This window comes from Ureibacillus sp. 179-F W5.1 NHS (assembly GCF_045369345.1).
GTDB classification, from domain to species: Bacteria; Bacillota; Bacilli; order Bacillales_A; family Planococcaceae; genus Ureibacillus; species Ureibacillus halotolerans.
In genome coordinates this window covers 1-115,343 of the sequence record NZ_JBIQFG010000004.1, presented here as the reverse complement: position 1 = coordinate 115,343, position 115,343 = coordinate 1, and the positions used below count along the sequence as shown (strand labels likewise).

126 protein-coding genes, 1 tRNA gene, 1 pseudogene, 1 riboswitch and 2 other annotated features (1 of these 131 running past the window's edge) are annotated in these 115,343 nt (G+C 35.8%); of the genes and pseudogenes, 18 read left to right on the top strand and 110 right to left on the bottom strand.

The genetic code is table 11. The features are described 5' to 3' along the window. The 5 genes from ACH0B5_RS03765 to ACH0B5_RS03745 all read right to left on the bottom strand — a co-directional run. Window positions 1-916: the 5' portion of a dipeptide epimerase gene (locus ACH0B5_RS03765; RefSeq protein ID WP_122971622.1), read on the bottom strand. Its footprint begins 152 nt before the window's first position; the window shows 916 of its 1,068 coding nt (coding positions 1-916); it begins with the start codon at window positions 914-916; its stop codon lies beyond the left edge, outside the window. 71 nt (window positions 917-987) lie between these two features. Beyond that, a complete protein-coding gene (locus tag ACH0B5_RS03760) occupies window positions 988-1,782 on the bottom strand; it encodes a M55 family metallopeptidase (protein ID WP_406927408.1) in 795 nt (264 codons plus the stop codon). Continuing rightward, window positions 1,779-2,462 carry a M15 family metallopeptidase gene (locus ACH0B5_RS03755; RefSeq protein ID WP_406927407.1) on the bottom strand — a complete coding sequence of 228 codons (684 nt, stop codon included), beginning with the start codon at window positions 2,460-2,462 and terminating at the stop codon, window positions 1,779-1,781. The genes ACH0B5_RS03760 and ACH0B5_RS03755 overlap by 4 nt, the downstream gene beginning before the upstream one ends. A gap of 333 nt (window positions 2,463-2,795) precedes the next feature. Then, on the bottom strand, window positions 2,796-3,854 hold the full coding sequence (locus tag ACH0B5_RS03750; RefSeq protein ID WP_341362397.1) for a P1 family peptidase: 1,059 nt from the start codon (window positions 3,852-3,854) through the stop codon (window positions 2,796-2,798). A 33-nt stretch (window positions 3,855-3,887) separates the two neighbouring features. Further along, window positions 3,888-4,841 carry an aminoglycoside phosphotransferase family protein gene (locus ACH0B5_RS03745; RefSeq protein ID WP_122971574.1) on the bottom strand — a complete coding sequence of 318 codons (954 nt, stop codon included), beginning with the start codon at window positions 4,839-4,841 and terminating at the stop codon, window positions 3,888-3,890. Window positions 4,842-4,971: 130 nt separating this feature from the next. Here ACH0B5_RS03745 and ACH0B5_RS03740 point away from each other — a divergent pair, with 130 nt between their 5' ends. Both ACH0B5_RS03740 and ACH0B5_RS03735 read left to right on the top strand, forming a co-directional pair. Then, window positions 4,972-5,145 carry an asparagine synthase gene (locus ACH0B5_RS03740; RefSeq protein WP_122971573.1) on the top strand — a complete coding sequence of 58 codons (174 nt, stop codon included), beginning with the start codon at window positions 4,972-4,974 and terminating at the stop codon, window positions 5,143-5,145. Window positions 5,146-5,398: 253 nt separating this feature from the next. Next, window positions 5,399-5,692 (top strand): Parvovirus coat protein VP1-like protein, encoded by a 294-nt coding sequence (locus ACH0B5_RS03735; RefSeq protein ID WP_338322892.1) that lies wholly within the window; start codon window positions 5,399-5,401, stop codon window positions 5,690-5,692. Between the two features lie 55 nt (window positions 5,693-5,747). Here the strand turns inward: ACH0B5_RS03735 and ACH0B5_RS03730 are convergent, their stop codons facing one another. After that, window positions 5,748-6,107 carry a hypothetical protein gene (locus tag ACH0B5_RS03730; RefSeq protein ID WP_122971571.1) on the bottom strand — a complete coding sequence of 120 codons (360 nt, stop codon included), beginning with the start codon at window positions 6,105-6,107 and terminating at the stop codon, window positions 5,748-5,750. A 136-nt stretch (window positions 6,108-6,243) separates the two neighbouring features. On the opposite strand from ACH0B5_RS03730, the gene ACH0B5_RS03725 reads away from it, so the two are divergent. After that, the gene (locus ACH0B5_RS03725; RefSeq protein WP_406927406.1) at window positions 6,244-7,269 is read left to right on the top strand and encodes a threonine aldolase family protein; all 1,026 of its coding nucleotides are present in this window, start codon (window positions 6,244-6,246) and stop codon (window positions 7,267-7,269) included. Between the two features lie 224 nt (window positions 7,270-7,493). Here the strand turns inward: ACH0B5_RS03725 and ACH0B5_RS03720 are convergent, their stop codons facing one another. From ACH0B5_RS03720 to ACH0B5_RS03645, 16 genes and pseudogenes are all read right to left on the bottom strand, one after another. Continuing rightward, window positions 7,494-8,702, bottom strand: coding sequence for an MFS transporter (locus ACH0B5_RS03720; RefSeq protein ID WP_406927405.1), 1,209 nt, complete (start codon window positions 8,700-8,702; stop codon window positions 7,494-7,496). 322 nt (window positions 8,703-9,024) lie between these two features. Continuing rightward, the gene (locus tag ACH0B5_RS03715) at window positions 9,025-10,077 is read right to left on the bottom strand and encodes an ABC transporter substrate-binding protein (protein ID WP_122971568.1); all 1,053 of its coding nucleotides are present in this window, start codon (window positions 10,075-10,077) and stop codon (window positions 9,025-9,027) included. A 51-nt stretch (window positions 10,078-10,128) separates the two neighbouring features. Continuing rightward, window positions 10,129-11,001: an ABC transporter permease gene (locus tag ACH0B5_RS03710; RefSeq protein WP_406927404.1), complete on the bottom strand. Its 873-nt coding sequence runs from the start codon at window positions 10,999-11,001 to the stop codon at window positions 10,129-10,131. Further along, window positions 11,002-11,805 (bottom strand): ABC transporter permease, encoded by an 804-nt coding sequence (locus ACH0B5_RS03705; protein WP_122971566.1) that lies wholly within the window; start codon window positions 11,803-11,805, stop codon window positions 11,002-11,004. Between the two features lie 3 nt (window positions 11,806-11,808). Then, entirely contained in the window at window positions 11,809-12,597 is a 789-nt protein-coding gene (locus ACH0B5_RS03700) for an ABC transporter ATP-binding protein (RefSeq protein WP_406927403.1), read from the bottom strand. Window positions 12,598-12,898: 301 nt separating this feature from the next. Then, on the bottom strand, window positions 12,899-13,459 hold the full coding sequence (locus tag ACH0B5_RS03695) for a chromate transporter (RefSeq protein WP_122971564.1): 561 nt from the start codon (window positions 13,457-13,459) through the stop codon (window positions 12,899-12,901). Further along, window positions 13,456-13,989: a chromate transporter gene (locus tag ACH0B5_RS03690; RefSeq protein ID WP_277749710.1), complete on the bottom strand. Its 534-nt coding sequence runs from the start codon at window positions 13,987-13,989 to the stop codon at window positions 13,456-13,458. Before ACH0B5_RS03690 ends, ACH0B5_RS03695 begins: the two co-directional genes overlap by 4 nt. 77 nt (window positions 13,990-14,066) lie before the next feature. After that, window positions 14,067-15,671 carry a gamma-glutamyltransferase family protein gene (locus ACH0B5_RS03685; RefSeq protein WP_122971562.1) on the bottom strand — a complete coding sequence of 535 codons (1,605 nt, stop codon included), beginning with the start codon at window positions 15,669-15,671 and terminating at the stop codon, window positions 14,067-14,069. 114 nt (window positions 15,672-15,785) lie between these two features. Further along, complete coding sequence (locus ACH0B5_RS03680) at window positions 15,786-16,808, bottom strand: ABC transporter ATP-binding protein (RefSeq protein ID WP_122971561.1); 1,023 nt, start codon at window positions 16,806-16,808, stop codon at window positions 15,786-15,788. Then, window positions 16,805-17,785 (bottom strand): ABC transporter ATP-binding protein, encoded by a 981-nt coding sequence (locus ACH0B5_RS03675; protein ID WP_406927402.1) that lies wholly within the window; start codon window positions 17,783-17,785, stop codon window positions 16,805-16,807. The genes ACH0B5_RS03680 and ACH0B5_RS03675 overlap by 4 nt, the downstream gene beginning before the upstream one ends. A gap of 130 nt (window positions 17,786-17,915) precedes the next feature. Continuing rightward, complete coding sequence (locus tag ACH0B5_RS03670) at window positions 17,916-19,463, bottom strand: glutathione ABC transporter substrate-binding protein (RefSeq protein WP_406927401.1); 1,548 nt, start codon at window positions 19,461-19,463, stop codon at window positions 17,916-17,918. Window positions 19,464-19,482: 19 nt separating this feature from the next. After that, window positions 19,483-20,379 carry an ABC transporter permease gene (locus ACH0B5_RS03665; RefSeq protein ID WP_122971559.1) on the bottom strand — a complete coding sequence of 299 codons (897 nt, stop codon included), beginning with the start codon at window positions 20,377-20,379 and terminating at the stop codon, window positions 19,483-19,485. Between the two features lie 9 nt (window positions 20,380-20,388). Continuing rightward, window positions 20,389-21,330 carry a nickel ABC transporter permease gene (gene nikB, locus ACH0B5_RS03660; RefSeq protein ID WP_341362403.1) on the bottom strand — a complete coding sequence of 314 codons (942 nt, stop codon included), beginning with the start codon at window positions 21,328-21,330 and terminating at the stop codon, window positions 20,389-20,391. A gap of 375 nt (window positions 21,331-21,705) precedes the next feature. Next, complete coding sequence (locus ACH0B5_RS03655) at window positions 21,706-22,149, bottom strand: Lrp/AsnC family transcriptional regulator (protein ID WP_241559290.1); 444 nt, start codon at window positions 22,147-22,149, stop codon at window positions 21,706-21,708. 110 nt (window positions 22,150-22,259) lie between these two features. Next, window positions 22,260-22,663: pseudogene (locus ACH0B5_RS03650) on the bottom strand (HAD family hydrolase). Next, the gene (locus ACH0B5_RS03645; protein WP_406927400.1) at window positions 22,663-22,959 is read right to left on the bottom strand and encodes an HAD hydrolase-like protein; all 297 of its coding nucleotides are present in this window, start codon (window positions 22,957-22,959) and stop codon (window positions 22,663-22,665) included. Before ACH0B5_RS03645 ends, ACH0B5_RS03650 begins: the two are co-directional and overlap by 1 nt. Before the next feature lie 161 nt (window positions 22,960-23,120). Here ACH0B5_RS03645 and ACH0B5_RS03640 point away from each other — a divergent pair, with 161 nt between their 5' ends. Both ACH0B5_RS03640 and ACH0B5_RS03635 read left to right on the top strand, forming a co-directional pair. Continuing rightward, a complete protein-coding gene (locus ACH0B5_RS03640) occupies window positions 23,121-23,558 on the top strand; it encodes a nucleoid-associated protein (protein ID WP_406927399.1) in 438 nt (145 codons plus the stop codon). Window positions 23,559-23,596: 38 nt separating this feature from the next. Then, window positions 23,597-24,124 carry a nucleoid-associated protein gene (locus ACH0B5_RS03635; RefSeq protein ID WP_406927398.1) on the top strand — a complete coding sequence of 176 codons (528 nt, stop codon included), beginning with the start codon at window positions 23,597-23,599 and terminating at the stop codon, window positions 24,122-24,124. Between the two features lie 128 nt (window positions 24,125-24,252). Here ACH0B5_RS03635 and ACH0B5_RS03630 read toward each other — a convergent pair whose 3' ends face one another. From ACH0B5_RS03630 to ACH0B5_RS03620, 3 genes are all read right to left on the bottom strand, one after another. Further along, window positions 24,253-24,993: a hypothetical protein gene (locus tag ACH0B5_RS03630; protein WP_406927397.1), complete on the bottom strand. Its 741-nt coding sequence runs from the start codon at window positions 24,991-24,993 to the stop codon at window positions 24,253-24,255. Window positions 24,994-25,120: 127 nt separating this feature from the next. Further along, entirely contained in the window at window positions 25,121-25,780 is a 660-nt protein-coding gene (locus tag ACH0B5_RS03625; protein ID WP_406927396.1) for a suppressor of fused domain protein, read from the bottom strand. Between the two features lie 323 nt (window positions 25,781-26,103). Continuing rightward, entirely contained in the window at window positions 26,104-26,685 is a 582-nt protein-coding gene (locus ACH0B5_RS03620) for a nitroreductase family protein (protein ID WP_406927395.1), read from the bottom strand. Between the two features lie 467 nt (window positions 26,686-27,152). On the opposite strand from ACH0B5_RS03620, the gene ACH0B5_RS03615 reads away from it, so the two are divergent. Next, on the top strand, window positions 27,153-28,835 hold the full coding sequence (locus ACH0B5_RS03615; protein ID WP_406927394.1) for a NucA/NucB deoxyribonuclease domain-containing protein: 1,683 nt from the start codon (window positions 27,153-27,155) through the stop codon (window positions 28,833-28,835). An 88-nt stretch (window positions 28,836-28,923) separates the two neighbouring features. Here ACH0B5_RS03615 and ACH0B5_RS03610 read toward each other — a convergent pair whose 3' ends face one another. The 5 genes from ACH0B5_RS03610 to trhO all read right to left on the bottom strand — a co-directional run bounded on the left by ACH0B5_RS03610 (window position 28,924) and on the right by trhO (window position 33,033). Next, window positions 28,924-29,841 (bottom strand): class I SAM-dependent methyltransferase, encoded by a 918-nt coding sequence (locus ACH0B5_RS03610; RefSeq protein ID WP_406927393.1) that lies wholly within the window; start codon window positions 29,839-29,841, stop codon window positions 28,924-28,926. A gap of 182 nt (window positions 29,842-30,023) precedes the next feature. Then, window positions 30,024-30,293: a hypothetical protein gene (locus ACH0B5_RS03605; RefSeq protein ID WP_122972311.1), complete on the bottom strand. Its 270-nt coding sequence runs from the start codon at window positions 30,291-30,293 to the stop codon at window positions 30,024-30,026. A 165-nt stretch (window positions 30,294-30,458) separates the two neighbouring features. Next, the gene (locus tag ACH0B5_RS03600; protein WP_341362409.1) at window positions 30,459-31,103 is read right to left on the bottom strand and encodes a YIP1 family protein; all 645 of its coding nucleotides are present in this window, start codon (window positions 31,101-31,103) and stop codon (window positions 30,459-30,461) included. A gap of 113 nt (window positions 31,104-31,216) precedes the next feature. Continuing rightward, a complete protein-coding gene (locus ACH0B5_RS03595; RefSeq protein WP_341362410.1) occupies window positions 31,217-31,411 on the bottom strand; it encodes a hypothetical protein in 195 nt (64 codons plus the stop codon). Between the two features lie 659 nt (window positions 31,412-32,070). Beyond that, complete coding sequence (gene trhO / locus ACH0B5_RS03590) at window positions 32,071-33,033, bottom strand: oxygen-dependent tRNA uridine(34) hydroxylase TrhO (protein ID WP_122972315.1); 963 nt, start codon at window positions 33,031-33,033, stop codon at window positions 32,071-32,073. A gap of 155 nt (window positions 33,034-33,188) precedes the next feature. On the opposite strand from trhO, the gene ACH0B5_RS03585 reads away from it, so the two are divergent. Beyond that, a complete protein-coding gene (locus ACH0B5_RS03585; RefSeq protein WP_122972316.1) occupies window positions 33,189-33,575 on the top strand; it encodes an SLAP domain-containing protein in 387 nt (128 codons plus the stop codon). A 161-nt stretch (window positions 33,576-33,736) separates the two neighbouring features. Here the strand turns inward: ACH0B5_RS03585 and ACH0B5_RS03580 are convergent, their stop codons facing one another. Beyond that, window positions 33,737-34,429, bottom strand: coding sequence for a Crp/Fnr family transcriptional regulator (locus ACH0B5_RS03580; protein ID WP_406927392.1), 693 nt, complete (start codon window positions 34,427-34,429; stop codon window positions 33,737-33,739). Window positions 34,430-34,554: 125 nt separating this feature from the next. On the opposite strand from ACH0B5_RS03580, the gene ACH0B5_RS03575 reads away from it, so the two are divergent. Continuing rightward, window positions 34,555-35,490, top strand: a complete 936-nt coding sequence (locus ACH0B5_RS03575; RefSeq protein WP_406927391.1) for an EamA family transporter — start codon at window positions 34,555-34,557, stop codon at window positions 35,488-35,490. 164 nt (window positions 35,491-35,654) lie between these two features. Here ACH0B5_RS03575 and ACH0B5_RS03570 read toward each other — a convergent pair whose 3' ends face one another. The 6 genes from ACH0B5_RS03570 to ACH0B5_RS03545 are packed head-to-tail and all read right to left on the bottom strand — an operon-like array spanning window position 35,655 to window position 40,507. Continuing rightward, window positions 35,655-36,530 carry a fumarylacetoacetate hydrolase family protein gene (locus ACH0B5_RS03570; protein ID WP_341362412.1) on the bottom strand — a complete coding sequence of 292 codons (876 nt, stop codon included), beginning with the start codon at window positions 36,528-36,530 and terminating at the stop codon, window positions 35,655-35,657. Between the two features lie 18 nt (window positions 36,531-36,548). Next, window positions 36,549-37,325 (bottom strand): FAD synthetase family protein, encoded by a 777-nt coding sequence (locus ACH0B5_RS03565; protein WP_122972319.1) that lies wholly within the window; start codon window positions 37,323-37,325, stop codon window positions 36,549-36,551. A gap of 18 nt (window positions 37,326-37,343) precedes the next feature. Continuing rightward, window positions 37,344-38,345 carry a 4-hydroxy-2-oxovalerate aldolase gene (dmpG, locus tag ACH0B5_RS03560; RefSeq protein ID WP_122972320.1) on the bottom strand — a complete coding sequence of 334 codons (1,002 nt, stop codon included), beginning with the start codon at window positions 38,343-38,345 and terminating at the stop codon, window positions 37,344-37,346. Further along, window positions 38,342-39,229 (bottom strand): acetaldehyde dehydrogenase (acetylating), encoded by an 888-nt coding sequence (locus ACH0B5_RS03555; protein WP_122972321.1) that lies wholly within the window; start codon window positions 39,227-39,229, stop codon window positions 38,342-38,344. The genes dmpG and ACH0B5_RS03555 overlap by 4 nt, the downstream gene beginning before the upstream one ends. Then, complete coding sequence (locus ACH0B5_RS03550; protein WP_122972322.1) at window positions 39,226-40,020, bottom strand: 2-keto-4-pentenoate hydratase; 795 nt, start codon at window positions 40,018-40,020, stop codon at window positions 39,226-39,228. Before ACH0B5_RS03550 ends, ACH0B5_RS03555 begins: the two co-directional genes overlap by 4 nt. Before the next feature lie 13 nt (window positions 40,021-40,033). Continuing rightward, entirely contained in the window at window positions 40,034-40,507 is a 474-nt protein-coding gene (locus ACH0B5_RS03545) for a flavin reductase family protein (protein WP_122972323.1), read from the bottom strand. Between the two features lie 493 nt (window positions 40,508-41,000). Between ACH0B5_RS03545 and ACH0B5_RS03540 the strand changes: the two genes are divergently transcribed. Then, a complete protein-coding gene (locus tag ACH0B5_RS03540; protein WP_206613377.1) occupies window positions 41,001-41,228 on the top strand; it encodes an MFS transporter in 228 nt (75 codons plus the stop codon). A gap of 441 nt (window positions 41,229-41,669) precedes the next feature. On the opposite strand, the gene ACH0B5_RS03535 is transcribed toward ACH0B5_RS03540, so the two are convergent. The 7 genes from ACH0B5_RS03535 to ACH0B5_RS03505 form a co-directional block, all read right to left on the bottom strand. Then, on the bottom strand, window positions 41,670-42,068 hold the full coding sequence (locus ACH0B5_RS03535; protein WP_122972325.1) for a hypothetical protein: 399 nt from the start codon (window positions 42,066-42,068) through the stop codon (window positions 41,670-41,672). A 2-nt stretch (window positions 42,069-42,070) separates the two neighbouring features. Beyond that, on the bottom strand, window positions 42,071-42,295 hold the full coding sequence (locus ACH0B5_RS03530) for a helix-turn-helix transcriptional regulator (protein WP_406927390.1): 225 nt from the start codon (window positions 42,293-42,295) through the stop codon (window positions 42,071-42,073). 445 nt (window positions 42,296-42,740) lie between these two features. Beyond that, a complete protein-coding gene (locus ACH0B5_RS03525; protein ID WP_122972327.1) occupies window positions 42,741-43,901 on the bottom strand; it encodes a YchJ family protein in 1,161 nt (386 codons plus the stop codon). 739 nt (window positions 43,902-44,640) lie between these two features. Further along, on the bottom strand, window positions 44,641-44,976 hold the full coding sequence (locus tag ACH0B5_RS03520) for a hypothetical protein (protein ID WP_122972328.1): 336 nt from the start codon (window positions 44,974-44,976) through the stop codon (window positions 44,641-44,643). A 941-nt stretch (window positions 44,977-45,917) separates the two neighbouring features. Beyond that, complete coding sequence (locus ACH0B5_RS03515) at window positions 45,918-46,136, bottom strand: DUF7695 domain-containing protein (RefSeq protein ID WP_122972329.1); 219 nt, start codon at window positions 46,134-46,136, stop codon at window positions 45,918-45,920. Between the two features lie 665 nt (window positions 46,137-46,801). Beyond that, the gene (locus ACH0B5_RS03510; protein ID WP_241559320.1) at window positions 46,802-47,113 is read right to left on the bottom strand and encodes a hypothetical protein; all 312 of its coding nucleotides are present in this window, start codon (window positions 47,111-47,113) and stop codon (window positions 46,802-46,804) included. 18 nt (window positions 47,114-47,131) lie between these two features. After that, complete coding sequence (locus tag ACH0B5_RS03505; protein ID WP_122972330.1) at window positions 47,132-47,422, bottom strand: hypothetical protein; 291 nt, start codon at window positions 47,420-47,422, stop codon at window positions 47,132-47,134. Window positions 47,423-47,547: 125 nt separating this feature from the next. Here ACH0B5_RS03505 and ACH0B5_RS03500 point away from each other — a divergent pair, with 125 nt between their 5' ends. The 3 genes from ACH0B5_RS03500 to ACH0B5_RS03490 all read left to right on the top strand — a co-directional run bounded on the left by ACH0B5_RS03500 (window position 47,548) and on the right by ACH0B5_RS03490 (window position 49,916). Continuing rightward, window positions 47,548-47,910 carry a helix-turn-helix domain-containing protein gene (locus ACH0B5_RS03500; RefSeq protein WP_122972331.1) on the top strand — a complete coding sequence of 121 codons (363 nt, stop codon included), beginning with the start codon at window positions 47,548-47,550 and terminating at the stop codon, window positions 47,908-47,910. 513 nt (window positions 47,911-48,423) lie between these two features. After that, a complete protein-coding gene (locus ACH0B5_RS03495; protein ID WP_122972332.1) occupies window positions 48,424-48,744 on the top strand; it encodes a DUF771 domain-containing protein in 321 nt (106 codons plus the stop codon). Between the two features lie 14 nt (window positions 48,745-48,758). Continuing rightward, window positions 48,759-49,916 carry a tyrosine-type recombinase/integrase gene (locus tag ACH0B5_RS03490; protein ID WP_158599704.1) on the top strand — a complete coding sequence of 386 codons (1,158 nt, stop codon included), beginning with the start codon at window positions 48,759-48,761 and terminating at the stop codon, window positions 49,914-49,916. 194 nt (window positions 49,917-50,110) lie between these two features. Here the strand turns inward: ACH0B5_RS03490 and ACH0B5_RS03485 are convergent, their stop codons facing one another. The 20 genes from ACH0B5_RS03485 to ACH0B5_RS03390 all read right to left on the bottom strand — a co-directional run bounded on the left by ACH0B5_RS03485 (window position 50,111) and on the right by ACH0B5_RS03390 (window position 63,296). After that, a complete protein-coding gene (locus tag ACH0B5_RS03485; RefSeq protein ID WP_122972334.1) occupies window positions 50,111-50,500 on the bottom strand; it encodes a DUF302 domain-containing protein in 390 nt (129 codons plus the stop codon). 49 nt (window positions 50,501-50,549) lie between these two features. Further along, window positions 50,550-51,326 (bottom strand): sulfite exporter TauE/SafE family protein, encoded by a 777-nt coding sequence (locus tag ACH0B5_RS03480; protein ID WP_122972335.1) that lies wholly within the window; start codon window positions 51,324-51,326, stop codon window positions 50,550-50,552. Window positions 51,327-51,429: 103 nt separating this feature from the next. Then, window positions 51,430-51,657, bottom strand: a complete 228-nt coding sequence (locus ACH0B5_RS03475) for a sulfurtransferase TusA family protein (RefSeq protein ID WP_122972336.1) — start codon at window positions 51,655-51,657, stop codon at window positions 51,430-51,432. An 86-nt stretch (window positions 51,658-51,743) separates the two neighbouring features. Continuing rightward, on the bottom strand, window positions 51,744-52,871 hold the full coding sequence (locus ACH0B5_RS03470) for an MBL fold metallo-hydrolase (RefSeq protein ID WP_406927389.1): 1,128 nt from the start codon (window positions 52,869-52,871) through the stop codon (window positions 51,744-51,746). A gap of 121 nt (window positions 52,872-52,992) precedes the next feature. Further along, entirely contained in the window at window positions 52,993-53,388 is a 396-nt protein-coding gene (locus tag ACH0B5_RS03465) for a DsrE/DsrF/DrsH-like family protein (RefSeq protein ID WP_122972338.1), read from the bottom strand. Between the two features lie 26 nt (window positions 53,389-53,414). Next, window positions 53,415-53,978, bottom strand: a complete 564-nt coding sequence (locus ACH0B5_RS03460; RefSeq protein ID WP_241559321.1) for a sulfurtransferase TusA family protein — start codon at window positions 53,976-53,978, stop codon at window positions 53,415-53,417. A 48-nt stretch (window positions 53,979-54,026) separates the two neighbouring features. Next, window positions 54,027-54,323: a rhodanese-like domain-containing protein gene (locus ACH0B5_RS03455; protein ID WP_122972340.1), complete on the bottom strand. Its 297-nt coding sequence runs from the start codon at window positions 54,321-54,323 to the stop codon at window positions 54,027-54,029. Between the two features lie 25 nt (window positions 54,324-54,348). Further along, entirely contained in the window at window positions 54,349-54,696 is a 348-nt protein-coding gene (locus ACH0B5_RS03450; RefSeq protein ID WP_122972341.1) for a rhodanese-like domain-containing protein, read from the bottom strand. A 59-nt stretch (window positions 54,697-54,755) separates the two neighbouring features. Continuing rightward, window positions 54,756-55,016: a metal-sensitive transcriptional regulator gene (locus ACH0B5_RS03445; protein WP_277749719.1), complete on the bottom strand. Its 261-nt coding sequence runs from the start codon at window positions 55,014-55,016 to the stop codon at window positions 54,756-54,758. A 94-nt stretch (window positions 55,017-55,110) separates the two neighbouring features. Continuing rightward, the gene (locus ACH0B5_RS03440) at window positions 55,111-56,229 is read right to left on the bottom strand and encodes a sensor histidine kinase (RefSeq protein WP_122972342.1); all 1,119 of its coding nucleotides are present in this window, start codon (window positions 56,227-56,229) and stop codon (window positions 55,111-55,113) included. Next, window positions 56,216-56,899: a response regulator transcription factor gene (locus ACH0B5_RS03435; protein WP_122972343.1), complete on the bottom strand. Its 684-nt coding sequence runs from the start codon at window positions 56,897-56,899 to the stop codon at window positions 56,216-56,218. Before ACH0B5_RS03435 ends, ACH0B5_RS03440 begins: the two co-directional genes overlap by 14 nt. A 24-nt stretch (window positions 56,900-56,923) precedes the next feature. After that, window positions 56,924-57,499, bottom strand: coding sequence for a TlpA family protein disulfide reductase (locus ACH0B5_RS03430; protein ID WP_122972344.1), 576 nt, complete (start codon window positions 57,497-57,499; stop codon window positions 56,924-56,926). A 16-nt stretch (window positions 57,500-57,515) separates the two neighbouring features. Continuing rightward, entirely contained in the window at window positions 57,516-58,271 is a 756-nt protein-coding gene (locus ACH0B5_RS03425; RefSeq protein WP_406927388.1) for a cytochrome c biogenesis CcdA family protein, read from the bottom strand. Window positions 58,272-58,275: 4 nt separating this feature from the next. Next, window positions 58,276-58,911 (bottom strand): hypothetical protein, encoded by a 636-nt coding sequence (locus ACH0B5_RS03420; protein WP_122972346.1) that lies wholly within the window; start codon window positions 58,909-58,911, stop codon window positions 58,276-58,278. 60 nt (window positions 58,912-58,971) lie between these two features. Continuing rightward, window positions 58,972-59,619 (bottom strand): TlpA disulfide reductase family protein, encoded by a 648-nt coding sequence (locus ACH0B5_RS03415; protein WP_122972347.1) that lies wholly within the window; start codon window positions 59,617-59,619, stop codon window positions 58,972-58,974. 16 nt (window positions 59,620-59,635) lie between these two features. Continuing rightward, a complete protein-coding gene (locus ACH0B5_RS03410) occupies window positions 59,636-60,031 on the bottom strand; it encodes an OsmC family protein (RefSeq protein ID WP_122972348.1) in 396 nt (131 codons plus the stop codon). A gap of 226 nt (window positions 60,032-60,257) precedes the next feature. Further along, on the bottom strand, window positions 60,258-61,919 hold the full coding sequence (locus tag ACH0B5_RS03405) for a CoA-disulfide reductase (protein WP_174232684.1): 1,662 nt from the start codon (window positions 61,917-61,919) through the stop codon (window positions 60,258-60,260). A gap of 103 nt (window positions 61,920-62,022) precedes the next feature. Beyond that, window positions 62,023-62,286: a metal-sensitive transcriptional regulator gene (locus tag ACH0B5_RS03400; protein ID WP_122972350.1), complete on the bottom strand. Its 264-nt coding sequence runs from the start codon at window positions 62,284-62,286 to the stop codon at window positions 62,023-62,025. A gap of 266 nt (window positions 62,287-62,552) precedes the next feature. Then, a complete protein-coding gene (locus tag ACH0B5_RS03395; protein WP_122972351.1) occupies window positions 62,553-62,798 on the bottom strand; it encodes a glutaredoxin family protein in 246 nt (81 codons plus the stop codon). A 162-nt stretch (window positions 62,799-62,960) separates the two neighbouring features. Next, entirely contained in the window at window positions 62,961-63,296 is a 336-nt protein-coding gene (locus ACH0B5_RS03390; RefSeq protein WP_122972352.1) for a thioredoxin family protein, read from the bottom strand. 184 nt (window positions 63,297-63,480) lie between these two features. Between ACH0B5_RS03390 and ACH0B5_RS03385 the strand changes: the two genes are divergently transcribed. Then, window positions 63,481-64,602 carry a site-specific integrase gene (locus ACH0B5_RS03385; protein ID WP_406927387.1) on the top strand — a complete coding sequence of 374 codons (1,122 nt, stop codon included), beginning with the start codon at window positions 63,481-63,483 and terminating at the stop codon, window positions 64,600-64,602. 159 nt (window positions 64,603-64,761) lie between these two features. Here ACH0B5_RS03385 and ACH0B5_RS03380 read toward each other — a convergent pair. The 11 genes from ACH0B5_RS03380 to ACH0B5_RS03330 all read right to left on the bottom strand — a co-directional run bounded on the left by ACH0B5_RS03380 (window position 64,762) and on the right by ACH0B5_RS03330 (window position 72,985). Continuing rightward, a tRNA-Arg gene (locus ACH0B5_RS03380) sits at window positions 64,762-64,835 on the bottom strand. Between the two features lie 119 nt (window positions 64,836-64,954). Continuing rightward, the gene (locus ACH0B5_RS03375; protein WP_122972354.1) at window positions 64,955-65,461 is read right to left on the bottom strand and encodes a metallophosphoesterase; all 507 of its coding nucleotides are present in this window, start codon (window positions 65,459-65,461) and stop codon (window positions 64,955-64,957) included. A gap of 123 nt (window positions 65,462-65,584) precedes the next feature. Continuing rightward, a complete protein-coding gene (locus ACH0B5_RS03370) occupies window positions 65,585-66,178 on the bottom strand; it encodes an XTP/dITP diphosphatase (RefSeq protein WP_122972355.1) in 594 nt (197 codons plus the stop codon). Continuing rightward, window positions 66,178-66,936, bottom strand: coding sequence for a ribonuclease PH (gene rph, locus ACH0B5_RS03365; RefSeq protein ID WP_122972356.1), 759 nt, complete (start codon window positions 66,934-66,936; stop codon window positions 66,178-66,180). Before rph ends, ACH0B5_RS03370 begins: the two co-directional genes overlap by 1 nt. A gap of 187 nt (window positions 66,937-67,123) precedes the next feature. Next, window positions 67,124-67,918 carry a glutamate racemase gene (gene racE / locus ACH0B5_RS03360; RefSeq protein WP_406927386.1) on the bottom strand — a complete coding sequence of 265 codons (795 nt, stop codon included), beginning with the start codon at window positions 67,916-67,918 and terminating at the stop codon, window positions 67,124-67,126. 10 nt (window positions 67,919-67,928) lie between these two features. Continuing rightward, complete coding sequence (locus ACH0B5_RS03355; protein WP_406927385.1) at window positions 67,929-68,387, bottom strand: MarR family winged helix-turn-helix transcriptional regulator; 459 nt, start codon at window positions 68,385-68,387, stop codon at window positions 67,929-67,931. A 142-nt stretch (window positions 68,388-68,529) separates the two neighbouring features. Next, window positions 68,530-68,751 (bottom strand): helix-turn-helix domain-containing protein, encoded by a 222-nt coding sequence (locus ACH0B5_RS03350; protein WP_036198757.1) that lies wholly within the window; start codon window positions 68,749-68,751, stop codon window positions 68,530-68,532. 72 nt (window positions 68,752-68,823) lie between these two features. Then, window positions 68,824-69,264 carry an acyl-CoA thioesterase gene (locus ACH0B5_RS03345; protein ID WP_122972359.1) on the bottom strand — a complete coding sequence of 147 codons (441 nt, stop codon included), beginning with the start codon at window positions 69,262-69,264 and terminating at the stop codon, window positions 68,824-68,826. Between the two features lie 501 nt (window positions 69,265-69,765). Then, window positions 69,766-70,545, bottom strand: coding sequence for a succinate dehydrogenase iron-sulfur subunit (sdhB, locus tag ACH0B5_RS03340; protein WP_122972360.1), 780 nt, complete (start codon window positions 70,543-70,545; stop codon window positions 69,766-69,768). Between the two features lie 21 nt (window positions 70,546-70,566). Further along, window positions 70,567-72,312, bottom strand: a complete 1,746-nt coding sequence (gene sdhA, locus ACH0B5_RS03335; protein ID WP_122972361.1) for a succinate dehydrogenase flavoprotein subunit — start codon at window positions 72,310-72,312, stop codon at window positions 70,567-70,569. A gap of 58 nt (window positions 72,313-72,370) precedes the next feature. Beyond that, on the bottom strand, window positions 72,371-72,985 hold the full coding sequence (locus tag ACH0B5_RS03330) for a succinate dehydrogenase cytochrome b558 subunit (protein WP_122972362.1): 615 nt from the start codon (window positions 72,983-72,985) through the stop codon (window positions 72,371-72,373). Window positions 72,986-73,260: 275 nt separating this feature from the next. On the opposite strand from ACH0B5_RS03330, the gene ACH0B5_RS03325 reads away from it, so the two are divergent. Then, window positions 73,261-73,674, top strand: a complete 414-nt coding sequence (locus ACH0B5_RS03325; protein WP_122972363.1) for a YslB family protein — start codon at window positions 73,261-73,263, stop codon at window positions 73,672-73,674. 83 nt (window positions 73,675-73,757) lie between these two features. On the opposite strand, the gene ACH0B5_RS03320 is transcribed toward ACH0B5_RS03325, so the two are convergent. From ACH0B5_RS03320 to zapA, 13 genes are all read right to left on the bottom strand, one after another. Then, window positions 73,758-74,984 carry an aspartate kinase gene (locus ACH0B5_RS03320; protein WP_406927384.1) on the bottom strand — a complete coding sequence of 409 codons (1,227 nt, stop codon included), beginning with the start codon at window positions 74,982-74,984 and terminating at the stop codon, window positions 73,758-73,760. 148 nt (window positions 74,985-75,132) lie between these two features. Continuing rightward, window positions 75,133-75,317: riboswitch (Lysine riboswitch) on the bottom strand. Between the two features lie 32 nt (window positions 75,318-75,349). After that, complete coding sequence (uvrC, locus tag ACH0B5_RS03315) at window positions 75,350-77,140, bottom strand: excinuclease ABC subunit UvrC (protein WP_406927383.1); 1,791 nt, start codon at window positions 77,138-77,140, stop codon at window positions 75,350-75,352. 266 nt (window positions 77,141-77,406) lie between these two features. Next, window positions 77,407-77,721, bottom strand: coding sequence for a thioredoxin (gene trxA / locus ACH0B5_RS03310; protein ID WP_122973716.1), 315 nt, complete (start codon window positions 77,719-77,721; stop codon window positions 77,407-77,409). A gap of 192 nt (window positions 77,722-77,913) precedes the next feature. After that, window positions 77,914-78,891, bottom strand: coding sequence for an electron transfer flavoprotein subunit alpha/FixB family protein (locus ACH0B5_RS03305; RefSeq protein ID WP_122973717.1), 978 nt, complete (start codon window positions 78,889-78,891; stop codon window positions 77,914-77,916). A 32-nt stretch (window positions 78,892-78,923) separates the two neighbouring features. Further along, on the bottom strand, window positions 78,924-79,697 hold the full coding sequence (locus ACH0B5_RS03300; protein WP_122973718.1) for an electron transfer flavoprotein subunit beta/FixA family protein: 774 nt from the start codon (window positions 79,695-79,697) through the stop codon (window positions 78,924-78,926). Between the two features lie 66 nt (window positions 79,698-79,763). Next, window positions 79,764-80,537 carry an enoyl-CoA hydratase gene (locus ACH0B5_RS03295; RefSeq protein ID WP_122973719.1) on the bottom strand — a complete coding sequence of 258 codons (774 nt, stop codon included), beginning with the start codon at window positions 80,535-80,537 and terminating at the stop codon, window positions 79,764-79,766. Window positions 80,538-80,619: 82 nt separating this feature from the next. Continuing rightward, entirely contained in the window at window positions 80,620-81,201 is a 582-nt protein-coding gene (locus ACH0B5_RS03290) for a fatty acid metabolism transcriptional regulator FadR (RefSeq protein ID WP_122973720.1), read from the bottom strand. Between the two features lie 95 nt (window positions 81,202-81,296). Next, window positions 81,297-82,988, bottom strand: a complete 1,692-nt coding sequence (locus ACH0B5_RS03285; RefSeq protein ID WP_406927382.1) for a long-chain-fatty-acid--CoA ligase — start codon at window positions 82,986-82,988, stop codon at window positions 81,297-81,299. Window positions 82,989-83,338: 350 nt separating this feature from the next. After that, window positions 83,339-83,752, bottom strand: a complete 414-nt coding sequence (locus tag ACH0B5_RS03280) for a DUF350 domain-containing protein (RefSeq protein WP_122971155.1) — start codon at window positions 83,750-83,752, stop codon at window positions 83,339-83,341. A gap of 73 nt (window positions 83,753-83,825) precedes the next feature. After that, window positions 83,826-86,192, bottom strand: a complete 2,367-nt coding sequence (locus tag ACH0B5_RS03275) for an endonuclease MutS2 (protein ID WP_406927381.1) — start codon at window positions 86,190-86,192, stop codon at window positions 83,826-83,828. Window positions 86,193-86,230: 38 nt separating this feature from the next. Beyond that, window positions 86,231-87,940, bottom strand: coding sequence for a DNA polymerase/3'-5' exonuclease PolX (polX, locus tag ACH0B5_RS03270; protein WP_122971153.1), 1,710 nt, complete (start codon window positions 87,938-87,940; stop codon window positions 86,231-86,233). A gap of 176 nt (window positions 87,941-88,116) precedes the next feature. Next, a complete protein-coding gene (locus ACH0B5_RS03265) occupies window positions 88,117-88,656 on the bottom strand; it encodes a CvpA family protein (protein ID WP_122971152.1) in 540 nt (179 codons plus the stop codon). Between the two features lie 5 nt (window positions 88,657-88,661). Continuing rightward, window positions 88,662-88,922 carry a cell division protein ZapA gene (gene zapA / locus ACH0B5_RS03260; protein WP_122971157.1) on the bottom strand — a complete coding sequence of 87 codons (261 nt, stop codon included), beginning with the start codon at window positions 88,920-88,922 and terminating at the stop codon, window positions 88,662-88,664. A gap of 542 nt (window positions 88,923-89,464) precedes the next feature. On the opposite strand from zapA, the gene rnhC reads away from it, so the two are divergent. Next, window positions 89,465-90,400 carry a ribonuclease HIII gene (gene rnhC / locus ACH0B5_RS03255; RefSeq protein WP_341362447.1) on the top strand — a complete coding sequence of 312 codons (936 nt, stop codon included), beginning with the start codon at window positions 89,465-89,467 and terminating at the stop codon, window positions 90,398-90,400. Between the two features lie 403 nt (window positions 90,401-90,803). On the opposite strand, the gene ACH0B5_RS03250 is transcribed toward rnhC, so the two are convergent. The 5 genes from ACH0B5_RS03250 to ACH0B5_RS03230 all read right to left on the bottom strand — a co-directional run bounded on the left by ACH0B5_RS03250 (window position 90,804) and on the right by ACH0B5_RS03230 (window position 96,865). Further along, entirely contained in the window at window positions 90,804-91,343 is a 540-nt protein-coding gene (locus ACH0B5_RS03250) for a hydrolase (protein WP_406927380.1), read from the bottom strand. Between the two features lie 147 nt (window positions 91,344-91,490). Continuing rightward, window positions 91,491-93,896: a phenylalanine--tRNA ligase subunit beta gene (pheT, locus tag ACH0B5_RS03245; RefSeq protein WP_406927379.1), complete on the bottom strand. Its 2,406-nt coding sequence runs from the start codon at window positions 93,894-93,896 to the stop codon at window positions 91,491-91,493. A gap of 12 nt (window positions 93,897-93,908) precedes the next feature. Beyond that, complete coding sequence (gene pheS / locus ACH0B5_RS03240; RefSeq protein WP_122971148.1) at window positions 93,909-94,946, bottom strand: phenylalanine--tRNA ligase subunit alpha; 1,038 nt, start codon at window positions 94,944-94,946, stop codon at window positions 93,909-93,911. Between the two features lie 110 nt (window positions 94,947-95,056). Beyond that, window positions 95,057-95,288: a binding site (T-box leader), on the bottom strand. Window positions 95,289-95,513: 225 nt separating this feature from the next. Beyond that, entirely contained in the window at window positions 95,514-96,275 is a 762-nt protein-coding gene (locus ACH0B5_RS03235) for a TrmH family RNA methyltransferase (RefSeq protein ID WP_122971147.1), read from the bottom strand. A 107-nt stretch (window positions 96,276-96,382) separates the two neighbouring features. Further along, on the bottom strand, window positions 96,383-96,865 hold the full coding sequence (locus ACH0B5_RS03230) for a GNAT family N-acetyltransferase (RefSeq protein WP_341362451.1): 483 nt from the start codon (window positions 96,863-96,865) through the stop codon (window positions 96,383-96,385). 110 nt (window positions 96,866-96,975) lie between these two features. Here ACH0B5_RS03230 and sspI point away from each other — a divergent pair, with 110 nt between their 5' ends. After that, the gene (sspI, locus tag ACH0B5_RS03225) at window positions 96,976-97,185 is read left to right on the top strand and encodes a small acid-soluble spore protein SspI (protein WP_122971145.1); all 210 of its coding nucleotides are present in this window, start codon (window positions 96,976-96,978) and stop codon (window positions 97,183-97,185) included. 48 nt (window positions 97,186-97,233) lie between these two features. Here sspI and ACH0B5_RS03220 read toward each other — a convergent pair whose 3' ends face one another. Beyond that, on the bottom strand, window positions 97,234-97,653 hold the full coding sequence (locus ACH0B5_RS03220; RefSeq protein WP_406927378.1) for a MarR family winged helix-turn-helix transcriptional regulator: 420 nt from the start codon (window positions 97,651-97,653) through the stop codon (window positions 97,234-97,236). A gap of 137 nt (window positions 97,654-97,790) precedes the next feature. On the opposite strand from ACH0B5_RS03220, the gene ACH0B5_RS03215 reads away from it, so the two are divergent. Further along, window positions 97,791-98,318: a CarD family transcriptional regulator gene (locus tag ACH0B5_RS03215; protein ID WP_122971143.1), complete on the top strand. Its 528-nt coding sequence runs from the start codon at window positions 97,791-97,793 to the stop codon at window positions 98,316-98,318. A 231-nt stretch (window positions 98,319-98,549) separates the two neighbouring features. Here ACH0B5_RS03215 and argF read toward each other — a convergent pair whose 3' ends face one another. From argF to ACH0B5_RS03200, 3 genes are all read right to left on the bottom strand, one after another. Continuing rightward, the gene (argF, locus tag ACH0B5_RS03210) at window positions 98,550-99,515 is read right to left on the bottom strand and encodes an ornithine carbamoyltransferase (RefSeq protein ID WP_406927377.1); all 966 of its coding nucleotides are present in this window, start codon (window positions 99,513-99,515) and stop codon (window positions 98,550-98,552) included. Window positions 99,516-99,810: 295 nt separating this feature from the next. Beyond that, window positions 99,811-100,899: a M42 family metallopeptidase gene (locus tag ACH0B5_RS03205; protein ID WP_122971141.1), complete on the bottom strand. Its 1,089-nt coding sequence runs from the start codon at window positions 100,897-100,899 to the stop codon at window positions 99,811-99,813. 105 nt (window positions 100,900-101,004) lie between these two features. Beyond that, a complete protein-coding gene (locus ACH0B5_RS03200) occupies window positions 101,005-101,487 on the bottom strand; it encodes a dUTP diphosphatase (protein ID WP_122971140.1) in 483 nt (160 codons plus the stop codon). Between the two features lie 92 nt (window positions 101,488-101,579). Here ACH0B5_RS03200 and ACH0B5_RS03195 point away from each other — a divergent pair, with 92 nt between their 5' ends. Further along, window positions 101,580-101,972, top strand: coding sequence for a sigma-w pathway protein ysdB (locus ACH0B5_RS03195; protein ID WP_406927376.1), 393 nt, complete (start codon window positions 101,580-101,582; stop codon window positions 101,970-101,972). A 273-nt stretch (window positions 101,973-102,245) separates the two neighbouring features. Here ACH0B5_RS03195 and ACH0B5_RS03190 read toward each other — a convergent pair whose 3' ends face one another. The 13 genes from ACH0B5_RS03190 to ACH0B5_RS03130 form a co-directional block, all read right to left on the bottom strand. Further along, complete coding sequence (locus ACH0B5_RS03190) at window positions 102,246-102,515, bottom strand: DUF1294 domain-containing protein (RefSeq protein WP_122971137.1); 270 nt, start codon at window positions 102,513-102,515, stop codon at window positions 102,246-102,248. Window positions 102,516-102,587: 72 nt separating this feature from the next. Continuing rightward, window positions 102,588-102,947 carry a 50S ribosomal protein L20 gene (rplT, locus tag ACH0B5_RS03185; RefSeq protein ID WP_122971136.1) on the bottom strand — a complete coding sequence of 120 codons (360 nt, stop codon included), beginning with the start codon at window positions 102,945-102,947 and terminating at the stop codon, window positions 102,588-102,590. Between the two features lie 67 nt (window positions 102,948-103,014). Then, the gene (rpmI, locus tag ACH0B5_RS03180) at window positions 103,015-103,215 is read right to left on the bottom strand and encodes a 50S ribosomal protein L35 (protein WP_122971135.1); all 201 of its coding nucleotides are present in this window, start codon (window positions 103,213-103,215) and stop codon (window positions 103,015-103,017) included. Window positions 103,216-103,246: 31 nt separating this feature from the next. Continuing rightward, entirely contained in the window at window positions 103,247-103,753 is a 507-nt protein-coding gene (gene infC, locus ACH0B5_RS03175) for a translation initiation factor IF-3 (protein ID WP_122971134.1), read from the bottom strand. A 96-nt stretch (window positions 103,754-103,849) separates the two neighbouring features. Continuing rightward, window positions 103,850-103,997: a sequence feature (ribosomal protein L20 leader region), on the bottom strand. 193 nt (window positions 103,998-104,190) lie between these two features. Then, on the bottom strand, window positions 104,191-106,122 hold the full coding sequence (gene thrS, locus ACH0B5_RS03170; RefSeq protein ID WP_406927375.1) for a threonine--tRNA ligase: 1,932 nt from the start codon (window positions 106,120-106,122) through the stop codon (window positions 104,191-104,193). A gap of 394 nt (window positions 106,123-106,516) precedes the next feature. Then, window positions 106,517-107,461, bottom strand: a complete 945-nt coding sequence (gene dnaI / locus ACH0B5_RS03165; RefSeq protein WP_122971132.1) for a primosomal protein DnaI — start codon at window positions 107,459-107,461, stop codon at window positions 106,517-106,519. A 1-nt stretch (window position 107,462) separates the two neighbouring features. After that, window positions 107,463-108,836, bottom strand: a complete 1,374-nt coding sequence (locus ACH0B5_RS03160; protein WP_122971131.1) for a replication initiation and membrane attachment family protein — start codon at window positions 108,834-108,836, stop codon at window positions 107,463-107,465. Between the two features lie 18 nt (window positions 108,837-108,854). Further along, window positions 108,855-109,325: a transcriptional regulator NrdR gene (gene nrdR, locus ACH0B5_RS03155; protein ID WP_122971130.1), complete on the bottom strand. Its 471-nt coding sequence runs from the start codon at window positions 109,323-109,325 to the stop codon at window positions 108,855-108,857. A 172-nt stretch (window positions 109,326-109,497) separates the two neighbouring features. Beyond that, window positions 109,498-110,517, bottom strand: coding sequence for a glyceraldehyde-3-phosphate dehydrogenase (locus tag ACH0B5_RS03150; protein ID WP_122971129.1), 1,020 nt, complete (start codon window positions 110,515-110,517; stop codon window positions 109,498-109,500). 174 nt (window positions 110,518-110,691) lie between these two features. Continuing rightward, complete coding sequence (gene coaE, locus ACH0B5_RS03145) at window positions 110,692-111,288, bottom strand: dephospho-CoA kinase (protein ID WP_122971128.1); 597 nt, start codon at window positions 111,286-111,288, stop codon at window positions 110,692-110,694. Between the two features lie 15 nt (window positions 111,289-111,303). Further along, complete coding sequence (gene mutM / locus ACH0B5_RS03140) at window positions 111,304-112,176, bottom strand: bifunctional DNA-formamidopyrimidine glycosylase/DNA-(apurinic or apyrimidinic site) lyase (protein ID WP_122971127.1); 873 nt, start codon at window positions 112,174-112,176, stop codon at window positions 111,304-111,306. Between the two features lie 12 nt (window positions 112,177-112,188). After that, the gene (polA, locus tag ACH0B5_RS03135; protein WP_406927374.1) at window positions 112,189-114,816 is read right to left on the bottom strand and encodes a DNA polymerase I; all 2,628 of its coding nucleotides are present in this window, start codon (window positions 114,814-114,816) and stop codon (window positions 112,189-112,191) included. A gap of 144 nt (window positions 114,817-114,960) precedes the next feature. Then, window positions 114,961-115,269: a hypothetical protein gene (locus tag ACH0B5_RS03130; protein ID WP_406927373.1), complete on the bottom strand. Its 309-nt coding sequence runs from the start codon at window positions 115,267-115,269 to the stop codon at window positions 114,961-114,963. Between the last annotated feature and the right edge of the window lie 74 nt (window positions 115,270-115,343).

Below are 115,343 nucleotides of genomic sequence, written 5' to 3'. Positions count from 1 at the left end.
CCGCGCTGACACTAATTTTCGTTTCCAACATGCAACCGATCATACATTGAATGCCATTTGCCTCTGCAATGTTGCATATTTTTTGCGCCTGGTATATCCCTCCAGTTTTCATCAATTTAATATTAATAAGGTCAGCCGCACGTTTTTCAATCACCGTAATAGCATCCTTTGGAGAAAAAACACTTTCATCCGCTAAAATATTAGTGATGGTGTTAGCAGTTACATATTGCATTCCTTCTATATCACTGTAATGAACCGGTTGTTCCACTAGTTCAATATTTGCATTTGCATCTTCTAAGGCACGAATAATTCGTACAGCTTCTTTAGGGGTCCAACCTTGATTGGCATCTACTCGTAATGTAATCGTCGGACCTACCGCATCCCGTATGGCTAAGATTCGTGCAATATCACCAGCTGGATCTTTGCCAACTTTAATTTTTAATATTTGAAACCCCCGTTTGATAGCTTCTAAACTATCCTTCACCATTTCTGCTGTCTCATTAACACTAATCGTAATATCTGTTACGAGCTCTTTTCGATAGCCCCCTAATAATTTATAAAGGGGGGCTTGATAACGTTTAGCAAGCAAATCATAAATAGCCATATCGATGGCCGCTTTTGCGCTCGTATTTTTGTATATGCTTTTGTCGAGACGTTCCATAATTTGTGAAATGTCTTCCACATCCATTCCGATAATGGCAGGCTTAATATATTCGTTAATCGCTTCAGTAATGGACGCATTCGTCTCACCGGTAATGACAGCAGTAGGCGCTGCTTCCCCTATTCCTATTTGCCCGTCATCTGCATGAACATAAATCGCAATATTCCGAATATAATAAACGGTTCGAAGAGCCGTTTTAAATGGAGTGATTAGAGGTGCCTCTACTACCCCTATTACTATGTCTTTTATTTTCATTAAATCACCTTTCAACTATTTACCTTTAAAGGATTCATATCCCTTTATTGGGAAATGGAATGGAGAATTGATTACGTTAAAAAATGTAAAATCCGTAACACTTCATAATAATCTTCCGTTACAAATTCCACCGTATTGTGCGGTTTAAAAGTAGCGCCCGGATAAAATGAATTACGATAGGCACGTGTATGATCCCGATATATGATTTCAACGACAAACTTCTCTGGCAACTTTACTTGTAATAACTCTCGATCGGCTTTCATCGCTTCTTCCACAAGTCTTTTTGTTTCAGCAATCGTAACCATTGGACTAACACTGATTGTGGCACTTCCAATTCCTTCTTTTGTTGCAAAGGTCACAATGTTTTCATTCACTGAATGAATTTCCTCTGTTAGGCCAACATCTCCACTAACAAAGGCAACTGGTACACCATGTATAGCAGCAGCATACGTATTAATTAGAAATTCGCAAGCGTACTCACCATTAATTTTTACATCTGCATTTACAACAAGGGTATGGGCTAATGGATTTCGATGACTTCCCCCCTTACTGTGATATCCGATAAATATCGCTCGATCAAAACTTTCATCTAATCCTGTTACCATACACATTGGATCACCAGTCCACCCTCGAATTACTTTACAATTCGCAGGCAAGTTGGAAATATCCAAATTCCGCGCAGAATCATGGGCATCTTTTAACAATATTTCCGTCGCTCCACCCGCAATCGCCCCTTCTACGGCAGCTTCTACTTCCTTTGTCATTTGCTGTAAAAAAGGTTGAATATCTGGTGTATTTAATTCCGTTTCAATCCAAGCTGTCGTTCCAGTAATTCCCTCTATATCTGCACTAATATATACTTTCATCGAAATCGAAACTCCTTTACGAGGTTATTTTCAATTGTTACTTCTACACCACCATATTGGGCTTTCTTTTCTCCCATGCGTCTTGCCCATTGAATGTTTCCGTAGTCATAATGCCACCATTCCCCTAAATAGTTTGCAAATCCAACTGCAGTCATGCAGTTATACAACAACCTTCTATTCTGTAAAGCATATACATTTTCATCTAGATGATCTTCAAAATAACGGGTTACGGATTTTTCACTCAATTCATCAAATGCCGTGCCTAAATCAAGAGGATCCCCCTTTACATTCCCTAAAGTTAAATCTATGGCACTGCCCGTTAAATGGGGAGAAATTCGATCAGGCTCAAAACTTGGATAAGCAACATATTTTAACGTTTCATTTATTATCTCTTTTTCTGAAAATGTCGGGTTATTTCTTTTTATTTCATTTAAAAAAAGATGGAATAAATTTTGCTGTACCTGAAACGGTCGAAAACCATCATATAAAATCAAACTATACTCTTTAGGTAATAGTTGAAGGACATGTTGTAACTTTTCATACACTCCTTCTCGTAAATAAATGGATGCTAAACTACCTGAAATTTGTTGTTCAAAATACATCGGCTTTGTAAAAATCCTTGGATGATCATCTTTGATTTGGACAAGCTGTTCCTTATTGTCCACAATAATCGGGCTCACACTATCTATTAATCTCTTATTTTCAACAATTGGATCAAACATATGATGAATAAAACATCACCTCACACTATGTATAAGTAGCACAGATATTTAAATATTTAGATTATTCAGTATTTAAAAACAAATCTATCATACTTTACATTTTTTTACTAGGTAAAAAATAATATTTTTGCCATTTTAATGGCGCTTTCACTAGGATGTTATATTAAATATTTTCCATAAGAAATGTAGGAAATGTAAGTTTTCTATTAAGGGGCAGAATGAGTATTCTATAATTGCGATAAAAAGAAAAAGTTACTTAAGCAATTTATACTTAAATAACTTTGAATGTTTTTATTTTTCTTCAAATGAATAAGCATGAACGATATGGCCATTTCGTCCTACTGTCGTTTCTGCTTGGGAGAGAGAATTAAGTATTGCTTCCTCTGTTGCCTCTGCAGCTGCTGTAAACAGTAAATTCATTACAGCATGATCCTCACGTAGTTGTGTACGAACTTCAACTACGCCATCAGTTGTATGAGGAATGGAATGAGCCGTAGTAAAACCAATCACAATATCTCCACTTCCATGGGAGAAATGGCTTCCCGTTCGTCCTAATCCTATACCACATCGTTTAATAATTCTTGTCAGTTGCCTGCTACTTAAAGGAGCATTTGTTGCAAGGACGATTATAATCGATCCATCTGTCGGTGAAATCGTAGAAGAATACTGGGTACTAGATTTTATGTATCGTTCTTTTAAAAATTCCGAACTGCTTCCAAAATTGCTTAATACGATACATCCTACCGTATAAGAACAGTTCATTCCTTCAACATGGACGAGGCGGGAAGAAGAGCCAATCCCTCCTTTATAACCGAAACAAACCATTCCTTTCCCTGCTCCAACAGCTCCTTCTTCAGCAACTTTAGTTGATGCGTTCAGAATCGCTTCCATCGCATGATCTGGTGTGACAGGAAAGGAGCGAATGGAGTTCAAATAACTGTCGTTACACTCTCCGACAACAACATTAACCGTACCGGTCGTAACACCAATTTCACGATTAGATTCTAACATATATTCAAGTGTACCTTGTGTAACGGCAGGAACAGCGAACGTATTCGTTAACATAATTGGAGATTCAATGACCCCTAGTTCGTTAACTTGAACAAGACCTGTCGTTTTGCCAAATCCGTTTAGGACGTAACTTGCTGCAGTTACCTTTTGCTGAAACAAATTATTTCCATGGGGTAAAATTGCTGTTACTCCAGTACATGCATATCCCCCCTCCTGATTTAATGGATAATCTAATGTCACGTGGCCAACTTTGACACCGACCACATCGGTAATACAATTTTTCTTACCTACAGGTAACTTGCCAATTTTAATTCCTAGTTCCCTTACTTTTTTGCCCATTTTGCCCCTCCTTTTTGCTTACACATTTATGTATTATGGAAGATACCATTTCGGAATGGTATTTTTGAAATTGTCATGGTCCTCTAACACTTCCAATGAATGTTTTAATAGTATATCGAAGGTTTCTGGTACGCTTTTTAATCCCCATACAAGTGAAGAAACGATATGCATTGCACTATATAAAGCGTATAACTTCCAAAAATAAGAAGAATCCATTGTCTGACCAGCAAGATAGCCAGCAATGACTCCCCTAGTAAATTCAACACTAACTTGTTTTGAGAAAAAACCTAACTTTTGTAAATCATGAATCGGATCTCCCCAATCCATCCTTTCAAAGTCAATAATGCCAGCAAAGGTCTTATCCTTTATTAATAAATTTGAAGGATGAAAATCATCGTGTTGAAATGTATTCGGTCGACCAATCATCAAATCTTCATTTTCTTTTATATAAGACTCTAGTAATTGTTTTATATTTTCATCAATATTAATATTTTTCAATTCAAGTAAATAATAATCGCTTTTTTTCTTTTTTACTATGTCCCAAGAAGGATAATGGGATGGGGCTACTAATTGATGTAATTTTCCTAGTTCATTCCCTGCCATATATCCGGCATCATATTGTTCAGTAGTAGTTAATTCTTTCAATGCTTCTTCTGCATCTTTCCCAGGTAAGAATGAGACGATCATATAACATTTATTTAGATCTTCAAGATGATTAAATTCGATTGTTTTTGGGACACATTCGGAAATGCTAGATAGTTGATGGATCGTGTCAAATTCTATTTTTCTTTTTACTTGTTGGTCCATGGGAAAAATTCTTAAAAGAAACCGCTGATCAATGACAAATTTTTGGTCGTTTGAAAATCCTTTTGTTAAAGGTAGAATGCTATCGGCATTTTTTAAATAGTCGATTCTCTTTATTAAATTGGATTCCAACTGATTACCTCCAACTATGTATTTATTTCCATGTAATATTCGATATTGCATTATAAAAACCTCTTTCTTACCACCTTCTCATTAGGATAGTTGAATTTTCTCATGAAAAGAATATCCTCGTGGATTTTAAGAAATAATAGGAAAGGTGTCATCACCAACTAACTTCGATGGAGGGACTTTTATGAACAATATTCGTGAAGGATTAATCCCAACAGTGCTAGGTTCAGCAGTAACAGCTGCAGGTTATGCCATGAAACAAAAAAGTTCTAACAAAATGTTAGCAAACACGATTTTCGGTTTCGGTTTAGCCCATATTGTATTAGGTGCAATTGACCTAGTTGAACATCGTCGTTAGTTAAAAAGGAAGTGTCTAAGGCACTTCCTTTTTTTATTGAATATTTAGATTTCACTCAAATGGATTTTCCGTGTAAATATAGAAGCTCCGGAAAAATACATTTTGGTTTTTTCTACATCATACTTTTTGGTGATTAGCAATCATTACAGAGAAAACAAAACATTTAAGAGGTTTTATAATACATTTTTCTTATTTCCTACTGTCATTACTCGATTAAAGCCTATTTCACAATTCTAGTAAAACATAATTTATTATGACTAGAAAAAATAGAAAAGAGGTACAAAACATGCGTCGTCCTAGAATAGGATTGTGTTATCCCGGTTATCGTTACTGCGGACCCGGCTGTTCAGGGCCCGGTGCACCAACAAACCCAGTTGATGCTTGCTGTAAATTTCATGATGAATGCTATTTACAAAATAGCAATAAAAGATATTGTGATCGGTTATTTCAACAATGTTTATCTTCCTACACCCATTCCAATAGTAAGATGGGAAGAGATGCAAGATTTTTTTCTAGAGCTATCAACTTAAAAAATTTTTTCTTTTAAAGATAGAAGGAAAATCCTCTCAGCTAGATTTTCCTTTTTCTTTTGTAATAAGACATTATGAGGAAGTTGGCACTTTATTAATCGTCAATAATTGCCCCTCTTGTACGAATAATTGCCTCGATTCCGTTATTTCGTGTAATAATATGTTGGATTTCTTTTGTACTTTCAATTCAACACGATTGGAATTTAAAAGATTTGCCACTTGAACTGTACACGTTTTATAAGGTGCCATATGATTTTGGATATATTGTAAAAGTTCTCTTAACTCCCACGCTTTTTCTACTCCATTAACAATCTCCACTTGAACAGGGAAATCAAATCCAGGTATTGTTTCAACCTCAGCCTCCGTCATATCAAGGGAACCATTCCCTAAACCCATTTTTTGATCGGATGCTAAATAATAATAATTCGTCATAAACCGCTTCTCCCATTCTTCAGTTCTTTTATATAAATTCATTATTTTTAAATTATCATAAAAAGAAAGATTATTTCAAAAAATAGATTTGGTGGTATACTATGGAATAAAAATAAAAGATAAAGAAGGTTTCCATATGAAATATAGTTTTCGAAATGATTATAGTGAACTATGTCATCCAGCTATTTTAGAAGCATTAAACAAAGCAAGTAACGAGCAAAATGTTGGATATGGACTAGATCGGCATTCAGAAAATGCGAAACGATTAATTAAAGAGAAGTTGGAAAGCAATGATTGTGACATTCATTTTGTAACCGGCGGAACACAAGCAAATGCTTCTGTCATTTCCCACATACTTCGCCCATACGAAGCGGTACTAGCTTGTCATTCCGGTCATATTAACGTTCACGAAACGGGAGCGATTGAAGCAACCGGCCATAAAGTTTATACCGTTCCTGGACAAGACGGAAAACTTTCCCCAAAAGATATTGAAGCTGCATTAACTTACCATCAAGACGAACATATGGTGAAAATCGGATTAGTTTACATTTCCCAATCAACGGAAATTGGGACAGTTTACACACTAGATGAACTTTCAACATTATATGAATACTGTAAGCAACACAACCTCTATTTGTATATTGATGGAGCACGACTTTCAAGTGGACTGGCAGCTAGCGATGTGAAGTTTAATATGTTAAAGGATCTTTGTGACGTTTTTTACATAGGTGGAACAAAAATAGGTATGTTAAGTGGAGAAGGAATCGTCATCTTTCATGATAAATTAAAACCATATTTCCGTTATCATATTAAAAATAAAGGTGCTATGCTTGCGAAAGGATTTGTTGTCGGAATTCAATTCGAGGCTGCTTTTAAAGATGATTTATATTTTAAAATGGGGCAACATGAAAATGAACTTGCAAGTTTTCTAAGTCATGAGTTAAAACGATTAGGTGTTCCCCTTTTAAGTGAATCTCCTACAAATCAAATCTTCCCCATTTTCCATAAAGAAGTAGTTGATGCATTAAGGGAAATGTATGAATTTGAAATTTGGGAACCTGTAGAAGATAAAATCGCTATTCGGTTCGTTACATCTTGGTTTACTACGAAAGAAGTTTGCCAGGAGTTAATGGAGGATATTAAAACACTGATCCAAAAATAATGAAAATTTATCGAAGAAAATCAACCTCCTGCCCCACTAGCAGGAGGTTATCATTCCTTAAAGTTTTCTTAATAAACTTTTTCTTGCCTCATGTTCAATTTTACGGTCACAATCTTCGCAAGAAAATCTTCCATTCATATTTCGTTTGTATAAATTATATTTCCGAGTTCCTTCGATCACATGAAATGGTTGCTTACAAAAAATACATTGTAGTTCGTAGCTTATCAAGCTAACCCCTCCTTAAATTGTGATGAAGCTTTTTTAGAATACAAGATAATATACAATAATAATGCAAATAGAACTCCTAATATTCCAAAGGAAACCGTCGTAAATTGCAACGTAAACCATTCTGCAAATAGACCAATAAACAATGTAAACAGTATTTGAATTGTACTTTGAAAAATATTCGCAATACTGCCGAAACGTCCCATTATTTCACCTGGGACACTTACTTGATAAAACGTATTGTACCCTGCATTACTAAATGCCATAAAAAACCCTAATGTCACAAAGCTTATTAACGCCAAATACATTGTTGACGAACAATAAAATAACGCATAAAAGAACATCGTTAAAAATAAACCATTTGCGATATATTGCCGACTTGTAAACTTATTGGCGTATTTTGCAGCAACCATACCACCGACAATAGCACCAACACCCGCCACACTGACCATCATTCCATATAAACTATCTGATAACGCCAATTGCTGCTTGATAAAAGTAGCTTCTTGGGAATCAAGGGCATGGGCAATCATTAGTGTTAACTGGAAAAATAAAAATATCTTTATGAATAAGCTATCTTTTTTGACAAAATCCATGACCGTCACATAATCTTCCTTTAGCATTTTCCAAGTCATCGTTTCCCTGACCGCTTCTGGTTCTTCTACATTGGGCAATAAATAAATGGCCCATGCACAAGTAAAGAACGTTAAGCTATTTACCCACATGGCGACAGATGTATCAAACAATAAAATAAGTCCCCCTGCAAGTGCTGGTCCGATTAAAAAGGAGCCTGAATTGAACATGCCTAATAAAGCATTAAATTGTTGTTTTTCTTCATTTGGTACTGATTTTGTAATATAGTACGTACTGCTCGGCGCAAAAAAGCTACTCGCAATATTGGCCATAAAAAGAAGAAGATAGATGAACCAGATGGAATCCATAAATGGCATCAACAAGACAATGGCCCCCCGACTCACATCACTTACTATCATTAGTTTTCGCTTATTCGTCCGATCAATGATAGAACCTGCAATAAAACTCGTTAATATTCGAGCAATTGGTCCAACAATATAAACTCCTGCCATTGCAGCTGGTGATTCGGTTAAATGCCAAACGAATAAATTTAATGCCACAAGGTAAATCCAATTTCCTAAATAGGAAAATCCAAACCCAAAAAAGATTAAATAATATTTCCGAATCATTTTCATTTTATCGCCCCCAATGGAACTAGCTCATAATCTTTCGTTTCTTCAATTCAAGATAACAATGAATAGCGAAGAAACGAAATGAAATTCCGAACATTTTTTCCAACGTTAAAGGGTACGAAAGGAATTGTAAATCGTTGGTCCGCTTCTTCAAATTTAAAATTCGGATTGGTATATCTATATGGATAATATTAACACCTACCAACCATTCTGTATATTGTCAAAATTCTGAACATTAAAACACAAAAAAAGTAAAGAAAAACATACCGTTTTCCTCTACCTGCTTATTATAAATAATATTCATTTTGTGATACTTGTTCTTACATTATTGCGAAGTGGCCATCTCAAATATTTCATTCGTAAAAGCCTCTTCTACATTAGCAGGTTTTTCGATTACCCCAAATTGGTGGGCGATGTCTGCTGTTTGTTGGAACATTTCCGCATCGGTTTGTCCAATCTTTTCCGGATCAAACCCTTCTGGAACGACAAGTTTTGCCACTTCTTTCATCATCGTCAATTGGTGTTCCCTTGTACTACTTCCTTCTTCAGATTCAGCCATTATAATATCTACTGCACCTTCTGGATCCTTTATCGCTTCTTGCCATCCTTTAATGGAAGCCCGAAGGAATTTTGCTGCCGTCTCTTTATTTTCTTCTAACCATTCTTTATTGGCAAATAGATTATCCTCGAGCATCGCAACACCTTCATCATTCATATCAATCACATTTAAGTCACTTTCTGAAACTCCCGATTCAAGAACAACATGATATTCATTATAGGTCATAGCAGATGCTGCATCTAGTTCTCCCGATAAAAACTGATCCATCGTAAAAGCTTGTTTTACAAAAGAAAGATCGCTATTTGGATCAAATCCATATTTATCAAATAAAGCTAATAGTTCAAATTCATTTCCACCCATCCAATTACCAACATTTTTGTCTTCTAAATCTTCCGGCGACTCAATTCCGGCATCCTTTTTCGAAATAAGTAACAATCCACTTTCTTGATAAATTTGTGCAATTTGCACTAAAGGCAACCCTTGTTCAATATGGGGTAATAAACTTGCTACCCAGTCAACCCCGATATGTGCCGCTCCATTAGCAACCTGTTGTTCCGGCACAATGTCAGGGCCACCTGGAGCAATTGTTACATCAAGCCCTTCTTCCTCATAATATCCTTTTTCAAGCGCTACATAATAACCGGCAAATTGGGCTTGGGGAACCCACTTCAATTGCAATGTAACAGGCGTTAAACCATTACTTGATGATTCAGAATTAGTCCCACTTTCCGTTTCAGATCCACACGCAGTCAATATCATAACTATGACAAGTACAAATAGTGCAAATAAACGATAAACACTATAAAATTTTCGTTTCATTCCCATTCCCCCTCTAATTCATTGTCATTTTATCTAAATTAAATGAATCCATTACGTTCTCTCAGAAGTATGCCAACTTAAGAAAACTTTCTCTAAACCTTCCATTATTAAATAAAAGAGGACCCCTCCAATCGAAGCAATGACAATACAACACCATCCAAGGGGCATTTGAGCAATTTTAATTGAGTTGGAAAGTAAATAACCTAATCCTTTTGAAGAGTAGAAAAACTCACCAACAAGGGCACCAATCATGCTTGCCGTCGTATTAATTTTTAAAGCAGTAAATATATATGGTAGGCTATTGGTGATTCTTAAATATCGAAATACTTTAGTTTTTTTAGCTGCGTAGGAATACATTAAATCTAATGCAAGTGGATTTACATTCATTAACCCTTTATTCGTATTTATTGCCATAGCGGCCATTGTCGTTATTGTAACAATTGCTATTCTTGAGCCAATTCCATTGCCAAACCAGAGATTCATAATCGGTGCTAAAGCAACAATTGGAACCGCATTGAAAGCGACGATTAACATTAATGCACTTTTCCCCCATTTTGGAAAAGCTGCCGCAAGTATTGCCCAAAGAAACCCGAGTGCTGATCCAATAACCATTCCGAAGAAGGCTTCCGTTAATGTATAGCCTGTGAAGGAAATAAGGGTACTAAAATTTTCAACGAAGGCTTCTCCAATACTTGTGGGAATCGGTAATTGATAAGTTTCTAACTGGAAAATACGGTGAAAAACTTGATATTGCCATAATAATAAAAACAAAATACCCGCTATAAGAGGTAAGAGAACTTTACGTACATTCTTCTTTCTACTTGTTCTTTTTTGAGAGATTGAAAATGTAAAAGGAAGAGAGGACGTTTCTTGTTCAACAGATGATTCGACCCACGTCTTATGATCAGCAATTTTTTCTCCCATCTATTTATCTCCTCCTGACTTTCGAAATTCCGGTTGCCATGGGGTGACTATTCGCTCTATAACAGTAACAATGAAATAACTTACTATTCCTAAGAAAGCAGCAAAAAGAACGGTTAGCCAAAACATATAATTATGGGAAGGGCCATAGTAAAGATTACGAAGCATAAGCACCCCTAATCCTTTTGTTGCACCCATTAACTCTACTAAAATCGCACCTGTAACAGCTAAAGGTGCTGCAATTTTTAACCCCGTAAAAAGACTTGGCAATGCCTGTGGAAAGCGAAGCCGGGTATAAATGGTCCACTTTTTTGCTGCATAGGAGTACATTAGTTCAAGGGAGGAAGGTTCAGCACTGCGCAAACCTCGTAACATATTTAGAGTAACAGGGAAAAAGGTTGTATAAGCTGCAATCAAAATTCTGGCTAATTGTTCATCTCGAAAAATACCATACACAATCGGTGCTAAACCTAGAATAGGAATCATTTGGGAAGCTACAGCATAAGGAAAGGCGAGTTGTTCTAACCATTTTGTCAGACTCATCAAAATAGCTAATACAATTCCTCCAACAGCCCCTAAAAGAAATCCTAGGGAAGCATTGGCCAAGGTAACCGAACCTTCCGAAAAAAGGGTTCCGGAATATTGGGTAAAGGTGATAACTAATTCATGAATATAAGGAACTTTCGATTGGGCTAATGGAACATCTAACGTTAATAAAAGCCAAGAAAGAAACTCCCAAAGAAACAATAAACCGATAACTAACATGATCGTAGGAACCCATCGACTTCGATACACTTGCCACTTCATCGGCTACACTCCTTCAAAACTTTGACGAATGTCAGATATTAGTTGATAAAATTCGGGACTGTTTCTCATTTCCTCTCTTCTTGGACGAGGTAGGGGTATATTTACTACTTTCGATAATCTTCCTGGATGTGGGGATAGAACAAAAACACGGTCTGATAAAAATACCGCTTCGGGGATACTATGGGTAACGAAAACAACGGTACTACCTACCTTAGACCAGATGGAAAGCAGTTCTTCATTTAATCGCTCCCGGGAAAATTCATCTAATGCAGAAAAAGGCTCGTCCATTAGTAGAATCTCCGGCTCAATGGCTAATGCCCTTGCAATGGCTACACGCTGCTGCATTCCACCACTTAATTGCCAAGGGTATTGATCTTTAAATTTTGAGAGTCCTATTAATTCTAGTAATCGTTCAGCCCTCTCTTCCCGTTCTTCTTTTTGTAGCCCTATCATTTCCAATGGCAATGTAATATTCTTTTTAACTTTTCGCCAATCATACAAAACAGGACTTTGAAAAACGATACCATATTTCCGTGCCAATCGAGCCTCTTTTGCTGTTCCGCCTGAGATAGTAATTTCACCACTTGTAGGTTGCAATAAATCTGCCATTATACGAAGCAATGTCGTTTTCCCACAACCGGACGGTCCGAGTAAAGATACAAACTCTCCCTTTTGAATATTTACTGTCACTTCTTTTAACGCCAGTACTTCAGTTGAATTCGTTTTGTAACACATACTTACTTGACTCATCATAATTTCCGGACTGTCTATTTTCGTTATTGTCATGAACATCTCTCCTTCTCCATTCCATTGTCGGAATAACTAATTATTTAATGGCAGATTTTATCACTCAATATGTGAAGATTGTTTACATAATTATATAGCGAGGAAATTGTCATATACATTAGACAAAGTGTAAAAAGATTACGTAAAAAATTTACTATTTTGAACTTCCAATAGTTTTCATGCATATTCGGTAGCTAAAAATTAGAAAATTCTTTTTCGAGCGATACTATATTAAATAAATCTTATAAACTCGGAAAACAAAAAAAGTTCAACCAGAATATCGGTTGAACTTCTTTAGGCATTCACTTTAAAATCCGAAGGTTAATTCCCCGGAATTGTATAAACCAGTTACTGCACCTATTACAAGCGCAATAAGAATAACTAGCGCTGGATGCCATTTCAATTTTTCAAGTAATACATAACTTCCTACTAATAAAATGATTGTATAAATGAGTCCTAGACTTACAACACTATCTTTTGCAAAATCGAACGTCATTACACCTAGTAGAACAGCTATGACCGGCCGTACTACAACGCTAATATTTTTAACTTGAGGCTTATCTTTATGTTTCAGTAAGACCGCCATTAACAGCAACATTAAAATAATGGATGGGGCTACTGTAGCAAACAAACCTATAAAACTACCAAGGAAACCACCTTCTGTATAGCCAATGTAGGCAGCAAGTTTCGTAGCAATCGGTCCAGGTAATGAGTTACCAACCGCTAACACTTCACTAAATTCCTGGTTTGTCAGCCAGCCGTAATGGTCTACAACTTCCTTTTCTACTAACGGAATGGAAGCCGGTCCACCACCATAACCTAAAATACTCGATATAAAGAAGGCCCAGAAAATTTCCCAATATATCATTTCTTTAACCCCCTTCGGCTAAAGGGAAGAAACACGTAAATAATTAAAGCTAAAATCACGATTGCTGGATGAATTTGAAGTAATTCCGTTAAAAGTAAAGCACAAAATATAAAAATTGATCCTTTTAACCAGCCAAGGGTTTCCCCTGATTTTTTTATAAAATCCCACGTCATCGTCGCAAGCATTACAGCGACAACAGGTACAACTGACATGGACATATGTTGTACCCATGGTATATCTTTAAATTTTTGTAAAACTTGCAGTAAAAAAATCATGATGATGGCAGTTGGAGCAACCGTTGCAAGCAAGGCACCGATACAACCAACGACACCGGCAACACGATAGCCAATATAACCGCCCATTTTCGTAGCAATTGGTCCTGGAAGTGTGTTAGCAATAGCTAATGTATCCGAAAATTCCTCATCTGTCATCCATTTATATTTTTTTACGGCTTCTTGATGCACAAGGGGAATAGCAGATGGCCCCCCTCCAAAGCCTAACATTCCTACTCGAAAGAAGGCGACAATAATATCCCAATTTCTTTTCCAATAAGGGCGTGGTGGTTCAGGAGTTAGGGACTCAGGTGCCTGTTCTTTCTCTACAGTTTTTACCAAGCCGCTATTGCTCCATCTGTACGGGATTCTGTTCCACCTTGCAATACTCCAGTTTCTGGATTTCGCCAAATAATTTGACCACGCCCGAAACTACCACCATCCGAAGTTACATGCACATCATGACCTTTACGTGCAAGCGCCTGAACTAAGTAGTTCGGGAACTCCGGCTCCACGTGTACCGTTTTACCCTTCATCCATTGCCATCTTGGCATATCTAAAGCTGCTTGAGGATTTAATAAATAATCAATCGTGTTCGTTACAACTTGGAAATGGCCTTGAGGCTGCATATAACCACCCATTACACCAAATGGTCCGACTGCTTGCCCGTCCTTCGTTAAAAATCCTGGAATAATCGTATGATATGTTCTCTTACCAGGCTTTAACACGTTCGGATGGGATTCATCTAAACTAAAGTCTGCTCCACGATTTTGCATCGCGATGCCCGTTCCCGGGATAACGATTCCCGAACCAAAGCCCATATAATTACTTTGAATATAGGAAATCATATTTCCTTCTTCATCTGCAGCAGCTAAATAGACAGTACCACCCTTTACTAATTCAACAGGTTGCGGATCAAGGGCCTCATCACCAATCATTTGGCTGCGTCTTTCTGCATAACGATCAGACAATAATTCTTCAACAGAAATCGGCATTTCCTCCGGTTCTGTTATATATGCTTGACCATCTGTAAAGGCCAGTTTCATCGACTCAATTTGATGATGGATCGTTTCCGCGCTTTGCCATTGGGGCGTTGGTAATTTTTCGAATATATTTAATGCCATAAGAGCTACCATTCCTTGCCCATTAGGTGGAATTTCCCAAACATCATAGCCTCTATAATTGGTGGAAATCGGCGTTACCCATTGGGGTTCAAATTGGCTTAAATCACTTTTCGTTAAAAATCCATTATGCTGTTTCATAAATGAATCAATTTTATCAGCAAGTTCTCCTTCATAGAAGGAGCGGCCTTCCGTTTCCCCAATTGACTTCAGTGTTGCAGCATGACCCGGTGATTTCCAAACTTCCCCTATTTCAGGGGCTCTTCCATTTGGAGCAAAAGTTTCAAACCATGCATCAAATTCTTCTGTTGCAAAAGTCGTTTTAAATTTGTTATAGGCGATACGCCAATATTTCCCTAAAATCGGCGTTAACGGATATCCTTCTTCCGCATAGCGGATTGCTGGTTTTAATGATTCTAATAATGGTAGACGCCCAAAACGTTTTGCCAATGCCGCCCATGCAGCTGGGACACCCGGAACGGTAACCGGAATAACACCATGTACTGGCATTTTGTCAAACCCTAACTCCTTAACTGCATGAGCTGATATAGATTGTGGAGAAGGACCCGAAGCATTCAATCCATGCAATTGATCTTTGATCCATACTAACGCAAAAGCATCACCACCGATTCCGTTTGAAGTCGGTTCAACAACAGTTAAAGCAGCCGCTGTCGCAATGGCTGCATCAATCGCATTCCCACCCTTTTGTAAAATTTCTAATCCTGCTTGTGCTGCTAATGGCTGTGAAGTAGCCACCATCCCCTTTTTAGCAAAAACGGTATGTCGTTTTGATGCAAATGGGTGAAATAAATAATCCATAAACATTCCTCCTATAAACAACATTCAACTACATAGTACCAAGTTTCATTTGTTTAAATATAGTTTACTACGAAACTAATATTCCCCCTACTATTTTCGTAGGAGGAGTTTTCTTTACAATATAGACTGACCTGCAAAATGACAGGCAGCAAAATGATTTGGTCCGTATTCTTTCCACTCCGGTTTTTCAGCTGAACATTTTTCCGTTGCAATTGGACATCTCGTATGAAACGGACAACCACTAGGCGGATTTGCCGGATTTGGTAAATCCCCTTGAAGACGAATTCTCGAACGATTCCGATTAACGGTAGGTCTTGGAATCGCCGATAATAATGCTTGCGTGTATGGATGAAGAGGCTTATCAAACAAGTCTTTTACTGTACCAAGTTCCACCGTATTACCTAAATACATAACAAGCACCCGATCACAGAAATAACGTACGACACCTAAGTCATGGGAAATGAACAAATAAGAAAGCTGATATTTCTCCTGTAATGTCTTTAACAACTTTAATACTTGAGCTTGAACGGACACATCAAGGGCCGAAACCGCTTCGTCACAAATGACAAAGGAAGGATTTAAGGCAATGGCACGGGCAATACCTATCCGTTGACGTTGCCCCCCACTAAATTCATGGGGATATTTATAAAAATGATCCTCTTTTAATCCAACTTCTTCTAATAAACTAATGACCGCTTCCCTTTTTTCCTTTGCCGACATGTCTGTATGCATCGTGAACACTTCCTCCAACGCATGACCAATTCGTTGACGGGGGTTCAATGAGGCAAAGGGATCTTGGAAAATCATTTGCATTTGTTTTACAAACCGAAGCTTTTCTTTTCTCTTTAAATCTTGAATTTCAGTACCTTGAAAAAAGATTTTACCATCGGTTAACTCTTCTAATCCTAAAATAGCTCTACCTAATGTTGATTTTCCGCACCCCGATTCACCTACTACTCCTAAACTCTCCCCTTCAAAAAGCTTAAGGGAAACATTCTCCACCGCTTTGACATCGCCTTGTTTCCGTTGCAGAACGCCACCTTTAATAGGAAAATATTTTTTAATGCCTTGGAGTTCTAGGAGCACCTTTGAATCAGTATTTTCTTTTGGCGATGTTTTTTCTAAAGCGACTTTCATTTGTTCACCCCCTCTTCCGTTAACCAACAGCTCACTTTATGACTTGCTGATACTTCATATACTGTCGGCTCTTTTGTCCGGCAAATATCCGTTGCAAATTGACATCTCGTATGGAATCGACATCCAGTGATTTGTTCATTTAGACTAGGTAGAGATCCAGGAATCGATTCCAATTCAAAATCTGGATCGTCTACATTAGGTACAGAATTTAAAAGACCTATTGTATAAGGGTGCTTTGGGTTATTAAAGATTTCTTCAACCGTTCCTTCTTCAACCTTTTTCCCTGCATACATCACCATAACCAAATCAGCAACTTCGGCTACAACACCCATATCATGGGTAATCATCATGACACCCATGTTGTACTTTTCTTTTAAAGCTTTAATGAGATCAAGAATTTGAGCTTGGATCGTAACATCTAATGCGGTCGTCGGTTCATCCGCAATTAACAATCCTGGATTACAAGATAAAGCAATAGCAATCATAACCCGTTGACGCATTCCTCCACTCAGTTCGTGGGGGTATTGATTCATCCGTTTTTCCGGGTAAGGAATCCCTACTTGTTTTAGCAATTCAATCCCTTGTTTTGTTGCTTCTGATTTCGATAACCCATGATGAATCATTAACGGTTCCCGAATTTGATAACCAATTGTAAGTACCGGATTTAAAGCAGTCATCGGTTCTTGAAATATCATTGAAATTTTATTACCGCGTATTTTACGCATTTTTTCTTGTGGTAAATTGTGAATTGGGTTGCCTTCATAAAGAATTTCTCCACTCGTAATCTTTCCATTGCTAGGTAATAGTCCAATTACCGAGAGAGAAGTAATACTTTTACCGCAACCTGATTCACCGACAATGCACAGTGTTTCTCCTTTTTGTAATGAAAAGGAGACATCTCGCACAGCGGGAAGTTGTCCGTCTGCTGTGCGAAATTCCGTCACAATGTTTTTGACTTCCAGTAATGTCTCTCCCATAATGTAACCCTACTTTCTGCATTACTTGTAAAGGTGTGTGAACAATCTGTAAGTGGTGTATCCAACCCATTGTTCATTAACCGACCGGACAAGTTAAGTTTGTTCCCTTTTTGTCCCGTTAACTTTTCAACTATTTTGCTGTTACAGCAGAAATATCCCATTTCCCAGTCGGATCAAGAATTAGCCCTTGTAAATTACTACTCAATGCTGCTGTTACAACGTCGTGATACATTACGACTACCGCATCATCTTGAAGCATTAATCGATTTGCTTGATCTAAAATCGTTAAGCGTTCTTCTTGATTTGTCGTCGTTCTTGACGCTTCTACCAGTTTATCGAATTCTGGATTACTATATTGGGCACGGTTTGATGAACCAACATTATCGCTATGGAAGTTAGGGTAAAGTAATTCAGAACCATCTGCAGTTACGTTTGACCAACTTAAGAATGTAAGGTCATAATTTCCCGCTCTTGCAGTATCTAAAAATGCTGCCCATTCCATCGTTTCAATTTGAACATCGAATCCTGCCTCCGCTAATTGAGCTTGAACAACTTCAGCCATTAATACGAAGTTTCCACGGTTAGCAGTAAGTAACGTAATCGGACGTTTATCATAACCATTTTTCTTTACTAATTCTTTTGCTGTTTCTAAGTCATATGGTGTTCCAGCATTATCAGCAGTATCTTTATAACCAAACACTTGAGGTCCGATGACACTGTCGCTTCTTACACCTAAACCATTTAATTTTGAAATAAATGCATCGCGATCGATAGCACTTGCTACCGCTTTTCTAAACTCAGGATCTTGATTTTCAGGACGGGAGAAATTGAATGTTAAATAGTATTCTCCTGTACCATTTACTTTTTCGACATTAACATTTTTCATCCCCTCAATCCGGCTTAACTGTTCAGTTGGAAGCTTGTCAATAAATTGTACTTCCCCTGCCTGTAACATAGAAATTGCTGTGGATACTTCTGGAACAACTTTTAAAATGAACTTTTTCACTGCCGGTGGGCCATCACGATATTCAGGATTAGCTTCTAATACAACTTGGTCACCTGGTGTCCAACTAACAAACTTAAATGGACCTGTCCCAACTGGTTCCTTCATTAAATCTTGCTTTTGATCAGCTGTTGGACTAACAATCGCTGCATTCGAATGGGATAAAGCTGCTAAAAATGGTCCGTATGGATATTTCGTTTTAATTTCAACTGTGTAATCGTCAATAACTGTAATTGTATCTACCGGTTCTAGTAAACTTGCACGAGGTGCTGCTGTTGCTGGATCTCGTAGTTTATCAAACGTATATTTCACTGCTTCTGCATTGAAGTCTGTTCCATCATGGAATTTAATTCCTTGTTTTAATTTGATTACCCAAGTAAGTTCATCTGGGTTTTCATAGGATTCAGCTAATAATGGTTTAATTTCCATCGTTTTTGCATCTCTTTCAAAAAGAGTTTCATAAACATGTTCAATAACGTTAGAAGATGCTGAGTCATTTGTCATAATCGGGCTTAAACCAACTGCATCTGTTAAAGAAGCATACGTTAAACTTTCAACTTCCTTCGAACCTCCACTAGATTCATTGCTTGATTGAGATGATGAATCATCGCTCGAACAGGCTGCTAATAATAGAGCCGTAATGAGGGTAAACATTAAGAACCAATTTTTCTTCATTTTCATTCCTCCGTTTGTTTTATTGAATATCCATATTTGGATCAATGGCATCGCGTAATCCATCACCCACTACATTAAAGGCAAACACGGTTAACATAATGGCAATACCTGGTATTATTGTTAAGTGGGGGGAAGTCCACATAAATGCTTGTCCTTGGGAAATCATCGCCCCCCATTCAGGCGTTGGCGGCTGAGCCCCTAATCCTAAATAACTTAGTGAAGCCGTAGAAAGAATGGCTGTTGCCATCCGCATTGTGGCAAATACAATAATTGGAGCAAAGGCGTTTGGCAATATATGTTTGAACATAATGCGTAAGTCCGAAGCTCCTAACGATTTCATCGCCATGATATATTCCTTTTCTTTAATGGAAAGAACGGAACCTCTAACAATTCTTGCACAAGTAGGGATTGACCAAATACTTATAGCAATGGCCACATTGATTAAACTTGTTCCTAAAATGGCAATAATCAGCATGGCAAGTAAAATACCTGGGAATGAGAACAACAAATCTACTATTCTCATAATCAAGCCATCTAGTTTTTTATAATAACCACCGAGCATCCCGAGGATAACGCCACCGATAAGTCCTAAAGTTACGGCAACAATCCCAACGATTAAACTAATACGTGCTCCATATACAATTCGGCTCCATACATCACGGCCGTAATTGTCTGTTCCTAACCAATGATTTTCACTAAACATCGGAAGCTCACTTAAATTTAAGTTTTGCTTTACCGGATCATGAAAAGTAATAAACGGGGCAAATATTGCCATGGCGATTTGGAGCGCGATAATAATTAAACCAGCAACTGCCAGTTTATTTTTTAACAATCGTTTCGTAATGACGATAAAGGTTTTTTCTTTCTTCTTTTCTTTTTTAATACTTGTTAAAGCTACCGTTTCAGCCATTGTCATCCCCCTTTCTTACTGATATTTAATTCTTGGATCAATATACGTATAAACAATATCGACGATCAGATTTACTAGAACAAATAAAGTTGCGACTAGTAATACAGATCCTTGTACCATCGGGAAGTCGCGGGCTGCAATCGCATCAATCATTAAACGCCCAACCCCATTAATAGCGAACACTTTCTCAGTAATAATCGTGCCACCTAACAATGCACCGAAATTCAAACCAATTACTGTAATGACAGGAATCATCGCATTTTTTAAAGTATGAATCCAAATAACACTGCGCTCTTTCACGCCTTTCGCTCTTGCCGTTCGCACATAATCAGCACGAACAACCTCAAGCATCGAAGACCTGACCATTCGGGCAATCATCGCTGCCGAACCGGTTCCGAGCGTTATGGCTGGTAAGATGAGCTGTTTGATTCCTTCTGCTGTCCACCACGGATCTGACAATCCCGCTACCGGGAGCCATTGAAGATTAACGGAAAAGATTAAAATAAGAATGGAACCTAACCAAAAGTTTGGAATGGAAATTCCTCCGAGGGCAAAGGTAGTCGAAGTGACATCCAACCAGCTATTGTGCTTCAATGCTGAAATTAAACCAGCGAAGATTCCAATTATAATCGCAATAATCATACTGGCGACGGCAAGCTTTAATGTGTTTGGAAATCGAATAGCAATAGCCTCAGCAACTGGCTGGCGGGTTTGATAGGAGAATCCTAAATCTCCTTGAGCTAAGTTGGCTATGTAGCGACCGTATTGAGTGAGGAAAGGATCATTCAATCCTAAATCATCTCGAATGGCTTCTAGATCGCTTTCTGTTGCAGTTGGCCCTCCAATCATAGAAGCTGGGTCTCCAGGTGCAAGATACATAGAAGAAAAAACTAAGAAGGTAATTCCAAATAATAAGAAAATCAATTGAAAAAACCTACGGACAATCATTGCAATCATTTAACAGCCTCCTTTTCGAACATTTGTAAACCAAATTTTCAATTTCACTTACTTAATGTTCTGAATAATTTAAAAACGATTATACGCCATAGAAATTTAAAAATCTACAAAAAATATAGATTTTTTTAAAAATTCTATCTAATCATTCTACTTTTTGATAGTTTTAGCAGCAAAATACTTCCGAAAAGTTACTATTTTTCCCCATAACATTAATTTTTGTTCGGAAACTGAAAAGGTTTACATTGCGATAGAAATAGGCTTTTCATAATTCTTCATACCTTTCGACTTACGAAATGTTTCCATTTACCTATGTTTGTAAAACAAAATGTAAGATATAAAAAACCCATCGTAATCTACGATGAGTTTTAAAAATTATTATAATTTTAAACCACGTCTACTTTTAAATCGTCGAAGCAAAATATGACTTTCAACTCGGGTAATTCCGTCTAATGCATATAATTCTTCATTGATGAATCGTTCAAGAGCAGGAAAATTATCAACTAATACGTGGGTATGTAATGTAGAAGGTCCCGTCATTTGATAGCAGCTGGCCACACTTGGATTTTCCGCCAATGCTTCCGCTACTCGAACGAGGGAACTTGGCTCACAGTCTATTTCAAAAAATGCAGAAACCTCTTTCCCTACTTTCGAGCTATTAATGACAACGGTAAATTGCTCGATTACGCCATCATCCATTAGTTTAGCAACCCGTTCACGGACAGCAACCCGGGATAGACCTAATTCTTTCGCGATATCTACATAAGATAAACGCCCATTTTCAGTTAAAAGCGACAAAATATTTTTATCGATTTGATCCACTTCATCTCCTCCATCCAACTTTCTATTTATGCGTATTATACGAGAAAATTAATCAAAACGATAATAATCCACGCATTTTTATTCCAATCAGAATGATTATAGCCTATTTTTCAATCAAAATGAAAGAACATCCTTTTTTTCCCCTCCCCATTATTTAAATTGGAAATAATAAGAGGAATTTCTGCTAAATTATCTATTGTATAATCTGCGTTCACATAAAAAGTAGTGTAATCCTTTTTCCATATGGTCTTCATCCCTACCTTTTGGCTAGCGTCGATATCATTGAGAGGATGATCACCAACAAATACACAGTCGCAAGGGGAAACGTCTAGTTTCTCCATTGCTCTTTTGAATACTTTAGGATGAGGCTTTTTTTCCCTTCCCATTCTGAGATAATAATTGTTTGAAAATATTCTTCAATTTCTAGTGCCTTTATATTTGCCATTTGAAATTGTCCCATTCCATTTGTCACGATACCTAATAAAAGGTTGTTCCTTTTTAATTCCTCTAACATCATTTTGAGATGAGGAAAAGGAATGCAATAATGGTAAATTCAGTAATGTAATCTTCATACAACTCTTGCCACGCTACTTTGTTTATATCCATTTCCCTTGTCAACTTTTGGTATACTTTATCTTTCCAGACATATCCTCGATTATCGAGTTCCAGAAATCTCTTTGTGTACATCTCCTTTAAAATGAATTCAAAGTTTGTACAAAACCGGTCATATTGATTTTCAACAAAATATTTCACCGACTCATCACGATTGAGTAACGTCCCATCTAAATCGAACAAAATAGCTCTGATCATTATCACCACTCCTCAAGGAACGATACTATTTTATTTCTCTCTAACTTTATAAAAGCCCTCTATTATAAAAGGTCACAAGTAAATATTATTGTGATATATTCATAGTCTAGAAATTATGTTATGGTAGATTATCGACAACTTTAGATGAGAAGGTGAAGATAATGCTAGATGTTAGTGAAAGTCAATTATCGAAATATATTATCCATTATGTAGCAGATACCCTTTTAACAGGCGAAGAAGTGTATCCTCAACCAGAAATGATGCTGGAAGCAGCCTTTACTCAATTAGCTTTTCATAAAATCGATTTTGAACAACCATACGAATTTTTCCATGAAACGGATCTCGGATTAAACGAAATATATACTTATGTGAAATCAATTTTTGACCAAGATGATGGTTTTCTAGAACAGTCGAAAAATATTGCTACCCATTTACAAAGTGCCTCCCAGCATCCAAACATTAAAGGTGGCGAATTATTTATCGGTCTATTTGAAAATTGTATGATGCCAACTGGTGCAAAAAAGGTATTAGCAATTGTCAAAATCGATGAAAAAGAACTATTTTTAGATGTGAAAATGAAGAAAACAAACTTGTTGTAAATGGTATTGATGGCATAAACACAAAGAAAATAAATAATATGGCCGTTATCGTCGATATGGGAGCGGATGAAGCTCCAATCGTCTTTATTAAAACAAAACGAAAAGAAGATGTCGTCTATTGGCAAGAGCGTTTTTTAAAAATTAAAGTGGCTGATGAACATTACCATAAAACGAATTTAGCATTAACAGAATGTAAAAAGTATATTTTAAAAGAAGAAAGTTATTCCAATACAGAGAAGTTAGGTTTATTAAATAAAACCCTCGATTATTTTAGAAATGAAGAGGAATTTCAAGTAGATAATTATATTGATACAGTATTTGAAAAAGTGGATCCCGCTCAAAAAGATATCATTGTCAATACTGTCAAACCATATGAAACCGTTATATCTGAAACAGCTATTGAAAAGGTAGAAAAAACGTATAAACGGAAAATAAAACTTGATTCCAATATCGAAATACAAGTGAATGTCCAAAACATCGAACAAGTCGACGAGCTCATTGAAATTGGTTATGATGAAGGGACAAATCGAAAATTTTACAAAATTTATTTCCAAGAAGAATTATAACTTTATAACGGTTAAATCCCACTACCTCAAAGCAAGGTGTGGGATTTTTACTTTAAATAAACTTTATGTATTGGAATAAAAAATGCTACATTTATGTACCGATACATCTACTTTTATCGTTCTTTTCATTAAAGATTATTTAAATCATTTTCACCGACAATACTTATCCAAAGTTCCGCTACATTCGGATCATAGCTATCTGTTAAATCTAGTTGAACTTGATAGTTATTACCAGGTAAATAACGCTCATTGAATGTCTCATAGGAAGTATTTAAAACTGTACCATCAATGTCTACTTGCTCTACCTTTAACTTAATTTCATTTACTTCTTGTTCACCGGAAACGTATAGGTCGACAAATAGTTCCCATTCATAATCATAATTAAGTTCAGTCCAACTATCCGCTATTTCCACACCATTTACTACACTTGTATCATAATAACTTGTTGGCAAATACGAATCTTCATATAAATAATCTTCAGTGTATTCATAGTCTTCGCTATAACCGTATTCATCACTATACTTATTTGTAGACTCACCAAAATACTCATATGGATCTTGGAAATAAGCCATGGCAAAAAAGAAGAAAAATACTGCTATTAATAACATATAAAGTACAAAAAAGCTTCCAAAAATGATTAAATATGCTCTTGTAAATGATTTACGAGGTTCCTTCTTTTCAAAGAATGCCCAGTAAATAATAAATCCAATATTTACAAAAGGAATCGCTAAAAGAAGAAGTGTAATTAACCAATACTTCAATCCGTACTCATTCGGCGTTTCTTCATTTATTGTTTGTTCCTCTATAGCTATACGTTCTTCCTCTACGCTGTTTGTTGATGAATCTTCAAAATTTGGGGGTACCGACATTTCATTCCTCCTAATTGTTAATTTTTCCTTAAAAAGGTATTTGTTTAGACCGATTTATTTTAACATTCAGTCTATAGTAAGTAAATATTCCTGAAGTTAAAATTTCAAATTGAAGTCTTTTAAACTATTATAAATAAGAATCGGTCCTTTTCATATCTGTTATTAAAAACGGGTTATCCTTCTTCATCTCCTCAATAAGAACATCTGCTTTCTTTCGATTTTCCATTAATAGTTCTAATTCTCTTTGTGTAATACCAACTAATTGCATAAATTCCACTTTACCATGAACCGTATTAATCCCTTCAGCTTCAGTATCATTCACGACTAATAAAGCTGTAATATTGGAATCCGTCCCTATATGAAGAGAACTACCATTTCCTGCTATAAATTGCAATGGCTCAAAAAATCGATTTTGAGTGAAAGTATATCTTGCAAGGTTAGATAACATATCAATGGCCCACATACATTCATCATTTGTTTGTTCTTTAAGCTTTATCGTCATTTCATAGCCCCAGCGACTCCACTCACCACCGAATGCTTCTTCATTTGTATAAAGTTCTGTCATTCCGTAGGTAACTAAATGTTTAAATCCTTTTGGTGAATCATAAATACTATATCCATCTAAATATTCATCACCACCAAAAATGGCACGAGAATGTAACAATGTTCCGTAATGGGCTGGACTTTGGTTAGGATAGAGGTTATCAAAAACCGAATCTATCGATTTCCATCCTGGTGCCCAATCTTCCTGTTCTGCCGCAAGCCTTCTATACTCATCAAGTTTCATCAAAACCCTCCTTTTCACAGATATTAATTTTATATCGGTTCGACCTCTATAATTACATCTAAAAAAACAATCTTTTTTATGAAAAATTAGATTTTAACCAAAGCTATAATACTATACTTTTTCTAATTATGTAATAAGTTTCCTAATTTTAGGAAAAACGTTTTTTGTCCATAGTCCTTTTAGCACCTAAACATCTATTGAACTACTAATTTGGTCACCAATCATTCAGGTAAGAGTTACTGATATATAAAACTTTCCCCTCTTGATTTCTGCAGAAAATAAAAAAACGGATTCCATATTTCAGAATCCGTTTAGATCGTTTGTTATCGAATTACAATTAACTTTTCTTTCACAGGCACAATATGTTTCTCTGTTAATTCTTGATTTTGTTTACCAAAGGGCATCTGGGCGATTAATGTCCATGTTGAAGGAATATTCCATTCTTCTTTTAATGGTACTTCCATATGTTGCAAGGATGCTGCATAACCGACTGCTTCTAAACCAGTCCATATAGCATATTGTAACATTCCTTGATTTTGTTGCGCCCAAACATCAAATTCATTATGTAAATTTGGCATTTTTTCTTGGAATCCTTTTGTAATAGCCGTATCTTGGAAAAACAAAATCGTTCCATGGCCATTACGGAACCCATTAATACGAGACTCGGTACGTGAAAAATCTCGGTCTCCATTCTTTGCCCTCGCCACTTCCTCTACACGATTCCATAACGTTCTATGTTCATCATTAAAAATTACAACTGCACGAGTCTCTTGCCCATTAAAAGCCGTTGGCACATGATTTAATGCCGTTTCAACAATTTCAATTACTTGTTCATCTGGAACTACTGCCACATCTTCTAAAAAGTGGATGGAACGACGATTTTTCAACGCTTCAAAATAATTCATAACAGGAAATCCCTCTCTTTCGATCTATTCCTATTTCATTATAGCTTTACGCTATTTTGTGGTCTAGGAAACACTTTCCGCTCACAACTATCAAATGATATTTTCATAAAAAGTCTAATTCTACTTTCTTCTTTCCTAGTTTGCTTTTGAGTGAAAATGAAAATAGATTTCTTAATAGGGAATCTGTTCTATTTCACATAGCGTATCAATATAAAAATTAATTTTCCTTCATCTAAGAAATGGAGATGATAGTTGAAAAACATGATGAAATTATACGTTCTTTCTATAACACATATTTCCTAGTAGGATAGGTTATTGGATTTATTTTCCTTATTTATTATTGTATAGTATTATAATTTGTAGTATTCTGACATCAACTTAGATGTCATCGAAGTTATAAAGGTTGTTTGTTGCCTCTTTTATTTGTGAAGAAGAATTTCATACTATTAAAAACTTGGAGGGATTGGATGTCTAGGTTTTATAGGAAGTCTCTTTTAGTTGTCCTTGCTCTATTTTTGTCTATCGGAATGGTATCACCAACTCAAGCAGAATCAAAAGCAGAAGGTGGAGGTTATTGGGTTCCAAAAGACATGGTTGAAAAAGTTACCGAATTGATGGAAGAAGGAAAGCCCATTGGCGACCTTGGAATCAAGCAAGATCAGCTTCAGAAAACAGAAGGTATCCAGCCATTAAACGAATTAATGAAAGAAGATCAACAAAGCAAAACAACATATAGAGTAAACTTGGCTCCTCCAATTAAAACTGCAGAAGGCGAATGGGCACCCCCTGCCTTTGACTATGATCATATCCAAACAACCGACGAATGCCAAAGACACCCAGAAAGCAGTTCCGAAACCGGATATATTAAAAACCGTTACTCCTTTTGCTGGTCTCATGTTGCAACATATCAAGTTCCAGTTAAATGTATAGGGCCGATTTGTGATTACGAAGGCGTACAATTTCAATTTACTGAAATAGGCTATGGCTCCAACCAAAGCAGAAAAATGAGGGTCTTTTATACGATTGAAGATATACAAGTAACCGATCCAGCCTTAAACGGTGCAAAATTAAAAATTGATATGGTATGTGAATCAAAACTGAATGTAGGAGACTGTCAAGAGGATCCCGACTATCCGGCAACGGAACGAACGATTGCCCAATGTAAAAACACAAACTATAGTACAGAAATTTTCACTTCAGAAGCCCCTGAAGCAAATGCAGACAATCCAGATAAGATTGGGTATATGGAATTTTGGCCGAAGCTTACCTTTACCCATAAAGCAAGGAAATTTGAAGAAAGTATTGATGGTATTAAACAGAAAGTTCGTTTTGATTCTGCTAATTATATGTTTGTTTTCCCTGATCAATATTACTGGCAAGGAGCTGTATTCAGTAATGCAACGCCTATTTTCAATGTACCCATTACGAAACCAGAATTTGAAATGTTAAAAGAAGCTGGTGAGCATTGGAAATTTGCAATGGATCATCCAGAACAAACAAAACCTGAAATGATTGGAAAACAAATACCAGGAGGAGTCGGGGATAATACATTAACACGTATGTATTCAAAACGGCATCAGACAGAATACAATCGTAATAGATCAAAGACTAGCCGTGTCTGTGCAAGAGAATTTGCAAATGAAGACCGGACCGGTAAACAATGTGATGAGTTTCCTTTTGCTTCAACATGGCAAGGATCTTCCACAAATGGATCAGATAATTTCTCTATAAGACTTATATCAGCGGACTCCAATGAGGCTGCGGGAAGATGGCTAGGCGCATGGTATGCTTATGACCGTGTATTAGACGGGGACCCATTCCAAGTTGAGGTCGAAGCTCCCGAAAAAATTGCGACAATCCGTTCTGAAGGTCAGCCACAAGAAGATCAGGACCATCGTTCAAGCGATAATTTCTCTATTCAAAATATCCCGTCTTACGCGACAAAGCTACAGTGGAAAGTCATCGATGGACCAACTAATGTCCAGTTCGATGTTATGAAAGATATTAGTTTTGACGTCGATCCTACGATATTAAACGATCTTCAATCCGAGTCGGAGACAGACGTTGTAACTGGAGATAATCTTTACATCGCCAATCCGGAAAATACAAATGGAGAAAGCTTCACAGTAGAAGTCTATGCCATTCCATAAATCTATTGAGGCTGTTCAATAAAGTAGAAACTTTAAAGAACAGCCTCTTTTTCATTGATTTATATTTACCTATCCTTTTAAATAAATACTATTTTTTTACAGCATGAATGTAATGAATCGTTTCAAATGCAGATAAATAGTCTGTTCGATTACTAAAGAATTGATTTTGGATTGCATCTGGTGATAAATGTTCATAAATAAGTAAATTTGCGTCTTCTAATAATTTCTCCATTTCTTCATAAGAAAAACACGATTTCATTGGCTCTCCACTGGCTAAAGCCATTTGAACCATATTTTGAACTCTATTTGACACACCTTTTTCTTCGAATAACTTTTCGTCTGCATAGTCAAAAACGATTGAACTTCCCTTTGGTAATTTTGCAAAAAGTTCAATTAGCAACTTAGCAAATTCCTCTTTTGTTAAATAATAAGAAACACCTAAAAGACTTATGAAAGTTTTACGTTTTTCATTAAACCCTACTCCAACAAGCTTTTCGGTATTATATAATTTCGTAAAATCCATTGAAACAAAATGAAGATTTTTTGGAATTTGATAGTGAGTATCTGTTAATCTTATTTTTTTAAAGTCTTGTGTAGTTGGATGATCCACTTCAAATATTTCTAGACGCCCATTTAAATGGGGATACCGATAACAAAAAGTATCCAACCCAGCTCCTAAAATCACATATTGTTGAACGCCAAGTAGAATTTCATTTTGTAATATATTTTCGCAATAGGCAGCACGAGCTAAAGGCGTTGGGGAAAGTTGTACTTGCGTAATCCATTTTAGTATTTCATCTGGTTGATTTTGAAACTGATGTGCAATTTCATTATTAAAAAATTGTATTCCATTAATCATGTTTTCTCGAATCGTTGCAAATTCTTTTTCGGTAATTAAATCCGCTGCGATAAAATCTTCAAATATTTTTGGTTCATCAAATTTACTATGGTACGCTCTACTAAAAGCAGATATTAAGGAAGTTAAACTTGCTTCATTATTATTCAACCCTTTTCCTCCCAAAAAAATAAGATTCCCCTGGCCAGGAGAATCTTATTATATACATTACTAATTTAATTGTAAATTATAGCATAAATAAAAATTTTTATCAATTATTTCAACCTTAATTGTTCACTTTAAGTACAAAAAAGATTCTACTTTTACAATATCGTTCTGAAAAAGGATAGGGTTTATTTAAGTAAAAACCCCTCTCCTATAAACAACATTACAATACAATACATATCTATCGGTACCATATGAAGGTAAGGAAACAACGCATTTAATTTTAAATAGATGTTCGTTGGAATTATTTTAAAACGAGCGTTAGATTGAGCATCAACAAGTAGTCCATTGTTGTTTACTTTTTCAGAAGAATCTTGCAGTTCCCAAATGGCTTCATTCAAGTTAGGATTCACGTAATCAGCCTCTAAAAAGGCATATTGAGGATTTGAAATCGCCAAAATTACACTTCCTTCGTATAATTTTCCCAATCCTTTTGAAACAACTACATGTCATGCAATCCGAAATGTTTTTTACTGTGTAATGTATTATATTCCTAATTGTTTACTGTCATAACTCGTCATACATTGTTCTTTTAAAACAAAAAAACTAGCAGAATATCTCTGCTAGTAGGCGAAAAATGAACCGATTGCTATTCCAATTATAGCGAGAAAAATGAAAACGATAATAAATAAAATCGTAAAAATAACAGTCGGTATTAATAGGGTAAAGAAAGCTTTCCAATTTGAAATTTGATGTGCTTCTGCGATAACCGCAACGGAAATGACAATGCACCAAACCGTTACTACAACTGTTAACAAAAGCGTAATAATAACTAGGAGTAAACTACTACCTTCAACATCCGGAGTAAATAAACTATATGGATCAGTAAACATCCAAATAATATAAAAAGGAATTAAAATCACATAAGGAATTGAAATAAGGGATAATCCTTTAAATATCTCCTGATATGTTCCAACTCCTTTAAACATTTTCCCTATCGGCCAAACAATTAAGGAATAGAATGCATTAGAAATAATTCCGAAAAACACTGAACAGAAAATAAGTAAGATTAATATTCCCCAAATTGGAAAAAATGGATAAAGTTCTGTATCAATTATTGATGCACAGAATACGCCGATATATCCGATAATAATGATGAAAAGCGAATAAGGAATCCCCTTATGATCCATTACATATCTTGCTGTTTTTTTCGGATGTAACCAAACCGATAAAAACGGATTTAATTTTTGTTGTTCTTGTTCATTCATCAAATCACCTTCTTTTATTCTTTGTTGACTTTATAAGTAAACCATGAAGGTGAATTTTTGTAAATGTTGTATTTTTATAGAAATTGAAAAAGGGAAACATACTGGTATCTTTTTTATAGAAGTATAATTTTAATCCCAGTCCAATTCTTCGCTATTATTCTTTCTATAAAAGGCTGCATTGTCCGAATCCTTTCTGACAAAGGCATATCTTTAATAACTGTACCGATAGATTGCTCCGCCTCTTTTGTCACATCTTCTAAATAGGCATATTCCTCATCTGAAAAACGAATTGTTACGGTTTGCGACATATGAACCATCCTCTCTGTTTCGAAAGAATTTTCCTTGTAAACATATATTATTTCTTTGTACACAAATAATCAAATTGAATTTTCTAAACATAAAAACCACTTACAACCTCGTTTAAATCAAGGTTGTAAGTGATTCTCCACCAACTATGTTTTAGCTCCATTATTAGCTAAGGAATAAGGTTAAGGGTTTTCAGAATAAATATCCCTCTCCTATCAACAGAATTACAATAAAATAAATATCTACTATTCACAAAATAAGATAGCCAGTTTACTTTTAAATAAACGTTCGTTGGAATCATTTTAAGTAATGTTTCGGAAAGATCTTCGTGTTGTTCCCTATCGTCTACCTTTTCTGAACAATCTTTAAGTTTAGGTAAGAAGCGATTTAAATTTGGATTCATGTAATCAGCCTCTAAAAAGGCATACTGAGGGTTGGAAATCGCCAACATTACACTTCCTTCGCATCATTTTCTGTCCTCAAACAGTCAGAAGCAGCTACAAGTCATGCAATCCGAAATGAGACGATCACTGTACAACCTATTATATTCCCGATATATCGACATCATAACTGTTTGTTATAATTCCTTTTACAAAAAGCGAATGAATAAATTTGTAGCCAAATTCATTCATTCGCTGCTTTACTTAAACAAAGTATTCAATTATACAGAGGTCCCAAACCGCTCTTCCAATTGTTCCATAACTTCTTTCACATATTCTTCGGAAAGATTATGTTTGGCAATATATCGATTGCGTGGATGTTTTGCACATTCTAATGAGCATCCACCAAGATGTTTCGCTTCATTTTCTTCCGATGCAAGAATATGTTTGTTACATTCAGGATTCGCACACTTAATATAACGTTCGCATGGTGTACCGTCATAATGATCTTTTCCGACAACGACATGTTCTACTTGGTTAATCGGTACAGTAATCCGCTCATCGAAAACGTACATTTGTCCGTCCCATAATTGACCTTTAGCAACCGGATCTTTACTATATGTTGCAATCCCACCATGTAATTGTCCTACATCTTCCCCGATTCCTTCCCGTTTTAACCAGCCGGAGAATTTTTCACAACGGATACCGCCTGTACAATAAGTTAATACCCGTTTTCCTTCGAATAATTCTTTATTTGCCCGTACCCATGCTGGAGTGTCCCGGAATGTTTCGACTTCAGGACGAATCGCCCCACGGAAATGACCGACATCGTATTCATAAGTGTTACGTACATCTAACACAACCGTATCTTCCCGTTGCATCTCTTCCATAAATTCAGCAGGTGATAGATAGCGACCAGTAATCTCTTTTGGATTTATATCGTCTTCTAAGCTTAAATTTACAAGCTCAGGACGGGGGCGACATTTCATCTTTTTAAAAGCGTGCCCTTCTGCTTCATCTACTTTAAACACAATCCCTTCAAACAATGGATCATTTTTCATCATATCCATATAAGCATTCGTATCTGCAATTGTTCCAGAAACAGTTCCATTAATGCCTTCTTTTGCAACAAGAACTCGACCTTTTAAGTTTAAATCCTTACATACTTGTAAATGCTCTTCGGCAAAGGTTTCTGGATTTTCAATCGTTGTATAATGATAATATAATAAAACTTGGTAATTCATCTTACGTTCCACCTATCATACATATTTACAGGATATCCTGATAGTTTCAAAATGTTATTATACTATATTTTTACCACGATTAGTTTAAATTTATGATATAATCTTTGTTTTTCAAACCGTTATGTTACACTTGGCATAAAGAGGAGGTTTTCATTATGCAACAACTACAATTTGAACAATCTTGGAATAAAGCATTATCTACTCAAGATCGAAGTATGATTGAAGAACTATTTCAACAAACGAAGGAATTGAAAACTTCCGGCGTACACTTCTCTCCGATCAGACTTTCATACAACTATAAAAAAGAACTGTTAATTACCGTATTAGTACATAACTTTACAGACAGACCGCTAACATTTCATAACACGTCATTAGTTTACCGTACACTAGAAAAAATTGTGGCAGAAAAAAATTTCACAATCCCTGCTTTAAGTGTACCAGCTAACGTAAGCATGCCATGGACGTTTATATTTTCCGAAAATGACTATCATACGGACGCTTTAAATTGTGAAAATGGTCTGCTTCTATTGGATAATAAATAACTTTTCCGTCGTTAATAACAATATGTAATTTATAGAAACTTAAATCCTTCATTATTTGATAGAAGGATTTTCTTTTTTGGTCAACAATGAAGATGGGGCACTGAAACATTTTTCTATAAAATAAATTTCTTTTTCGACAGATGTTTTCTAAAATTGAACCTCTACTCATATCTAAGACCTTGGGACAATTCTTTTAACTTCTCATAATTCAATATGCGAATCGTTTGACGTGTCTTTTCAATAATATCTCTTTCAGTTAAATCATGAATAACCCGATTTAAATGACGATGGGTCGTTCCAAGTAAATTCGCTATTTCCCTAGTATTTCCTGTCTGAAGCTCTGTTCCAAATTCATTTCCCGGTGTGGAAATAGATAATAAAAAACTTGCCAGACGATTTTCTACCGATGCTAACAAATTAACACGGGATGATGTCGTAATCGTTTCTAATTTGTAACTTAGATGTTTTAAAAGGTCTTGCAAAAACGCATTATTTCCCATTTCCTTTTTATAAATATAATCAAATGGTAAAGCGATAAAAAGACACTCAGTTACAGCCGTTATTTGAGATTGTATTGGGATTTGACGCACAAGTTCTAAATCACCAATTAAAGCGAGGGGATGATTAAATCGCAACAATAACGATTTTCCCGTTTCAACACTTGATGTTGCCTTAACTCTTCCTTCCACTAAATAAAGTAAATATTCTGCCTCTGCCCCTTCTCGTAAAACCGTTTCACCTTCCGCATACGCGAGTAATTTAAATGGACGTTCCTCATATTGTTCAAAAATTTTATGAAGCTTAAATTTCATTAATTTGTCACGAAGAAGTATCGAATCTCTAATTACTTGCACATAAAAAACCCCTTTTTGGACATATGTCCTTTTCATTATAGGGGTAATTGTTATGATGATGTTAATAATAAGTGCAAAGAAATTTGTTGCAACAAGTTTAACTTTGAAAGTATTGAGGTGTTTAGATGAATAAAAATTTAATATATCCCCTACTTATCGTGATTGGATCAAGCTCTTACGGGATATTATCCACCATCATTAAACTATCCATGGAACACGGCTTCACAACAGCCGAGGCTGTGACAAGTCAATATGTGGTAGGCTTTATGTTGGCTATTATTTTATTCATTATTACGCAACGGGCTTTACCAAAAATCTCGTTGAAAGGCTTTTTTGTTATCATGATTTCTGGTTTCCTAACTGGTACAACCGGCATCGTATATGGACAAGCTGTACATTACTTACCAGCTTCCCTAGCAGTTGTTATGTTATTCCAGTTTACTTGGATCGGCTTATTTTTAGATTGCATTATTCACCGCCGCCGTCCGACAAGACCAGAACTAATTTCCCTAGTCTTTTTAGTAGCAGGTACGATTTTAGCTGCTGGTATTTTAGATGTTGATTTAAGTGGACTAGATTGGAGAGGATGGGCGTTCGGTTTAGCAGCCGCATTTAGCTTTGCTTGCTTTATGCAATTTAACTCGAAGCAGGTTGAAGGAATTTCAACAATTGGTCGAATGACAGTTATGTCATTATTTTCGATGATCATCGTACTTGTTTTCCAAGCACCCGAGATTATTACGACTGGAAAACTATTTAGTACTAGCCTATTGTATTTTGGATTAGCCCTTGGATTCTTCGGGATTATTTTACCCATTATTTTATTTACAATAGCAGTTCCAAAAGTTGGTGGTGGCATAGCTTCCATTTTAAGCGCTACCGAGCTTCCAGTTGCGATTGTTGTTTCTGTTATTGTCTTGCATGAAGCTTTAACATGGATACAAATTATCGGGATTGTTCTAGTTCTTTTCGGAATGATGTTGCCGACGTTATATCAACACCGAAAACAATCAGCAAAAACGGATAATCATTTGATTGTAAACGAAAAAAGTACTCTATAAGACAGACAATTTAAAAAAAGTCTCTCTTATGGGGTACTTTTTTTAGCAATTAAAAGTGGCTACAGAAAGGGGTTAGTTGAGCAACATAACCGAAAAGTTTTAAAGTATATATTATATAGAAGAAACTCAAAATAATTGAAATTATGCCATACTTCAAATCCAGTTTACCTTACAAATTTATTTTTCAGTCGACCTATACCTTCAATTTCAATTTCAACAATATCACCTGCTTGTAAATATTGACGCTTAGAAGGATCCATACCTAATATGACACCTTCAGGAGTACCTGTTAAAATAACGTCACCAGGCATTAATGTCATATGGGCAGATAAGTATGAAATAATATCCGCGCAGTTAAAAATCATTTGTGATGTATTGGCATTTTGACGGATTTCTCCATTTACATAAGTGCGAATGTTTAGGTGATGGGGATCTTGAATTTCATCAGCTGTCACAATATATGGTCCAACCGGACAATAGCCATCGATGGCTTTCCCTAACATCCATTGATGGGTACGGAATTGCCAATCACGGGACGATATATCGTTAGCAATGGAGTATCCAAACACATAGTTGAGAGCATCTTCTTTTGAAATATTACGGGCCACTTTCCCAATAATAACTACTAATTCCCCTTCGTAATCATTTTCTTTCGATGTAGCCGGCATCAAAATGTTATTTTGATGGGCATTTAGCGAGTTGGTGAATTTATTAAATAGGACTGGATCATCCAAAACAGCCAAATTGGATTCATCGGCATGTTCTTGATAATTGACCCCTACACAAATAATTTTTTCGGGTGACTCGACAACAGGTAAAAATTGTAATTGTCCCTCCGTTAACCGGAATCGTTCGATTTCATTCGGTATTAAAGACTCAATGAATACCGACACTTTATTCCAACTCGTAATAATTTGTTCCATAGTGTTTGGAAAAGGATAGTTCCTACTTTTTGCATAAGCTGTTAAGTCGATAATCCTATTTCCTTGCTTAACACCAATATGAACCCTATCCTCTACTGAAAATCGTAACAGTTTCAAAAGTAGCTGCCCCCTTTTCTAACTTCCTATCTTCTCTAACCATTTAATCGTCAATACACTATCCATTGGAGGTTGGTCAGTTTGTAAAAGAATTTCCTTCTTTGACTGCACTTTCGCAATTGCTTCAGACATTGCACCATCTGTCCCAATCAAAATTTTATACTTTCCTAAATTAGGCATTGAATAGTTTGGTAATATACCATTTTTACAACAGTACTTTGTTTCATAATAGTCCCCCAATAAGCTCGGAATGTCTTGTAATCTACTCTCCATTAAATATTTTCGGATGAGGGTGGAGCTAATTTTTTGTCCTTGCCACTTTAGTTCATCCACAATCGTAACCCCAATTTGAGATGGTACATGACGATAAATCGTTTCCACATTCCCCTTCGCTTTGTAGCCATATGTATAGTCAAAGCCGCAAATAATTTCCTTTGCCCCTAAGCCTAACACGTATTGTTGCATAAACTCATATGCTTCCACTTTTGCTAATTCCTTTGTAAACTCCACGACATAAAAGAGATCAACACCTAACTGCTCCAGCTTTTCGACTTTTTGCTCAAGGGGCTCTAAATAGGCAACTTCAAAGCCCGGAATTAAAACGCTTTTCGGATGAGGGAAAAAGGATAGGACCGCTAATGAAATACTATGTTTCAAAGCTTGTTCTTTTGCGGTCTTCACGACTTTTTGATGCCCTAAATGCACACCGTCAAAGTATCCGAGTGCCATTGCCACATCTTCTGCTTGCGCCTGTAAGTCCCGTAAGTTTGCTTCATTCACATAGATTACTTTCATTTGCGTATCCTCCTTGTTTTAAGCCTTCACTAATTGTTGGGCTACTTCGTAAATTAAATCCTCTTGACCTCCAACGGTTTTTCTTTGACCTAATTCCATTAAAATATCTCGTTCGTCAACACCAAATTGTTGAGCAGCCTTTTGGGCATGGAGCAAGAAGCTGGAATAGACACCGGCATAACCTAGAACTAAACTAGACCCTGAAATTTCCTGCGGTTGCTGCATTAATGGTGCGATGACCTCATTGGCAACGTCCATCAATTTATATAAATCGATGCCTGTTTGATAGCCTAGTTTTTCGAGTACAGCGACCATTACTTCCGTTTGGGTATTCCCTGCACCAGCTCCTAGTGCTCGTAAACTGCCATCAATGTAATTCGCTCCTGCCTCTATTGCAGCAATTGTATTCGCTAAAGCCATCGATAAATTGTTATGGGCATGGAAGCCAATATCACATTGTAACGTATCTTTTAAAGCAGCTACTCGTGCCGTTACTTCATGTGGCAATAAAGCGCCAGCTGAATCAGTTACATAGACAACCTCTGCACCATAGCTTTCGAATAATTTCGCCTGCTCTACAATTTTCTCTACCGGTGTCATATGGGCCATCATTAAAAATCCAACCGTCTTCAAACCTAATTCACGGCCTAGTCCAATATGCTGAGCCGCTACATCTGCCTCTGTTACGTGAGTAGCAACGCGTACCATTTTTGCTCCAATTGATGCAGCTGCCTGTAAGTCTTGTTTCGTTCCAATGCCAGGTATTAATAATACCGACACTTCTGAAAAGGTTGCTTCCTCCACCGCCGCTTCAATAAGTTTCAACTCATCTACTTTGGAAAGACCGTATTGCAATGAAGAACCACCTAAACCATCCCCATGGGTTACTTCAAAATAGCGTACCCCTGCAGCATTTAACCCCTTTGCTGCCGCACGTACTTGCTCCACTGTAAAGGAATGGCGTACTGAATGGCTTCCATCACGTAATGATACATCTAAAATATTTAATGATTGACTCATTTTGCTGCCTCCTTCTCACGCATAAAATGTCGTGCCATTTCATTTCCAACTTGTACTGCAGCCGCTGTCATAATATCCAAGTTACCAGCGTATGCAGGTAAATAATCAGCCGCCCCATTAACTTCCAAAAATACTGATACTCTTTTTCCTTCAAAAATTGGATCTACTTTTACTGTATAACCCGGCACGTACGACTGAACTTCCACTACCATATTTTGAATGGAATTTCGAATAGCTTCCTCATGTCCCTCTTCTTCCACCAATGCATGAACAGCATCACGCATAATAATTGGTGGTTCAGCAGGATTTAATAAAATAATCGCTTTCCCTTTCTTTGCACCACCTACTACTTCAATCGCTTTGGATGTAGTACTTGTAAACTCATCGATGTTCGCCCGAGTACCAGGACCTGCACTTTTACTCGCAATAGTTGCTACAATTTCAGCGTACTCTACTTGTACAATTCGATTAATGGCATGGATGATCGGAATCGTTGCTTGCCCACCACAAGTGACCATATTGACATTCGATTTTTCTAGATGTTCCTTTAAATTAACTGGCGGTACAGTAAATGGACCAATAGCAGCCGGTGTTAAATCAATTACTTTTTTTCCAGCAGCTGTTAACACATCACTATTTTTTTGATGGGCATACGCACTCGTGGCGTCATAGACAATATCTACTAAGTCCAGTCTTTTTGCTAATCCATCGATTCCATTCGTAATAATTTTATAACCCCGATCCTTAGCCCGTTTTAAACCGTCTGAAGTAGGATCAATACCGACCATTACACTCATTTCTAACACAGGACTACGTTCGATTTTATACATCAAATCGGTACCGATGTTACCAGAACCAATAATTCCCACTTTTAATTTTGTCATTTTTTCACCACTTCCTTCAAAATGGTAACGCTTACTTTTCCAAGCACACCAAAGTCCGCCTCAAAAGCGTCCCCTACTTTAAATTCTACTGCTTTCGATAGAGCACCAGATAACACAAACATACCTGGCTCAATGGAAACACCATAATGACATACTTCATTCGCTAACCAAACGACAGCGTTTAACGGATTTCCTAGCACAGCCGCACTCGTTGCTCGGTCTAACAGTTCCCCATTTTTATAGACCGTCATCTCCACATTGGAAATATCCTCAATGTCCGATAATCGGGTCCGTTTTTTCCCTAAAATCGTACCTGCTGAAGAGCCATTATCAGCAACTGTATCTTCAAATCGGATGTTCCAGTTTGCAATACGGCTATCAATAATTTCTACTGCCGGTACAACATAATCCGTTGCATCAATTACATCTTGTACTGTGACATTGGGTCCCTTTAATTGCTTATTCAACACAAAGGCAATTTCAAATTCTACTTTAGGTTGAATAAACGGTTCAGCCGAAATACCTTGATGTTCATCAAACACCATCGAATCTAAAATAAAGCCGTAATCTGGTGTGTACACGTTCAGCATTTCTTGCATTGCTTTACTCGTTAAACCAATTTTTAGTCCCCTTACCGTTGCCCCTGCATCAACTTTTTTTCGAATTTGATAAAGTTGAATGGCATATGCATCTTCAACCGAAATGTTTTCTGTTGTCGACGTTAGTGGAGCGATTGGTTGTTTTAAACGTTCTGCTTCAAGTAATTGCTCTCCTATAATTTTTCTATCCATCGTCATACCCCCTTTACGATTCAACTGTGGCTAATTCGGCTAACTGGCGATATTGCCCTCCAAAAAATAATAGCGGGTTTTTATCTTCAATTCGCAAATCGATGACTTTTCCAATAAATAAAGTGTGATCCCCTTCTACATGTTCGCTTACGACTTCACATGCAATTTGAGCTATAGCACCATCAAGTACAGGCAACCCTGATAAATTTGCAAATTGAACATCTTGTTCTTGTTGTCCAGCAAAATGACGCGAATAGTGCTCTTGATCTTCACTTAAAATATTGACTGAGAATTTTCTCGAAAAGGTTACCTTTTCTAAAAACTTAGCTTTATGACCGATGGAAATAACAACGAGCTTTGGATCAAGTGAGACAGACATAAAACCATTTGCTGTCATACCATGGGGCACCCCATCATTTTCCGTTATTAACACCGTGACACCTGTTGCAAATTTCCCCATTGCGTTTCGAAATAAACGATTATCCATCCTATATTACCCCGTTTCGTTTGTGGTTGGTATTATCATAAAATAATCAAAAAATCTTTATAATTGCTATTTTTATTGAAAATTCAGATAAAAACAATAAAAATCAATGGCAACAAATGCTAGATTTTAAAACAAATTTAACTCGATTGAACTAGCGACGTATCAATATTCTCGAGTAATATCCCCTTTCCTTTTCTATCAAGTTAAACAAGAAAATTTTCATTCCTCAACTTCCAATCGTCAGAAAATTTAGATTGTAAATAGATTATCAATCTTATAGAATGTGTTTCATCGGAATATTCCGAAAAAAATTGACATTTTGTTCGTTTTCTATCCAAACAAACAAGGTGTCAAAACAAAAAATTTAACAGTCACTCATTCCATATAAGGGGGCGATTTGAACTAACTTAATTTGAAAGCGGTAACAAAATTTAAAAAGTTGGGGACGGTACAGGGATTGAAAATTTAATGTTTAACTTAGGGGGATGTTATGATGCGTTGGGTAGTATTGGCGATGCTTTTCTTATTGTCTGTTATGAATTACACAGATAAGTCAGTCCTTGGCTTAGCTGCAGACCCGATTATGAATGAACTGAATTTGAGCTATGATCAATTTGGATTGGTCGGTAGTAGTTTCTTTGCCGCCTATGCGATTGGAAGTATTATACTCGGCACTCTGACCTATCGGTTTAATACAAAGTTCACTAACCTGCCTTTTTAGTGAAAAACGTTCCTGTACTTATTAGAAGCTCACTAGGGGTACATTAATTATTAGTTTTAGGAATTTATTTAATCGTTATATCTTTAATAATAATTTAAAGTAGTTTTACGGAATTTTGAATTAGCTATGGTGCGAAATTTTGGACAATATTCCTTACAAACATAAGTCCACCAATAAGAAGCAGTATTGATATTGCAGTTAAAATTAAGACTACCTTTTTGTTCTGTCTTTTTATAATAATTAAAATTACTAATGCAATTAGAACTATAAAAAATAATAATGAAGACATATTGCTCCCCCTTAGCTCTTAGTCACTCAATACGTAACCTTCCTCTAAATTAAAACATTTCTTTTTCAAAACCCTCGATAGTACAAGTAGCATATCCTCAAAGAAAAAAGATGTATTCCTACTTATTAAGTGGTTTATTACACTCAAAAAGATTAGAATAAATATACTTGAATTAACTGTGCAATAACAAAAGCAAGTAGGCTTGTTATAATTGCAAATACCATATAAATTACAGGATCAATTGTCAAATACCCTACGTAGAATGAGAAAATACCAACTGATAAGACAATTAAAATATAAATAAATGCAATGGAACAAGATATTAACCTCATTCTTACAGTTCGTTGATCTTCCACAATTTCTTTTGAAGTCAGTCCTTCTTTTTTACTTTTTATTAATCTATGAATTGTTATGTATGCGTATAAGATTGATATTAACCCCCATAACCACCATAGTCGCGCACCATTACTATAAGAAGATATTGCTACAAAACCAAAGGCAGCACACATAGAAATATTGAATAACAATAAAGACCAATTAGGTAACCTCATTTTTAATCCTCCTGTTCATCATCTTCCAAATAAAATAAGTTTTCTACTGAATCTCCCAAAGCTTTCGAGATCAGCAAAGCAACTCCAATTGTTGGCTCATACCTTTCTTTTTCAATTGCAATGATGGTTTGTCTAGTCACTTCTGCTTTCTTTGCCAGTTCATCCTGTGTAATATCAAGCGCTCGTCTTCTAGATCGGACATTATTTCTTACGCCTCTTTTTTTCAATATTAGTTCCACCTCATAATGTAATTTAACTATTACATATAGTATTCTATTCTTTACAAAATGTAATGTCAACATTACATTTCAACTCTTCATTTTATCCTAATACTGGTGTAGTTTAAATATTGTTTATAAAATCGACTCATTAACAATAAAAAAAGGGACCTCATAAAATATGAGATCTCCTAATTCTAATGGCTAATTACACCTTTTCTGATCTTATGGGGATTTATCGAAACGCCGGATATCACGAAATAGTCTTGTCTTCAACATTCCATTAAAGTCCATTTTATTCTTAATGTTCTTTTCAGTTTCTAAATTTTAACCATATGTAATGAAATGGGTATTTATAAAGACATAGGGAATTGAATACACATTAGTAACTTTTAGAATTTAACTTTAGGTAGAATAAATTCTCTATTGTTAGTAGTCTATTTCACAGATGAATTTATACAAATAAATTAATTTTACCTCTATTACTATAATCAAAATTAGGATTTTTTGCTGCATTTCGTAACACCATTCCAATGGTTTTGCTATAAACAATAGCATCATTTCCTTGGAGATTTGCATAAAAAGTATAGGCAATTTGAGTTTCTTCATTCCAGTTATTCCATATATTCGGGCTTAATACCATGTTTTCTGAATACAACGACAATATCATTGAAAAATAAAACTTTATTTTATCTATAGATGAATTATGTAGTTGATTAAATAAATTTTGATATATTGATTCCTCACTCTTCAAGCAACTTATTATAATGTATGACTGTGTTTTTTCAGGTAATACTGTTACAGCAACACGATGCATTACTCCTTTTACAGTATGTTTTATTCTTCGACCATCCAAATCATAATCTGGTGCAATGTAAGCATAATTTGCAAATTTAATTTGTTCGGGTAATTTAACAATACAAGTTTTGATACCTCTATGTTTTCCAGCTAGAATTTCATTATCAAAATGTTCTTTTATTGGTTCAAATTCCTTCATTTTGAGCTGTAACATTCGATACATGCCTACCATCTTATATGTTTTGAATACCTCGGGGCGCTTTGCAAAACTGTTTCTAAAAATATCAATGGCCATACATTGCTTATAATATTCAAAGATAAAAGCTTTATAGGCATAAACAAATTTCATTTCCTCATTAGTTTCATTAAAATCAGGAGCGCCTTTTTCAATTGCTGCAAAAGCAATATTATCATGGAAGTCACAAAAGCAAGTTTGAGTTGTTGCATTATTAACACTTGTTTTACTTACTTCAACGATATGTTCTGTTTTGCCATTTTTAAGAGGAACTATTATAGGACTTCTTTTAGGATCTAATAAGTAAACATGCCGTTCACTACCTCCCAGTAAAGATATTATTTTATTATTCTGCAAAGCATGAGCATTTTTAATTTTACCTTTACAATTACTCTGGTCCGGGTGCATACAGTATTTTTTCATAGACTTTCTCATCATTTCCATTAACTGAACTTCTGGTGGTTTTTTTGATACTTGGGCTGATGAAATTTCCCTATTTTTACAGCATTCATTATATATTTTTCCACTGCCACATGGACAACTTTCCCATTTACTAATTCTAAATTGATTTAATAGATTCATTTTTGTACCTCCATTGACCAATTTAATTCATTCCATACTTATCTTCTTTATTCTATATCATTCCATATAGTTCATTTAGTTAGTTACAAATTTACTGTGCATTGATATAGTAACAATCATCACAAATATCCTCTATCTAATAGAAAATGGACCGATTGCTTAATAAGGGGATATCTGGAATCTCAAAAAAAAGCATAAATCCTTGTTGGATCAACGCTTTCATTTCTTAAATAATACAATTATGGAGCGAAGTTTTGCACAACATCTCTAATAAACATCGACCCACCAATTAGAAGTAGAATTATTATTGTAGTTAAAATGAAGACTAACTTTTTGTTCTGTCTTTTTATAACAATTAAAATGATTAATGCAATAAGAACCAAAAAAACAATATTGAATACATATTGCACCCCCTATGACCCGAAATATTCTCTATTGTTGTACCCAATTCTTTCATTTTAAAAATAGGATTGTAATTAAAACAGCTTTATCTACAACTAATAAACCTAGCTAAATACTAATCCTCTAAAAACAAAATTTACTTCATATCCCAAGCAAAAGAAAACCATTATATTATTTATTTCAGTTCCCTTGTTTAGACCTAATTTCTTCAAGTATACCCTGCGCTAATTTTCTCCAAATAACCGAAAGTAGTGTATCTTCTTATAACACCTTGCTCATCCTCTTCCTGATTTCCTCATCACTAGATAGAAGCAATTTTCCCTTTTTTCAATTTAACCTACAAAAAATCAATATAATTCCTATTATTATGAGGTAACATTAGCACTTCTGAGATTTCAAGTAGTATGTCATCTTTTATGTTTCTTTCATATTGTTGCAACCTGTCTGTCATATCTTTAAGAAATTCTACGCCTTCAGCATTTTCTACATCAATAAGAGCTTCCTTACAAAAGCGTTGAAAATATTCTTCTATATCTATACGTTCTACAGCAGCTTCACATTTTTGGATAACTAGCGGATCTACATTTGCTTCTTTTAATTTTTCTAAGATTGCGCGGGTTTGTTCTTCTTTGGCAAGGAGTAATACATTTTCCAAATTTTTAACAAAACTCATGTAATTCGCCTCTTCCTTCTTTAATTACCTTTATGGTAAGGAAAACATAGAACATTCGCAATCGTACTGTAGTAAATCCAATTATAAATTTATCACTTCACATTCACTTTACATCTTCTTCACTCATAACTATGTGGGCTTACCTTTTACATTTTTTCCGTACTGAAAAACATTTAACGCCTAAAGTTTTTACATAAATACCGTACTTGAATGCTGCTTTTTACACAAAACCCGTACCGAGACTGCACTTTTTACATAAAATTCGTACTGATATTCGTTTAACTCTTAAAGTTTTTACATAAATACCGTACTAGAATGCTGCTCTTTACACAAAACCCGTACTGAGACGATACTTTTTACATAAATTCCGTACTGATATTCACTAAACTCCTAAAGTTTTTACATAAATACAGTACTGAATGCTGCTTTTTACAAAAAACCCGTACCAAGACTGCACTTTTTACATAAAAACCGTACTGATATTCATTTAACTACTAAAGCTTTTACATAAATACCGTACTATTTGTAGCTTTTTACACAAAACCCGTACCGAGACGTCACTTTTTACATAAATTCCGTACTGAAATACGTTTGACTACAAAAGTTTTTACATAACAAACTTTTAATTTGGCATAAGCTTGCATATATTTGTGTTATAGCCACTAATTATAGATACAAAAAGCTTTGAGGAACCAACATTAGATACTATTAATAGATACTTATAATCGTATCTATTGAAATTTTATTTCAAAATTAACCTTATGGCCCTAGAGGCACTAACAAATCTTATCGTTACTATTAATCGTCTCTAATAGGACAGTTTACTCAAAAAATATGAGGATAATAGGAGTTAAAACAGTAGTCGTATCGAATAATGGATACTATTAATTGTATCTATTAATAAATAGATATTCGGTTGATTATTAAATTAACAATTCATTTTAATCATCTTCATATACTGAGTAACTAAAATCTATAAAATCGTCTAGTTCAGATTTTTCTTCTTGCTGATTTAGTCCCCACCCATATTTTTGGTAGTACTTTCCCCCATCGATAAAAATGCTACCGCATGAACATCTCTTAAAATCATGCTCATGTTTTGATTCAATAATGTCATTACACTTTTTACAACGCACTTTATTTACAAGTACTCTTCGCATGAAATCACCTTCTGTCTATTTTGACTTTATAAACTTCGTATTGTCAATTTAGTTGTATTTCTCCATAAATATATTTTAATGAAATAATGTATTAACAACTTTACTTTGTTTAAGCGTTTTATAGAGTGTGATCTATATAACTACAAGGACAGGCTACTAAACCATCCTTAAATCAATTACAAGCTTCCAAGATTTGAACAGTTTCATACCCTTAATTGGGTACAGCTAGGTATACCCAATTAAGTATATGAACGACTTCATATACCTGATGTGATACAACCATTGATATTGCTGCATTTCTCACTATCAAACTGGACCCTTCCACGCCGACAAATATGTTTTGTACACCCCAAGGTTACCCCCAAAAAGTATAGGTAAACCCGTGGTAACTTTGGGGTAATTTTGCAAACCGTTTATGAATGGATTTTACCATATAACTAAAAAACGCTCGCATTTCTGCAAAGCGTTATTGGATAATTATTTCCGTCGATCTAATTCAAATTCTTCTATGATTTCTAAAACCTTATTTTGAGATAGTTTTAATATAGACGCTATCTCGTTTATTGACTTACCTCTTAAATGTAACTTAATAACATTCGTATTCCGGAGTTTTATCAAATCTTCCTTTAATCTAGAAAGCATAAAATATTCCTCCAATTAATTTATTAATCAAGCTGAATTCTATAAGTTTTAATATTTGCTTTATTATAAATCTCTTTTACTTTATCATTTGCCTCTTTTTTACTTTCTTCTAATGATTTTAATTGTGCTTGATTTACTTTACCGAAATTTTCTAAATTAGCCCCGATTGAGAATACCTGATAGCCATTCGCCTCAATCAATGCACGCAATTCTTGGAATAATTCATTTGTTAAATTTTCATGGGCATCATTTTTCATTTCTGCTTCTTCACTTTTTTCTACAACTGCGGTTACGATGTCGAAAACCAATTTTCCTTGATATAAATACATATTCATTTCTTTCTCCTAATCATGTTATCTTTTTTGAGCTAAAAATGTGTCCATTAGTAATGCCATTGCATCATTAAATGCGACACGATAAGTCTGTTTGTTTTGGTGATGTGTTTGATTAAAAATAGCTGTTTGAAAGTCCTCGAATAAACTTTCTCTTACTTCGGGATTTAAATCACCAATTTTTGACGATAATTTTTGCTCAAATTCATGAAAAATTGTTTCCGTCATAACCGAGTATTCTTCACTCTTATAAATATCCGCCAGTCGTGATTCAATTAGATTACTAAATGCTTTATAGAAACCATCAACCATTCTCTCACCTCTTTTTATTCATTTTAATTATATATCCATCTAAAGAATAACGCGTAAGGGATTGCTTGTAAAATCAGAAAAATGTAGTATGAAAATGAAAAGAAGAGACGGAGAGATCAATATTTATGAATTCACTACAAGTTGGAAGACTAATTAGAACTTTGAGGAAAAATCACTCCTATACTATGGTTGACTTTGCAAAAATCATTAATATATCACAACCTTCCCTCTCAAGAATTGAGAGCGGAAACCAAGAAGTTACCTTTACTCAGCTTGAAAGAATATGCGACGAATTCGGTATATCTATGAGTGAATTTTTTCAAAGAGTAGAAGGAAAAAATGCATTATTAGCCATTGAGGAAGACGAAGATAAAGGGATTGATATTGAAGAAGAACTAGACGAGGAATTGAATAAAATAATTTCATCTTTGTCTACTGAACAAAAAAAGGGCCTGTATACCTTATTACTGCCATATATAAAAGAGTAATAGCAAGTTGAAGTTTTAAGGGGATCTACTCAAAAGGCACTGAGTATTTTTATTTCACTAATGAAGGGTTTATTGACACCCTTCATTTTTGTTTTTGATAATTTAAAAAGCTGCTAAGCGATTAAACACTAAATATTCCATAATAGACTTGTATCAAATTCCAATCAGATAGAACAATGATTACAAGCATCCTTTTCTCAAAGAATATGGTTATAAATAATAATTCAATTCACTTTACCACGGATTAACATATAAAAAAGTTATCGTAATCCTAATTACGTATACTGCAATATTACTTCAATTAAGAAAGTCCTTTAAAAAACCACTTGATTTTACTCCCTTACCCAATCCATCAAATTGCAAAAATAAATCTGAAAATTTAAATTTTTAATAACCTCTTAAAATATTTAGATTTCGAAGCTAATATGTATTGCAACTAAGTGAGTTGCCGGCATTCATTTAGTAAATTGCTACTACTATGAATGATTTAAAAATATATGGAGGAAAAAGGAAATGCAGCAACAATTATCAGTAAACTTAACGATTCCCATTCCTTCTGACAGTGTTTTAATTTTGAAAACTGAGTTAGAAGAATTACAGCAATCAAAATATGATGGAGTCTACTGGACAATGAAAGACCTCGAAAAAAGAGTTGGAAAAAAAAGCGATTGGATAAAAGAGAAAATTCTTTTCCCACCCAATTTACGAAAAAAACTAGACGTTAGATACGGTGGGCCAGTAGCTTACCCAACATCCAAAGGAGAAACTTGGATGTTTCACGCTAAAAAAATGACAAAATTCTTAGATGAGAACTTCGATAAAATTTTTAAATGAAAGGTTATGTAATCATGGCAAGTGTAAAACCGAGAAAAAATAAAAAAGGTAAAATTACTTCTTGGGGAATTTCTGTTAGTAATTACCCTGAAAAACCCATTAGACAAGGAGGTTTCCGTACAAGACAGGAAGCAGAAGCAGCAGCTAAATATATAGAAGCTCAGCTTAAACCTTTGAAAAAACTTCGAAAACAGATAAGTAGCAAATATACACTATTACCATTCCACATTGAATTTGAACAATGGTATATTAAGAAAAAATCAGGACTTGATCCTTCAACAATCGATGACTATAAGAATGTAAAAAATAAAATTTATGAGTTTTTTGATGATGAACTTCTTATTAACATTACACAAGACATGTATCAAGATTTTATGGAAGCACAACAAAAAAATACAAAAGCAACAAACGTAAAGCTAAATAAGAAAATAAGAGCATTTGCAAAAAATGCCTTTGAAAATAATAAAATAACAATAAATTTTACTACTGATGTTGTCATCAAAGGAAAAGACTCTAGTAAAAAGATAAAGTTTATTAAAGGTTCAGATTATAAAAAACTTCTATCTCACCTTAACACAGTTGATACTTTGTTCATTGAGATTCGATTAATGCTAATTTTAGCTGCAACAACAGGTATTCGTTACGGTGAACTTTGTGGCATACGATGGGAGGATATAGATTTCGAAAATAAAACCCTTCATATTCACCAGCAATGGGATTATAAGAAAGGAACTGGCTTCAAAGGCTTAAAAGATCCAACTTTAAACCAAAGTGAAGATCAAGATATAAAAGAACGTACTATCCCCTTATCTGAACAAACCATCAGCATTCTAAAAGAATTCCATGCTAGTGACTGCTTTGTTCCAAATAACAACAACCGATTATTTTATAAAGCTGATTGTAAAGCAAAGGTGTTAAGTAACAATTCGTTTAATTCTAACTTAAAAAACATCTTAAATACTTTAAATATTCCAGCTATCACCGCTCACGGATTACGACATAGCTATGCTACCTATTTGGCTTCAACAGGAACAGATAGAACACATCTTCAATATCTTATGGGACATGAAGATTATAAGACAACTGATGAATACTATATCCATTTGCATAAAGATATGTTCGATGGAAATGCTGCACAAATCCAAGAAGATATTGATCGTTTATTTGTTTAATAATAAGATATACTCTTTACCCTGCACCTTCAACGATTAGAAACTCTAATATTGAAGGTGTTTTTCTTTTCCTTTTTCATAATTATCGTTGAAATAGGAAATAAAAAAATCTTATAAAGATTAACTTAAACGATGTTTAATAAAAAGAAAAAACAAGAATGCATTTTTTCATTGCATTCCTGCCCTATTATTCATTATTTACTTTTTTCTAATACATCTATGAGGATTTTTTCAATTTTTTCTGCTATTGAAATTAATTCAGCATCGTTTAATAAACCAATCATAGCAGTTGGTTTAGGAAGTCCTATTTTGGTTTTCCCTTCTTCTTCATAAACGGTAATTTTACAAGGTAAGAAGTAACCCACTAAAGGATTATGCTCTATTACACGTGCCGCTTCTACTGGATTGCAAACTTCAAGAATTCGGTAAGGCTTTTTATAACTATCTACACCTTTATTTTGTAAAGTTTCAGTCAAGTTTTGTTGCCAAAGAACCCCAAATTTATTTTCTTTAAGATTTTGTTCAATAAATGCAATCGCTTCATCAATCGTTTTATCACTTATAACTGTATAATGAAAACCCATTTAAATCACCCTATCTAGTAATATGATTCGATCATTTAGTTTGGATTATCTATAAAATATCTATCCATATCTTTATAGCAGTTGCTAATATTAGAACAGATAAAATTCCTTGTAATACTTTTGTGTTCATCTTTTTGCTTATTTTTGCCCCAATTGGAGCCGCAATTAAACCAGCAACAATTACAATAACCGTTGTCAGGTATTCTACTTGCCCTGTTGTAATTTTACCAATAGATCCTGCTATAGAAGAAATAAAGGTTATCGCAAGGCTAGATGCAATCGTCATTCTAGTAGGAATACGTAAAATTAGTAGCATAATCGGAATTAATAAAAATCCTCCACCCGCTCCAACTATACCTGAACCAATACCAACAACGAAGGCTAAGCTAGCTGCTAACGGTTTGTTATAAGTAACTTGGTCTAATGGAACGTCATCAATTTTCTTTTTCGGAATAAACATCATAATAGCCGCAAGTAATGCTAAAATGCCATATACCATATTTACTTGTTCCTCAGATAAATGTTGTGATCCAAAACTACCGATAAAAGTTCCGACTAAAACAGATATCCCCATCACGGTAATTAACGATCTATTTAAATAGCCCCCATTCCGAAATCCGATGACACCTGCGATTGATACAAATAATACATCTAGTGCGCTAATCCCAGATACTTCATGAGCCGTTAATGCCTGAAAACCAAACATTGGTGGTATCATCAAAAGCATTGGGAATTTCACAATCGCACCACCAATTCCAAGCATACCTGATAGAAATGACCCGATAAAACCAATGGCAAAAAGAAGTAGCACGTAATAAATATCCATCTTGTTACCTTCTTTCTTTCTAACTAATAAAAATCAGAATTCATTTTAAGACTTCTGGCTAAAAAGAAAAGTGAGTCGCATAAGGACAACCCACTTTTTATGTTTAAGCTTTTTTAATGTAGAAGGTTAACACATCTGCTTCTTCTTTATGTTCTAAAAGGGTATGGCCAGCAGCAGCTGTCCAAGCCGTTAAATCAGCTAACGCGCCTTTATCCGTCACTTGTACTTCTAAAATTTGATTTGATTCTAGTGTATCCATTGCCTTCTTTGTTCGTACAATTGGCATAGGACATGCTAATCCTTTTGCGTCTAAAACTTGATTTACTTCCATTTTAACTGTCTCCTTTTAATTTATAAAATTAGTTAGCAAGGAAGGAATTTACCTTTTCCTTGCCAGAGTTTGTTTTACATCATTCATTAGCGTACCGCACAGCGGTTTGGACCGATTTCCATCTCTGTTTGTTCATCATTGTCAGGAGTAATTTTACCCATGTTTACTTGTCGAATTTGTTCATAGGCATTTGGTTGTGGTGGTAAGTTATCCGTTACGGTATGACGGAATTCTTCTTCGCTTTCAATGTTTAAACCATGGTTTTCTGCAAATAGATCACCTAATCGTTTTGCTACAGTGCCGTCTTCATTTAACTCTTCAATGATCATGAAGTGAGCTGGTAGAACGATTAAATCCTCTGCTAATTCACGGTAACGACGATATAGTGTTTCACGAAGATCGCCAACCCAATCCTCCGCAAGACCTGCTAAGTCCGGGCGACCGATTGAATCAATGAATAAAATATCACCTGTTAATAAATACTTGCTATCAACGATAAATGATGTTGAGCCGATTGTATGACCCGGTGAGTATAGTGCGCCTACTTCAATTTGAGATGCTCCTACTTTTACTGTTAAACCATCTTCAAGTGGTGTGTAATCAAATACGACTTCCTCTGCATCTTTTGGTGGTAAGTAATAAGTAGCGCCTGTTGCTTCAGCGATATGACGACCGCCTGAAATGTGATCTGCATGTAAGTGTGTATCAAATACATGTTTAATTTCTACATTCTTTTCTTTTGCAAAATTTGTGAACACTTCTGTAAAACGAACCGCATCAATAATGGCTGCTTCGCCTTCTGAAATCACCATGTAAGAAAGGCAACCTTTTCCTAAACGAACGAATTGGTATAGTTCCCCACCACCTGTTAAATTACCAACTTTAATCGGCTCAAGGTATGCACTCCATGATTTCATGCCACCTTCAAGGTAGAACACATCGCGTCCTGCTTCTGATACCATTTCAGCCACCATTTGAGACGATCCTTCTTTAGCACAAACCACTAATACGTCTTTATCAGTCGGTAGTTTTGGTAAGATTTCATCCACACCATCTAATAAATCGAAATAAGGAATATTTAAATAATCAAAGCTATGTCCTTCAATTTTCCAGTCTTCAAAAGCGTCTTTGTTACGTACATCTAAAATAAATAACTCTTTATTTTCAATTACTTTTCGTGCAACTTCTGCTGCTGTCATTTTAATAACTGTCATATCGAATTACCCCCATAGGTATTATTTTTGTGTTTTTTTAAGTGGAAGAGAGTATATTCCCTTCCACTAGTTTTCCCTAATGATCTGATATTAGGTATTTCATCATTTAACTCTTTTGGTATTAAAATGTTAATGTTGGTGCTGCATCTTTAGCAAATTCTAGGAATGTTACTGCTCCACCAACTTCAATTCCATCAATAAAGTCTTCTTTTGTTAAGCCCATTACATCCATTGTCATCTGACAGCCGATGAATTTTACGCCCATGTCTAGAGCCATCTCTACTAATTCTGGGATACTAGGTACATTTGCTTTTGCAAATCCTTCCGCAAAGTGTTCACGACCTTCTGGCATCGGTAATTGTTGCATCGCTTGTTTGTGAATTAAATTTAACCCTTCAAATGTGAAGAAAATCGCTACCTCTTTTTCTGTTGCTGCTGCAGCCGTTGCGATATTAAATACTTTATAAGCGTCAAATAACCCACCGTTACTTGCGATAATTGCTACTTTGTTAGACATAATAAAATTCCTCCAATTTTCTGTTTTTATAATTTTTTAGATAAATCGCCGTTCCAAGAACCCATTCCTGGTAAGACGTTATACACTTTTGTAAAACCTTTTTCCGCTAATTTCTGTGCGGCTAAATCACTGCGTGTTCCTGTACGACAAATCACATAAATTTCTTGGTCTTTATCTAGCTCATCTAAACGATCTTCTAATTCACCCATTGGGATGGATTTAGAGCCTTCGATATGACCAAATGCATATTCCGCTTGTTCACGAACATCAAGAATAATACCTCCGTTAGCAGCACGATCAATTACTTCTTCATTGGTAATCGTTTGTTCAAATTTCTTTTCCGATTCATGGTCATCACCACTTTTACGGATGTAGTGTCGTATGACACCATCTTCTTCTTTATTGCCAATATACTGATGGCCAATACTTTCAGACCAAGCTTTCAGGTCTGCAATAGAACCTTTGTCTGTCGCTTGCACTTCTAAAATTTGTCCATCACTTACATCATTCATTGCCTTTTTCGTTTTAACAATTGGCATTGGGCATGCAAGTCCTTTGCAGTCTAACTGTACATCTGCTTTTAATGACATTCCAAAAACCTCCATATACCTAATAGGGTATTATTAATCTCAAAAAAATTATTCAACTTTCCCTTCCCAAGAAAGCATACCACCTGTCATGTTAGTTACATCAAAACCTTGGCTTTGTAAATATTGTGTTGCTTGACCACTTCGACCACCAGAACGGCAAACCATAATGTATGGTGTATCTTTATCTAGTTCGTGTGTACGGAATTCAAGTAGCCCAAGGGGTATATGTGTAATACCAGGGATATGACCCGCTTGTACTTCATCCACTTCACGAACATCAATTAGATTTAGCTTTTCTCCATTTTCTATACGTTGTTGAACCTCTTTTGCAGTTATTTCTTTCATTTTCATTGTCCTCCTATATTCATTTTTAGCCTCTCCAGGCACTCATGCCACCACGAACATTAGTTACATTTTCATATCCTAATTTTTTTAATTGTTTGCAAGCTTGTGCGCTACGCATTCCACTTTGACAAATGACAACAATTTCTTTATCTTTCGGAAGTTTTGAAAGATCGGATCCTAAAGGAATATTTTTAAACTGACGAATATTTCGAGCTTTATATTCACCAGTTGTTCGTACATCGACAAATACTTTATCTTTATCATTTAGGATTCCTTTTAATGCATCTGTCGATATAGTTTTTGTTCCTTTTACCGGTCTCATACGCCAAATGATAAAAACAATCGCAATTGCAATCACTAACCAAATTTCCATTTGCTCACTCCTCATATACCGCTACGGGTATATTTTTATTGAAAAATAAAAGTCAATTTTTAACGACTTTTAACTAATAACTCCATTGCTTCTTGTACTGAATCATTGGTAGCCTCATTACTTTTTGCTTCCAAGATACATTCTTTTAAGTTTTGACTTACAATGACACCAATTGTGTGGTCAACACCTGAACGGACAGCTGATAATTGAGTGACGACGGCCTTACAGTCTTTTCCTTCGTCCATCATTTTCAATATCCCTCGAAGTTGACCTTCTATTCGTTTCATTCGATTCTTTATTTTAACATCATACGAATTCACTTGTGCCGCCTCCTTCCTGTTTGTTATCTCTTGCTGATATACACATAATATACCCCTACAGGTATAATGTCAACAAGCAAAACAAAATTTTTTTCTAATTTAGATTTTCTAAAAAACTTGCATCAATACGCTTTACTTTTTTAGAAGAAATGGGAATTGTCACAATGAACGTATGATTATATCCATCTGACATTATACGGATATTGCCATCATGCTGCTCAACAATCTCTTTTGAAATTGCTAAACCTAATCCTTTACCAATTGTTTTATTCGTAGATTCCGTTCGGTAAAATCGTTCAAAAATAAAATCTTGCTCATTCTTTGAAATAAATTGACCTTGTCCACTGACGGAAATGCAATAAGATTCATCTTTTCTTTTCCCTGTTATCTGAATTGGGTATATTCCATCATAATAACGAATAGCATTATCAATCAAATTACTAATCACTTGTGTCATCCCAGTAGGATTGATTTGAATAGACTGTTCATCAATGTCTGAAGTAAAATCTATATTTTTTCCTTTCAAGGTCCAAGTAAACATTTTAACGACTTGATTGATGATTTCTGTAATTTGAACTTCTTGTTTTTGAACAAATTTTTGGTTTTGCACATATTCAAGTTCTTCAATAGACTTTAATTGTTCTAACATACTAATGAGTCGATTCGATTCTCGTTGAAGTGCATGAAATAATTCTTGATCCCCAGTTATGACCCCACTTTGCAACGCCTTTAAATAACCATTTAAATTGGTTAACGGTGTGCGAAATTCATGAGAAAAATCCGTCAGTTGTTTGTGCCGTTGTATTTTATTGCACTCCAGTTGATTGACTAACTCATTAAAATGATAAATTAACTCTTCCATTTCACCATCGGACTGAAATTGAATATTCTGCACTTTATGACCTTGCTTTAAGCTTTTCATCGACTCGATTAATTCTGTTAAAGGTTTCATCAATTTACGTGTAAAGTAATACTGGATGACAATCGCGAGAACAATAAAAATCCCAACAAATATCCATAAGTATTGCAATAAAACAGTTTTAAATAATTTTGTTTCTTGATACATCGCCATTTCATCAAATATTTGACAAGCTGCTTCATAAATGGACCATCCAGAAATCAATATAAAAGCAATGATTATGAAACTATTCGCTAAAGTTAAACGCCACAAAAACTTCTTTGGTAATAACGATGGTAGTTTATTCTGTAACAAACTTATACCCCATTCCACGAACTGTTTGAATCCTTTTTGGCTTACTTGGATTCTCTTCAATTTTTTCTCGAATTTTTTTTATATGAGCATCGATTGTTCTCTCCATCACTTCTTTTTCAAGATATGGATATAAATGCTCTAATAAATTTTCACGGGGTAATACGATATTTGGGTTTTCCATGAAGTGATACAATAATTGAAATTCATGTTTCGTTAGGTGAATTTCTTTGTCATATAAAACAACTTCACCTTTCCTTGGTTTTATACATAATCCTCCGTGTGAAATTTTTTGACAAAATTGACCTGTCCTCCTTAAAACAGCTTCTACATGTGCAAGCAATTCTTCAGGATCAAACGGTTTGGTCATATAATCATCAGCACCTAGTCGAAGCCCATGGATTTTATCAGCAGTTTGTACTTTTGCGCTTAACATAATAATTGACACTTCATTTCTTTCTTGGTCTTTTACCCATTCACAAAATTCTTCACCACTAATTTTCGGAAGCATTAAATCAAGGATAATTAAACATGGATGCTCTTTTAGAAATATATCTTTGGCCATTTCCCCATCCACTGCTTCAATCACTTCATATCCTTCATTTTGTAAATAAATCCTGATTAAGTTTCGAATCATTTGGTCATCTTCAACAATTAAAATCTTCTGTTTCAAAATGACACCCCCCAGTTTAAGTGCTTATTTTAACTTTTTATATTCCTTAACCATAAGATCATAATTCATTGCACCTAATGCAACGAATTGTATTCTTCCCGATGTATCAATCATGTAGGATGTTGGATAAGCTTGTACGCGAAACAGCTCGGCAACTTCTCCATTTTCGTCGACTAATACTGGAAAATCGAATCCTTTTTCTTGAATAAAGTTATCAACTGTCAACAAAGAATCTTCTGTATGTGTTAAGTTGATTGCCAACACTAGAACATCTTCATCCTCAGAGAATTTTTGTATATCTGGCATCTCTGCGCGGCAGGGTGGACACCAAGTAGCCCAAAAATTAATAAATACTTTTTTTCCCTTAAAATCTGACAGTGAAAGAACTTCACCTTCCAATGTCTCTAACGTAAAATTGGGTGCAATATTTCCACGTCTAATTCCTACTTCATTTGTTTCTTCAATTTCAATATCCGTATTAGATGAGATCACGGGAGTTTTTTTACTTGTAACTGTGGTATCAGATTGGGAAGAATTATACTCATAAAACGCATATCCAATCATTGCAATTAATAATAGTCCAAATATTACTTTCTTCATTGCCATTTACCTCTTTCTATCCTAGATTTGATAGCCATGTTCCATCAATTAATCTCAATAAAAATGCACTTAATCGTGGCATTTGTCCGAAAAATAGAAGGACTCCCATGAGAATCATCATAATCCCTCCAACTTTCATAATGATTCCAGTTCTTTTTACAATCCATTTCGACGAACCAATGAAAAACGTTAATATTATAAATGGAACTGCAAAACCAATGACATACATAAACGTATAAATAAGACCTTGACTTGGATTGGTAGCAGCAAGTAATAGTATTGATGCAAAAATTGGACCAATGCACGGTGTCCATCCAGCCGCAAAACCTAGCCCAACAAAAAATGTCCCTAAATAACTTGTAGATTTTTTTGAATACTGGAAACGTCTTTCCCTCATAAATACCGGAATCGTTAACCACCCTGCTACAAATAATCCCATAAAGATGATAAAGATCCCGGCTAGCCTCTGTATTAATAATGCTGTATTTCCTATAAATAACTGTTGTAACCATTGCCCGATATAAGAAGCACTAGCCCCTAAGCTAATAAAAACAATACCTATTCCAATTAAAAATATGATTGAGTGGCTTAATATTTTTTTTCGAATCGTAGTACTTTGTTCTGTTTGTATTTCCATTACACTAATTCCTGTAATGTAGGATAAATAAGCGGGAAATAAAGGAAGTACACATGGTGATAAGAAGGAAATAGCACCAGCTCCAAACGCTAAAAGCATACCTACTAGAAGGACTGTATCTGTCTCAATAGTCATATATTCACCTCTTCAATTTGTGATAAATTAGGACACTTAGATTGAATAAAAAGAAAGAGAAAATAAATGGTAACGATAATAAATACCCGAAAAATGATACATATGGTTGTGTAAAGTACATAATTAATGTCCCGGTCAACCAACTAATTAAAAGAATTAAATATAAATTTAACGGTGAGATTTTGTCAATAAAATAATAAAAAAATGTCACAAGAATCATAAAGACAATCATATTCGTCAAAGAGTACCAATTGTGATCTTGTATAAATTGTGTAAATTCAAACATAAAAGAAGCCGTTAACACGACTGGTAACAAGACACTAAGAAAGTTAAATAGATTTAAATTTTTCTGTTTAAAAACTAATCGAGTGAAACTTGCTATTATAGCTAGATAAAAAGCGGTTGAGTCAGCTGGATAGGCTAAAACAGCAAGAGGATCTTTTATAAATATTGTGATATTTAATACTACTTTTGCTATCCACATAAAGATAATAAAGTTCAATAAAAAGTTAACAACTTTTTCAAATTGAATTTTCATCTCTTCCTTGTTTGATGGGCTAATCCAATAATAAATTAGTAGACCTACGATAATACTAAAGAAAATTGATGCTAATGAAATGACCTTTGCTGTACTAGCCATTTGACAACTCCTGCTTTTTTAATAATTTAGATGTATCTGAGCTACTGAACTAAGAAGTTCTTACTCTTCATCATACATACGAATTGAATCCACCATATCATTCAATATTTGTTCATCCATTGGACCAACTACCTTTTGAAAAATACGTCCTTCCTCATCCAAAATATAACTCGTTGGTATTGTCATAACTTCATACAACGTCCCAACATAACCATCTTCATCTAACAGAATTGGAAATGTTAAGCCAAAATCTTGTACAAATTGTTCAATGGCTTGCCGCCCAACATCTTGGTTCGTTAAGTTAACAGCAATAATTTCAATGCCATCATCTTTTTTCTTTTCATAGAAACTTTGCATATGAGGCATTTCGTCTCTACATGGAGGACACCAAGTTGCCCAAAAGTTTAAGATAACAATTTTTCCTTTTAAGTCGGAAAGGTTTACAGAAACACCGTTCATATCGGACAGTTCGAAACCGGGAGCAAATTCAACTTCTGGTAAGGTTTGTCCAGATTCTATATGGCCCGTTTCAGTTAGATCTTCACCTGTATGATCAAATAACTCGTCCACCACTTCTTGTTCAATCGATTGTTCTGTTTTAGCTTCATTTTTTATTGTGGTATTCAGCATTGATTCTTTTGACACAAAGTCAAAAATTACGTAACACACAAGTATTGCTATGATTATGAAAGGAATATATTTTTTCATCCTAATTGCTCCTTTCTTAATCCGTTAATTGGTGGTAATGAATATTGTAAGTAACTTTCACAGAGCCAATAATCGTTTGAATCATCCCGCAATTCTTTATTACTAGTTCTTCTAACTTTTTTAGTTGCTCTTTTGAAAGTTCTTTATCAAATGTGACGTATGCAGTAATATCGATTGCTTCAACACGATTCGCTATTTCCGTATTTCTAATACCCTCCACATGAAAATTTACAGAAGTGAAAGATATGCGTTTTTTATTTAATAACTTTATAAGTAATAAACCACTACACGTAACTATAGAAGTTAACATTAATTCGTAGGGCTTATATCCTTTCAAGCTATCTGTAGAAGCATAAATGTTCCCAAATTCTAAATGTCCAACTAATCGTTCATTTTCAATACTAAATTTCATTTACACATCTCCCTTCACCTGTATTATGGATTGGAAATGTGAAAATTTCGTTAAAATTTAGTATGTTTGGATTTTTTTATTCATTTGTATATCTTAATTTGAAATAACTAAGATCAAACAACTACAAAAAGGATGAGTTTAGGATGATATATATCCTTATCGTCCTAGACTCATCCTTATATAGGTATTTATTTAATATCTCAAAAAATACTAATAGTTAGAAATGTTATTGGTTTATCTTTGCACCATATACAGATGAATATGTTTTCCATCCACCATCAACATTTTTCACTTTGTATCCACTGTTTTTTAAGATTCTACTTGCTAAATAGCCTCTTAATCCTACTTGACAGCTTACATAAACAGGTTGATCTTTTGGAATTTGATTTAGGTGATTTCTTAGCTCATTAAGAGAAATATTAATAGAACCTTTTATATAGCCATTTTCTCTTTCTTTTGCTTCACGAACATCGATTAATAAACCACCGTCTGCAATGATTTGATCTACTTCGTGCCATTGTATCTGCTCTAAGTCACCAAGTAGTACATTCGTTGCTACATATCCTGCCATATTCACTGGGTCTTTTGCAGAAGAATATGGTGGTGCGTAAGATAATTCTAGATTCGTTAAATCTTCTACAGTAAGTCCGCCCTTAATAGCCGTAGCAATAACATCTATTCGTTTATCAACACCATCTGCTCCAATTGCTTGTGCGCCAAAGATTTTTCCTGTTTCTTTATCAAAGATTAATTTTAAGGATATCTGCGCTGCACCTGGGTAATAACCAGCATGAGAACTTGGGTGAATATGAACAACTTCATAAGATATTCCTAGTCTTTTTAAAGTTTTTTCATTATTGCCAGTAGCAGCAACTGTTAAATCAAACACCTTCGCAATTGAAGTACCTAAAGTCCCTTGATACTTCTCATTTTTCCCCATGATGTTATTGGCAGCAATTCGACCTTGGCGATTGGCTGGTCCAGCAAGTGGAATCATAGCTTTTTGGCCATTAATATAATCCACAACCTCAACTGCATCTCCTACAGCGTAAATATCCTGATTAGATGTTTGTAGGTATTCATTTACAACTATCCCTCCACGTTCACCTAATTCTAATCCAGCCCCTTTGGCTAATTCATTTTCCGGTCTTACACCAATTGAAAGTATAGTCATATCCGTTTCAATTTCTGTTCCATCAGATAAAATAACTTTTTTACCATGCTCAGCAAAGGATTGCACGCCATTTTCTAGTATTAAGTTCACACCTTTTTCTTTTAGATGTTTGTGTAAAATACTTGCCATTTCGAAATCAATTGGCGCCATGATTTGATTTGCCATTTCGATAATTGTAACTTCAATTCCACAATCTACTAAGTTCTCCGCCATTTCAATTCCAATAAACCCACCACCAATGACTACCGCTTTTTTAGGCTCTTTAGAATCAACATAGCTCTTAATTTTATCTGTGTCAGGAATGTTTCTAAGGGTAAATAATGTATCATTTTCATTTAAACCAGGAATTGGTGGTATAATTGGTTTAGCACCTGGAGATAGAAGTAATTTATCGTATGTTTCAGTATAAAGTTCATCTGTTTGTAGATTTTTTATCGTCACACTTTTATTCTCAGTATCAATACTAATTACTTCACTTTGGTTTCGTATATCTAGTTTAAATCGTTCAGACATTCCTTCGACTGTTTGAACTAATAATTTACTTCGATCCTTGATAGTTTCGCCGATATAATAAGGTAAACCACAATTTGCGAATGAAATATACTCACCGCGCTCTACAAGTATGATTTCAGTATCTTCGCTAATTCTTCTTAAACGAGCTGCTGCTGTTGCTCCACCTGCAACTCCACCAACGATAATAATTTTCTTTTTCATAATAGTTCCTCCAATAATAGTGTTGATTAATGTTTTTTAAGAATATAAGCAGCCTCGGATACCTATAGGGGTATTATTTATTTGAAATAAAAAGTCGAACTACTTATCGACTTTTAACAAAAAGATTAACAGCTTCTTGAATTGACTCATTCATAGCTTGCTCGTCACCCTGTGCTGCTTGGATACACTCCGCTAAGTTCTGACTTACGATTAAACCGATAGCACGATCCACACCTGAACGAGCTGCAGATAGTTGAGTGATTACTGCTTTACAATCTTTTCCTTCATCCATCATTTTCAAAATACCACGAAGCTGACCTTCTGCTCGTTTAATTCGATTTTTGATTTTATCATCATATGAATTCAACTATCTAGCCTCCCCTTAATGAATCATTCATTATTATACCATATTATACCCCGTAAGGTATAATGTCAACTCCTATAAGTAGTCTAGTATTTCTCTTTACTCGCTAGTTTCAAAGAGGTTTCTTCCCATATACTAGTTATCCATTTGAAAACAGGTATTCCAATACTTTATCTTTAAACTACCTTTCAATAAAAGTTACTTTTTCCATTATTTGTTCAGCTTAATCCATAACTTCTAATGTTTAGGAAAAGAACCTTTACTCCTTTCTAATTAGACTTAGCATTTAGAACTTCTAAGATGCGAACCGGGTCAAATCCGAAGATCCATTCACCATTAATATTTGTTTGAGGAACAGATAATCTTCTCGTCTTCCCAATAAGTTTTATCATTTCTATTGGGTTGATATCTACATTAATTTCTTTATATATTATATTCATGTCTTTCAAAAAGTCTTTAACCATACCACATACAGGACACAACGTGGTGGTGTAGAGTGTTACATCTATTTTCATTTTTATAGCCTCTATTTCTAATATTTATTCTAAAATATTTAATGGTCCACTAATAGATAAGGTGATAATCAGCCTTCACGATTTTGATAAATTTTCTTCTTTATAATACACTTTAATAAAAATTAAAAGAAAAGGCTATTCCCCGAGCATGCGAGAATAGCCTTAATTCATATAACCGTCATAAATCTTCTGTAATTTCTCTTCAAATAGGCTCATATGGACAACACGCGCTTCCCGCAAAAATTCTTTCCCTTCTATAAATAGAAGCATCGCTGGGACCGAAAAAACAGTAAACCGTTCTGCGACTTCCTCCACTTCTGTAGAATTGATGTGTGCGAGTTGGATATTCGGGAACTTTTCCATAAGTTTTCCGATCTGTGGTAAAAGAGCATGACAAACACTGCATCCTGTACGCGAAATATAAATAAAGGATAATGGATTGCTGGAAATAAAGCTGTTTACAGCTTCAATGGTGTGTAACTCTTTGAATGTTCTCATTCTGCACCACCTTTCAGTACATTATAGCTTAGCCACTAGTTAGATAAAAGTAAAGACATCTCAGTTAGTTTATGTTTATATTCATGTTTTCACACACTCACTTAATAGCAACTTCAAACTCACATTTTCCAAACACTCATAAAAACTCTATACTATTCTTATACCAAGTAAAGGAGGTAATTATTTGGCAAGCTTCACAAAGCGCGGTAACACGTGGCAATATGCCATTAGCCGCACAATAGACGGCAAGCAAAAACCAATTCGTAAAGGGGGATTTCGAACAAAAAAAGAAGCACAAGAAGCAGCTTTACAGATGGAATTTGATTTAAAAAACGGAGTACTCGATCCACAAAAGGACTATCCGATTGAAAAATATTTTTTGGAATGGTTCAAGACTTATAAGCGAGATATTTCCGATATAACCCTTAACTCTTATAAAGCAACTCACACCAAACTTCTTAACTATTTTGGAGATAAAGCTATTCAGAGTATTACTAAACGTGAATACCAACAGTTTCTTAATGACATGGGAGAGCAATTTGCTAAAACAACGAATCGTAAAATGAATGGCTTTATACGCACTTGTATAAGGGAAGCAATAGATGAAGGATTAATAAAAACCGACTTTACACGAAATGTTACCATCACCGGAGCAGCTAGTAAAAAATCATCTGAAAAGTTCTTGGATTATGATGCTAGTCAACTACTATTAAAGTATTTACATGCAAATATTGACAATGGTCTTGAATATACGATGTTAATTGTTGCTTTAACTAGCGGTTTACGATACGGGGAATTAGTTGGTCTATCAATTGAAGATATTAATTTTAAAGAAAGCACTGTTAAAATTCATCGACAATGGCGCTATAAAGAGTATGGAGGATTTGGTCCGTTGAAAAATGAATCATCTGAACGAACAATTGGCTTAGATAAGACGACAATGAATGTTTTAAAGAAACAGGTACTAAAAGTTTCAAATCATCCTCAGAATGAAAATCGCCTAGTGTTCTATACATCTGATTCACCAATTCAAGTTATTACTAATGATCGGTTAAATGATGTGTTACGAGCTTCAATAAAAAAACTAAAAATCAAACCTATTTTTACAGTTCATGGTTTACGCCATACTCATGCTAGTGTTCTTCTTTATCAAGATATTTCAGTTCTGTATGTAAGCGAAAGACTTGGTCATGCTTCAATTGATATTACGACTTCTACTTACGCACATCTCTTAAAAGAACTTCGTGAGCGTGATTTATCAAAAACTGCTTCAATTTTTGAGGACTTACTAACTTATAGTGGCTAAATCCTTGTGTAAAATTTGTGTATAAAGTGTATAAAAAGCACCTTTTTCTTTCGGTTTCTTTCTTTTTCTTGTAAAATATAAAAACGCCCCAAACCCCTATATAATAAGGATTTGAAGCATTTTTACTTGGTTCAAACTTCTTCTATCTGAACCCTTCGACGTCCCAGGAGGGATTCGAACCCCCGACCGTACGCTTAGAAGGCGTATGCTCTATCCAGCTGAGCTACTGAGACATTGGTCAAACATGGAAATAATCATGAAAGACAATTATTATTATATGCACTTATTGGTAAACTGTCAATACTATTTGAAAAATAATTTATAAATGAATCAAAAAATTCAAATCGAATCGTTACTCTGATAAGGCATAGTTTTTTGTAAAGATTTCTTTCCCGTTATCTGTATAGCCTGTTACTTTCCACGTGTTATCTTCGAATTCTACAACGGCATAACTTTTTTCCGCAATTGCCCGTGGTTTTAATAGGCTTCCAGGATTCACAAATAATATATTATCCACTAACTCCGTACCTAATACATGGGAATGGCCAAAAAAGGCGACATCTGCCTCCACTTCCTTCGTACGGTATAGTAAATTCATAATGGTGGACTTCACATTTAACAAATGCCCATGGGCGACGAAAATTTTCACACCGTCTACTTCAAACAATTCTTCATTTGGGAATCGGTCGTCCCGGTCACAATTACCGCGCACTTTTTTTACACCATCTAAATAAGGATGATCATAGGAAAGTTCACTATCTCCACAATGTACGATCGCATCGACTTGTGGATTGGCTTCCCTTACCCTTTTAATCACTTCCGCATCTCCGTGGGTATCACTCATTACTAATAACCGCATCATTCCACCTCCTAAAAGACCATCCCAACCATCACTATATGCATGAAGTTATTTTCATATACTTAATTTAAATGGGATATTCCCCGAAACACTATTTCGGGGACCCTTATTATTTTAATTAACCTACTTTACCAAGTTTGGTAATTCTGCTGCCAGCTTACGAATAGCATTTCCACGATGGGAAATCGCTCCTTTTTCTTCTGGTGTTAATTCTGCCATGGCACGGTCTAGTTCTGGTACAAAGAAAATTGGATCATAACCGAAGCCATTTGTTCCCCGTCTTTCATGTAAAATTACACCCTCACATGTACCGAATACTGTATATGTATCCATATTTGGTCCAGCGATGGCTAATGAACAGCAGAAACGGGCAGTGCGTTTTTCGTCCGGTACGCCTTTTAGTTTTTCCAGTACTTTCACAATGTTTGCTTCATCATCATGGTCGCCAGCATAGCGGGCAGAATATACGCCAGGTTCGCCTCCTAGGGCATCTACAGCTAGTCCACTATCATCGGCTATGACTAGTTTTCCAAGCTGTCTAGCAAGCGTCTCAGCCTTTAAAATGGCATTTTCTTCGAAGGTTGTTCCTGTTTCTTCAATTTCTAAATCAGGCGCTACTTCAAACATCGTTACAACTTCGTAACCAAGGGGTGTAAACAATGCTTCGAAGTCCTTCGCTTTCCCTTTATTTTTTGTTGCAATCACAACTTGTTTCATTATGCTTCCTCCTTCGTTGAACCAACTAAGTTTGCTGCTTCTCCAAGGGCATTTTTTTGTAAGGCAATTAATTCGGCAATTCCTTTTTCACCTAAATCTAATAATTGATTTAACTCATCACGGGAGAAGGTTGCTTCTTCTCCTGTTCCTTGGATTTCCACAAAACGACCAGAACCAGTCATTACTAAGTTCATATCGACTTCCGCAGAAGAATCTTCCACATAGTTTAAATCTAATACAGCACCAAGTTCCCTAACAAATCCAACACTCGTTGCAGCTAAGTAATCAACGATTGGGAATTTAGGGAAAGGTTTTTCCTCGTGAATTTTTGCTAATGCTTGTGTTAACGCAACAAAAGCGCCTGTAATGGATGCGGTACGTGTCCCACCATCAGCTTGAATAACATCACAATCAATCCAAACAGTTTTTTCACCTAATGCTTCTAAATCAACAATGGCCCGTAATGCTCGTCCAATTAAACGTTGTATTTCCATCGTCCGGCCATTTACTTTCCCACGAGAAGAATCGCGTTGAGTTCGTTCTGCTGTGGCTCTTGGCAGCATTGAATATTCCGCTGTTATCCATCCTTTTCCTTGGCCACGTAAAAATCCTGGAACTCTATCATCAATTGTTGCTGTACAAATGACCTTTGTATTGCCTACCTGAATAAGGACAGATCCTTCAGGGTGCATTAAATAATTCGTTTCAATTGTAACAGGTCTTAGTTGTTCTACAGCTCTACCATCATGTCTTGTCATGTTAATCCTCCTCGTTGCTTCGCGAAACCCATCTTATCATAATTTATTTTAATTTTCGAGTGGATGCGAATACTAGTGACCTTTGTATTGTTTTTCAAAATAAAAAGCTCGAAAGTAAAAATACTTACGAGCTTCTTAATTATTGGCATGCTAATGGTGCAATAAGAGATAATACCAATGAAGTAAATTAAAGTTTTATACGGCGTATATCTAAATGATTTGACTCTAACCAATTTGTAGCAATCGTTCGAAAAATTGGGACAGAGCCGGTTGTGAAAAACTTATGATAAGGTTCTTCTACCGAAGTATTCAATTGATCATAATACTCTAGTAAATCCTTTACTTCCTTTGCCGTTTCTTCCGCAGAGGAAAGGACAAATACATCCGGCCCTACTACTTTTTCGATATGATGCTGGATAATTGGATAGTGGGTACATCCTAATATAACGGTATCAAACTGTTTATTGGCTAGCGGCTTTAAACCTTTTGCAACTAAGTCGAATGCAAACTGTCCTTCATATTCGCCACTTTCTACAAGGGGAACGAACGTCGGACACGCAAGAGGAATTATTTTCGCCTTCGTACTTAAAGAAAGTAAGGCATTTTCATATGCCCCACTTTTAATAGTACCTTCTGTTGCAAGTACGACGATTTCATTTCGTTTCGTTTTTTTCTCTGCCGCCCTCGCCCCTGCATTAATCACACCGACTACCGGAATCGACATTTTCTTCTGCAAGCTCTCCAACGCGACAGCTGTTGCTGTATTACATGCGATGACGAGCATTTTAATATGCATCTTTTCTAATGCTTTAGCCATTTGCCATGTAAAATGTAACACTTCTTTTCTATTCCTTGGTCCATAGGGACATCTTGCAGTATCACCAATATAATAGATTGTTTCATTTGGTAAAACCTTCATAATTTGCTTTGCAACTGTTAAGCCGCCAACACCTGAATCAATAACGCCTATCGGGGCATTCACAAAAACCGCCTCAATCCTGTTCCATTTGTTCCATTTGTAAATGTAATTTGTGTAGTAATTTCGATAACATGTCAACTTCTTCTTTATCAAAATCAACTAATAACTCTTGTAAGTAATTTTGTCTTTTTTCAATCACTTCTTCGATGATTCTTTCGCCTTCTTGAAGTAAATGAATGTGTACAACTCGGCGGTCTTGATCGTCACGAATACGCACTACTAATTCATTTTTTTCCATACGATCGACTAAATCCGTCGTCGTACTAAAAGCTAAATACATTTTATTCGATAATTCTCCAATTGTCATATCGCCCGATTCATGTAACCATTGAAGCGCTATAAATTGCGGAGGTGTAATTGTGTAATTACTGAGTATTTCCCTACCCTTTTGTTTTATCAAATTCGAAGTAAAGCGAAGTTTCTTTTCTAAAAATGCTATCCTATCTTTGCTATGCCTTTCGTCATTCCTCATCTAGTGCAGTCACTCCTCAAGAATCAAATCAGTCTCAGCGACTTTTGAACCTGTGTGAACACTTAGGAACAAAAACTGTTTGCTGAATAAAATTGCTTTAACTCTATTTTGAAGTGTTTTGGACGAAATAGCAAGCATCCAATCAATGAAGTGATAATTCTTCTAGCCTTAATAATTCAATCAATGCTTGTGATCTACTGGATACGCCCAGTTTCTGAATCGTGTTTGAAATATGATTACGCACCGTTTTTTCGCTTATGCCCAACTTTTGCGAAATATCTTTAGTTGAATAATCCAAGATAAGTAACTGGAATATTTCCCGTTCTCTTTTCGTCAAAAGCGAACGATGCTGCGGGCTATTCATAAGGCAACACCCTCCTATCTCCTCTTCTATGTAAAGTATGATAAGAGTTTAAAGGCTGTGAGGGCATTTTAACTATTTCCCATGCAATATTAATTTTTCTTTTTCATCCCATGGAATTGGTTTTCCTGAAGCTTTATCGATTTGAACAATCGTGCCTCTACCCGTGAAACATGGTTCGTTATTTTCGTTTTTTGCTAGATAGTGAATATCGATGGATGAGTTTCCGATTCGTGCTGCCTTTACATAGATTCGAAGAGTTTCATCAAAATATACTTGTTTTAAATAATCACATTGTAAATCCGCCACAACAGGAATTTTCGTTATTTCCCCTGTGAAGCTGGCAAAACCTAAATATTTCAAAAATTCAATCCGTGCATATTCAAAATATGCAAAGGTTACCGTATTGTTCAAATGTCCAAACATATCGGTTTCCGAAAATCTTACCTTTACCTCGACATAAAATTCGAATTGTTCCTCCCATTTTTGTGGATCTTCAATATAACTTGCTTTCATGTTCGATAACCCCTTCCCCTTTATTTTCCCTATTCTCCCTTTATCATTTTGCTATGGCCATTGAACTAGTAATTCAGCTCGGAAAAGCCAACGGTCATAATTTCTTTTAAGTCCACACAATCATGATGATCCCAATTGGAATCCATCAACTGAATTTAGTGAAACTTAAGGAAGTAAAATGAATAGCGGTTCATTAAATTATAGCAAATCTAGTCCATTTACATAAAGGGGGAGCCGTGACCTTTTTGTCTATGTCGACATTCTTTGAACTAAATTTACGCCATTCGACAAAAAAGTTCCTTTGACTCTACTGAAATGAATGGAAAACAAATAGAAGAAATTAACGATCAAATGTTACAACCCTTTCCTCTGTAACATCGTTCTATCTTATGCAAGACATAATAAAAAGGGTATCTAAAAGTCATAAAAAGACTTAGATACCCTTCATATTTTTTGAAAAGGATTTGTTTCCTATTTCTCCTTCTTCAAGAAGCCAAATGATTAGTCAACCATGTGGTCTGAACCGAAGAAGTTACGGAACATTTGAACAGTTGTTGCACGGTTAAGTGCTGCAATAGAAGTTGTTAATGGAATACCTTTTGGACATGCAGCTACACAGTTTTGTGAGTTACCGCAGTTTGCAAGGCCACCATCACCCATAATTGCATTTAAACGTTCGTCTTTAATCATTGCACCTGTTGGGTGTGTATTGAATAGACGTACTTGTGATAATGGAGCTGGTCCGATGAATGAAGCTTTTTCAGACACGTTTGGACATGCTTCCATACATACACCACAAGTCATACATTTTGATAATTCATATGCCCATTGACGTTTACGTTCTGGCATACGAGGACCTTCACCTAAATCGTAACTTCCATCGATTGGAACCCAAGCTTTTACTTTTTTAAGCGCATTGAACATACGGCTACGGTCAACTTGTAAGTCACGTACAACTGGGAATGTTTTCATTGGTTCTAAACGAACAGGTTGTTCCAATTGATCAATCAATGTTGAACAAGATTGACGTGGACGACCATTAATAACCATTGAACATGCTCCACATACTTCTTCAAGACAGTTCATATCCCAAGTTACAGGAGTAGTTTTTTGTCCATCAGCAGTAACAGGATTTTGTTGAATTGCCATTAATGCAGAGATAACGTTCATACCTGGACGATAAGGGACCTCAAATTTCTCCCAGCGAGATTGTCCACCTTCAGTATCTTGACGAAGGATTTCCATTTTAACAGTTTTTCCAGTTCCTACTGCTGTTGTCATGATTAATGACCCCCCTTATGTTTATGAAGAATAGTCACGTTTACGTGGCGGAATTAGAGAAACGTCTACTTCTTGATAAGAAATTTCAGGTTCGCCAGTTTGTGGGTTGAACTTCGCCATTGTTGTTTTTAAGAAGTTCTCGTCATCACGCTCTGGGAATTCTGGTTTGTAGTGAGCCCCACGAGATTCGTTACGTAAAAGTGCACCTTTCGTAATAACGCGTGCAAGGTATAACATGTTTTTCAACTGACGAGTGAAGTGAGCCCCTTGGTTACTCCATTTTTGAGTGTCGTTGATATTAATGTTTTCCCAACGTTGTAGTAATTCAGTAAGTTTATTATAAGTGTATTCAAGTTTGTCGTTGTAACGAACAACAGTTACGTTGTCAGTCATTAACTCACCAAGCTCTTTGTGTAAAAGGTATGCGTTTTCAGTACCATCCATTTTAAGGATAGCATCCCATCTCTCTTGCTCTTCTTTTACACGAGCATCATAGATTGATTGAGGAAGATCTTCCGCATGTTTCTTTAAGCCTTTTACATATTTAACAGCGTTAGGTCCAGCAACTGAACCACCATAAATCGCTGAAAGTAATGAGTTAGCACCTAGACGGTTTGCACCATGTTGTGAATAATCACATTCACCGGCAGCAAATAGACCAGGAATTTCAGTCATTTGATCATAATCTACCCATAGACCACCCATTGAGTAGTGAACAGCTGGGAAGATTTTCATTGGTAATTTACGTGGGTCATCCCCTACGAATTTTTCATAAATTTCGATGATACCACCAAGTTTAATATCTAACTCATGTGGATCTTTATGAGAAAGGTCAAGGTATACAACGTTTTCACCGTTAACACCTAATTTTTGGTTAACACATACGTCGAAGATTTCACGAGTCGCGATATCACGAGGTACTAAGTTACCATATGCAGGGTATTTTTCTTCTAAGAAGTACCAAGGTTTACCATCTTTATAAGTCCAAATACGTCCACCTTCACCACGTGCAGATTCAGACATTAGACGGTTTTTGTCGTCTCCAGGAATCGCTGTTGGGTGAATTTGAATCATTTCACCGTTTGCATAAGATGCACCTTGTTGGTAAACGATCGATGCAGCAGAACCAGTGTTAATGATTGAGTTTGTTGATTTACCGAAGATAATACCAGGACCACCTGTTGCCATAATAACAGCATCAGAACGGAATGAACGGATTTCTTCTGTTTTCATATCTTGAGCTACGATACCACGGCAATGACCTTCGTCGTCAAGAACAACGCCAAGGAATTCCCAATGTTCGTATTTCGTTACTAAACCATCTACTTCATAACGACGAACTTGCTCGTCCAACGCATAAAGTAATTGTTGACCAGTAGTGGCACCAGCAAATGCTGTACGGTGCATTAACGTACCACCGAAACGACGGAAGTCTAAAAGACCTTCTGGCGTACGGTTGAACATAACACCCATACGGTCAAATAAGTGAATGATACCAGGAGCGGCATCACACATTGCTTTAACAGGTGGTTGGTTCGCTAAGAAGTCCCCACCATATACTGTATCGTCAAAGTGAATCCATGGAGAATCCCCTTCACCTTTTGTATTAACTGCTCCATTAATTCCGCCTTGCGCACAAACAGAGTGTGAACGTTTTACGGGAACTAATGAGAATAATTCAACTTCAGTGCCTTCTTCGGCTGCTTTCATCGTAGCCATTAAGCCTGCTAAACCGCCACCTACGACGATGATTTTGCTTTTCGCCATGATTATTCCTCACTCCTCTTTCTTTGCTATAAAACTGCCAGGAAATGTTACTATGTTATTATACGAATGCTAGAATTGCAGCAACACCAATGATACTTAATAGAACGAAGAAGATCATCGTTACATAAGTTGCAACCTTTTGTGAACTTTTCGATTGTGTAATACCCCAGCTCACTAAGAATGACCAAATACCGTTTGCTAAGTGGAATGTAGCAGCTAAAATACCTAAAATGTAGAATGCTAACATAAACGGATTAGCAACGATTTCTTCCATCATATTAAAGTCAACATCTGCACCAAGAGCTTTTTGGATACGAGTTTGGAAGATGTGCCAAGCAATGAAAATAACAAGGAATACTCCCGAAATACGTTGCAACATGAACATCCAGTTACGGAATGTCCCGAAGCGCTGTATGTTTGAAGTGGCAGTAAAAGCAATAAACACACCATATAAACCGTGGAATAGAATTGGTATGTAGATTACTACCCACTCAACAATTAACAATAGCCAATGTGGAACCAATTCCATAATCCCTATTGAATTGTTGTAGTTTTCTTCTCCACCAGTAGCAGTGAAGTTCAGTGATAAGTGAAACACTAAGAACAGACCTACAGGAATAATACCTAATAGTGAATGTAAGCGTCTCCAGTAAAACTCATGATTTTTTGACAAGACTATTACCCCCCCTAGTACTTTTAAATACCCGAGCCAATTTCACTTCACGATTTTGTAAAGGTTCATAGATTGACTGTGTATTTCATAATGGTACAATATTATGACATGTCCATTGTACTCTCAAGAATTACGAGCGTCAAGGTTGCATACAATTTTTTATCTCATCATTTCATTAAAAAATATGCGCTATCTCGGTAGAATTTTCTCTTTTAAAGAATATTTTACTTTCTTATACTAAATAATGAAGAAATTAAGAAAGAGGTAATTTTAAAATGACTCACATCCACAACACTGTCCCAGCATTTGGCTACGAAATTATTCGAGATTATTTACTTCCTACCATTCTTGGAAAACATGAAAAGGATGTTCTTTACTGGGCAGGGAAAGATTTAGCCCGCAAATTTCCATGTACTGATATTCAGCTCATTATCTCCTTCTTCCAAGACGCAGGTTGGGGCGTTTTAACCCTTGATAAAGAGGAAAAGGATGGCTACATATTTCATCTAACAAATGACGCCGACTTATTAAAAATCGAAGAACGTTCCTTCCGACTAGAAGCAGGCTTCATCGCTCAACAAATTCAAGCATTACAAGGTTGTCTTACAGAATGTTTCGACGAAAAACGCGAGAAACAGCAACAAGTCGTCTTCACACTTAAATGGGATAAAAAAGAAAAAGTAGATTAATTCCTACATATTATAAAAGCCAATTCCAAAGACTACTCCCCTTCCATATCGACATGAAAGGGGATATCTATGGAATTGGCTTTTTAATTTACGTACTCTTCCACTAATTGAAACTCATCATGTAACACATTTGCTGCCCGGACCATTTCATCTTGCGGTACGACAACGGATACTTTAATCTCCGACGTACTGACCATTTTCACTATTATATTTTCTTTGCGTAATCGATCAAACATTTGGGCAGCGACACCTGGATTGGAAACCATTCCTGAACCAACAATTGAAACTTTTGCTAAGCCTACTTCAAAATCGGCAAAACTAAATCCTAATTGGGCTTTATTTTGTTCTAACACTTTAATAGCTTCAGCAAAATCTTCTTTTGCAATGGAGAAAGATACGGTTGGTTTCACTCCATCGATAACTGCTTGAACGATAATATCTACGTCGATGTTAAACTTTGATAGAGTCATAAAAATATTCGCTAGAGAGGAATTTTCATAGGAATCAAAACCTACTGTTAACCGAATAATGTCTGCTTCATATGCTACACCACGAACAACTCTATTTTTCTCCATTTTTACCTCTCCTTTTATCCATGTCCCCTCGACATCGTTTGTGCTAGATCGAACGACGATCGGCATTTCATATTTTTTCGCTAGTTCCACTGCCCTCGGATGAACAAAAGTAGATCCTAAATGGGCCAGTTCAAGCATTTCATCATAGGTCACTTCTTTTAGTTTCCGAGCTTCCTTTACAACCGAGGATTCGGCTGTGTAAATTCCATCCTGCTCAGTTAATATTTCAACATATTCCGCATCTAGAGCTGTACCAATGGCAATTGCTGTCGTTTCTGGACCGCCTTCCCCTAAAGTCCACAAATCTTTATATTGATCATAACCTTGAGAACCTGCCACAATAGCTATTTCCCCGTTATGTATCCGTTCAAGAAGAAAATCGTGGTGTATTTGTTCAATTAATATATTTCCATTGGACTTCACCACTTCAATTCCTGCCTGCCAACCAGAAAGGGAAACTGCCTTCCATCCTTTCTTTTCTAGTACAATCGCTAGTAAACTACTAGCAACTTGCGTGTTAATCGCTTTTAGCGCATGACTTTCTCTATCAGCAATTCTTTCGGTAAAAATCGACGAATAAGGAAGTAATTTTCCTTCTAGTAATTCAATAGAAGGAACAACTACTATAGTATTTTTCCCATCGCTTCGATGCTTTAAAATTCGTTCCGCTAGTTTATCAATTCTTTCCGGTGTTAAAAGGGAAGAACTGTCGACTTTCACTACAATTGTCTCCATTGGTACACACTCCTTTTACAACTTTCGAAAAAGTGTATTTTTCATCAATTCAGAAAACTTATACATCCATTATACCATTTCAAAATAAAAGCAGCTTCTCACTGAGTGTGAAAAGCTGCCTCAAAAATATACCGATCGGTAAAATCTTTTATGAGATAGCCCTCCAGAATCACTCTGACTGATTCTGACAGTCTTACACTTCTTAAATGCAAAACCAGCAAATAAATCTGAACAATGGATTTATCGCTTCGGCAAGTCTCCCTTTCACCACCTTTCCTAGAATTGTTCATCCTCCAGATGGTTACTATTGAACCTTGCACCTCTATCATGTTCGTATTCATATTTAAACTTACAATAGCACACCGTTATTCCTTTGACAATGTGTCTTTATGAAAGTGATTGTAGATAGCCATTGCTGTTGAACTTGGAATATGGGCTTCCATTAATTGCTCTACCGATGATTCTTTTATTTTCTTAATAGAACCGAAATGTTTCAGCAACTGTTGTTTCCTTTTCGGTCCAACCCCTTCAATGCCATCCAAGACGGATTGGATCGCATTTGTTTGATGTTGTTGACGTAAAAATGTAATTGCAAAACGATGGACTTCATCTTGAATACGTTGTAATAAATAAAATCCATCACTCGTTCTTTTCATTTCCACTGGGATTGGAGGTTCTCCGTACAATAATTGGGATGTATTATGTTTATCATCCTTTGCTAAACCTGCAATGGGAATGAATAATCCTAATTCATCTTCAATTACCTCCCGCGCCACTTCCATTTGCCCTTTCCCACCATCAATAATAATTAAATCTGGCAATGGTAAGTTTTCCTTTAACACCCTTGTATAGCGACGTCGAATTACTTCTTGCATAGCACCATAGTCATCGTGCTTAGCCGTTTCCCGCAATTTATATTTCCGATATTCCTTTTTTGCCGGTTTTCCATCGATGAACACGACCATTGCTGACACAGCATCCGCTCCGTGCATATGGCTATTATCGAAGGCTTCAATTCGAAGAGGTGGAGCTATGTTCATGGCATTACCTAATTCTAAACAAGCCCCAACAGTTCGTTCTTCTTGCCGTTCAATTAATTGGAATTTTTCTCGAATGGCAATTTGAGCATTTTTCGTAGCTAAATCGACCAATTCCTTTTTCGAGCCTCGCTTCGGCGTAACAACTTTCATTTGTAAATAGTTTTCTAATAACGATTTTTCCACATTCGTCGGAATGAAAATTTCCTTCGGTTTAATATGCTCAGGTATATCGTAAAACCGACCGATAAACGTTTGGAATTCCTCTTCTGGTTCCCGGTATATTGGAAAGATGGATACATCCCTTTCAATTAATTTCCCTTGGCGTACAAAAAAGACTTGAACACACATCCACCCTTTTTCAACTGCATAGCCAAAAATATCCCGGTTCGATAAATCACCCGAAACGATTTTTTGTTTTTGCATAACCGTTTCAATATGGGCAATTTGATCTCTATATTCCTTTGCCCGTTCAAATTCTAAATTTTCCGCTGCATCGAGCATTTTCTGTTGTAACTCTTTTTTCACATCTTCAAATCCACCATTTAGAAACTTTGTAATTTCCTCAATCATGTCATCATAAACATGTTCTTCAATCTCCTTTACACAAGGAGCTAAACATTGTCCTAAATGATAGTATAGGCAAACTTTATTCGGCAGTTTCATACATTTTCGTAACGGATACAACCGATCAAGCAGCTTTCTTGTTTCATTGGCTGCCCCTGCATTCGGATAAGGACCGAAATATTTCGCCTTATCCTTTTTAACTTTCCGTGTAATTAAAATGCGTGGATGTTTTTCATTCGTAATTTTTATATACGGATAGGATTTGTCATCTGTCAACATGATGTTATATTTCGGGTCATGCAATTTAATTAAATTTAATTCTAAAATTAAAGCTTCCAATTCACTGGATGTGACAATGTATTCGAAGTCTTCAATTTCACTTACTAACAGCTGGGTTTTACCATCATGGGAGCCGGTGAAATAGGAACGAACACGGTTTTTCAGGATTTTAGCCTTTCCAACATAAATAATCGTTCCTTGACGATCCTTCATTAAGTAACAACCAGGCTCATCGGGTAAAATCGCCAATTTATTTTGAATTGTTTCATTCATTTATATCACCCTAATAAGGTTTTTATATTCATTATAAAGGTTTAAAGAGGCAGATGGGAGAAATAATAAGAAACTATAAAGGAAAAAATGGCGTAAAAAAGGGATTTAATAAAAATGAAAAAATCTGCGCGACTCCTTTGGAAAAAGCATTATGCTAATAACCGTGGAAAGTAAGCAGATTTTTAAAGGATAGGATGTCTTTTCTGACATACCTTTTTGTTTTCAAAAGAAATGTCCCAAAGATGAAAACCTTTGGGACAAGTATATTATTTGTGGTTGTTAATGAACTCAACTAATGCTTCTTTTGGTTGGAATCCAACAGTTTTGCCTTTTAATTCGCCATCTTTGAATAATAATAAAGTTGGGATAGACATTACTTGATATTCCGCAGCAGTAGCTTGGTTGTTATCTACATCAAGTTTTGCGATTTTTACTTGATCTCCGATTTCAGCATCGATTTCTTCTAAAACAGGAGCGATCATTTTACATGGTCCACACCAAGTAGCCCAAAAATCAACTAAAACAACGCCTGAAGCGATTTCTTCTGAAAAGTTTTGATCTGTTACATGAACAATTGCCATTTAAATAGCCTCCTTAAACTAACATCTGAATGTAGTATAGCACGATAGAAAAAATAGGAACAGTAAAGTGAACTCAAATTGAAATATAAAATTTACAATTTTTTTAGAATGCTAAATAAATAGACATTCGTAAAGCTATTCATAAAGAAAAACCTTACCTGTATTTTGGCAAGGTTTTTAACAAATTATCCATTAAGAATTTACTTTTAACGCTTTAAATTCTTCCACTAACATTGGAACGACTTCGAATAAGTCACCAACAATTCCGTAGTCAGCTACTTTGAAAATGTTAGCTTCTGGGTCTTTATTAATTGCTACAATCACTTTTGAATTAGACATACCGGCTAAATGTTGAATCGCACCTGAAATACCGCAAGCAATATAAAGATCCGGTGTCACCACTTTACCAGTTTGACCAATTTGTAGTGAATAATCACAATAATCTGCATCACATGCTCCACGAGAAGCGCCGACTGCACCGCCAAGTACATCAGCTAATTGTTGTAACGGTTCAAAACCTTCCGCCGATTTTACTCCGCGTCCACCTGCCACAACTACCTTTGCTTCTGATAAATCAACACCTGTAGAAGCTTTACGCACTACTTCTTTAATGATTGTACGTAAATTTTGAATGTCTACAGTTAGGGTTGCAACATCACCTGTACGACTTGCATCTTTTTCTAAAGGAGCGATGTTATTTGGACGAATCGTCACAAAGACAATACCATCTTTAATTTTTACTTTTTCAAAGGCTTTACCAGAATAGATAGGACGGATGAATAAAGCATCCTCTCCAGAACCTTCGATTTCTGTAACATCGGAAATTAAACCTGATTGTAATTTCGATGCAATTTTAGGTGATAAATCTTTACCTAGAGATGTATGTCCAAAAACAATCGCTTCAGGTTTTTCTTCCTCGTATACTGCTAAAAAGGCTTGGCTATACCCATCAGAAGTATAAGATTTTAAATGTGGATGCTCTACTGTAACTACTCGGTCTGCACCATAAGCGATTAATTCACTAGCTAATGAAGTAACGCTTTCTCCTAAAAGTACCCCTACAACTTCAGCGCCGTCAGCAATTTGTTTTGCCGCTGCAATTGCCTCAAAAGATACATTACGTAAAACACCATCTCGAACTTCGCCTAACACTAACACTTTGTTTGCCATATGATGATCCCTCCGATACCGTCTTTGTATTTTTAGACTACTTTTGCTTCTGAATGAAGTAAGTTCACAAGCTCTTTTACTTGATCTGCAAGCTCACCTTCTAAAACACGACCAGCTGCTTTTTGAGGCGGTAAATAAATATCTACTGTCTCCACTTTTACTTCTACATCGTCTTCATCAATGTCTAAATCATCCAGTTCCAACTCTGCAAGTGGTTTTTTCTTCGCCTTCATAATCCCTGGTAAAGATGGATAACGAGGTTCATTTAACCCTTGTTGAGCTGTTACTAACAACGGTAAGGAAGTTTCAATAATCTCTGAATCTCCTTCGATATCACGAACAATTTTCACATTTGTCCCATCAATCTCTAAATCTGTAATCGTTGTTACATAGTTAATACCTAGTAAATCGGCAACGCGAGGACCGACTTGACCAGTTCCCCCATCAATTGCCACATTACCAGCTAAAATTAAGTCAACCTCTTTATCTTTTAAATATTCTGCTAGAATAACTGCAGTAGAATATTGATCTAATTCATCTAAATCATCTTCTGTATTAATAAGGACTGCTTCATCAGCACCCATTGCCAAAGCAGTTCTTAGTTGCTTTTCAGCATCTTCGCCACCGATTGTCACTACGGTTACTTTACCGCCATTTGCATCGCGCAATTGGATTGCCTCTTCGATGGCATATTCATCATAAGGATTGATGATAAATTCTGCCCCATCATCTTGAATTTTCCCATTGGCAATGACAATTTTTTCTTCAGTGTCAAACGTGCGTTTTACTAGTACAAAAATGTTCATTTCCCTAACCTCCTAAATGCGATTATCAGGCTGAATTCACAACCCATTTTTTATTATTTAAAGAAATTACTTACCTGAAAAAGTTGGTTTGCGTTTTTCAATAAATGCTTGTATTCCTTCTTTTGCATCTTCTGAATTAAACACGGAACCAAAACTTGCAGATTCTGCTTGAACACCATCATAAAAGCCTTTATGTTTACTATATTGCAACATATCAATCGTTGCCTTTAAGGCAATCGGACTTTTCGTAGCTATTTTTTTAGCAATCTCAATCGTGTTGGATAATAAGTCATCCACAGGGAAGCTTCGAGTTGCTAACCCCCATTGGACTGCCTCAACACCGGTAATTGGCTCACTTGTAAAGAGCATTTCCGCTGCTTTTGCTACTCCAACATAGCGTGGTAGACGTTGTGTTCCAGCAAAACCTGGAATTAAACCAAGCTGCAATTCTGGTAACCCAAGCTTTGCATCTTCAGCTACATATCGAATATGACAGGCCATAGCAAGCTCTAATCCACCGCCTAACGCAGCGCCGTGAATGGCTGCGATAACAGGTTTGGAGAACGATTCTAAACGTTCAAATACTTGTTGTCCATTGCTAGCAAGTTTTGAAAACTCTTCTCCTGAAGATACTTCGGTAAATTCTTTAATGTCTGCACCGGCAGAGAAGAAACGTCCCTCACCGTGAAGAACAATGACACGAATCGCATCATCGTGTTCAACAGCGCTTAACATTTCATCGACTTCATGAATTAAGCCCTTTGATAATGCATTGGCAGGTGGTCGTTGAATTGTAACAATTGCTACCCCTTCTTCAACTTTCCAAGTTAGAAATTCCATTCTCCCACTCCCTTTGTAACAAATATGCTTCAGTTCATTGTACGTTTATATTTAATCGGCCATTACCCCTACTGAAACATCGTTAACCTTTTAAACCGTTTAACAGCAATTGTCTTACTTTCGGTGCTGTTTCGATTAAATCATATCGGAACTCATTCATGACCCAAGTTGTAATGGTTTCATCAATCGTTCCAAATACCATTTGGCGAGCAATTCGAACATCCATCGTCGAGTTAAACTCCCCTTTTAGCATTCCTTCCACTAAAATCTCATCAAGCAGTTTTAAATACTCTTTTAAAATCGAGTTAATTTTCAACCGGAGATCTTTGTTTGACTGCCTTAACTCTAATTGCGTGACAGTTGCAAGGTGGCGATCATTTGCTAAAACGTTAAAATGATTATCGATCATCTGAGACAATTTCTCTGTTGAAGATTCCCCATTTTCAATAATCTCGCGTAAATTCTCAACGAAAACACCCATTTTCTCACGAAAGACAGAAATCAAAATATCTTCCTTATTTTTAAAATATAAATAGATTGTTCCGTCTGCAACGCCTGCTTGTTTCGCAATCTTTGAAACTTGGGCTTGATGATAGCCGTTTTCAGCGATTGCAATAACGGCAGCATCAATGATTTGTTTATATTTGGGTTTATCTCGTTTCATGTTGTCACCACCAAAAATACAAAAATATGAATGACTATTCATTCATATTTTTATATTATAATTTATAAAACTTTCTGTCAATAAAACCTATTCAATTATTTCGCTTGTAATTCCGCAATTTTTAATTTTTCTTCTTCAACTAATGAACGTCTTAAAATTTTTCCGACTGTTGTTTTCGGTAATTCTTTACGGAATTCGTATTGTCTAGGTACTTTAAAGGCTGCCAAATGTTCACGACAATATTTATTTAATTCTTCCTCTGTGACGGTTTTCCCTTCCCGTAAAACAATGTAGGCTTTCACTGTTTCACCGCGGTAGGCATCAGGGATACCTGCTACGACACATTCTTGTATCGCTTCGTGTTCATAAAGTACTTCTTCTACTTCTCGAGGATAAATATTAAATCCACCGGCTATAATAATATCTTTCTTCCGATCAACCACATAGAAATAGCCTTCCTCGTCCATATAACCTAAATCTCCCGTTAAGAACCATCCGTTTACAAAACTCATTGCCGTATCTTCTGGACGATTCCAATAACCTTTCATCACTTGAGGTCCTTTAATAGCAATCTCCCCAACTTCCCCAGGAGGCAATATTTCACCATCTGCAGAACGGATAATTGCTGCTTCTGTATCAGGCCAAGGAACACCAATAGAACCTTTTACCCGTTTATCCCAAATAAAGTTTGCATGGGTAACTGGCGATGTTTCGGTTAAACCGTAGCCTTCAACTAACTTTCCACCCGTTAACTTTTCGAATTTCTCTTGCACTTCGGCTGGTAATGGTGCAGAACCACTTAAACAAGCTTTTATAGAAGATAAATTATATTTTTCTAAATCTTGATAATTCAAAATTCCAATATACATCGTTGGTGCACCAGGGAATAAAGTTGCCTTCTGTTTTTCAATTGCTTTTAATGTTTGCTCCACATCAAACTTTGGTAATAAAACCATTTTGTTGCCTTTTAAAACCGATAATAGTAAAACCGTCGTCATACCATAAACGTGGAAAAATGGCAGGACACCTAATATAACTTCTTCTCCCGCCTTACATTGGTACATCCAAACATCACACATTTTCGCATTGGCAATTAAATTTTTATGGGTGAGCATAACTCCTTTTGGCGTTCCCGTTGTACCACCCGTATATTGCAGTAGGGCTAAATCTTCCTCGATATCAAATTCCATTTCAATTGGCGTTGCGTCACTCGTACGTAAAATTTCCGTAAATACATGGGTGAGTCCTTTATGTTCTACTTTCACGTGGAAGCCATATTGTTTTTTCTGAATGAAAGGGTAGACGAGATTTTTAGGAAATGGCAAATAATCTTTAATAGCCGTAATGATAACGTTTTCAATTTCAGTTTCTTTTAACACCTTTGTAATACGTGGATACAAAATATCCATTGCTAAAATGACTTTTGCTCCTGAGTCGGCCAATTGATATTGAAGCTCCCGTTCAGTATAGAGAGGATTTGTTTGGACAACGATACCTCCTGCAAATAACGTACCATAATAGGCAATAACAGATTGAGGACAATTCGGAAGCATAATAGCAACTCGATCCCCTTTTTCTATCCCTAGTCGACGTAAGTAATTGGCAAACTTTAAGGACGATTCATATAGTTCTTTATACGTAACGTCTCTCCCCATAAAATGAATCGCTACTTTAGTAGGGCTATGCTCATACGCATTCGTTAAAAAGCTTTGAACAGGTATATTTTCGTAAGTCATGCTGTGAGGTATTTCTTTCGGATATTGGGAAAGCCAAACCTTCTCAGTCATTCATAACTCCCCTTCGTTTCAAAGTTTTAAATTTTCTTACAATTATTATAATAGAAAAGAAAGACGCTTTCAAACTATTTTTACAAAACTTTCACTTTTTCGCTAGATAATGCGTTTATTTTCTATCTTAAAAACAAATTTAATAGAGTGGAAAAATTTGTAGAATGTTGTCATAAATTGCCCCTTTATATTTTTAATATAGTATTTTTTCATTAAAAAAAAGACTAGTAGAAAACATTCTACTAGTCTTTCCCCATTGCTATATAGTGAATAAATAATAAATACCTACAATGACAAATAATATACAGACTACGATTAATATTTTTGCTAATTTTTCCATTGATTCGCTCCTACCAAATACTTGCCCCAATAACATAGGAAAGCCCTAACGAAATTGTAAATGAAATAAAACCTACAGAACGATTATCACGGGCAATTTCATCATCTACTTTAAAACTAGGTGTTAAAAATTCAAACAAAATATACGCAAAAATTAAAAGAACAAATCCGAACAATCCCCATCCAACCATTTCAAATAAAGTCGAATGTCGTTCGATGGAATATCTAAAAATATTACATACACCTAATATTTTGCCACCCGTAGCTAATGCAACTGCAATGTTGCCCTTTTTGATTTCTTCCCAATTTTTATACTTAGTAATAATTTCGAATAACACCATGGAAACGATTAAACAAAGGCCAACAACACTGAAGTATCCTGCCGTCTCTACTAAAGGGTGTTGCCAAAAATCTGAACCAAACAAATCGAGTCACCCCTTCTTCTTCTTCTGCACAAATACATACAATGAACAATGCCCACTGCATGTATTTGCACTACTATTTTAATTCAACAACCGTAACACCGAATCCACCTTCACCTGCTTCACCATAACGGAACGATTTGACCCGCTTATGACCCTTCAAGTAATTTTGGATTCCTTGTCTTAATGCACCAGTGCCTTTCCCATGAATAATCGATACTCTTGGATAGTTTGCTAAAAGGGCATCATCAATATATTTCTCCGTTTTCAATATTGCTTCTTCATAACGTTCGCCGCGCAAATCTAATTCCAATTTCACATGACTATTACGATTTTTCACATTCGTCATAACGACCGTTTGTTTTTCTTTTTCAGGTTTCAAATACTGTAAATCCGATTCATCTAATTTCATCTTCAAAATACCGATTTGAACGACCCATTCACGATCTGATACTTTTTCAATAATCGTTCCTTTTTGACCGTAGCTTAAAACTTTCACTTCGTCACCAATTTTTAAATTTTGAGCCCGTTCTCGAATTTGAGCTTGCTTTTTCAATACCGGATTTTCTTGTGGAGCAACATCTTCCAATTTCTTTTTCGCCTCAATTAGTTCGTGTTCCTTCACAACCATACTTGCATTCGCTCTCATTTCACGTAGTTCAGCAATAATTTTTTCGGACTCTTCCTTCGCTTCATCTACAATTTTCCGTGCTTTTTCTTTTGCTTTCTTTTCTAAAGTCTCTTTTTTCTCATCATACGTTCTTAAACGTTCTTCCAATTCTTCCCGTAACTTTTGAGCCTCTTCTAGTAAAGCATGTGCCTCTTCAGCTTCCCGTTCTGATTGACGTCTGCTTTGTTCCAATGAAGCAATCATTGATTCCACTTCATGGCGATCAGAACCGGTAAAGGATTTTGCTTGTTGAATAATCGATTCTTTTAAGCCAAGACGTTTTGAAATTTCAAAAGCATTAGAACGACCTGGTACGCCAATAAGTAATCGATAAGTAGGACTTAATGTTTCCACATCAAATTCCACACTCGCATTGACGACCCCTTTTCGATTATAACCATAAGCTTTTAACTCTGGATAATGGGTTGTCGCCATTACGCGGGCACCGGAACCAACTACTTCGTCTAATATGGAAATCGCAAGCGCAGCCCCTTCTTGTGGATCCGTTCCTGCTCCTAATTCATCGAATAATACAAGGGAACGGGAATCAAACTTCGCTAAAATATCCACTATATTTACCATGTGGGATGAAAAAGTCGACAACGATTGTTCAATAGACTGTTCATCACCAATATCAGCGAACAATTGATCAAATACGGCAAGTTCTGAACCATCTAAGGCAGGAACAGGTAAACCAGCCTGCGCCATTAACGTACAAAGACCAACCGTTTTCAATGTAACCGTTTTACCACCTGTGTTCGGCCCAGTAATAACAATCGCTGTAATATCTCGACCAAATTCAATTGTATTTGGCACAGCATCGTCAATTGAAATAAGCGGGTGTCTTGCCCGTACTAAGCGAATATACCCCTCTTTGTTCATCGTCGGTTTCGTACATTTATTCGCTTGACCGTATTTACCTTTTGCTAATATGACATCGATATCCCCTAAAATTTGAACAAGGACAAATAAATCATGGCTTACTTCTTGTACTTTAGCAGACAGTTCCAATAAAATCCGTTCAATTTCAGCCTTTTCCTTTACTTTTAATCGTTGAATTTCATTGTTTGCCTGTACAACCGATTCCGGTTCAATAAATAACGTCTGCCCAGAGGAAGATTGGTCATGGACAATCCCACCATAATGTCCGCGATACTCCTGTTTAACAGGGATAACGAAACGGTCATTCCGAATTGTGACAATAGCATCTGACAGCATTTTCGCAGCATTGGAGCCCCGCGTTAAACTTTCTAATTTTTGTCTTACCCTTGACTCTTCTGCCCTTAAAGATTGGCGAATGGAACGAAGGGTCGTACTAGCAGAATCTAACACGGCACCATTATCATCGATACAATCATTAATTTCATGTTGAAGTGCCGTTAAAATCGGCATTTGTTCTTTTCTTTCAACAAAATGTGGAATGGTAATCGTTTCTTCTTGTTCAATATCTTCTATGAAGTTTCGTAGTATACGACTTGCACGAATCGTACTAGCGATTTCCATTAATTCCATTGGACTTAACATACCGCCAATTTGCGCCCGCTTTGCATGGGGACGAACATCAAATATACCGCCCATTGGAACGTTTCCTTTTACCCGCAAAATGGATAAACCTTCATCCATTTCATCTAACAGTTCCACCACTTTATCAAAATCAGTTTCGGGAATTAGTTGCTCTATAGCATTTTTTCCTACTGATGAAGTACAAAAGCTCGCCACTTGTTCACGTACTTTATCATATTCTAATGTTTTCAATGCGCGCTCTGCGATCACTCCCGAACACCTCCTGTTTTTGTAACATATCTATATACTTACTTGTTTTTCCTAATAAAAGTTTCAAATTGTTCTAAAGACCACGTATTGACAACTAACTCTTTTTTCAACCAAGCCTTTTGAGCATATTTCGCGCCAATTTCCATCACATCCAGTTGTTCAATGGCGTGGGCATCTGTATTAATGGCAATCGGTACGTTGTATTCCATCGCCATCATTAAATGCTCAATACATAAATCTAATCTATAAGGGCTTGCATTTAATTCTAAAATTTTCCCATACTCCGCTGCCCACTGAATTAATTGCGGCACATCCGGATTATACCCTTCCCGCTGACCAATAATTCGTCCTGTTGGATGGGCAATCATATGGACGTATGGATTTTGTATTGCTGTAAATAGCCGCTCCATAATTTTTTCTTGGGGCTGTGAAAAACTCGAATGGATGGATGCGATAACAAAATCTAATTCTTTTAGTACGTCATCGTCAAAATCTAATGTAGCATTTGGTAAAATGTCCATCTCTGTCCCAGCAAATAAACGAAAATCTGGGTTCGCTTCATTGAAATCATAAATTTCCAATCGTTGTTTTTTAAGTCGTTCTGGCGTCAAACCATTTGCCACTTTTAAATATTGGGAATGGTCTGTAATAACACCGTGGGTATATCCTCGCTCAATTAAAGCTTGTCCCATTTCTTTTACGGTATGGGCACCATCAGACCAAGTCGTGTGCATGTGTAAATCCGATACAATATGTTCAAGGGATACAAGTCCTTCGAGTTCATCTACTCGTTCCAACTCTTTCCCTGATTCCCGAACCATCGGAGGAATAAATGGCAAACCAAAATGGGCGAAGAAATCTTCTTCAGTATCGAAGGTCATAATTGTACCATCCGGCTGTTCTACTCCGTATTCGCTAATTTTCTTTCCTTGTTCCTTAGCTAGTTGACGCATGCGTACATTGTGATCTTTCGAGCCTGTAAAATGATGAAGGGCTGTTGCATATTCTTTCATTGTAACGAGGCGAAAATCAACATTGACAACATCTTCTGCATCTAATACGACCGATACCTTCGTATCACCAGCCGCAACAACCTCTTTAATTGTCAATTGTTTCAGTAATTGATCCTTTACTTGTTCAGGTTTCTCTGTAGCAACGATAAAATCGATATCCTTACTCATTTCACTTACTCGACGGAAGCTTCCCGCTACAGAAAACTTTTGAATTTCTGTAATAGAACGTAACACTTCATTAATTTCATTAACAATTTGTTGTAAATACCAAATCGGTAATCGTTCACTGCGCTCTCCTAATTGGTCAAGTTCCTTTAATATTTTCTCTTCTGATTTCGGTCCAAAACCAGCTAACTGACGAATTTGTTGAGCAACACATGCAGCTCTCAAACTTTCAGCGCTATCAATTCCTAGTTCACTATAAAGTTTTGCTAGTTTTTTCCCACCTAAACCTGGAAGTTTTAATAATGGGATTAACCCTTTTGGTACAACTTCTTCCAGCTCCTTCAGCTGAGTAGATTGCCCTGTTTCTATCAATTCATGAATAACGGTTGCTGTTCCCTTTCCAATTCCTTTTAAAGCCGTAATATCCTCAATTTCATTTAAACTACGCTCATCTAATTCAAGGGCATTAGCTGCCTTTCGAAAGGCAGATACTTTAAAGGGATTTTCCCCTTGTAACTCTAATAAAAGGGCAATTTTTTCTAACGTTTTAATGACCATTTTTTTATTCATTTATGTTGCCTCCTCTTTAAGAAAGAATATAGGGACATACTTTGCCGCAACTCTTTCATATGTGGATAACCGTCTAATTTCTATACTATTCCGCTGAAAAAGGAAATGCCCCAAAAGTCGCTTTGGGACATTTCCTTTAAGTCGATTGTCAAACGACAGACGAATAACAAATATACTTATTGTTTGTAAATATACCACCAATCCCGAACCATATCGGTAAAAATTGGTGTGTGCTCAAGCATAAGATTGGCAATGAATGAACCATCCATCATGTTTTGAATCGGTCCCATCGGAATTAATGCTAACACATACATTAATATAAACAAAATGAAATAGAACTCGATAAAGCAAAGGATAGCCCCTAAAATACGGTTAACAGAATTTAATATTGGTAAATATGTAATAAAATCAAATACTGAACCAAGAATTTGTAAGGCAATTTTTACTGCAAAGAAAATGACCGCAAAGGCGATAATTCGATAAAATGTTTCATCTACATTTAAAGAATCTAAAACTAGTACCATGGATGAACTATCTGTCACCCCTGGATAAGGAATCCATAGTACAAATTTTTCTGCTAGCGGTTTGTAATAAATATAAGCGACAATCAGTGCAACAAAGAAGCTGGCAAGATGAATAGCTTGCACGATGAAGCCTCTTTTTAAGCCTACTAGTAGGCTAGCAGCAAATATAATCAGTAATATAATATCTAACATTCAATTCAACCCTTTAATTTTTTCACTTCTTCTTCAAGTTTTTCAACTTGTTCTTTTAATTTTAATAATTCATGTACGGTATTGACAGCTGTTAGAACGGCTATCTTAGAACTATCTAATGATGGATTATGTACATGCATTTCTCGCATTTTATCATCTACTATAGAAGCAACTAATCGCATATGTCCAGTAGATTCGGAGCCAACTATTTTATACGAATGCCCGAAAATTTCTACTGATATTCGATTTTTTTCTTGTTCAGCCAATGCAATACCCCCTAAACCGTAAGCAAAACCCAATGATTCATTTACAATCTTTTTTTCTTTGCAAAGTATGAATAAAACAACCAAACAAATTAACTGTTTGGTCAATTCTACTACGTTTGAATCTATTACGAAATTTATAATACATATCATACCATCTTTAGTTTGCATAGTACAACTACAATAAGGTTACAAAACCAATACTAGCAGGACTTTTAGCTCATTCCATTCGCAAAATTAAATTTAGAATTGGTTATTGTAAATGGTGAGATGAAATATGTCAATGAAGGCAATTTGTAATCATAGCCTCACATTATTTTTCAAACTATCTTTGCTATGTTTTCTGTACTAGATAATTGATGGATTTTTGTTAGGCTATAAATAAACTTAGAAGTATTTTTCCATTCTTATTTAAATATATATAATGTAAGCATCTTATAAAAATCAATTACCTACAGATACACAAAACAATGTACTATTTTTTCATCATGATTTATGTCATCCTTAATATTTATAGTACATGGAACAAAGAAGGGAACGAATTTATGGCAAATATTGTGCTACAACTTTCAACCGATATACAAAATCAGGTGAAAAGTTTTTATGCTTCATCAAGCGTTGAACGAAATGCACCTGGAGTTATTTTTGCTGCAAAACTACCAGATACAGCCATTACGATCTATAAATCTGGTAAAGTGATGTTTCAAGGGGTTGGGGCAAAAAGAGAGGCAAGTCGTTGGGGGGAAGTAAAAACGAAAACAGCTACTTCCAAAGAAATTAAAACAAAGGGCGATACCCTTCCCGAACAGTTTTCAACAATGTCGGTCATTGGGTCAGACGAAACAGGTACCGGTGACTATTTTGGTCCGATAACGGTTGCTGCTGTTTATGTTCCGAAAGATAAAATTGAATTAATTACAGAGCTTGGTGTAAAGGATTCAAAAATGTTAAACGATCGCATTATGCGAAAAATAGCACCAGACATTATGTCAGTGTGCACCTATAGCATCTTAACATTGCGCAATGAAAAATATAATATACTTCAAGGGAAAGGCTATTCCCAAGGGAAAATAAAAGCATTGCTTCATAACCAAGCGATTAAACATGTATTGTCTAAAATGGACCCTGCAAAGCCGGATTATATTTTAATTGACCAGTTTGCAGAACGCTCCATTTACTATAACCATATAAAAAATGAAAAAGAAATTGTTCGAGAAAATGTTTTGTTTTCTACAAAGGCCGAACAACTTCATGTCGCAGTTGCTGCTGCTTCTATCTTAGCCCGCTACGCCTTTTTGAAAGAAATGGATCGGCTTGCAGAAATGGTTGGCTTCGAATTACAAAAGGGTGCTAGTGGTAAAGTCGATGAAATGGCTGCTCGCATTTGGTTAGAACAAGGTCAAGATACATTAAAGTCGATTACAAAATGGCATTTTGCTAATACAGAAAAAGCAAAAAAACTCGTGGAGAAAAAGAGATAAATTGGAAAGAGGCGCTAGGTAAAACTATGCGCTTTTTTTATTGAATAACATGTTTAAAAAACACGCCATACTATTATTTTGCAATAAACCTTTCCACTTTTAAAAGTTGATCCATCTTTATTTTTGGCGTAACACCTTGTAACCAATCATTTTGTATATCGCCAGCCCATTCCATTATTCTTTAACATAATTATCCATTTAATAGACTGTTTATCAGCAATACATCGGATTAGGGAGGATTGTTATTCAACTAAAGCAACTGCTCAAAAATTAACTTTTATTTATAAATTCGTACACTTCTTTAACCGAATGCCCTTCAATGTATTTTTAAGTAAATTAACAACTCGACCACAAACTAAAAAGCCATACCCCAAAATTGGAGTATGGCTACATTTGAACCCTTTTATTTTACAAGTTTACTAATCGCTTTAAATTGGTCTCCTTTAGCGACTTGAAGCATTTCAAAGAGGGCCATTTCTACACTCGTTACCTTCGCACCTAGTTGCATCATTTTTTGAAGCCCAATTTCATTATTTTTAGCCGTTCTTGATGAAACGCAATCAGCTAATACTTCCACTTCATAACCATTTTGAAGTAAATGAACAGCTGTTTGATACACACAAATATGGGTTTCAATACCGGCAAGCAATACTTTTTTACGTCCCGTTTTTTCTAATTGCTCTACAAATTCTGGTGTATCGTAAGCGCTAAATGTAATTTTTTCAATTGGTTTTTGATTTTGTAGTTTTTGGGCAACTTTTTCCGTAGTCGGCCCAAGTCCTTTTGGATATTGTTCTAACGAAAGAACAGGTATATCTAAAATTTGAACACCTTCTGTCATTTTCGCAATATTATGAATCACAAATTCACTATTATCTACGATTTCAGCTAGCTTTCCTTGTACATCAATTAATACAAGAACTGTTTCTTCTTTTTGTAACATAAACATCCCCCTTAAATTTAAATCATTGTGCTATCCCCATTTATTATAATAAAAATTTGAATAGCGAAACAGCTAGAAGGTCTCCCTATTTTAAAAGTAAACAAAAAAGAAGAGCGCCCGAGTATTACGAGCAACTCTTCTCTTATATTAGCGAAGTTCAGCGCCTGCTTCTGTTAATGCTTTTAATACTTTGTTATGGGCATTTAACACTTCGTCATCTGTTAACGTACGTTCTGGATCGAAGTAAGTTAATGAGAAAGCAACTGATTTTTTGCCAGCTTCCATTTTTTCTCCTTCGTAAACATCGAACACTTTTACTTCTTTTAATAATTTTGTACCAGCTTGACGAATGATTTCTACGATCTCGCCAGCAGGTTTTGAGCGATCTAGCTCCAATGCAATATCTCGTGTCATTGCAGGGAAACGTGGTACTGGAGCATAAACTAAATCTTCCACAGTTGCAGCTAAAATAGCTTTTAAATTTAATTCGGCCACATACGTTTCTTTCAAATCGTATTGTTTACGCTCAGTTGGATGTAAACCACCGATTAAACCGATTTTTTCTCCATCTAAGTAGATGGCAGCAGTTTGACCTGGGTGTAAACCATCCATTGTTGTTCTTGAGAAGGATAAACGATCTGTTAAGCCTAATTTTTCAAATAAGCTTTCGATAATGCCTTTTGCGACGAAGAAATCCACATTTAACTTTTCACCTTGCCATGTATGGTCAACCCATTTACCTGTTAACACAAAGGCAATATGTTCTTCTTCATATGGTAACTGCTCTTCCGTTTGACCAAGGAATACAGAACCAATTTCATATAGGGCAACGGAATCTGCTTTACGAGCCACATTATAGCTTGCCGCTTCCACCAAATGAGGAATCAGACTTTGACGTAAAGTGGAACGTTCTTCACTCATCGGCATTAATAATTTCGTCGTATCTTCTGTTTTTAAAGCAAATTTTTGGGCCAGTTCATCAGAAGTTAACGAATACGTAATCGCTTGGTATAGACCAGCACCTTCTAACACATTTCGTACAATACGGCGTTTAGCTTGGTAAGGTGTTAATCCGCCTACTTGTTCATTTCCTTCTGGTAATGTCATTGGAATTTCATCGTATCCATATAGACGGGCAATTTCTTCAATAATATCTTCTTCAATTTTAATATCTTGGCGTCGTGTCGGAACATCAATAATTAATAAACCGTTTGCCGCTTCCACATCAAATTGTAGACGATTTAAAATAGATAGCATTTCTTCTAAAGAAATTTTCATACCTAGGCGGGAGTTAATGTAGTCAGGTGATACAACTACTCGCGCGGGTGTTTTATCTAAATCATCGACTAATACTGTACCATCTAATACTTCTCCGCCTGCAATGTCAGCTAACATTTGGGCAGCTCGTTCACCAGCTAAAAGCACTCGGTTAGGATCGACGCCTTTTTCAAAACGTGCTGATGAATCAGAACGTAAGCCTAATTCCTTCGAAGTACGACGAACAGATAAGCCTTCAAAATAAGCTGCTTCAATGACAACAGTTGTTGTTTTATTCGTCACTTCAGAATTAGCACCACCCATTACGCCGGCAACAGCTACAGGTTCTACACCATTTGTAATGACAAGATTATGGGCATTTAATGTTCGTTCTTGTTCATCTAAAGTGACAATCTTTTCTCCTTCGTGAGCTAAACGAACTACAATCTCTTTCGAATTTAATGAATCATAATCAAAGGCGTGTAACGGTTGACCATATTCCATTAAAATATAATTCGTAATATCGACAACATTGTTATGAGGACGAACACCAGCTGCCATTAAGTAATGTTGCAACCAAAGAGGTGATTCTGCGATTTTTACATTTTTCACTACTTTTGCTGCATATAATGGGTTTTCCTTCGCTTCAACACGTACGTTAATGTAGTCCCCTGCTTTTTCAGAAATCGTTTCATATTGAATTCCTGGTAATTTAACTTCCTTCGATAAAATAGCAGCTACTTCATAAGCAACCCCTAACATAGACAATGCATCTGAACGGTTTGGCGTTAAGCCTAATTCTAAAACAATATCCCGTAGCCCCACTAATTCCAATGCATCACTACCAGGAACAGCATCCTCTGGTAAAACGTAAATTCCATCAGCATAAGCTTTCGGAACAACGCGACCTTCCACACCTAGTTCCTGTAGGGAACAAATCATCCCGTTGGATTCTTGACCGCGCATTTTTGCCTTTTTAATTTTAATACCGCCAGGAAGGCGAGCACCAGGTAATGCGACGATTACTTTTTGACCTGCTGCAACGTTTGGTGCACCACAAATAATTTGTCGTACATCCCCTTCTCCTACTTCTACTTGGCAAATATTTAATTTATCTGCGTCCGGATGTTTTTCTTTTGATACAATATAACCTACGACAATGTTTGTCATCCCTTGAGAACGATCAATCACTGCATCTACTTCAATCCCTGAACGGGTAATTTTTTCAGCCAATTCTTCAGGCGCAATTCCTTCTATATCAACATATTGTTTTAACCAATTTAATGAAACTAACATATTCGTACCCCCTTACCCTTCTGTTCGATGGAATTGTGATAAGAAACGACTGTCATTCGTATAGAAATGACGGATATCATCTACTCCATATTTCAACATTGCGATACGTTCCGCGCCGATACCGAAAGCAAAACCTGAAACTTTTTTCGAATCATAGCCTGCCATTTCAAGTACATTTGGATGTACCATACCAGCACCTAAAATTTCAATCCAACCTGTTTGTTTACATACATTACAACCTGAGCCACCACATTTAAAGCAAGAAATGTCCATTTCTACTGAAGGCTCTGTAAAAGGGAAGAAGCTTGGACGTAAGCGAATTTCCCGATCTTCGCCGAACATTTTTTTCGCTAATTTATCCAGCGTTCCTTTTAAATCACTCATTCGAATATTTTCGCCAACGACTAGCCCTTCAATTTGCATAAATTGGTGGGAGTGTGTCGCATCATCATTATCTCGGCGGAATACTTTACCCGGACTGATAATTCGGATTGGTTCCCCTTTTTTTGCTTCCATCGTACGCGCTTGCACTGGTGACGTATGGGTACGTAATAGCGTTTCCTCTGTAATATAAAATGTATCTTGCATATCACGAGCCGGGTGACCTTTTGGTAAGTTTAAAGCTTCGAAATTGTAGTAGTCTCTTTCTACTTCCGTTCCTTCTGCAATTGTATATCCCATTGAAACGAATAAATCTTCAATTTCTTCCACAACACGAGTTAAAGGATGGCGATTTCCTGATCGTACTTGACGTCCTGGTAACGTAACATCAATCGATTCTTTTTCTAGTTGTTCTTGAATCGCTTGTTCCTCTAACACAGTCGCCCTTTGTTCTAGTTGGGCTGTAACGTTCTCACGCACCGCGTTCACAAGGGCCCCCATTTTCGGACGTTCTTCTGGAGATAATTTCCCCATTCCCTTTAATAGATCCGTAATCGGACCTTTTTTCCCTAAATACGCCACGCGAACGTCATTTAGTTCTTTTAAATTGGCAGCAGCTTGTATTTTCGTTAATGCTTCTTGTTCCAATTGCTTTAACTGTTGTTCCACGTATAAAAACCTCCTTATAAATAGTTCATTTTTTGTTTTTTCGTCTGTAAGTGAAAATCCGCCTTTGTATCCGTTCCTTCGTTAAGAAAAAACAAAAAACCCCGCCCCTAAAAAGGGACGAGGACTAAGTTCGCGGTACCACCCTAGTTATTACAAAAAATTGCAATCACTTCATTGACATAACGACTCATCGGCCGGCTTTCCTTTCTCATTTAACATGATCCCGGAAGCTGCTTACGGGGTGAACTTCAATATGTATGACATTACATAAGCTTCCAGTCTTCGGCTTACGCTCCCTAAAATGTCTTATCCATATTTACTCTTCCCGCTCCAAGCGCATTTTCTTTTATTCATATATGTTCTAAATCTTAAATTATTTTACGTTAAATCGGAAAAGGTTTCAAGTATTGTCTCTATGTTGCAATTTAAATTATTCTTCTATTGTATTAAAGTCCATTTCAAGCGCTTGTTGTATTTAACCAAGTTCTATATAAAATACTTCCTCCCCTATTAAATAACAAAAAAGACAAAGTTTTAAACTGACTTTGTCTTTCCATTTGAAGCAATTTATTTTACAAATTGATACAATAAAATGCCTGTAGCCACTGCTACATTTAATGATTCAGCTTGTCCGAAAATCGGGATGATGACATTTTGATCAGTTTTATCTAAAAGTTGCGGATGTATGCCACTTCCTTCATTCCCTACGATAAGGGCAAAGCTTCCTGAATGTTCTACTTCTGTATATTCAATAGCATCTTGTAATGCTGTTCCATACACTTTCACACCGCTATCTTGTAAATCTTCAATCCATTCTGCTAGCTCGCCGCGAATGACAGGAATATGAAAATGGGAACCTTGGGCTGATCGTAATGTTTTTGGATTATAAGCATCCGCACACCCTTTTCCTAATACGACCCCATCGATGCCAGCAGCATCCGCTGTACGAATCATCGTTCCGATATTCCCCGGATCTTGCACCGCATCAACGAGCAATACTTTTCTCCAATTTTGTTTTGCTTCTAACTTGACTTCTAGCTGTTTACAATGGGCAAATACCCCTTGAGAAGTTTCCGTTTCAGCCAGTTCTTTTGCAATAGTTTCTGTCACTTCTACGATCATGACATTATCCGTTTCCCAAAGTAAAGGAAGGTCTACCCCTTCACGGACAATCATTTGTACAATTTGGTCTTTATTTTTTAACGCTTCCTCTACTAGATGGAAACCTTCTACGATAAACTCCCCTGTTTTTTCTCGCTCTTTTCGGGTCGTGACAAGTTTTTTCCAATGTTTTACGAGGGCATTTTGTGTTGATTCAATACGTTTCATAATTTGACAGTTACCGCCTTTTTCTTCTGTTTCTAATGCCTAATTTTACATGAAAAGTAGGACTGTGTAAAAAATGTTTTCATCGTGAATTAAGTTCTTGCTATCTATTATAGAGGATACTTGGTTAAAGCAACTTCTTTAAACATATTTACAATTTTAAATTGTTCACCTGTTGGTCTCGTAATAAGCTCTTCATTTAAAATTTGATACCCTATGGATTCATAAAGTTGAATGTTTCTTCGTACACTCATCCGAACTTTACATTGAATTTTATTATAACCATGTTGAACTGTAATTTCTTCTATCTTATGTAACAATTTTTTTGCGTAACCCTTTCCTTGACACATAGGGCTTACGGATAGACGATAAAAATAAACATGATCCTCTACATATTGAAAGCGAACGGCTGCAACTGGTACATTGTTTTCATATCCAACTAACGCAAAGGCGCCGTTTTGCAACTCTTCTGAAATAGATTGCTCCGTTTCCTTTAACGCACTAGAAGGTGCTGGGTCATTACGATACTCCTCAAAGGCTTGGAGCATCACTTCACGTATTTCTTGAACATTTGTTGAAAATTTAATTTCCATAAAAATTACTCCTTTTATTTATTTTTGTTTAATTTAAGCAATTCTAAATGAATTTACTATGCATAGTTTCAGCGAGACGAAGCAGACTAGTCATTGAGGAGGCGAATGCAATGAATTTTCAAATTAGAGATGCCATTACATCGAATGTAAAAGGTGATAGTGCAAATGAATTCCGTGATACAGTAGAAGATGCAATTTCACGTGGTGATGAGCATTTATTACCTGGTCTTGGTGTATTTTTAGAAAAATGGTGGAAATCATCTAGCGCAGCAGAGCAAGAAGCATTTACAGAAAAACTTTCAAAAGCTTTTCAGAATTAAAACAATAAGGCTGACAAAGCATTTCTTTGATACTTTGTCAGCCCTCTATTAATTTCCCCACTCACTTTGCAAAATTTCTTTTATAATCGTAAATTTCTCATTACCAATTTTTTCTCGAATGTTCATTTCTAATTCTTTTTTTAATACGATATATTTCTCTACACATAATTCCCCAATATTTGTTAATTGAATACATTTATCCCGATTATTATTTCCCGGCAGCGTTTCAACTAACCCTTTTGACTCTAGCTTTTTAATAAATTTATGGGTTGCTTGTCGCGAAATGCGAACATTTTTTGTAACAGAAGAAATCGTCGGCTGCTTTTTATATATTTTCATCATAATATACCATTCAGAATTTGAAATGGTAATATCGCTTATCTCACTCCATCTTTCTTCTATTTTTTTTCGAATCGAATTATAACATTCACTAATTAACTCCAATAAATCCAATTGTTCATGATCCACTATTCTCACCCCGTACATCTATTCGAAAATAAATATACTGAATGGCTACTCAATTGTCAACTAAGTTGACATTTCTCTTGAAATAGCGTACAATAAAATTAGTCAACCAAGTTGACGATGAAAAGGGGGCAAAACATATGTTTAAGGTTGGAGATACCATCATCTACTCTGCTCACGGATTATGCCATATTGATGACATCAGTGAAAAAACGTTTTCCGGTGTTACGAAAACTTACTACGTCCTACATCCACTCAATAACAATAAGTTAGAAATTTGCACTCCCGTAGATAATAAATCCATTTCCATGCTTGAAATTATGAATAAAGAAGAAGCAAATGCAATTTTAAATGTATTTACACAACCTGGTATTGAATGGATTGAAAAAACGAACCATCGTACTCAAACGTATTCAAATCTTTCAAGAAAAGGGAATCGTGAAGATATTGCAAAAATCATTAAAACTTTAATGATAAAAAAATATGAACTTGAATGTAACGACAAGAAATTCCCTGAATACGATCGAAAGCTATTAATGTCTATTCAAAATATTTTATTTGCAGAATTGGCCCTCTCTTTAGAGATGTCAATTGAACAAATCCATACAAAAATCCTAGAAATATTAAATATTCCGATTGATGAATTAGAAATGATTGTCAATCAATAATTGTGCATTCCAGTGATAAGAAAATTGCCTAATTTTCTTTTCGCTGTTTTTTTTGGAAAAAAATAAAGGCAACTCAGCGTCTCCCAAGTTGCCATTCCTATGTAGCGATACTTTTTTCCACCTTGAAATCAGCATCGTAATTGTAGTAAGTGGGGACAATTCCCACCTACTACAATGTAAAAAAATAAATGTTACTCGTTTAAGTCCATAAAATGGGGAAGCTCCCCATTTTTAAGCTAAAATGGATGCTAATACGGCTTTTTGTGCATGTAATCGATTTTCCGCTTGCTCATAAATATAAGAATTTGGACCATCAATAACGGATGCGGTCACTTCTTCGTCACGATGGGCTGGCAAACAATGTAAAAACATATAATTTGGTTTTGCATTGGCAACTAACTCGTCGTTAATTTGATAACCTTTAAAATCTATTAAACGTTTAGCAGATTCCTCTTCTTGCCCCATACTAGTCCACACATCCGCATAAACTACATCAGCATTTTTTACAGCTGCTACTGGATCATTCGTTACGGTAATAAGACTGCCATTTTCTTTTGCAATGCGTTTTGCCTTTTTGATAATTTCTTCATTAGGTTCGTAACCGACAGGAGTTGCAACAACGATATCCATGCCAACATGGGCTGCAGCAACGACTAAAGAATGGGCAACGTTATTACCATCCCCTACATAGGCAATTTTCAATCCTTTAAAATGACCTTTATTCTCAATAATTGTTTCTAAGTCTGCTAACGCTTGGCAAGGATGATATAAATCTGTTAAACCATTAATGATTGGAATAGAGGCATGGTCTGCTAATTCCTTCACCATTTCGTGAGAATTCGCGCGAATCATCACCCCATCAAGATAACCGGATAATACATACCCTGTATCAGAAATCGGTTCCCCACGTCCGATTTGTAAATCTCGGGAATGCATAAACATTGCTTTTCCTCCAAGTTGATTCATCCCGACTTCAAAGGAAATACGCGTACGCGTGGAATGCTTCTCGAAGATCATGCCTAATGTTTTACCTTCTAATAACTTTGGACATTTGCCCGCCTTTGTAATCTTTTTAAGTTGGCTTGCTAATGTAATTAGATCATGGACTTCCTCGCTCGTATAATCTAACAACGTTAATAAATCTTTCCCTTTTAAACTGGAAACTAATTTCAATTGAACCTCTTCTAATAATTTCATTGTTTTCTCCGCCCCTTATACAATGGATGATGTAATTTATTATACATATGCATATTTATTAAATCAAGTGTATTTTTATAATAATTTTCATCTATACCAACAATAATAAATATACATTTTGATAGTATAAAAATAATATATTGTTAATAATTTTTATTTATCACTCCATATTTTCTATAAATATTCATTTATACGATGAATCAAAAAATAGTATACTCCACCATATATATGCATGATTTTTATTTATAGACACGAAAAAAGGAAGAGCATTTTCGCCCTTCCCTTTCATTATTTATTAATCAAATATAATTTTATTAACTGTATCACGATCTAATTTTCGAATGATTTCTACAAGTAATTTAACTGTATTGTGATAATCATCACGATGGATGACCGCTGCATGGGAGTGGATATAACGAGAAGCTATTCCGATTGCCATAGCTGGAACGCCATTTGCTGTTAAATGGATGGAACCAGCATCAGTACCACCACCTGGCGTGGAATCAAATTGATAAGGAATGTTGTTTTCCTCTGCCACATCAACTACAAAATCACGAAGTCCTTTATGTCCTACCATTGATGCATCGAAAATAATGATTTGAGGACCATCACCTAATTTCGATGTAGATTCCTTCGGTGTAATACCTGGCGTATCTCCAGCTACACCGACATCAACAGCAAACCCAATATCCGGTTTAATTTTAAAGGTAGAAGTTTTTGCTCCGCGAAGCCCAACTTCCTCTTGAACATTTCCTACACCGTAAACAACATTAGGATGTTTAATATCTTTTAGTTGTTTTAAAACATCGATGGCAATGGCACAACCGATACGATTATCCCATGCTTTTGCCAATAACATTTTTTCGTTTTTCATTACGTTGAATTCAAAGTAAGGCGTAATCATATCGCCAGGTCGAATTCCCCATCCTTGGGCCTCTTCCTTAGAAGTTGCACCGATATCGATAAATAACTCTTTCATATCCACTACTTTTTTACGTTGGTCAGCAGGTAAAATATGAGGCGGCTTTGAACCGATAACCCCAATAATTTCTTCCCCTTTTCGAGTTGTAATTGTTACTCGTTGAGAAAGCATCACATGGCTCCACCAGCCACCAACTGTTTGAAATTTCACAAAACCCTTGTCATCGATTTGAGTAACCATGAAACCTATTTCATCTAAATGGCCGGCAACCATAATTTTTGGTCCATTGGCATCCCCAACTTTTTTTGCAATTAAACTTCCAAGATTGTCTGTTTCAATCTCATCTGCATATGGTTCAATATATTTTCGCATTACTTCGCGAGGGGCACGTTCATTCCCTGGTATTCCATTTGCATCTGTTAATTCTTTCAACATAGTTAATGTTTGATCTAATTCGGACATGTTGCAGCCTCCTAAATAGGTGTTTTTCCTTATTATACCTCTAATATTTCGAATGTTGAAATATTAATTCCCAAACAATTATAAGTTTTTCAAAAATAACGGTCATTAATACCCGTTTTTCTGACGTTCATAATTTTTTTCGTTTTTTGCTATATAGGCTTGAATAATATCATCAAGGGTAAAACCTAAATTATATGCTAAGACACCATAACATTGCCATACACTTCGATAATGATCAATGTTTGGTTGGTGAATAAAGGTTAATATTTGATCTTGTGTGCGTAAAAACCAATCTGTTAAATCTTGTTTCATTGAAATTTCCGGCCAAGCATCTAATGATAATTCCTTTTCAATTCCTAAAGATAGTAAAAAGTGAATAGAATCGACAAATTCCTCTAATATAACATCTCTTTCAGAAGGACCTTTTGTACTCCAAAATTTAAAACATCTTGTTTCATTCGCTAATTCCGCTAATTCAATCATTAAAGCGAGCCCTTTTTCCTTAAAAACATCTCGATCAATCTTTTGCGTTTTTTCGATGAATGCATCTAACTCTCGTTGCATTTCAAATAGTTCTTTAAATTCCATAAAAAAATCCCTCTTTTTCTTTAAAAAATGAAACTTATTGTTCTCTTTAATCGTAAAGGAAGTAACTATGTCTTTACAAGGGGGACTTTTACGTGGCTCTTCTATTATTCCGTCTGCTCATTATCATTCTAATCATTTACATATTTTATAAAGGCGTACGTTTCTTAACCGATCCAAAACGTAAATTAGATGAAGCCTATGAAAAAGGGCAATATTACTTCTATGATGATGTTAAAAATGTCCGAAAAAACTTTTTCATTTCCTATAAAGGTGCCCTTTTTGAGGGAGAGAAATATTTAGGAACGACTGAAGATGCCTTTGAGGTTGTGTCCATATTTGTTTGGGTACATGATGTAACGAAGCTTCAAGGTTTAACTAAGGACGACTTTTACTTTTTAGAAAAAGAAATTTTAATGAGCTACCCGAAAGCCAAAATAAACTGGAAAAATCCTATTGAACAGTTAATGAAAGATCAAAATGTTTAACAACAGTAAAATAAGGATTGTCTAACATGACATGAACTATGCATGAAAGGCAATCCTATATTTTCTGTTAAAAGTGTTTGGAACGAGCATATAGTTTTTCTAATTCCTCATCAATTCGTTTTTTATCGATTCGTTCAAAAAGAGGTTGCACATCCGTTATTTTTATTGATAACTTCTTATAAAATAAAAACAGGTAGAGTTAAACAAAATTTGTTTTCCACCTGCTCATTCTATAATGTGATTAAATAACCCCATCATACCTATATCTACTGATTAATAAATCGTAAAAATCCTTACAACAATATAAATATGTATAGCTGCTATTAACGGAAATCCAAAGGCAAAGGAATTATGTTTTGTTTTATGGCGGAATAAATACATTCCTAATACGCCCCCACACGCTCCCCCTAGAATAGCTAACGTAAATAATGATTTTTCAGAAATGCGCCATTCATGTTTTTTTGCCTTGGACTTATCGACATACATGAAAATACATAGGATGATTGACATTACGGCAATATATGATATTAATGCTAATTCCATCGGATCATCTCACCTTCCTTTTACATATATAAAAAGGCTGATAGGATGTCCTACCAGCCATTTATTGGAAAATTATTTCGCAACTGCTTTTTTAGCTTCTTCTGCTAATTGAGCGAATGCTTGAGCGTCAGTTACTGCTAAGTCAGCTAACATTTTACGGTTAACTTCGATACCAGCTACTTTTAAACCGTGCATTAAACGGCTGTAAGAAAGACCGTTTAAACGAGCAGCAGCGTTAATACGAGTGATCCATAATTTACGGAAATCACGTTTCTTTTGACGACGGTCACGATATGCATATTGACCTGATTTCATTACTGCTTGGTTAGCTACTTTATATAATGTATGTTTTGAACCAAAATAACCTTTGGCTAATTTTAAAACTTTTTTACGACGCTTGCGCGTTACTGTTCCGCCTTTTACGCGTGGCATACTAATTACCTCCTGCTAATTCTTCCGAATGTTTAATTTAATACGTACATTTATTACATAAACGAAATTATTTCATGTAAGTTAATAAAGATTTAATACGTTTGAAATCACCAGATGACGCAACTTTTGCTTTACGCAGGTGACGTTTTTGTTTTGTAGATTTGTTAGCGAATAAGTGGCTACCATAAGCACGGTCAAATTTTAATTTTCCTTTGCCCGTTTTTTTGAAACGCTTCGCAGCGCCACGGTGAGTTTTCATTTTTGGCATTTCGAATTTCCTCCTAAACTATTCGTCAATATTACTTTTTCTCGTTCTTTGGTTGAAGAACTAAGAACATGCTTCGGCCTTCCATCTTCGGTTTTTGTTCAACCGTCGATACTTCGGCACAAGCTTCAGCAAAACGATCTAAAACACGTTGCCCAATTTCCTTATGAGTAATAGCACGACCTTTAAAACGTAAAGAACATTTTACTTTGTCGCCCTTTTCTAGGAATTTAATTGCATTACGTAATTTCGTTTGGAAATCATGCTCATCAATTGTTGGACTTAAACGAACTTCCTTCATATTGATGACTTTTTGATTTTTACGAATTTCACGATCTTTCTTTTGCTGTTCAAACTTAAACTTACCATAGTCCATGATACGTGCGACTGGTGGCTTAGCTTGAGGGGCCACAAGGACAAGATCCAAGTTTGCACGAGCGGCAATTTCTAACGCTTCATTACGAGTTTTAACTCCAAGCTGATCACCATTATGGTCGATTACACGAAGTTCACGTGAGCGAATGCCTTCGTTTACATACATGTCTTTGCTAATACGAATCCACCTCCAAGGTTGTGTCGCGAATACATGAGATTAAGAGCAAAAACGCCCGGTTGAACGGTACACTTCCTAAGTATGTCCATAAAAAAAGGACGGACATTTCAGAAGATGTCCGCCCGCTATATATACATACGCTCTAAGACAGCGTAATTAATTCAACGTGTTAATACCTGTTAACTGCAATTGCGTCATTCAGGTGAGAAGCGGGCAGCCTCTACTTCAACCACAAACTGTATTCATAACCTAAATAATCATATCATTGTTGATTTACGATGTCAACAAAATTTCATCCATGATTTATTTGCCTTTATGATTTTACAACACGATGAACTTTTTGTCGATAACCTTTTTACATTTCCCGATTGAAAGATAATAAAAAAGAATGGTCCAAAAAGTTGAACCATTCTCTTTCAATATATTTATTTTACTGCTTCTGCTTTAATGCTTTCTAAGAAACTTTCGAAGGAAACAGTTTCCGAATCTTTTGAGCCGTAACGACGAATGTTAACGTCTCCTGCTTCCATTTCTTTGTCCCCTAATACAAGCATGTAAGGAATTTTCTTCATTTGAGCTTCACGGATTTTATATCCAAGTTTTTCTTCGCGGTAATCCATTTCTACTCGAATTCCGGCTTGCATCAGTTTTTCTTCGATTTGTTTTGCATAGTCGAAGTGAACTTCATTGGATACAGGAATAATTTCCACTTGGACTGGTGCTAACCAAGTTGGGAATGCTCCTTTATATTCTTCGATTAAGAAGGCAACGAAACGTTCCATTGTTGACACAACACCACGGTGAATCACAACTGGACGATGTTGTTTTCCATCTTCCCCAACATAAGTTAAGTCGAAACGTTCTGGCTGTAAGAAATCAAGTTGAACAGTTGATAATGTTTCATCTTTACCGATTGCTGTTTTCACTTGAACGTCTAATTTAGGACCATAGAAAGCCGCTTCGCCTTCCGCTTCATAATATTCTAGCCCCATATCATCCATCGCTTCTTTTAACATACTTTGCGCTTTTTCCCACATCTCATCGTCATCGTAATACTTTTCAGTATCAGCAGGATCACGGTAGGATAAACGGAATTTATAATTTGTTAAATTGAAATCTTTATAGACATCTAAAATTAATTCCACAACTTTTTTAAACTCTTCTTTAATTTGGTCTGGACGAACGAAAATATGAGAATCGTTTAAAGTCATTCCTCGCACACGTTGCAGCCCAGATAATCCACCTGATGATTCATAACGATGCATTGTACCAAGCTCCGCAATACGGATTGGCAACTCACGGTATGAATGCATAGAAGATTTGTATACCATCATATGATGCGGACAGTTCATTGGACGTAAAACTAATGTTTCGTTATCCATTTCCATCGGTGGGAACATATCTTCTTGATAATGACCCCAGTGGCCAGAAGTTTCATATAGTTTTTTAGACCCTAATACTGGTGTATAAACATGTTTGTAACCAAGTCTTACTTCTTTATCAACAATATAGCGTTCCACAATTCGACGAATCGTTGCCCCATTTGGTAACCATAAAGGTAAACCTTGACCTACTGTTTGAGATAGTGTAAATAATTCTAATTCTTTCCCAATTTTACGGTGATCACGCTCTTTCGCTTCTTCTAACATTTGAAGATGTTGTTTTAAATCTTCTTTGTTGAAGAAAGCAGTACCGTAAATTCGTTGAAGCATTTTGTTATCAGAGTTTCCTCTCCAATAAGCACCTGCTATCGATAATAATTTGAATTCTTTTAGTTTTCCTGTAGACGGTACATGAATTCCTCGGCAAAGGTCAAAAAAGTCACCTTGGTAGTAAATAGACACTTGTTCATCCGCTGGAATAGCTTCTAACAATTCTAATTTATATTCGTCGCCAACTTCTTCATAAATTTTTTGCGCTTCATCACGAGAAACATTTTTTCGTTCAATTTCGATGTTTTCAGAAATGATTTTTTTCATTTCCTTTTCAATTTTAGGGAAATCCTCTGTAGAAATTGGCTCTGGCGAATCTACATCATAGTAAAAACCACCTTCAATGACTGGACCAATTCCTAATTTAATACCAGGATATAAACGTTTCAATGCTTGTGCTGTTAAGTGAGCAGTGGAGTGACGCAAAATTTCCAATGCTTCCTCGGATTTTGGTGTAATAATTTCAATTGCACCATCTTCTTCAATTGGTGTTTTTAAATCAATCAGTGTGCCGTTTAATTTACCAGCTAAAGCTTGTTTTTTAAGTCCTGGACTAATCGAACCAGCTACATCCGCTGTCGAAGTACCGCGCGAAAATTCCTTTACGGCGCCATCAGGGAAAGTTAATTGAATTACTTCTGACATGTTGTTTCTCTCCTTTAAGATTTATATGGTAAATTTGCAGCTTTTTGAAAGGGAAACAATTAGAACTTACAAAGCCTTTTTCAATAAAAAAAGCGCCATCCCTCGTAAAGGGACGACGCGTATGCTCGTGGTTCCACCCTTCTTCCTTCCGAAACAAACGTTTCAGACGAAGCTCTAGGTCGGTTAACGTACCGATTGACGTTAGCAGATTATCCCTGCTAAAGCTCCAAGGTAGTAAAGAATGTGTCGTACTAGGAAGCTCCCAGCCAAGGCTTCCCTCTCTAAAAGTCGTCTCACAAACTTGTTGTCCTTTTCAAAGCTTGCATATTTAGATTAATTATTAAGAAAGTATACGCCCGAAGTCGCAAAAATGCAACTACGAAAGATGAATATTTTAATTTTCGTGGCGACGATTTTTTCCGCCCATTTCAATAGGTACTGTAATAGCACGAATACGTTCCATTATGCGGGCAGCTTTAATCACTTCAACGTCACCACGGGAATTTTGTGCTAAATGGTGTTCTAAGCCTTTATAGTCAAAGTTAGAAGTAATGAAAGTTGGGAGCTGTTCACTCATACGATAATGTAAAATGGTACCGAGTATTTCATCTCTAGCCCAACTGGATAATGTTTCTGCACCTATATCATCCAGCATGAGCACTTGGGCCCGTTTCACATAATCCACTTTTTCATTTAACGATTGATCATGAATGGAATTTTTCATTTCCCGTAAAAATTCAGGAACGAAAACGACGACGGATTGAATTTTTAATGTTGCTAATTCGTTAGCAATCGCACCTAGTACAAAGGATTTTCCAACACCAAACTGACCATATAAGTAAAAACCTTTTGTAGGCAGTTCATTCGTGCTTTTATATTGAGCAATAAAATCTGCCGCTTTATTGGCAATATTGACACGGGACGTATGATCAATTTGTAAATCTTTCAATGTTGCACTTAATACATCCTTTGGCATATGCATACTAGAAATCATCTGTTCAACTTCCCGGCGTTCATCTTCAAGTATTTTTTGCTGACATCTTTCATAACGAACATCTATCGTATTTTGCGAAATATATAATTTTGGTACAAAGCCTTTTAAATAGTTTGTACAATTTTCCGTATTGCCACAATGACAACAATCAATAGATTGACTAATATATTCCTGTAATTTAGGTAAACTTCTATCGACCATATCTGTCGTTACGATTTGATCATTTTCTGCTAGAAATTGTTGAATCTCACGGTTTTCCAATATTTCACGACGAATTTGGTTGTATCGTTCTTCAAAGGACGGTACTTTAATTGTTCTTTTTAATGATTGATTAATCGGTTCGATGTTAGTTCACCTGCCCATCTTGTACACCAAGTTTTTTTAATATTTTCAAACGCTCTTGCTCAAAATCAATAGCTTTCTGTTCTTGTTGCTCGTTTTCACTATTTTCTTCATTCCTTTTGTAAAACCATTCCGGAATGATTTCTTTACTTGCCCTCGCTTGCTTTTTATAGCCGGAAGTAGCCACTTGAGTTTTATTGTCGTTTTCATTTTTCCACTTCGTATATTTATCCCGTTCCGTACGAGCTAATTCCATCGCTTCTTTTGCAGTCTTTAAATTTTTCCTCATCCAATGATCTGCAATTCTTTCAACATATTTTCGAGGAAGCTTCATATCCGTTGTTAGCATAACATACTCCAACAATACATTGACTACACCAACGGGCATCCCATGTTTCACAATTAAATCTTCCGCCAATTGAACCGAAGATGGTAAAGGTTCCTTCCCATTATTAATATCCTTTAACACTTGAAGGGGTGGAGTCGTTTCCAAATACAATTGTAACTCTTGTTCCTTTGATATTTTTTCGGGCATTGGATGTTCCCTTTGAACAAAGGTTTTCTCTAGCTTTGGCGCTTCCTTCGATAAAGTTAATTTATAATAATCTGCTGCCGCCTTTTTTAATCGGTCATGAGAAACTTGCATATTATCATCCAATGCTAAAATCACAACCTTTTGCATATCCAACGGGGATAAATGATATAAAAATGCCAGTTTTGCTATCACTTCCTTCACATCCGTAGTAATACTACTGGAAGGAATCAGATTTTCTGAAAGACCAGACATTAACAAATTAAAATCAAATTGCTCATAGTAAAAAGGATAATTTTGATTTGGATTATTACTATTTGCCTCTATTACATCCTTTGGTATATTCGTATGGACAGGCTTGTACACATCCATAAACGAACGGGATACTTCCTTAAAGGATTGTTTATTCATCGGTTTAATAAAACGTCTTCGCAATTTCCGATATGCCTGTTCCCCAATTTTTGAAAATAAAAACATCGATAACAATGGGTCTTGGAAAAAGGAATGGGCATCAAGGGGTCGGATTAATTCGTATATAAAATGGCGACTATCTTCCTCATCCTTTCGCCATGTACGAAGTAATCCGATCGCCTCTAAAGCAATACGTGCTTCAAACACTTTTCCAATAGACATATTTAAAACGTTCATTAAATAATAATGGGTCATAGGCGTAGTATGTAAATCTTCCCCTTCTGCCCATAAAGTTAAATAGAGACTAATTGGTTCAGGACCTGTCAACGGTTGATAAAATAATGTTAACAGTTGGCGTTCATTTGTTGAAAGAAATTGAGGGAGACTAATTTCAAAATGATCTGTAGGCTGCACTTCTTTATACAAATGAACCATTTAATTCCCTCCACACATTCATTTTTTTATATCCGTTTGGCGATGTAGCAATTCTTTCAACTCAGAAATAAAGACGTTGATATCTTTAAATTGACGATAAACAGAGGCAAATCGAACATAAGCGACTTCATCCTCATGTGCCAATAAATCCATGACCTTTTCTCCTACATCTTCCGAACGGACTTCCGAATTGCCTATTCTTCTTAAATCCTTTTCAATAGTTAGGACAATCCCCTCTAACGTTTCTAAAGCGACCGGCCGTTTTTCACATGCTCGAATTAAACCACGCAATACTTTTTCCCGACTAAATTCTTCCCTGGAACCATCCTTTTTAACGACAATTAAAGGTGTTTCCTCGATTTTTTCAAAGGTTGTAAAACGAAAGCCACAAGACTCACACTCACGTCTTCGGCGAATTTCTTTATTGTCATCTACTGGCCTTGAATCCACTACCCTTGTTCCATTATATTGACAATCTGGACATCTCATAAAAATTTTTCTCCCGTCTCACTTTTAATTAGTAATCTTATTATAACAAATCTAGTTGTTCTAGAAAAATAGCTCTTCTTTGTGTATGCAAAACTACATTTTAATATATTTTGACAAATAAAAAAAGGGATAGGAGCATTGACTCCTATCCTATCTCAACTAATTGGTTTAATTAAGCTACTACTACTTCTAAAGCTTTTGCAATTTTCTTTGTTAAATCAACAACACGTGCTGAGTAACCCCACTCATTATCGTACCAAGCAAGTACTTTCACTTTGCGACTACCCATTACCATTGTTAATGGACCATCAACTGTTGAAGAATAAGTCGTTGTATTATAATCAGTTGAAACTAAAGGTTCCATCGTGAAATTTAAAATTCCTTTTAATGGGCCTTCAGCTGCAGCTTTGAATGCGTTGTTTACATCTTCAATTGTGACATCCTTTTTCAAATCAACAACAAGGTCTACAAGAGAAACGTTTGATGTCGGTACACGTAACGCCATACCATGTAATTTCCCTTTTAACTCTGGTAACACTAAAGATAGAGCTTTTGCAGCACCTGTTGAAGTTGGAATGATCGATTCAGCACATGCGCGGGCACGGCGTAAATCTTTATGTGGATTGTCGATATTTTTTTGATCATTTGTATAAGCGTGAACAGTCGTCATTAACCCGCTTTCAATACCAAATGTATCGTTTAACACTTTCGCTACAGGAGCTAAACAGTTTGTTGTACAAGATGCGTTAGAAATAACATCATGTTGATCCATATCTAACAAGTCATCATTTACACCCATTACAACTGTAATATCTTCATTTTTACCTGGAGCAGTTAAAATGACTTTTTTTGCACCTGCTTCTAAATGCATCGCAGCTTTATCACGGTCGTTAAACTTCCCTGTCGCTTCAATAACGATATCAACACCGAGTTGTTTCCAAGGTAATTTAATAGGATCGCGCTCACTAATAAGTTGAACTCGTTTGCCATTAACAATTAAAGCGTTTTCTTCAGTTTCAACAGTACCTTCAAATTTGCCATGATTTGTGTCATACTTAATTAAATGTGCTAACGTTTCAGATGGGTAGCTCGCATTGATCGCTACAACATTAAATTCATCTTGTACAATTGCTTGGCGGAAAACCATGCGTCCAATACGGCCAAAGCCATTAATAGCAATAGAAACTGTCATTATATATATATCCCCCTGTATTTACGTTTTAATAAGGTTATCTTTTTCTCATAATTAGTATAGCACATTTAATAAAAAGGTGAACATATTTCTTGTAGATTTAAAAAATTTCTATTTTCTGAAAATAATAAATAAAAAAGACTTGGGTATAAAACCAAGTCTTTTAAAGTTCTTTTATTCAATGACTTCCCAATTGCGTAAAATACGTTGTAATTGTTCCGCCGTTTCTTCGATTGTGCCATTATTATTAATCACCGCATCAGCACCTTGTTCTTTTACCGATAAAGGTAATTGGCTCGAAATGCGTGCGGTTGCTTCCTGTTCACTTAACTGATTTCGCTCCATTAATCGTTTTAGCTGTGTGTCTTCCGTAACTGAGACAACTAAAATTTTATCTACAAAATGTTGAAGTTTACTTTCGAATAACAATGGAATATCCATAATAACCGTTTGGGCACCCTTTGCGATATGTTCATCTCTCTGACGCAACATTTCTTGACGTATTGCAGGATGAATTATACGATTCAATCGTTTACGTTGTTCTTCATCATTGAAAATCATTTCTCCGATTTTTTGACGATTCATCGCCCCATCTTCCGTTAACGCGACCTCACCAAAGGCTTCCACTATTTTTTGTAATGTCGGTGTTCCCGGTTCAACAACTACTCTTGCTACTAAATCGGCATCGACAATTGGAAGACCATAATCTTTCAACATCTTTGCAACCGTACTTTTTCCACTAGCAATACTTCCAGTTAATCCAATAATCATTTCTCAACACACCTTTTAATGTTGGCATTTTGGACAAAAGACCGAAGTACGACCCCCAATGACCAACGATTTTGTTAACGTGCCACAGGTAGGACAATTTTTCTTCCCATACATTTTTAAGCGATGTTGCATACTACCTGCTTCCCCATTTATATTACGATAATCTGAAATCGTTGAACCGCCCCTTTCGATACTTTCTAGTAAAATGGCGCGGATCACTTCAAATAATTCTATTTTTCTTTTTCTACTAATGCGATTCGTCTTCCTAGCCGGATGGATCCCCATTTTAAATAATGATTCCGTTGCATAAATATTGCCACACCCTGAAATCACTTGGCCATCCATGATTACTTCTTTGATCGGCTTATTTTGATACTTTGGAAGCTCACATTTATTTAGAAAGTAATCACAAGCATCATCTTCAAATGGTTCCGGTGCCATTTGAAGAAGGGGGGGATGCTCCTCAATTTTTGTCATAAATCGCATTTCACCAAATCGGCGTATATCTGAATAGACAAGAAGTTCTCCTGTCGTCAAATAAAAAATGGCATGCACATGTTTACGAAATTTTTCCTCCCCAATTTCGGCCAACGATTTGACTACAAACCAAGCACCCGTCATTCCTAGATGATTGACGAAAAGATATCGTTCTTCCCCTTTTTCAATATGAAAATAAATATATTTCGATCTTCTAGTAATTGTATTAATTTTCATTCCTTGCATTACTTCTTCAAATAGATGGGGATCCATGTTTTTAACAATACATTGCTTCCCTGCTCCCCAAGAAGTGAAGATCGTATCGGATAGTTTGACGCGTTCGATTGTTTTTCCTTCTACTGTAGGCACTAGTTCTCGAACAACACCTTCTACCTCTGGTAATTCAGGCATAATCCCACTTCCTTATTTCGCGTCGTACCATGTATGCCCGTATGAGAAATCAATTTTTAATGGGACAGCTAGCTCGATGGCATGTTCCATTACTTCTGGTACAATTCGCTCTAAAATTTCAATTTCCTCTTTCGGTGCTTCAAAAATTAATTCATCGTGCACTTGTAATAACATTTTTGTTTGTAAACCTTCTTGTTTTAAACGGGCATCCATATCAATCATTGCTTTTTTAATAATATCAGCTGCACTACCTTGGATCGGTGTATTCATAGCTGTTCGTTCAGCAAAACTGCGCAAGTTAAAGTTTCTAGATGTTATATCTGGTAAATATCGGCGACGATTTAAAATCGTTGTAACAAAGCCATTTAATTTCGCTTCTTGCACAATTCTGTCCATATATTCTTTTACACCAGGGAAACTTTGCAAATATTTATCTATAAATTCGCCAGCTTCTTTTCGTGTTATATCAAGGTTTTGAGATAAACCGTAATCACTAATTCCGTACACAATACCGAAGTTAACCGCTTTAGCTGCACGACGCATATTAGCTGTTACATCTTCCTCTGACACATGGAATACATCCATCGCTGTACGCGTATGGATATCCATACCTTGAATAAAGGCATCTACTAAATTTTCATCCTTTGACATATGGGCTAACACACGCAATTCGATTTGAGAATAGTCGGCTGCAAATAAAACCCAGCCTTCCTTTGATGGCACAAAGGCTTGTCTAATTTTTCTCCCTTCTTCTAAACGAATCGGGATATTTTGAAGGTTTGGATCCGTTGAACTTAGCCTTCCAGTAGCTGTTAGGGCTTGTTGGAATCTTGTATGAACTTTACTATCATCGCTGTGTACTTCTTTTATTAACCCTTCAATATAAGTGGATTGTAATTTAGCTAATTGACGATAATCTAATATATATTTAACGATTTTGTGTTCCGATTGGAGCTTTTCTAATACATCGGCAGCAGTGGAATAGCCTGTTTTTGTTTTCTTCACAACAGGAAGGCCTAATTTTTCAAATAAAATAACGCCTAATTGCTTCGGTGAATTAATGTTAAACTTCTCTCCTGCAAGTTCATATATTTCCTTCTCTAAAGCAGAAATTTTTTGTTCTAATTCTCCGCCCATTTTTTCCAATGTAGAAATATTCACTTTAACCCCTTCGCTTTCCATAATTCCAAGGATGGAAGCTAAAGGAAGCTCTAAATTATGATATAAGTCAAACTGTTCATTTTCTTTTAGCTTTTCTTCTACGACCGGTTGTAATGACCAAATGGCAAAGGCTTTACGACAAACATGTTCCGCCAACACTTCCATTGCTGGTACAGTCCATTTTGCTCCTTTCCCATAAATCGTTTCATTCGCTTGTACATCCGAATAGCCATATTCTTTTGCTAATGTAGCAAGATCATCGCCCGATACTGCTGGATTTACAATGTATGTCGCTAAAACTAAATCGAAGTCGACACCGCGCAATTCAATATTAATACGGTTTAAAATCGCTTGGGCCGCTTTACTATCAGACATATATTTAATCTTTGATTCATCTTCGAGCCAATTTTTAATCGTTTCATTATTTTTCATATCTTCAAAGGAGATATAAAAGTTTTTCGTTCCATCAGTGAAACCTAATCCTAAAATACGGCATGTATGATAATGTTCATTTTCCAACTCAACATGAACAGCCATAACATCCTTTAACATGTCTGGTGTCACGTCTGTTACGATGTCAAAGACTAATTCAGCCGTTTCCTTTTCTTCCATTTGGAAATCACTTTTCTCAATTAACGATTTAAAGGATAGTTCTTGCCAAACATTTAAAACTTCTTCTTCATTTGGTCCCGGATAATTTAAATCTTCCAATGAAATATCGATCGGTGCCTCAGTAAAAATAGTCGCCAGTTTCTTTGACATTTTCGCTTGTTCTTCGTTTTCCACAAGCTTTTCTTTCATTTTCGATTTTTTCATGTCATCAATTTGTTCATATAGCGCTTCTACTGAGCCATATTCCTTTAATAATTTTATGGCTGTCTTTTCGCCGACACCGGGAACACCTGGAATATTATCTGATGTATCCCCCATTAACCCTTTCATATCGATAATTTGAAGGGGAGAAAGTCCATATTTTTCTTCAATATGGCTTGGCGTATATTTTTCGATATCTGTCATCCCTTTACGGGTAATGTAGACAGTTACTTTATCTGTAGCTAATTGAGTTAAGTCTTTATCTCCGGAGACGATTATTACGTCCATATTTTCAGATTCTGCTTGTTTCGCAAGGGTGCCGATAATATCGTCTGCCTCATAAAGTTCCTTTTCGTATCGTTTAATTTGATACGCATCGATTAATTTTCGTAAATACGGGAATTGCTCAGAAAGTTCTGGTGGCGTTTTTTGACGTCCACCTTTGTATTCTCCGTACGATTCGTGACGGAAAGTCGTTTTCCCAGCATCAAAGGCAACGAGCATTTTCGTCGGTTTTTCTTCTTCCAAAATTTTTTGAAGCATCGTTGTAAAACCATAAACAGCATTCGTATGAACCCCGCTATCATTCGTTAATAACGGCAAGGCGAAAAATGCTCGATAGGCCAAACTATTTCCATCTAATAATAATAACTTTTCTTTTGTCATGTATGGGTCTCCTTCACACTTATCTCAAGATTCTCTTTATATTCATAACTTCTCTATTTTACTTTATCCTTAATAGAGCCTTTTTTCCATTATAAAACACGTATTGATACGATGACGATCAATACGTGTTATTTATGAAAAATATTAACCTTGTATTTTCGATTGTTTTGGATAAAAGAGTTCTTCGTAAATAACCGTTAGTAAAAAGGCATTCATGAAGGCAAAAACGAAGTAAAGCGGCATTCCACCTAATTCATACCCCATTAAATGGCGTCCAAACACTTCAACAAATCCAACTTGGGAAAAGAAAAAGATCATCCCTACCCCTACTTCCCATATCGGACGTTTATCTTTCCTCTTTTCAAATTTAAACACTTTTTTAAAGCTGTTTCGAACATCCTCCGCAATTCCAATCGTTAAACAAAAAACCACGATAAATACAATCGGTATCACTAATGTCGCATAAATTTTAACTGAATTTTCAGTCTTCTACCTTTTTCGTTTTAGAAGAAAAACAAAGACACTTG

Bases quoted from the DNA above. Each gene is read 5' to 3' on its own strand.
- ACH0B5_RS03620 (WP_406927395.1), bottom strand. From the start codon at position 26,685: ATGAATTATTTTGAAGCGTTGAAAAATCGTCGTTCCATCCACTTTTTA.
- ACH0B5_RS03290 (WP_122973720.1), bottom strand. From the start codon at position 81,201: ATGAAACGAGATAAACCCAAATATAAACAAATCATTGATGCTGCCGTT.
- ACH0B5_RS03750 (WP_341362397.1), bottom strand. From the start codon at position 3,854: ATGGGCAAAAAAGTAAGGGAACTAGGAATTAAAATTGGCAAGTTACCT.
- sspI (WP_122971145.1), top strand. From the start codon at position 96,976: ATGAATTTTCAAATTAGAGATGCCATTACATCGAATGTAAAAGGTGAT.
- ACH0B5_RS03735 (WP_338322892.1), top strand. From the start codon at position 5,399: ATGACTAGAAAAAATAGAAAAGAGGTACAAAACATGCGTCGTCCTAGA.
- ACH0B5_RS03415 (WP_122972347.1), bottom strand. From the start codon at position 59,619: ATGAAAAAATATATTCCTTTCATAATCATAGCAATACTTGTGTGTTAC.
- sdhA (WP_122972361.1), bottom strand. From the start codon at position 72,312: ATGGCGAAAAGCAAAATCATCGTCGTAGGTGGCGGTTTAGCAGGCTTA.
- ACH0B5_RS03450 (WP_122972341.1), bottom strand. From the start codon at position 54,696: ATGGAAATTTGGTTAGTGATTGCAATTGCGATTGTTTTTATCATTTGG.
- ACH0B5_RS03405 (WP_174232684.1), bottom strand. From the start codon at position 61,919: ATGAAAAAGAAAATTATTATCGTTGGTGGAGTTGCAGGTGGAGCAACA.
- ACH0B5_RS03485 (WP_122972334.1), bottom strand. From the start codon at position 50,500: ATGGGTTTTCATTATACAGTTATAAGTGATAAAACGATTGATGAAGCG.
- trxA (WP_122973716.1), bottom strand. From the start codon at position 77,721: ATGGCAATTGTTCATGTAACAGATCAAAACTTTTCAGAAGAAATCGCT.
- ACH0B5_RS03325 (WP_122972363.1), top strand. From the start codon at position 73,261: ATGACTCACATCCACAACACTGTCCCAGCATTTGGCTACGAAATTATT.
- nrdR (WP_122971130.1), bottom strand. From the start codon at position 109,325: ATGAGATGTCCAGATTGTCAATATAATGGAACAAGGGTAGTGGATTCA.
- ACH0B5_RS03600 (WP_341362409.1), bottom strand. From the start codon at position 31,103: ATGAATGAACAAGAACAACAAAAATTAAATCCGTTTTTATCGGTTTGG.
- coaE (WP_122971128.1), bottom strand. From the start codon at position 111,288: ATGATTATTGGATTAACTGGAAGTATTGCTAGTGGAAAAAGTACGGTT.
- ACH0B5_RS03350 (WP_036198757.1), bottom strand. From the start codon at position 68,751: ATGAATAGCCCGCAGCATCGTTCGCTTTTGACGAAAAGAGAACGGGAA.
- ACH0B5_RS03425 (WP_406927388.1), bottom strand. From the start codon at position 58,271: ATGACTATTGAGACAGATACAGTCCTTCTAGTAGGTATGCTTTTAGCG.
- ACH0B5_RS03265 (WP_122971152.1), bottom strand. From the start codon at position 88,656: ATGTTAGATATTATATTACTGATTATATTTGCTGCTAGCCTACTAGTA.
- ACH0B5_RS03430 (WP_122972344.1), bottom strand. From the start codon at position 57,499: ATGAAGAAAGTAATATTTGGACTATTATTAATTGCAATGATTGGATAT.
- ACH0B5_RS03685 (WP_122971562.1), bottom strand. From the start codon at position 15,671: ATGGATTATTTATTTCACCCATTTGCATCAAAACGACATACCGTTTTT.
- rplT (WP_122971136.1), bottom strand. From the start codon at position 102,947: ATGCCACGCGTAAAAGGCGGAACAGTAACGCGCAAGCGTCGTAAAAAA.
- ACH0B5_RS03160 (WP_122971131.1), bottom strand. From the start codon at position 108,836: ATGGTTCATTTGTATAAAGAAGTGCAGCCTACAGATCATTTTGAAATT.
- ACH0B5_RS03695 (WP_122971564.1), bottom strand. From the start codon at position 13,459: ATGATATATTGGGAAATTTTCTGGGCCTTCTTTATATCGAGTATTTTA.
- ACH0B5_RS03205 (WP_122971141.1), bottom strand. From the start codon at position 100,899: ATGTCCGAATTAGATCAAACATTAACTATGTTGAAAGAATTAACAGAT.
- ACH0B5_RS03320 (WP_406927384.1), bottom strand. From the start codon at position 74,984: ATGGAGACAATTGTAGTGAAAGTCGACAGTTCTTCCCTTTTAACACCG.
- ACH0B5_RS03585 (WP_122972316.1), top strand. From the start codon at position 33,189: ATGCAACAACTACAATTTGAACAATCTTGGAATAAAGCATTATCTACT.
- ACH0B5_RS03710 (WP_406927404.1), bottom strand. From the start codon at position 11,001: ATGGGAGAAAAAATTGCTGATCATAAGACGTGGGTCGAATCATCTGTT.
- ACH0B5_RS03625 (WP_406927396.1), bottom strand. From the start codon at position 25,780: ATGAAACTTGATGAGTATAGAAGGCTTGCGGCAGAACAGGAAGATTGG.
- infC (WP_122971134.1), bottom strand. From the start codon at position 103,753: ATGTATGTAAACGAAGGCATTCGCTCACGTGAACTTCGTGTAATCGAC.
- ACH0B5_RS03665 (WP_122971559.1), bottom strand. From the start codon at position 20,379: ATGACAATGGCTGAAACGGTAGCTTTAACAAGTATTAAAAAAGAAAAG.
- ACH0B5_RS03535 (WP_122972325.1), bottom strand. From the start codon at position 42,068: ATGAGGTTACCTAATTGGTCTTTATTGTTATTCAATATTTCTATGTGT.
- ACH0B5_RS03675 (WP_406927402.1), bottom strand. From the start codon at position 17,785: ATGGGAGAGACATTACTGGAAGTCAAAAACATTGTGACGGAATTTCGC.
- ACH0B5_RS03475 (WP_122972336.1), bottom strand. From the start codon at position 51,657: ATGGAAGTAAATCAAGTTTTAGACGCAAAAGGATTAGCATGTCCTATG.
- ACH0B5_RS03495 (WP_122972332.1), top strand. From the start codon at position 48,424: ATGCAGCAACAATTATCAGTAAACTTAACGATTCCCATTCCTTCTGAC.
- ACH0B5_RS03420 (WP_122972346.1), bottom strand. From the start codon at position 58,911: ATGGCTAGTACAGCAAAGGTCATTTCATTAGCATCAATTTTCTTTAGT.
- ACH0B5_RS03390 (WP_122972352.1), bottom strand. From the start codon at position 63,296: ATGAGAACATTCAAAGAGTTACACACCATTGAAGCTGTAAACAGCTTT.
- ACH0B5_RS03215 (WP_122971143.1), top strand. From the start codon at position 97,791: ATGTTTAAGGTTGGAGATACCATCATCTACTCTGCTCACGGATTATGC.
- thrS (WP_406927375.1), bottom strand. From the start codon at position 106,122: ATGTCAGAAGTAATTCAATTAACTTTCCCTGATGGCGCCGTAAAGGAA.
- ACH0B5_RS03375 (WP_122972354.1), bottom strand. From the start codon at position 65,461: ATGCGGTTATTAGTAATGAGTGATACCCACGGAGATGCGGAAGTGATT.
- ACH0B5_RS03305 (WP_122973717.1), bottom strand. From the start codon at position 78,891: ATGGCAAACAAAGTGTTAGTGTTAGGCGAAGTTCGAGATGGTGTTTTA.
- polX (WP_122971153.1), bottom strand. From the start codon at position 87,940: ATGAATAAAAAAATGGTCATTAAAACGTTAGAAAAAATTGCCCTTTTA.
- uvrC (WP_406927383.1), bottom strand. From the start codon at position 77,140: ATGAATGAAACAATTCAAAATAAATTGGCGATTTTACCCGATGAGCCT.
- ACH0B5_RS03555 (WP_122972321.1), bottom strand. From the start codon at position 39,229: ATGACAAAATTAAAAGTGGGAATTATTGGTTCTGGTAACATCGGTACC.
- ACH0B5_RS03345 (WP_122972359.1), bottom strand. From the start codon at position 69,264: ATGAAAGCAAGTTATATTGAAGATCCACAAAAATGGGAGGAACAATTC.
- ACH0B5_RS03720 (WP_406927405.1), bottom strand. From the start codon at position 8,702: ATGAAAATGATTCGGAAATATTATTTAATCTTTTTTGGGTTTGGATTT.
- nikB (WP_341362403.1), bottom strand. From the start codon at position 21,330: ATGATTGCAATGATTGTCCGTAGGTTTTTTCAATTGATTTTCTTATTA.
- ACH0B5_RS03370 (WP_122972355.1), bottom strand. From the start codon at position 66,178: ATGAAACAAGTTGTGATTGCAACAAAAAATAAAGGGAAAGCGAAGGAC.
- rph (WP_122972356.1), bottom strand. From the start codon at position 66,936: ATGACAAGACATGATGGTAGAGCTGTAGAACAACTAAGACCTGTTACA.
- ACH0B5_RS03250 (WP_406927380.1), bottom strand. From the start codon at position 91,343: ATGTTACAAAAAGAAGAAACAGTTCTTGTATTAATTGATGTACAAGGA.
- ACH0B5_RS03680 (WP_122971561.1), bottom strand. From the start codon at position 16,808: ATGAAAGTCGCTTTAGAAAAAACATCGCCAAAAGAAAATACTGATTCA.
- ACH0B5_RS03540 (WP_206613377.1), top strand. From the start codon at position 41,001: ATGCGTTGGGTAGTATTGGCGATGCTTTTCTTATTGTCTGTTATGAAT.
- ACH0B5_RS03355 (WP_406927385.1), bottom strand. From the start codon at position 68,387: ATGAGGAATGACGAAAGGCATAGCAAAGATAGGATAGCATTTTTAGAA.
- ACH0B5_RS03510 (WP_241559320.1), bottom strand. From the start codon at position 47,113: ATGAATATGTATTTATATCAAGGAAAATTGGTTTTCGACATCGTAACC.
- ACH0B5_RS03460 (WP_241559321.1), bottom strand. From the start codon at position 53,978: ATGTCATTAAAAGCAGATGTACAGTTAGACTGCAAAGGACTTGCATGC.
- mutM (WP_122971127.1), bottom strand. From the start codon at position 112,176: ATGCCTGAATTACCAGAGGTAGAAGGTGTTGTTCGAGAACTAGTGCCT.
- ACH0B5_RS03505 (WP_122972330.1), bottom strand. From the start codon at position 47,422: ATGGTTGATGGTTTCTATAAAGCATTTAGTAATCTAATTGAATCACGA.
- argF (WP_406927377.1), bottom strand. From the start codon at position 99,515: ATGAAATTATTAGAAGAGGTTCAATTGAAATTAGTTTCCAGTTTAAAA.
- ACH0B5_RS03480 (WP_122972335.1), bottom strand. From the start codon at position 51,326: ATGGATATTTATTACGTGCTACTTCTTTTTGCCATTGGTTTTATCGGG.
- ACH0B5_RS03615 (WP_406927394.1), top strand. From the start codon at position 27,153: ATGTCTAGGTTTTATAGGAAGTCTCTTTTAGTTGTCCTTGCTCTATTT.
- ACH0B5_RS03200 (WP_122971140.1), bottom strand. From the start codon at position 101,487: ATGGAATTTAAAGAACTATTTGAAATGCAACGAGAGTTAGATGCATTC.
- ACH0B5_RS03550 (WP_122972322.1), bottom strand. From the start codon at position 40,020: ATGGATAGAAAAATTATAGGAGAGCAATTACTTGAAGCAGAACGTTTA.
- ACH0B5_RS03760 (WP_406927408.1), bottom strand. From the start codon at position 1,782: ATGAAAGTATATATTAGTGCAGATATAGAGGGAATTACTGGAACGACA.
- ACH0B5_RS03575 (WP_406927391.1), top strand. From the start codon at position 34,555: ATGAATAAAAATTTAATATATCCCCTACTTATCGTGATTGGATCAAGC.
- ACH0B5_RS03465 (WP_122972338.1), bottom strand. From the start codon at position 53,388: ATGTCTAACAAAGTAGCAATTATCGCAAGTAACGGTGGGTTATTTGAC.
- ACH0B5_RS03230 (WP_341362451.1), bottom strand. From the start codon at position 96,865: ATGGAAATTAAATTTTCAACAAATGTTCAAGAAATACGTGAAGTGATG.
- ACH0B5_RS03640 (WP_406927399.1), top strand. From the start codon at position 23,121: ATGCTAGATGTTAGTGAAAGTCAATTATCGAAATATATTATCCATTAT.
- ACH0B5_RS03745 (WP_122971574.1), bottom strand. From the start codon at position 4,841: ATGCAATATCGAATATTACATGGAAATAAATACATAGTTGGAGGTAAT.
- ACH0B5_RS03455 (WP_122972340.1), bottom strand. From the start codon at position 54,323: ATGAAAGAAATAACTGCAAAAGAGGTTCAACAACGTATAGAAAATGGA.
- pheT (WP_406927379.1), bottom strand. From the start codon at position 93,896: ATGTTAGTTTCATTAAATTGGTTAAAACAATATGTTGATATAGAAGGA.
- ACH0B5_RS03520 (WP_122972328.1), bottom strand. From the start codon at position 44,976: ATGAGTTTTGTTAAAAATTTGGAAAATGTATTACTCCTTGCCAAAGAA.
- ACH0B5_RS03725 (WP_406927406.1), top strand. From the start codon at position 6,244: ATGAAATATAGTTTTCGAAATGATTATAGTGAACTATGTCATCCAGCT.
- ACH0B5_RS03190 (WP_122971137.1), bottom strand. From the start codon at position 102,515: ATGGAATTAGCATTAATATCATATATTGCCGTAATGTCAATCATCCTA.
- ACH0B5_RS03635 (WP_406927398.1), top strand. From the start codon at position 23,597: ATGGCCGTTATCGTCGATATGGGAGCGGATGAAGCTCCAATCGTCTTT.
- ACH0B5_RS03150 (WP_122971129.1), bottom strand. From the start codon at position 110,517: ATGACAGTTTCTATTGCTATTAATGGCTTTGGCCGTATTGGACGCATG.
- ACH0B5_RS03595 (WP_341362410.1), bottom strand. From the start codon at position 31,411: ATGTCGCAAACCGTAACAATTCGTTTTTCAGATGAGGAATATGCCTAT.
- rpmI (WP_122971135.1), bottom strand. From the start codon at position 103,215: ATGCCAAAAATGAAAACTCACCGTGGCGCTGCGAAGCGTTTCAAAAAA.
- ACH0B5_RS03410 (WP_122972348.1), bottom strand. From the start codon at position 60,031: ATGAAATTTAGTATTGAAAATGAACGATTAGTTGGACATTTAGAATTT.
- ACH0B5_RS03295 (WP_122973719.1), bottom strand. From the start codon at position 80,537: ATGGAATTTCTAACTTGGAAAGTTGAAGAAGGGGTAGCAATTGTTACA.
- dmpG (WP_122972320.1), bottom strand. From the start codon at position 38,345: ATGAGTCAATCATTAAATATTTTAGATGTATCATTACGTGATGGAAGC.
- ACH0B5_RS03470 (WP_406927389.1), bottom strand. From the start codon at position 52,871: ATGACAGTTATTAAAATGACAGCAGCAGAAGTTGCACGAAAAGTAATT.
- ACH0B5_RS03630 (WP_406927397.1), bottom strand. From the start codon at position 24,993: ATGTCGGTACCCCCAAATTTTGAAGATTCATCAACAAACAGCGTAGAG.
- ACH0B5_RS03490 (WP_158599704.1), top strand. From the start codon at position 48,759: ATGGCAAGTGTAAAACCGAGAAAAAATAAAAAAGGTAAAATTACTTCT.
- ACH0B5_RS03515 (WP_122972329.1), bottom strand. From the start codon at position 46,136: ATGCGAAGAGTACTTGTAAATAAAGTGCGTTGTAAAAAGTGTAATGAC.
- trhO (WP_122972315.1), bottom strand. From the start codon at position 33,033: ATGAATTACCAAGTTTTATTATATTATCATTATACAACGATTGAAAAT.
- sdhB (WP_122972360.1), bottom strand. From the start codon at position 70,545: ATGACAACAGCAGTAGGAACTGGAAAAACTGTTAAAATGGAAATCCTT.
- ACH0B5_RS03235 (WP_122971147.1), bottom strand. From the start codon at position 96,275: ATGAAACGTATTGAATCAACACAAAATGCCCTCGTAAAACATTGGAAA.
- ACH0B5_RS03740 (WP_122971573.1), top strand. From the start codon at position 4,972: ATGAACAATATTCGTGAAGGATTAATCCCAACAGTGCTAGGTTCAGCA.
- ACH0B5_RS03730 (WP_122971571.1), bottom strand. From the start codon at position 6,107: ATGACGAATTATTATTATTTAGCATCCGATCAAAAAATGGGTTTAGGG.
- ACH0B5_RS03500 (WP_122972331.1), top strand. From the start codon at position 47,548: ATGAATTCACTACAAGTTGGAAGACTAATTAGAACTTTGAGGAAAAAT.
- ACH0B5_RS03645 (WP_406927400.1), bottom strand. From the start codon at position 22,959: ATGATCAGAGCTATTTTGTTCGATTTAGATGGGACGTTACTCAATCGT.
- ACH0B5_RS03700 (WP_406927403.1), bottom strand. From the start codon at position 12,597: ATGTTCATGACAATAACGAAAATAGACAGTCCGGAAATTATGATGAGT.
- ACH0B5_RS03525 (WP_122972327.1), bottom strand. From the start codon at position 43,901: ATGAATCTATTAAATCAATTTAGAATTAGTAAATGGGAAAGTTGTCCA.
- ACH0B5_RS03395 (WP_122972351.1), bottom strand. From the start codon at position 62,798: ATGAAAATAGATGTAACACTCTACACCACCACGTTGTGTCCTGTATGT.
- ACH0B5_RS03300 (WP_122973718.1), bottom strand. From the start codon at position 79,697: ATGAACATTTTTGTACTAGTAAAACGCACGTTTGACACTGAAGAAAAA.
- polA (WP_406927374.1), bottom strand. From the start codon at position 114,816: ATGACAAAAGAAAAGTTATTATTATTAGATGGAAATAGTTTGGCCTAT.
- ACH0B5_RS03285 (WP_406927382.1), bottom strand. From the start codon at position 82,988: ATGACTGAGAAGGTTTGGCTTTCCCAATATCCGAAAGAAATACCTCAC.
- ACH0B5_RS03670 (WP_406927401.1), bottom strand. From the start codon at position 19,463: ATGAAGAAAAATTGGTTCTTAATGTTTACCCTCATTACGGCTCTATTA.
- rnhC (WP_341362447.1), top strand. From the start codon at position 89,465: ATGGCAAATATTGTGCTACAACTTTCAACCGATATACAAAATCAGGTG.
- ACH0B5_RS03545 (WP_122972323.1), bottom strand. From the start codon at position 40,507: ATGGATAATCGTTTATTTCGAAACGCAATGGGGAAATTTGCAACAGGT.
- ACH0B5_RS03565 (WP_122972319.1), bottom strand. From the start codon at position 37,325: ATGAAAGTAATCTATGTGAATGAAGCAAACTTACGGGACTTACAGGCG.
- ACH0B5_RS03705 (WP_122971566.1), bottom strand. From the start codon at position 11,805: ATGAAGTGGCAAGTGTATCGAAGTCGATGGGTTCCTACGATCATGTTA.
- ACH0B5_RS03715 (WP_122971568.1), bottom strand. From the start codon at position 10,077: ATGAAACGAAAATTTTATAGTGTTTATCGTTTATTTGCACTATTTGTA.